This is a genomic window from Marinobacterium sp. xm-a-152 (assembly GCF_013282965.1).
In the GTDB taxonomy this organism is placed as follows: Bacteria; Pseudomonadota; Gammaproteobacteria; order Pseudomonadales; family Balneatricaceae; genus Marinobacterium_E.
The window spans coordinates 115343-228999 of record NZ_WBYI01000006.1 but is presented as its reverse complement, the minus strand read 5'-3'; the positions used below and the strand labels follow the sequence as shown (position 1 = coordinate 228999).

At 48.5% G+C, this 113657-nt stretch carries 122 protein-coding genes (2 of these 122 running past the window's edge); 80 read left to right on the top strand and 42 right to left on the bottom strand.

The genetic code is table 11. From position 1 onward, the window contains the following. On the top strand, positions 1–604 hold the end of the coding sequence (parC, locus tag XMA152_RS07885; protein ID WP_371731451.1) for a DNA topoisomerase IV subunit A. 1637 nt of this gene lie to the left of the window's left edge; only the last 604 of its 2241 coding nucleotides appear in the window; its start codon lies beyond the left edge, outside the window; the stop codon is at positions 602–604. A gap of 73 nt (positions 605–677) precedes the next feature. Here the strand turns inward: parC and XMA152_RS07880 are convergent, their stop codons facing one another. Continuing rightward, entirely contained in the window at positions 678–2498 is a 1821-nt protein-coding gene (locus XMA152_RS07880; RefSeq protein WP_173482035.1) for a hypothetical protein, read from the bottom strand. Positions 2499–2699: 201 nt separating this feature from the next. Here XMA152_RS07880 and XMA152_RS07875 point away from each other — a divergent pair, with 201 nt between their 5' ends. From XMA152_RS07875 to lipA, 12 genes are read left to right on the top strand one after another with little or no spacing between them, the layout of a single operon-like run. Next, positions 2700–3953 carry a glutamate-5-semialdehyde dehydrogenase gene (locus XMA152_RS07875; protein WP_173483269.1) on the top strand — a complete coding sequence of 418 codons (1254 nt, stop codon included), beginning with the start codon at positions 2700–2702 and terminating at the stop codon, positions 3951–3953. Further along, complete coding sequence (gene nadD, locus XMA152_RS07870) at positions 3953–4606, top strand: nicotinate-nucleotide adenylyltransferase (RefSeq protein ID WP_173483268.1); 654 nt, start codon at positions 3953–3955, stop codon at positions 4604–4606. Before XMA152_RS07875 ends, nadD begins: the two co-directional genes overlap by 1 nt. Positions 4607–4616: 10 nt before the next feature. After that, positions 4617–4946 (top strand): ribosome silencing factor, encoded by a 330-nt coding sequence (gene rsfS / locus XMA152_RS07865; RefSeq protein WP_173482044.1) that lies wholly within the window; start codon positions 4617–4619, stop codon positions 4944–4946. A 5-nt stretch (positions 4947–4951) separates the two neighbouring features. After that, positions 4952–5419 carry a 23S rRNA (pseudouridine(1915)-N(3))-methyltransferase RlmH gene (rlmH, locus tag XMA152_RS07860; RefSeq protein ID WP_173483267.1) on the top strand — a complete coding sequence of 156 codons (468 nt, stop codon included), beginning with the start codon at positions 4952–4954 and terminating at the stop codon, positions 5417–5419. Between the two features lie 5 nt (positions 5420–5424). Beyond that, the gene (mrdA, locus tag XMA152_RS07855) at positions 5425–7314 is read left to right on the top strand and encodes a penicillin-binding protein 2 (RefSeq protein ID WP_173482031.1); all 1890 of its coding nucleotides are present in this window, start codon (positions 5425–5427) and stop codon (positions 7312–7314) included. Further along, positions 7314–8453 (top strand): rod shape-determining protein RodA, encoded by a 1140-nt coding sequence (gene rodA / locus XMA152_RS07850; protein ID WP_173483266.1) that lies wholly within the window; start codon positions 7314–7316, stop codon positions 8451–8453. The genes mrdA and rodA overlap by 1 nt, the downstream gene beginning before the upstream one ends. A gap of 29 nt (positions 8454–8482) precedes the next feature. Beyond that, on the top strand, positions 8483–9466 hold the full coding sequence (gene mltB / locus XMA152_RS07845; RefSeq protein ID WP_173483265.1) for a lytic murein transglycosylase B: 984 nt from the start codon (positions 8483–8485) through the stop codon (positions 9464–9466). 3 nt (positions 9467–9469) lie between these two features. Further along, positions 9470–10336 carry a septal ring lytic transglycosylase RlpA family protein gene (locus tag XMA152_RS07840; RefSeq protein ID WP_371813299.1) on the top strand — a complete coding sequence of 289 codons (867 nt, stop codon included), beginning with the start codon at positions 9470–9472 and terminating at the stop codon, positions 10334–10336. A gap of 30 nt (positions 10337–10366) precedes the next feature. Next, positions 10367–11515 carry a D-alanyl-D-alanine carboxypeptidase family protein gene (locus tag XMA152_RS07835; protein WP_173483264.1) on the top strand — a complete coding sequence of 383 codons (1149 nt, stop codon included), beginning with the start codon at positions 10367–10369 and terminating at the stop codon, positions 11513–11515. A gap of 40 nt (positions 11516–11555) precedes the next feature. Further along, positions 11556–11828, top strand: coding sequence for a YbeD family protein (locus tag XMA152_RS07830; RefSeq protein ID WP_173483263.1), 273 nt, complete (start codon positions 11556–11558; stop codon positions 11826–11828). After that, a complete protein-coding gene (gene lipB, locus XMA152_RS07825; protein WP_173483262.1) occupies positions 11828–12487 on the top strand; it encodes a lipoyl(octanoyl) transferase LipB in 660 nt (219 codons plus the stop codon). The genes XMA152_RS07830 and lipB overlap by 1 nt, the downstream gene beginning before the upstream one ends. Beyond that, positions 12484–13461: a lipoyl synthase gene (gene lipA / locus XMA152_RS07820; RefSeq protein ID WP_173483261.1), complete on the top strand. Its 978-nt coding sequence runs from the start codon at positions 12484–12486 to the stop codon at positions 13459–13461. Before lipB ends, lipA begins: the two co-directional genes overlap by 4 nt. 6 nt (positions 13462–13467) lie before the next feature. On the opposite strand, the gene XMA152_RS07815 is transcribed toward lipA, so the two are convergent. Continuing rightward, complete coding sequence (locus XMA152_RS07815) at positions 13468–14388, bottom strand: LysR family transcriptional regulator (protein WP_173483260.1); 921 nt, start codon at positions 14386–14388, stop codon at positions 13468–13470. A 103-nt stretch (positions 14389–14491) separates the two neighbouring features. Here XMA152_RS07815 and XMA152_RS07810 point away from each other — a divergent pair, with 103 nt between their 5' ends. The 6 genes from XMA152_RS07810 to XMA152_RS07790 all read left to right on the top strand — a co-directional run bounded on the left by XMA152_RS07810 (position 14492) and on the right by XMA152_RS07790 (position 20023). Then, the gene (locus XMA152_RS07810; protein ID WP_173483259.1) at positions 14492–15334 is read left to right on the top strand and encodes a TAXI family TRAP transporter solute-binding subunit; all 843 of its coding nucleotides are present in this window, start codon (positions 14492–14494) and stop codon (positions 15332–15334) included. Further along, complete coding sequence (locus XMA152_RS12735; protein WP_256368521.1) at positions 15335–15469, top strand: hypothetical protein; 135 nt, start codon at positions 15335–15337, stop codon at positions 15467–15469. 64 nt (positions 15470–15533) lie between these two features. Next, positions 15534–17471, top strand: a complete 1938-nt coding sequence (locus XMA152_RS07805) for a TRAP transporter fused permease subunit (RefSeq protein ID WP_173483258.1) — start codon at positions 15534–15536, stop codon at positions 17469–17471. After that, positions 17468–18784 (top strand): sulfatase, encoded by a 1317-nt coding sequence (locus XMA152_RS07800; protein WP_173483257.1) that lies wholly within the window; start codon positions 17468–17470, stop codon positions 18782–18784. Before XMA152_RS07805 ends, XMA152_RS07800 begins: the two co-directional genes overlap by 4 nt. 28 nt (positions 18785–18812) lie before the next feature. Beyond that, positions 18813–19601, top strand: coding sequence for a sulfite exporter TauE/SafE family protein (locus tag XMA152_RS07795; RefSeq protein WP_173483256.1), 789 nt, complete (start codon positions 18813–18815; stop codon positions 19599–19601). An 83-nt stretch (positions 19602–19684) separates the two neighbouring features. Further along, on the top strand, positions 19685–20023 hold the full coding sequence (locus XMA152_RS07790; protein ID WP_173483255.1) for a carboxymuconolactone decarboxylase family protein: 339 nt from the start codon (positions 19685–19687) through the stop codon (positions 20021–20023). Between the two features lie 62 nt (positions 20024–20085). Here the strand turns inward: XMA152_RS07790 and XMA152_RS07785 are convergent, their stop codons facing one another. The 3 genes from XMA152_RS07785 to XMA152_RS07775 form a co-directional block, all read right to left on the bottom strand. Further along, a complete protein-coding gene (locus XMA152_RS07785) occupies positions 20086–20931 on the bottom strand; it encodes a universal stress protein (RefSeq protein WP_173483254.1) in 846 nt (281 codons plus the stop codon). 9 nt (positions 20932–20940) lie between these two features. Next, positions 20941–22419, bottom strand: coding sequence for a SulP family inorganic anion transporter (locus tag XMA152_RS07780; RefSeq protein WP_173483253.1), 1479 nt, complete (start codon positions 22417–22419; stop codon positions 20941–20943). Between the two features lie 82 nt (positions 22420–22501). After that, positions 22502–22741, bottom strand: coding sequence for a hypothetical protein (locus XMA152_RS07775; protein WP_173482015.1), 240 nt, complete (start codon positions 22739–22741; stop codon positions 22502–22504). Between the two features lie 18 nt (positions 22742–22759). On the opposite strand from XMA152_RS07775, the gene XMA152_RS07770 reads away from it, so the two are divergent. The 4 genes from XMA152_RS07770 to XMA152_RS07755 are packed head-to-tail and all read left to right on the top strand — an operon-like array spanning position 22760 to position 25565. Then, positions 22760–23242, top strand: coding sequence for a DUF2489 domain-containing protein (locus XMA152_RS07770; RefSeq protein ID WP_173483252.1), 483 nt, complete (start codon positions 22760–22762; stop codon positions 23240–23242). Further along, on the top strand, positions 23242–23616 hold the full coding sequence (locus XMA152_RS07765; RefSeq protein ID WP_173482013.1) for a hypothetical protein: 375 nt from the start codon (positions 23242–23244) through the stop codon (positions 23614–23616). The genes XMA152_RS07770 and XMA152_RS07765 overlap by 1 nt, the downstream gene beginning before the upstream one ends. 9 nt (positions 23617–23625) lie before the next feature. Then, positions 23626–24777 carry a methionine aminotransferase gene (locus XMA152_RS07760; protein ID WP_371813298.1) on the top strand — a complete coding sequence of 384 codons (1152 nt, stop codon included), beginning with the start codon at positions 23626–23628 and terminating at the stop codon, positions 24775–24777. Further along, on the top strand, positions 24765–25565 hold the full coding sequence (locus XMA152_RS07755) for an amidohydrolase (RefSeq protein ID WP_173483251.1): 801 nt from the start codon (positions 24765–24767) through the stop codon (positions 25563–25565). Before XMA152_RS07760 ends, XMA152_RS07755 begins: the two co-directional genes overlap by 13 nt. Here the strand turns inward: XMA152_RS07755 and XMA152_RS07750 are convergent. Then, positions 25562–26092: a hypothetical protein gene (locus XMA152_RS07750; protein ID WP_173483250.1), complete on the bottom strand. Its 531-nt coding sequence runs from the start codon at positions 26090–26092 to the stop codon at positions 25562–25564. The genes XMA152_RS07755 and XMA152_RS07750 overlap by 4 nt on opposite strands. A 102-nt stretch (positions 26093–26194) precedes the next feature. Continuing rightward, positions 26195–26770 (bottom strand): rhodanese-like domain-containing protein, encoded by a 576-nt coding sequence (locus tag XMA152_RS07745; protein ID WP_173483249.1) that lies wholly within the window; start codon positions 26768–26770, stop codon positions 26195–26197. 152 nt (positions 26771–26922) lie between these two features. Between XMA152_RS07745 and XMA152_RS07740 the strand changes: the two genes are divergently transcribed. Beyond that, positions 26923–27465, top strand: coding sequence for a hypothetical protein (locus tag XMA152_RS07740; protein ID WP_173483248.1), 543 nt, complete (start codon positions 26923–26925; stop codon positions 27463–27465). A 4-nt stretch (positions 27466–27469) separates the two neighbouring features. Here XMA152_RS07740 and XMA152_RS07735 read toward each other — a convergent pair whose 3' ends face one another. Then, a complete protein-coding gene (locus XMA152_RS07735; RefSeq protein ID WP_173483247.1) occupies positions 27470–27889 on the bottom strand; it encodes a hypothetical protein in 420 nt (139 codons plus the stop codon). Positions 27890–28063: 174 nt separating this feature from the next. Here XMA152_RS07735 and XMA152_RS07730 point away from each other — a divergent pair, with 174 nt between their 5' ends. Further along, entirely contained in the window at positions 28064–28852 is a 789-nt protein-coding gene (locus XMA152_RS07730) for a DUF3530 family protein (protein ID WP_173482007.1), read from the top strand. A 2-nt stretch (positions 28853–28854) separates the two neighbouring features. Here XMA152_RS07730 and ppiC read toward each other — a convergent pair whose 3' ends face one another. The 3 genes from ppiC to XMA152_RS07715 form a co-directional block, all read right to left on the bottom strand. After that, on the bottom strand, positions 28855–29133 hold the full coding sequence (gene ppiC / locus XMA152_RS07725) for a peptidylprolyl isomerase PpiC (protein ID WP_173483246.1): 279 nt from the start codon (positions 29131–29133) through the stop codon (positions 28855–28857). Between the two features lie 40 nt (positions 29134–29173). Next, positions 29174–30325 carry a SulP family inorganic anion transporter gene (locus XMA152_RS07720; RefSeq protein ID WP_173483245.1) on the bottom strand — a complete coding sequence of 384 codons (1152 nt, stop codon included), beginning with the start codon at positions 30323–30325 and terminating at the stop codon, positions 29174–29176. A gap of 73 nt (positions 30326–30398) precedes the next feature. Further along, complete coding sequence (locus XMA152_RS07715; protein ID WP_173483244.1) at positions 30399–31070, bottom strand: DUF4395 family protein; 672 nt, start codon at positions 31068–31070, stop codon at positions 30399–30401. 168 nt (positions 31071–31238) lie between these two features. Here XMA152_RS07715 and XMA152_RS07710 point away from each other — a divergent pair, with 168 nt between their 5' ends. Next, positions 31239–31685 (top strand): flavodoxin domain-containing protein, encoded by a 447-nt coding sequence (locus XMA152_RS07710; protein ID WP_173483243.1) that lies wholly within the window; start codon positions 31239–31241, stop codon positions 31683–31685. Here XMA152_RS07710 and XMA152_RS07705 read toward each other — a convergent pair. The 3 genes from XMA152_RS07705 to XMA152_RS07695 are packed head-to-tail and all read right to left on the bottom strand — an operon-like array spanning position 31653 to position 34634. After that, entirely contained in the window at positions 31653–32228 is a 576-nt protein-coding gene (locus tag XMA152_RS07705; protein WP_173483242.1) for an alpha-ketoglutarate-dependent dioxygenase AlkB, read from the bottom strand. The genes XMA152_RS07710 and XMA152_RS07705 overlap by 33 nt on opposite strands. Continuing rightward, positions 32228–33118 carry a ribose-phosphate diphosphokinase gene (locus XMA152_RS07700; protein ID WP_173483241.1) on the bottom strand — a complete coding sequence of 297 codons (891 nt, stop codon included), beginning with the start codon at positions 33116–33118 and terminating at the stop codon, positions 32228–32230. Before XMA152_RS07700 ends, XMA152_RS07705 begins: the two co-directional genes overlap by 1 nt. Before the next feature lie 7 nt (positions 33119–33125). Continuing rightward, positions 33126–34634: a thymidine phosphorylase family protein gene (locus XMA152_RS07695; protein WP_173483240.1), complete on the bottom strand. Its 1509-nt coding sequence runs from the start codon at positions 34632–34634 to the stop codon at positions 33126–33128. A 141-nt stretch (positions 34635–34775) separates the two neighbouring features. On the opposite strand from XMA152_RS07695, the gene XMA152_RS07690 reads away from it, so the two are divergent. Beyond that, a complete protein-coding gene (locus XMA152_RS07690) occupies positions 34776–35570 on the top strand; it encodes a DnaT-like ssDNA-binding domain-containing protein (RefSeq protein WP_173483239.1) in 795 nt (264 codons plus the stop codon). Then, positions 35488–36294 carry a replication protein P gene (locus XMA152_RS07685; protein ID WP_173483238.1) on the top strand — a complete coding sequence of 269 codons (807 nt, stop codon included), beginning with the start codon at positions 35488–35490 and terminating at the stop codon, positions 36292–36294. The genes XMA152_RS07690 and XMA152_RS07685 overlap by 83 nt, the downstream gene beginning before the upstream one ends. Positions 36295–36309: 15 nt before the next feature. On the opposite strand, the gene XMA152_RS07680 is transcribed toward XMA152_RS07685, so the two are convergent. The 8 genes from XMA152_RS07680 to XMA152_RS07645 form a co-directional block, all read right to left on the bottom strand. Next, positions 36310–36576 (bottom strand): hypothetical protein, encoded by a 267-nt coding sequence (locus XMA152_RS07680; RefSeq protein WP_173481997.1) that lies wholly within the window; start codon positions 36574–36576, stop codon positions 36310–36312. Positions 36577–36579: 3 nt separating this feature from the next. Then, complete coding sequence (locus XMA152_RS07675) at positions 36580–37581, bottom strand: nucleoid-associated protein (protein ID WP_173483237.1); 1002 nt, start codon at positions 37579–37581, stop codon at positions 36580–36582. A 9-nt stretch (positions 37582–37590) separates the two neighbouring features. Next, positions 37591–38643: a DUF3549 family protein gene (locus XMA152_RS07670; RefSeq protein ID WP_173483236.1), complete on the bottom strand. Its 1053-nt coding sequence runs from the start codon at positions 38641–38643 to the stop codon at positions 37591–37593. Between the two features lie 49 nt (positions 38644–38692). Beyond that, the gene (locus XMA152_RS07665) at positions 38693–40675 is read right to left on the bottom strand and encodes a monovalent cation:proton antiporter family protein (protein ID WP_173483235.1); all 1983 of its coding nucleotides are present in this window, start codon (positions 40673–40675) and stop codon (positions 38693–38695) included. Further along, entirely contained in the window at positions 40668–40997 is a 330-nt protein-coding gene (locus XMA152_RS07660; protein WP_173483234.1) for a YqcC family protein, read from the bottom strand. The genes XMA152_RS07665 and XMA152_RS07660 overlap by 8 nt, the downstream gene beginning before the upstream one ends. Then, complete coding sequence (locus XMA152_RS07655) at positions 40990–41931, bottom strand: LysR family transcriptional regulator (protein WP_173483233.1); 942 nt, start codon at positions 41929–41931, stop codon at positions 40990–40992. Before XMA152_RS07655 ends, XMA152_RS07660 begins: the two co-directional genes overlap by 8 nt. A gap of 78 nt (positions 41932–42009) precedes the next feature. After that, positions 42010–42918 (bottom strand): ornithine carbamoyltransferase, encoded by a 909-nt coding sequence (gene argF / locus XMA152_RS07650; protein ID WP_173483232.1) that lies wholly within the window; start codon positions 42916–42918, stop codon positions 42010–42012. Between the two features lie 60 nt (positions 42919–42978). Next, positions 42979–44160: an aspartate aminotransferase family protein gene (locus XMA152_RS07645; protein ID WP_217363899.1), complete on the bottom strand. Its 1182-nt coding sequence runs from the start codon at positions 44158–44160 to the stop codon at positions 42979–42981. A 169-nt stretch (positions 44161–44329) separates the two neighbouring features. Between XMA152_RS07645 and grxD the strand changes: the two genes are divergently transcribed. Further along, positions 44330–44671, top strand: a complete 342-nt coding sequence (grxD, locus tag XMA152_RS07640) for a Grx4 family monothiol glutaredoxin (protein WP_173483231.1) — start codon at positions 44330–44332, stop codon at positions 44669–44671. Between the two features lie 16 nt (positions 44672–44687). Here the strand turns inward: grxD and rnt are convergent, their stop codons facing one another. Further along, entirely contained in the window at positions 44688–45323 is a 636-nt protein-coding gene (gene rnt / locus XMA152_RS07635) for a ribonuclease T (protein ID WP_173483279.1), read from the bottom strand. 231 nt (positions 45324–45554) lie between these two features. On the opposite strand from rnt, the gene XMA152_RS07630 reads away from it, so the two are divergent. From XMA152_RS07630 to XMA152_RS07590, 9 genes are all read left to right on the top strand, one after another. Next, a complete protein-coding gene (locus XMA152_RS07630; RefSeq protein WP_173483230.1) occupies positions 45555–46775 on the top strand; it encodes an argininosuccinate synthase in 1221 nt (406 codons plus the stop codon). 203 nt (positions 46776–46978) lie between these two features. Further along, the gene (locus XMA152_RS07625; protein WP_173483229.1) at positions 46979–48019 is read left to right on the top strand and encodes a hydroxymethylglutaryl-CoA reductase; all 1041 of its coding nucleotides are present in this window, start codon (positions 46979–46981) and stop codon (positions 48017–48019) included. Then, the gene (gene fni / locus XMA152_RS07620; RefSeq protein ID WP_173483228.1) at positions 48016–49041 is read left to right on the top strand and encodes a type 2 isopentenyl-diphosphate Delta-isomerase; all 1026 of its coding nucleotides are present in this window, start codon (positions 48016–48018) and stop codon (positions 49039–49041) included. Before XMA152_RS07625 ends, fni begins: the two co-directional genes overlap by 4 nt. 15 nt (positions 49042–49056) lie before the next feature. Then, entirely contained in the window at positions 49057–50223 is a 1167-nt protein-coding gene (locus tag XMA152_RS07615) for a hydroxymethylglutaryl-CoA synthase (RefSeq protein ID WP_173483227.1), read from the top strand. 2 nt (positions 50224–50225) lie between these two features. Then, positions 50226–51233 carry a mevalonate kinase gene (locus XMA152_RS07610; protein WP_173483226.1) on the top strand — a complete coding sequence of 336 codons (1008 nt, stop codon included), beginning with the start codon at positions 50226–50228 and terminating at the stop codon, positions 51231–51233. After that, on the top strand, positions 51230–52153 hold the full coding sequence (gene mvk, locus XMA152_RS07605; protein WP_173483225.1) for a mevalonate kinase: 924 nt from the start codon (positions 51230–51232) through the stop codon (positions 52151–52153). The genes XMA152_RS07610 and mvk overlap by 4 nt, the downstream gene beginning before the upstream one ends. After that, on the top strand, positions 52150–53145 hold the full coding sequence (gene mvaD, locus XMA152_RS07600; RefSeq protein ID WP_371731727.1) for a diphosphomevalonate decarboxylase: 996 nt from the start codon (positions 52150–52152) through the stop codon (positions 53143–53145). The genes mvk and mvaD overlap by 4 nt, the downstream gene beginning before the upstream one ends. Then, a complete protein-coding gene (locus XMA152_RS07595; protein ID WP_371813297.1) occupies positions 53138–55474 on the top strand; it encodes a DNA polymerase II in 2337 nt (778 codons plus the stop codon). Before mvaD ends, XMA152_RS07595 begins: the two co-directional genes overlap by 8 nt. An 11-nt stretch (positions 55475–55485) precedes the next feature. After that, positions 55486–55998 (top strand): retropepsin-like aspartic protease, encoded by a 513-nt coding sequence (locus XMA152_RS07590; protein WP_173483224.1) that lies wholly within the window; start codon positions 55486–55488, stop codon positions 55996–55998. 168 nt (positions 55999–56166) lie between these two features. Here the strand turns inward: XMA152_RS07590 and XMA152_RS07585 are convergent, their stop codons facing one another. Together XMA152_RS07585 and XMA152_RS07580 are read right to left on the bottom strand one after the other, a co-directional pair. Next, positions 56167–56499, bottom strand: a complete 333-nt coding sequence (locus tag XMA152_RS07585) for a Qac family quaternary ammonium compound efflux SMR transporter (RefSeq protein ID WP_173483223.1) — start codon at positions 56497–56499, stop codon at positions 56167–56169. A gap of 410 nt (positions 56500–56909) precedes the next feature. Continuing rightward, a complete protein-coding gene (locus tag XMA152_RS07580) occupies positions 56910–57245 on the bottom strand; it encodes a hypothetical protein (protein ID WP_173483130.1) in 336 nt (111 codons plus the stop codon). Positions 57246–57352: 107 nt separating this feature from the next. Between XMA152_RS07580 and XMA152_RS07575 the strand changes: the two genes are divergently transcribed. Beyond that, positions 57353–58600 (top strand): lipoprotein-releasing ABC transporter permease subunit, encoded by a 1248-nt coding sequence (locus XMA152_RS07575; protein WP_173483222.1) that lies wholly within the window; start codon positions 57353–57355, stop codon positions 58598–58600. After that, positions 58593–59273, top strand: a complete 681-nt coding sequence (locus XMA152_RS07570; RefSeq protein WP_173483221.1) for an ABC transporter ATP-binding protein — start codon at positions 58593–58595, stop codon at positions 59271–59273. The genes XMA152_RS07575 and XMA152_RS07570 overlap by 8 nt, the downstream gene beginning before the upstream one ends. Here the strand turns inward: XMA152_RS07570 and XMA152_RS07565 are convergent. Next, complete coding sequence (locus XMA152_RS07565) at positions 59270–59791, bottom strand: DUF2062 domain-containing protein (protein WP_173483220.1); 522 nt, start codon at positions 59789–59791, stop codon at positions 59270–59272. The two genes, XMA152_RS07570 and XMA152_RS07565, sit on opposite strands and share 4 nt — an antisense overlap. A 119-nt stretch (positions 59792–59910) precedes the next feature. Here XMA152_RS07565 and XMA152_RS07560 point away from each other — a divergent pair, with 119 nt between their 5' ends. The 8 genes from XMA152_RS07560 (at position 59911) to murB (ending at position 66697) form a co-directional block, all read left to right on the top strand. Then, complete coding sequence (locus tag XMA152_RS07560; protein WP_173483219.1) at positions 59911–62115, top strand: DNA internalization-related competence protein ComEC/Rec2; 2205 nt, start codon at positions 59911–59913, stop codon at positions 62113–62115. 67 nt (positions 62116–62182) lie between these two features. Continuing rightward, entirely contained in the window at positions 62183–62803 is a 621-nt protein-coding gene (locus XMA152_RS07555; RefSeq protein ID WP_173483218.1) for a MotA/TolQ/ExbB proton channel family protein, read from the top strand. Between the two features lie 8 nt (positions 62804–62811). After that, complete coding sequence (locus tag XMA152_RS07550) at positions 62812–63222, top strand: biopolymer transporter ExbD (protein ID WP_173483217.1); 411 nt, start codon at positions 62812–62814, stop codon at positions 63220–63222. Position 63223: 1 nt separating this feature from the next. Further along, positions 63224–64213, top strand: coding sequence for a tetraacyldisaccharide 4'-kinase (lpxK, locus tag XMA152_RS07545; RefSeq protein ID WP_173483216.1), 990 nt, complete (start codon positions 63224–63226; stop codon positions 64211–64213). A gap of 1 nt (position 64214) precedes the next feature. Beyond that, positions 64215–64400 (top strand): Trm112 family protein, encoded by a 186-nt coding sequence (locus tag XMA152_RS07540; RefSeq protein WP_173483215.1) that lies wholly within the window; start codon positions 64215–64217, stop codon positions 64398–64400. Between the two features lie 5 nt (positions 64401–64405). Beyond that, entirely contained in the window at positions 64406–65173 is a 768-nt protein-coding gene (gene kdsB, locus XMA152_RS07535; RefSeq protein WP_173483214.1) for a 3-deoxy-manno-octulosonate cytidylyltransferase, read from the top strand. Positions 65174–65204: 31 nt separating this feature from the next. Further along, the gene (locus tag XMA152_RS07530; RefSeq protein WP_173483213.1) at positions 65205–65681 is read left to right on the top strand and encodes a low molecular weight protein-tyrosine-phosphatase; all 477 of its coding nucleotides are present in this window, start codon (positions 65205–65207) and stop codon (positions 65679–65681) included. After that, on the top strand, positions 65681–66697 hold the full coding sequence (gene murB / locus XMA152_RS07525; RefSeq protein ID WP_173483212.1) for a UDP-N-acetylmuramate dehydrogenase: 1017 nt from the start codon (positions 65681–65683) through the stop codon (positions 66695–66697). The genes XMA152_RS07530 and murB overlap by 1 nt, the downstream gene beginning before the upstream one ends. Before the next feature lie 65 nt (positions 66698–66762). On the opposite strand, the gene rne is transcribed toward murB, so the two are convergent. Further along, a complete protein-coding gene (gene rne / locus XMA152_RS07520; RefSeq protein WP_173483211.1) occupies positions 66763–69552 on the bottom strand; it encodes a ribonuclease E in 2790 nt (929 codons plus the stop codon). Positions 69553–70039: 487 nt separating this feature from the next. On the opposite strand from rne, the gene rluC reads away from it, so the two are divergent. The 5 genes from rluC (at position 70040) to XMA152_RS07495 (ending at position 74851) form a co-directional block, all read left to right on the top strand. Further along, on the top strand, positions 70040–70966 hold the full coding sequence (rluC, locus tag XMA152_RS07515; protein WP_254443911.1) for a 23S rRNA pseudouridine(955/2504/2580) synthase RluC: 927 nt from the start codon (positions 70040–70042) through the stop codon (positions 70964–70966). Positions 70967–70994: 28 nt separating this feature from the next. Further along, positions 70995–72095, top strand: a complete 1101-nt coding sequence (locus tag XMA152_RS07510; protein WP_173483209.1) for a DNA-binding protein — start codon at positions 70995–70997, stop codon at positions 72093–72095. Positions 72096–72229: 134 nt separating this feature from the next. Further along, a complete protein-coding gene (cysB, locus tag XMA152_RS07505; protein WP_173481628.1) occupies positions 72230–73204 on the top strand; it encodes an HTH-type transcriptional regulator CysB in 975 nt (324 codons plus the stop codon). 100 nt (positions 73205–73304) lie between these two features. Further along, entirely contained in the window at positions 73305–73922 is a 618-nt protein-coding gene (gene thrH, locus XMA152_RS07500) for a bifunctional phosphoserine phosphatase/homoserine phosphotransferase ThrH (RefSeq protein ID WP_173481627.1), read from the top strand. Positions 73923–73978: 56 nt separating this feature from the next. Then, a complete protein-coding gene (locus tag XMA152_RS07495; protein ID WP_173483208.1) occupies positions 73979–74851 on the top strand; it encodes an alpha/beta fold hydrolase in 873 nt (290 codons plus the stop codon). Here XMA152_RS07495 and XMA152_RS07490 read toward each other — a convergent pair. Beyond that, positions 74845–75429, bottom strand: a complete 585-nt coding sequence (locus XMA152_RS07490; protein WP_173483207.1) for a MarC family protein — start codon at positions 75427–75429, stop codon at positions 74845–74847. The genes XMA152_RS07495 and XMA152_RS07490 overlap by 7 nt on opposite strands. A gap of 133 nt (positions 75430–75562) precedes the next feature. Between XMA152_RS07490 and XMA152_RS07485 the strand changes: the two genes are divergently transcribed. The 6 genes from XMA152_RS07485 (at position 75563) to XMA152_RS07460 (ending at position 83925) form a co-directional block, all read left to right on the top strand. Next, the gene (locus XMA152_RS07485) at positions 75563–76249 is read left to right on the top strand and encodes a GntR family transcriptional regulator (protein ID WP_173481624.1); all 687 of its coding nucleotides are present in this window, start codon (positions 75563–75565) and stop codon (positions 76247–76249) included. A gap of 12 nt (positions 76250–76261) precedes the next feature. Further along, the gene (gene prpB, locus XMA152_RS07480) at positions 76262–77155 is read left to right on the top strand and encodes a methylisocitrate lyase (RefSeq protein ID WP_173481623.1); all 894 of its coding nucleotides are present in this window, start codon (positions 76262–76264) and stop codon (positions 77153–77155) included. A 62-nt stretch (positions 77156–77217) separates the two neighbouring features. Further along, entirely contained in the window at positions 77218–78348 is a 1131-nt protein-coding gene (gene prpC / locus XMA152_RS07475; RefSeq protein ID WP_173481622.1) for a 2-methylcitrate synthase, read from the top strand. A 22-nt stretch (positions 78349–78370) separates the two neighbouring features. Then, positions 78371–80980 (top strand): Fe/S-dependent 2-methylisocitrate dehydratase AcnD, encoded by a 2610-nt coding sequence (gene acnD / locus XMA152_RS07470; RefSeq protein WP_173483276.1) that lies wholly within the window; start codon positions 78371–78373, stop codon positions 80978–80980. A gap of 63 nt (positions 80981–81043) precedes the next feature. Next, positions 81044–82222, top strand: a complete 1179-nt coding sequence (prpF, locus tag XMA152_RS07465) for a 2-methylaconitate cis-trans isomerase PrpF (RefSeq protein WP_173481621.1) — start codon at positions 81044–81046, stop codon at positions 82220–82222. 233 nt (positions 82223–82455) lie between these two features. After that, positions 82456–83925 (top strand): NAD-dependent succinate-semialdehyde dehydrogenase, encoded by a 1470-nt coding sequence (locus XMA152_RS07460; RefSeq protein WP_173481620.1) that lies wholly within the window; start codon positions 82456–82458, stop codon positions 83923–83925. 41 nt (positions 83926–83966) lie between these two features. Here the strand turns inward: XMA152_RS07460 and XMA152_RS07455 are convergent, their stop codons facing one another. From XMA152_RS07455 to XMA152_RS07445, 3 genes are read right to left on the bottom strand one after another with little or no spacing between them, the layout of a single operon-like run. Further along, positions 83967–84755: a class II aldolase/adducin family protein gene (locus XMA152_RS07455; protein WP_173483206.1), complete on the bottom strand. Its 789-nt coding sequence runs from the start codon at positions 84753–84755 to the stop codon at positions 83967–83969. Positions 84756–84770: 15 nt separating this feature from the next. Beyond that, positions 84771–85256, bottom strand: a complete 486-nt coding sequence (locus XMA152_RS07450; protein WP_173481618.1) for a MarR family winged helix-turn-helix transcriptional regulator — start codon at positions 85254–85256, stop codon at positions 84771–84773. Further along, the gene (locus XMA152_RS07445; protein ID WP_173481617.1) at positions 85256–86197 is read right to left on the bottom strand and encodes a TauD/TfdA family dioxygenase; all 942 of its coding nucleotides are present in this window, start codon (positions 86195–86197) and stop codon (positions 85256–85258) included. Before XMA152_RS07445 ends, XMA152_RS07450 begins: the two co-directional genes overlap by 1 nt. Before the next feature lie 194 nt (positions 86198–86391). On the opposite strand from XMA152_RS07445, the gene dld reads away from it, so the two are divergent. Beyond that, positions 86392–88113, top strand: a complete 1722-nt coding sequence (dld, locus tag XMA152_RS07440) for a D-lactate dehydrogenase (protein WP_173483205.1) — start codon at positions 86392–86394, stop codon at positions 88111–88113. 59 nt (positions 88114–88172) lie between these two features. Here the strand turns inward: dld and XMA152_RS07435 are convergent, their stop codons facing one another. After that, positions 88173–89240, bottom strand: coding sequence for a 3-deoxy-7-phosphoheptulonate synthase (locus XMA152_RS07435; RefSeq protein ID WP_173483204.1), 1068 nt, complete (start codon positions 89238–89240; stop codon positions 88173–88175). 186 nt (positions 89241–89426) lie between these two features. Between XMA152_RS07435 and dsbD the strand changes: the two genes are divergently transcribed. Continuing rightward, the gene (gene dsbD, locus XMA152_RS07430) at positions 89427–91229 is read left to right on the top strand and encodes a protein-disulfide reductase DsbD (protein ID WP_371813296.1); all 1803 of its coding nucleotides are present in this window, start codon (positions 89427–89429) and stop codon (positions 91227–91229) included. A 52-nt stretch (positions 91230–91281) separates the two neighbouring features. After that, on the top strand, positions 91282–91608 hold the full coding sequence (locus tag XMA152_RS07425; RefSeq protein WP_173481614.1) for a hypothetical protein: 327 nt from the start codon (positions 91282–91284) through the stop codon (positions 91606–91608). A 58-nt stretch (positions 91609–91666) separates the two neighbouring features. On the opposite strand, the gene XMA152_RS07420 is transcribed toward XMA152_RS07425, so the two are convergent. The 3 genes from XMA152_RS07420 to XMA152_RS07410 are packed head-to-tail and all read right to left on the bottom strand — an operon-like array spanning position 91667 to position 93594. Continuing rightward, positions 91667–92218, bottom strand: coding sequence for a hydrolase (locus tag XMA152_RS07420; protein WP_173483203.1), 552 nt, complete (start codon positions 92216–92218; stop codon positions 91667–91669). Between the two features lie 5 nt (positions 92219–92223). After that, complete coding sequence (locus XMA152_RS07415) at positions 92224–92766, bottom strand: DUF2889 domain-containing protein (RefSeq protein ID WP_173481612.1); 543 nt, start codon at positions 92764–92766, stop codon at positions 92224–92226. Between the two features lie 9 nt (positions 92767–92775). Continuing rightward, positions 92776–93594: a pyruvate, water dikinase regulatory protein gene (locus tag XMA152_RS07410; RefSeq protein WP_173481611.1), complete on the bottom strand. Its 819-nt coding sequence runs from the start codon at positions 93592–93594 to the stop codon at positions 92776–92778. A gap of 161 nt (positions 93595–93755) precedes the next feature. On the opposite strand from XMA152_RS07410, the gene ppsA reads away from it, so the two are divergent. The 3 genes from ppsA to rraA all read left to right on the top strand — a co-directional run bounded on the left by ppsA (position 93756) and on the right by rraA (position 97561). After that, positions 93756–96125 carry a phosphoenolpyruvate synthase gene (gene ppsA, locus XMA152_RS07405; RefSeq protein WP_173483202.1) on the top strand — a complete coding sequence of 790 codons (2370 nt, stop codon included), beginning with the start codon at positions 93756–93758 and terminating at the stop codon, positions 96123–96125. Positions 96126–96225: 100 nt separating this feature from the next. Continuing rightward, the gene (locus XMA152_RS12835) at positions 96226–97056 is read left to right on the top strand and encodes a S1-like domain-containing RNA-binding protein (RefSeq protein ID WP_173481610.1); all 831 of its coding nucleotides are present in this window, start codon (positions 96226–96228) and stop codon (positions 97054–97056) included. Between the two features lie 19 nt (positions 97057–97075). Continuing rightward, complete coding sequence (rraA, locus tag XMA152_RS07395) at positions 97076–97561, top strand: ribonuclease E activity regulator RraA (protein WP_173481609.1); 486 nt, start codon at positions 97076–97078, stop codon at positions 97559–97561. 314 nt (positions 97562–97875) lie between these two features. Here rraA and XMA152_RS07390 read toward each other — a convergent pair whose 3' ends face one another. Next, complete coding sequence (locus XMA152_RS07390) at positions 97876–98502, bottom strand: lytic transglycosylase domain-containing protein (RefSeq protein ID WP_173483201.1); 627 nt, start codon at positions 98500–98502, stop codon at positions 97876–97878. Between the two features lie 23 nt (positions 98503–98525). Between XMA152_RS07390 and XMA152_RS07385 the strand changes: the two genes are divergently transcribed. Next, positions 98526–99173 (top strand): HAD-IA family hydrolase, encoded by a 648-nt coding sequence (locus XMA152_RS07385; protein WP_173481607.1) that lies wholly within the window; start codon positions 98526–98528, stop codon positions 99171–99173. Between the two features lies 1 nt (position 99174). Next, complete coding sequence (locus XMA152_RS07380; RefSeq protein WP_173483200.1) at positions 99175–100230, top strand: S49 family peptidase; 1056 nt, start codon at positions 99175–99177, stop codon at positions 100228–100230. A 14-nt stretch (positions 100231–100244) separates the two neighbouring features. On the opposite strand, the gene XMA152_RS07375 is transcribed toward XMA152_RS07380, so the two are convergent. Then, on the bottom strand, positions 100245–100841 hold the full coding sequence (locus XMA152_RS07375; protein ID WP_173481605.1) for a nucleoside triphosphate pyrophosphatase: 597 nt from the start codon (positions 100839–100841) through the stop codon (positions 100245–100247). A 130-nt stretch (positions 100842–100971) separates the two neighbouring features. On the opposite strand from XMA152_RS07375, the gene XMA152_RS07370 reads away from it, so the two are divergent. The 12 genes from XMA152_RS07370 to XMA152_RS07315 all read left to right on the top strand — a co-directional run bounded on the left by XMA152_RS07370 (position 100972) and on the right by XMA152_RS07315 (position 110096). Then, a complete protein-coding gene (locus tag XMA152_RS07370; protein ID WP_173481604.1) occupies positions 100972–101478 on the top strand; it encodes a YceD family protein in 507 nt (168 codons plus the stop codon). A gap of 32 nt (positions 101479–101510) precedes the next feature. Then, positions 101511–101690 (top strand): 50S ribosomal protein L32, encoded by a 180-nt coding sequence (gene rpmF, locus XMA152_RS07365; protein ID WP_173481603.1) that lies wholly within the window; start codon positions 101511–101513, stop codon positions 101688–101690. Positions 101691–101699: 9 nt separating this feature from the next. After that, positions 101700–102713, top strand: a complete 1014-nt coding sequence (gene plsX / locus XMA152_RS07360; RefSeq protein ID WP_173483199.1) for a phosphate acyltransferase PlsX — start codon at positions 101700–101702, stop codon at positions 102711–102713. Positions 102714–102796: 83 nt separating this feature from the next. Continuing rightward, positions 102797–103738, top strand: coding sequence for an ACP S-malonyltransferase (fabD, locus tag XMA152_RS07355; RefSeq protein ID WP_173483198.1), 942 nt, complete (start codon positions 102797–102799; stop codon positions 103736–103738). 10 nt (positions 103739–103748) lie between these two features. Then, entirely contained in the window at positions 103749–104492 is a 744-nt protein-coding gene (gene fabG, locus XMA152_RS07350; protein ID WP_173481600.1) for a 3-oxoacyl-ACP reductase FabG, read from the top strand. 175 nt (positions 104493–104667) lie between these two features. Then, complete coding sequence (gene acpP / locus XMA152_RS07345; RefSeq protein WP_173481599.1) at positions 104668–104901, top strand: acyl carrier protein; 234 nt, start codon at positions 104668–104670, stop codon at positions 104899–104901. A gap of 82 nt (positions 104902–104983) precedes the next feature. After that, complete coding sequence (gene fabF / locus XMA152_RS07340) at positions 104984–106222, top strand: beta-ketoacyl-ACP synthase II (RefSeq protein ID WP_173481598.1); 1239 nt, start codon at positions 104984–104986, stop codon at positions 106220–106222. Between the two features lie 67 nt (positions 106223–106289). After that, positions 106290–107327 (top strand): endolytic transglycosylase MltG, encoded by a 1038-nt coding sequence (gene mltG / locus XMA152_RS07335; RefSeq protein ID WP_173481597.1) that lies wholly within the window; start codon positions 106290–106292, stop codon positions 107325–107327. Then, the gene (gene tmk, locus XMA152_RS07330; protein ID WP_173483197.1) at positions 107327–107953 is read left to right on the top strand and encodes a dTMP kinase; all 627 of its coding nucleotides are present in this window, start codon (positions 107327–107329) and stop codon (positions 107951–107953) included. Before mltG ends, tmk begins: the two co-directional genes overlap by 1 nt. Continuing rightward, positions 107950–108936 (top strand): DNA polymerase III subunit delta', encoded by a 987-nt coding sequence (locus XMA152_RS07325; protein ID WP_173483196.1) that lies wholly within the window; start codon positions 107950–107952, stop codon positions 108934–108936. Before tmk ends, XMA152_RS07325 begins: the two co-directional genes overlap by 4 nt. After that, positions 108936–109289 (top strand): PilZ domain-containing protein, encoded by a 354-nt coding sequence (locus XMA152_RS07320; RefSeq protein WP_173481594.1) that lies wholly within the window; start codon positions 108936–108938, stop codon positions 109287–109289. Before XMA152_RS07325 ends, XMA152_RS07320 begins: the two co-directional genes overlap by 1 nt. Before the next feature lie 27 nt (positions 109290–109316). Then, positions 109317–110096 (top strand): TatD family hydrolase, encoded by a 780-nt coding sequence (locus XMA152_RS07315; protein WP_173483195.1) that lies wholly within the window; start codon positions 109317–109319, stop codon positions 110094–110096. A gap of 5 nt (positions 110097–110101) precedes the next feature. On the opposite strand, the gene XMA152_RS07310 is transcribed toward XMA152_RS07315, so the two are convergent. The 5 genes from XMA152_RS07310 to XMA152_RS07290 all read right to left on the bottom strand — a co-directional run bounded on the left by XMA152_RS07310 (position 110102) and on the right by XMA152_RS07290 (position 112606). Continuing rightward, on the bottom strand, positions 110102–110443 hold the full coding sequence (locus XMA152_RS07310) for a TusE/DsrC/DsvC family sulfur relay protein (protein WP_173481592.1): 342 nt from the start codon (positions 110441–110443) through the stop codon (positions 110102–110104). Beyond that, positions 110443–110748: a sulfurtransferase complex subunit TusB gene (gene tusB / locus XMA152_RS07305; RefSeq protein WP_173481591.1), complete on the bottom strand. Its 306-nt coding sequence runs from the start codon at positions 110746–110748 to the stop codon at positions 110443–110445. The genes XMA152_RS07310 and tusB overlap by 1 nt, the downstream gene beginning before the upstream one ends. Next, a complete protein-coding gene (tusC, locus tag XMA152_RS07300; RefSeq protein WP_173481590.1) occupies positions 110741–111097 on the bottom strand; it encodes a sulfurtransferase complex subunit TusC in 357 nt (118 codons plus the stop codon). The genes tusB and tusC overlap by 8 nt, the downstream gene beginning before the upstream one ends. Further along, entirely contained in the window at positions 111094–111492 is a 399-nt protein-coding gene (gene tusD / locus XMA152_RS07295) for a sulfurtransferase complex subunit TusD (protein WP_173481589.1), read from the bottom strand. The genes tusC and tusD overlap by 4 nt, the downstream gene beginning before the upstream one ends. A gap of 433 nt (positions 111493–111925) precedes the next feature. Beyond that, positions 111926–112606, bottom strand: coding sequence for a Bax inhibitor-1/YccA family protein (locus XMA152_RS07290; RefSeq protein ID WP_173481588.1), 681 nt, complete (start codon positions 112604–112606; stop codon positions 111926–111928). A gap of 240 nt (positions 112607–112846) precedes the next feature. On the opposite strand from XMA152_RS07290, the gene XMA152_RS07285 reads away from it, so the two are divergent. Beyond that, positions 112847–113657, top strand: the 5' portion of a protein-coding gene (locus XMA152_RS07285) for an insulinase family protein (RefSeq protein ID WP_371813295.1). Its footprint extends 2096 nt past the window's final position; only the first 811 of its 2907 coding nucleotides appear in the window; it begins with the start codon at positions 112847–112849; its stop codon lies off the right edge, out of view.

Sequence of the window (113657 nt, the reverse complement as noted above, 5' to 3'; positions counted from 1 at the left end):
GACGATCCTGCTAGACAGTATGGGGCGCAGTTATACATTAGAGACTCATAACCTGCCTTCAGCTCGGGGGCAAGGCGAGCCTGTTACCGGTAGCATTAGTCTGCAAAAGGGTGCTTCGATAGAGGCACTAACCGCGGGTAAAGAGAGTGATAAGGTTCTTCTCTCTTCAGATGCTGGTTATGGCTTTGTCACGTCGATAGGTGATATGACCAGTAAGACGAAAAACGGTAAAGCGGTACTGACGCTACCCAAAGGGGCCAATATCGTAGCGCCTGCTTCCATTTCTGATAGCGAAAATGGTTTGATCGCTGCCGTAACTTCTGAAGGGCGTCTACTGGTGTTCCCAGTCTCTGAGCTGCCTGTATTGGGACGAGGTAAAGGTAATAAGATCATTAACATCCCGTCGGCAAGGGCTCAAGCTCGTGAAGAGTTGATGGTTGCTGTGGCTGTTCTTAATGAAGATCAGGAACTTCTGGTTCATGCGGGTAAGCAGTACCTTAAAATGACCAAAGCCGATCTAGAACACTACCGTGGAGAGCGCGGTCGTCGAGGCAATAAACTGCCAAGGGGCTATCAGCGAGTGAGCCATCTATCGGTAGAGTAATGACTACCTAAATATCTAAAGGGAGCCGCTGGCTCCCTTTTTTGTTGAATCAATAATGTGCGGTTTATGCAGATTACTGTGCGGCCTGCTGTGCCAGTTTTGCCAGAAGATAACGCCCCTGTTTTTCTAACAGATCTTGATAGCTTTTACTCAACGATAGGATCAGCACCTTGTCCTCATCTTCGCGTTTGATCTCAGCGGTTGATAGAACACCGCTTTTTAGATCGGGTGCCTCTGAGAGTGCTGTATGGCTAATCAATCGATCTGTTTTGGTTGAGCGAGTTAAGAAGCGGGCTTCGTCGGCCATTCTATCCTGACGACCCTGTTGACCTCTTACAATTGCGGTGTGGACGTTCAGTATCGGCTCCTGCTGATCTGAACGACTTCTATTGTACGAACGGGCAAGTTGGGCAAATAGCATGGCTGCACAAGCCGCATTAACGCCATGCTCGTCATCCTCGCTGGCATTATCAAACTGAATCAGTATGTCTTCGCCAAGTGCGGAGACCTCGCCTTCGTAAATATTGGCAACGGAGTTCGCCAGTGTTCGGTAAGTGCGTTTGATCTGTAACTGCTCTTCATTGGAGATCAGCGCCGAGTGGGGGCTGGTAAAGTCGATCAGGACAACGTAGGCCGCTTCACTGGCTGGTGTTAACAGATCAAGCTCCTGTTCAATGGTGTATAGATCGAGCTGTTCTTCATTGATGATAGGCAGTTTGCGCGCCAGTTTCTTCACGGGCTCTTGGCGCTCTGGCGTTGTATCAAACATCAACGTTTCAAAGCTGGGCTCTTCACGCTCTTGTTCGGGCTCTTTTGATAGAGGCTTGAAGGGCGGTACGCTCGGTTCGCGTCTCTCTGGTTTTAGAAGTTCAACCAGATCGATCTCATCCTTATCGGTCTCATCTATCTGCATTTTGACGATAGGGGGTTCAATGTTGGTAGGTTCATTGGTCTCTACCATTGTCTCATTTTCGCTAGGTTCCCAAGGCGGAATGTCTGCCTCATCAGTGTTTGGCTCGTGAACTTCTTCAAAGTTAGGTTCGCTAGGCTCATCTGAAGTGCTGTTTTCAACAATCGGGTCATCGTACGCGGATCCGAAATTGCCTATGTCATCGTAATCTACTTCAGTGTCCACTTCAGTCTCAATAGTCGATTCAATCTCTTTCTCCGCCTCGGATCCAAGGTGGTTATCTAGGGAGTTGATCTCAGTGTCTTGTTCTTGATCGTCTAGCTCTGGTTCTTGTTCGATTAGCGCTTCTGCCTCTACATCGTCTTCATAAACTTCTTCATCGCTGTCGTCGATTGTTTCCTGAGCTTCCGTTGAGTCTGTGATTTGATCGTCAAAATGTTGCTCAATTTGTTCAATATAAGCCACTTCCTCTTCAAGAAGTTTGCTCTGCCGGCGATAGATAAACAGTGATAACAGAAAAGCGATAATAGCGCCGCTGCTGATCAGTCCCGTCTGGTAATTGAGTTGTTGCTGAACGGGAGTCGGGTCGATCCACACTTCTAATTGAGCAATGGCTTCGTTATTAGGTGCGATGGATTTTGCTGTGTGGACACCCTCTTGCTTGCCAGCTGCAGCTAGTCTCATGGTCTGGCTATCGGTGATTTGAATGCCTGCTACGAAAGGGTCGTCTGCAATCTGATTGGTGACAAAGTTAAGGCTGACCAAATCTTTAGAGAGAATTAGAGGCGCAACCAGCATGGAGGCGCTGTTACTCCAAATTTTGGCCTGTTTTAGTGCTTCGTTTTCTGCGGCATTTTTGGCCAACAGATAGGAGCCAACCAAGGTCGAAGAGAAGAGCAAAACCAGAGCGATGGCTGCAGCAAAGGCTGGGCGCTGGTACCAACGTAGGTAACCTTTGTATTGTTCGCCGTCTTGTTCAAGCATGCCTTTGTTTCCAGTACACAAAATAAGAGTTTCATAATACCAGTCTGTCTTCGACCGATCGACCAGTTGGTTCCTAAAATTTGTAACTATTTCATAGGCATTAAAAGCGATTTTTGCTGGTGTAATTTCTTGTTATTGGTGGGTTCTTGATCGCTGTCACGCTATACTAGACTTCTCAATAAATTGATCGGTAAAGACCTGATGAATGTAGCGGATTACATGCAGACGCTTGGTGCGAATGCGCGCGAAGCTTCACGTGTCGTAGCACGTGCTAATACAGAACAGAAAAACAGTGCATTGCTTGCAATGGCTGAACTTATTGATGCCGATCGTGATGCGATCACTCAAGCTAACCAGAAAGACCTTGAGGCTGGAAAGGCTCGTGGGCTTGATGATGCGATGCTGGATCGTCTAGCGCTAACTCCAGAGCGTATCGATGGCATGATCGAGGGTCTTCGTCAGGTTGCCGCTCTACCAGACCCTGTCGGTGATGTATCCGACATGCGTTTTCTGCCATCCGGAATTCAGCTAGGTAAGATGCGTGTTCCTCTAGGCGTAATAGGCATCATCTATGAGTCACGCCCGAATGTCACAATGGAAGCCGCCAGTCTCTGTCTAAAGTCGGGTAACGCTACGATTCTTCGCGGTGGTTCTGAGGCAATTCACTCTATTCAGGCGATTGCTAAATCGATTATGGCGGGCCTAAAACAGGCTGGTTTGCCTGAAACGGCTGTCCAGGTGGTGGAAACCACCGATCGTGAAGCCGTTGGTCAGTTGATTACTATGCCAGAGTTTGTGGATGTTATCGTGCCTCGTGGGGGTAAGGGGTTGATCGAGCGTATCTCGAACGATGCGCGCGTGCCTGTTATTAAACACCTCGACGGTATTTGTCATGTCTATATTGATGCAGAGGCTGACCTAGCTAAGGCTATCAATATTGCCATCAATGCCAAGACTCATCGCTACGGTACTTGTAACACCATGGAGACACTGCTGGTGCATGAATCGGTTGCTGATGAGGTTCTTAAAGAGCTAGCTGAGGCCTACGCTGAGGCGGGTGTAGAACTTCGTGGATGTGACAAGACATGTGCCATTATTCAAGCCAATGCAGCGACTGAAGAGGATTGGGCGACTGAGTACTTGGCGCCGATACTTTCAATCAAAATTGTTGAGGGTATAGATCGTGCAATTGAGCACATCAATCACTACGGCTCTCACCATACCGACGCGATCATTACTGAAAACTACACGCTGTCGCGTCAATTTTTGCGTGAGGTCGACTCCAGCTCTGTCATGATCAACGCCTCTACTCGATTTGCCGATGGCTTTGAATACGGCCTAGGTGCTGAAATCGGTATATCTACGGATAAGATTCACGCTCGTGGGCCGGTCGGTCTAGAGGGGCTGACGTCTCAGAAATACATTGTTTACGGAGAAGGGCAGGTTCGTAAGTAATGCAGAAACCTCCTCTGGTTCTTTTTGGTGGTACCTTTGATCCTATTCACTATGGACATCTCAGAACTGCGCTAGAACTTCAGGAGGTGCTCAACGTGCCTCACATTAATCTGGTCCCAACCGGTGAGCCAGTCCATAAAGCATCAACCGGCGGCTCTGCCGTGCAGCGGTTTGAGATGGTTCGGCTAGCGGTAGAATCGGAGCCTGCACTGGTTGCTGATGATTGTGAATTGATCAGTGATGAGCCTTGCTACACCATCAACACGTTGATGAAAAAACGTGCCGAAGTGGGTGAGGATTTGCCCATAATAATGGTGATGGGGATGGACTCTCTGCTGGGCATTAAGAGTTGGTCCCATTGGCAGCAGTTAACGGATTTCGGTCACTTGTTGATCGTTGCTCGACCCGGTTATGAACCTGAGTTTGATTCAGAGCTTCAGTGCTTTATTGATCAGCATAGGGTTGAGGATTTAGAAGCGTTAAGCCTTCGTCCTTCAGGTCATTTGGCGATGCATCAGTTGACTCCGATGAATGTCTCTGCGACTCAGGTTAGAAAGATTATTAAGCGGGGCTCAAACCCCAGATTTTTAATTCCAGACAGCGTTTGGAATTTTATTAGAAATGAGCGTCTCTATGACGCCAATGAAAGGTAATTTAATTTACATGCAAGATGATCAATTGATCGCCCTAGTGCAAGATGCGCTTGAGGGAATGAAAGCAAAAGATATCAACCTAATCGATGTTCGTGGCCGCTCTACCGTCACTGACTACATGATGGTTGCAAGTGGTACATCTAAGCGTCAAGTAGCAGCCGCTGCTCAAGAGGTGATCGACAAGGTGAAAGAGCAGGGTCTTTTGCCTATGGGTATTGAAGGTCAAACGGTTGGTGACTGGGTATTGGTCGATCTTGGTAGCATCATTGTGCACGTGATGATGCCAGATGCTCGTGATTTCTATGACATTGAACGCCTCTGGTCAGTAGGCGACGCCTAAGCCTTATGCGCATACGATTGCTTGCAGTCGGCACTAAGATGCCAAAATGGGTCACGGACGGCTACCAAGAGTACTGCAAGCGTCTTCCCTCTGATTCTCAGCTAGAACTGGTTGAATTACAGCCTGGCCATCGTGGCAAAGGGGCTGATATCCAACGGGCTATGCGCTCTGAAGGTGACGCCATGTTGGCGGCCATCCCAAAAGGGGATCGAGTGATCGCTCTCTGTGTTGATGGCAAGAACTGGTCGACAGAAAAGCTTGCAGAACAGGCTGAAAACTGGCGGATGGAAGGAAATAATATAACGCTTTTGGTGGGTGGTCCCGATGGTCTTGATCCAAGATGCATCGCCGCTGCCGATCAAAAGTGGTCGCTATCAGCGCTGACTTTACCGCACCCGCTGGTTCGCATTATTCTTGCTGAGCAGATATATCGAGCTTGGACCTTACTTCAAGGTCATCCCTACCATAAGTGAGTTAGATGGATCAGAGACGATTTAACGACTACCAGAAAGAGAATCGGTTCTTTGTTAACCGAGCAGTCGTCGCGTTTCTTTTCGTTTTAGTGCTGATGGCCATTCTGGTCAGTCGAATCTACTTCTTGCAGGTCGTTGAGCACGATCGATTCTCTCTGTTATCAGAAAATAATCGCATTAAACTTCAGCCAGTCGCCCCCAGACGAGGTCTTATCTACGATCGTAATGGCGAACTGTTGGCAGAAAACCGCCCTAGCTTCAGTTTGACGCTCCTTAAAGAGGAGGTCGATGATGTGGATTCGCTATTAGAGGATGTCGCCTCTCTAGTAGAGCTCTCTGCGGCAGAGGTAGAAGGCTTTAAAAAGCGCCTTAAGCACCGTCGTCGTCCACACTCCACCGTTCCTCTCAAATCTCGCTTAACCGAAGAGGAGATCGCTAAGCTCTCAGTGAACTTCTATCGTCTACCGGGGCTACAGATTGAAGCTGATCTTGTTCGTTACTATCCTCACCCTGATTCACTGGTGCATGCCATTGGTTATGTTGGGCGTGTTAATGAGCGTGAACTCAAAACCTTAGACCCTAATAACTATGCTGCAACACACTATATTGGCAAACTTGGGGTTGAGAAATATTACGAGCCGCTACTGCATGGACAGGTCGGTTTGCAGCGTGTTGAAACCAATGTGCGCGGCCGAGTCATGCGTGTTTTGGAGCAAGAGGACCCAACCCCAGGTTTGGATATCCAGTTAAGTCTCGATTTAAAGCTGCAGCAGTTTACAGCGAAACTGTTGGAGGGTAAGCGAGCTGCGGTTGTAGCGATTGAACCCCAAACCGGTGAAATCTTGTCATTGGTGAGCAACCCCTCTTACGACCCCAATGAGTTTGTAACGGGTATTTCATTCGATAACTACAATGCGCTTCGCGATGATAAAGATCAGCCCCTTTACAATCGCGCCATCCGTGGAGCCTACCCACCGGGATCAACGCTAAAGCCCTTCACAGCGCTTGCCTCAGTTGATTCTAAATCGGTACCGATTGATCACAAAGTTTGGGATCCAGGTTTCTATCAACTCTCTGAAAATGGTCGGAAATGGCGAGATTGGAAGAAATCTGGTCACGGTCGAGTCGATCTGAATCACGCATTGGCTGAGTCTTGTGATGTCTGGTTTTATGATACGGCTTCTAAAACATCGATTGATGTTTACAGTGACTATTTAGGGCGTTTCGGTTTTGGACAGGTCACCAGTCTGGATCTGCCTGAAGCGGGCCGAGCTATTCTCCCATCCAATGAGTGGAAGAAGCGTCGCGAGAAACAGCCTTGGTACCCCGGTGATTCACTCAATCTAAGTATTGGGCAGGGTTATATGATAGCTACGCCACTGCAGCTCGCGACCGCCACTGCAGTGTTAGCCAATCGAGGTAAGTGGGTGCGTCCACAGATGATCAAGAGCTTCATCGCTGAAAATGAGCTAACGGCGGAACAGACAGAGATTATCCAACAGCTACAACAGAAGCCGACACTACCCGATGTTGAACTCAATCACCCCGAGTACTTTGAAAAGGTAATTGAGGGTATGGTGAATGTGGTGAATGCTCCCTACGGTACGGCTCGAAAAGCCGGTGCGGGAGCGCCTTATACCATGGCAGGAAAAACAGGTACGGCCCAAGTGGTCGGCATTGCTCAAGATGCTGAATATGACTCAGAGGCTCTGCTAGAACGTCAGCGAGACCACGCACTCTTTGTTGCCTTTGCACCGGCTGATGATCCTAAAATTGCAGTGGCGGTAGTCGTCGAGAACGGCGAGGGTGGTTCTAGAGCTGCAGCACCGGTCGCGCGTGAAGTGATTGATGCTTGGTTACTGGGCGATTACACCAGTGAGTTGGGAGATGATTAATGTCTAAAGATTTCCACCGCTCCGTCTCGCCAGATCAGTCAGGACTTCGCAAGCAGCGCTCCTTGTGGAATTACACTCACCTAGATTTACCCTTGCTTTTACTATTGCTAGCGCTCTGTGTAGCAGGGCTGGTCATTCTTTACAGTGCATCAGGGCAAGACTGGGCCTATGTTGAGCGTCAGGCCATCCGCATGGCTGCAGGATTTGCCGCGTTGATTTTTCTCGCGCAAGTCCCCCCTAGGGTGATCATGAGGGTAGGGCCCTGGCTCTACCTGCTTGGTGTGGCCTTGTTGGTTGGCGTTATCTTGTTTGGGGTTGGTGCTAAAGGTGCTCAGCGATGGTTGGCGCTGCCCGGTTTTCGTTTTCAGCCATCAGAGTTAATGAAACTGGTTCTACCTATTGTGGTGGCGGGTTACATCGCTCGATACACACTGCCGCCCAACTTTAAAGCGATCATAGTGAGTTTGATCTTAATTGCGATCCCATTTGCACTGATTATGAAGCAACCAGATCTTGGTACCTCGTTGCTGATTGGCGCCTCAGGTGTATTTATTTTGCTATTTTCGGGAATCTACTGGCGCTGGATCTTTCTGAGTGCTGGGGTTGTAGCGGCTTCACTGCCTGGGCTCTGGATGATCATGAAGGATTATCAGAAACAGAGGGTGCTGACCTTTTTAGATCCAGAGAGCGATCCTCTTGGCTCGGGCTGGAACATCATACAGTCGAAAACGGCGATCGGTTCGGGCGGCCTCTCTGGCAAAGGTTTCTTGAGTGGTACCCAGTCTCAACTGGACTTTCTTCCTGAATCTCATACAGACTTTATTATTGCAGTGATCGGCGAAGAGCTGGGAATGAAAGGGGTGTTAGTGCTACTCGCTCTATACCTTTTAATTGTAGGTCGTGGCTTAATGATCGCTGTTAAGGCACCTGACAGTTTTTCCCGTATGCTAGCAGCTAGTATCACGCTGACCTTCTTTGTCTATGTCTTTGTGAACATCGGCATGGTCAGTGGGATTCTGCCGGTTGTAGGGGTCCCTCTGCCAATGGTGAGCTATGGTGGTACCTCTATCGTGACGTTGATGATAGGTTTCGGAATTCTGATGTCGATTCATACCCATAAATCGATGTTGCGACGCTAGAATAATAAGATGACTGCTTGGAGATAAGCATGCTTAAACATTTTAAAACGATGGTGTTAGCGGGTTGTTTAGCGGTATCAACAGCCTCTTTTGCTGGTTATGAGGCCCATCCACGAGCTCAGATATTGATTGATGACCTGAAGGCTGATGGTTTCGAAGAGAGTTACATTCGTGATGTGTTAGGTCGAGCAAAGTATCAGCAGAGCATTATTGATGCGATCAGCCGTCCAGCAGAGCGTCGCCTAAATTGGGGTGAGTACCGAGCGATTTTTATTGAGCAGCGTCGCATCAAACAAGCCATTCAGTTCTGGAAAGAGCACAAAGAGACGCTGTTGAAAGCTGAAGAAGTTTATGGCGTACCACCTGAAATAGTTTTAGCGATCATGGGTGTGGAGACACGCTTTGGGCGTATCACTGGTAATTATCGAGTTTTGGATGCGCTGTCGACCTTGGGTTTTGACTACCCTAAACGTGCCGACTTCTTCCTAGGGCAGTTAGGTGACTACTTTCGCCTAGCGCGCCAAGAGGGGGTTGAGCCCGGTGTTTTGAAAGGCTCTTACGCTGGCGCCATGGGCTATGGTCAATTTATCCCTTCAAGCTTCTTAGCTTATGCCGTGGATTTTGACGGCGATCAACAGCGCGATATTTGGGGCAACCCCGTTGATGCTATTGGCAGTGTGGCGAACTACTTTGCTCGTCATGGCTGGCGTGCGGGTGAGCCAATTATCAGTGACGTCCTTTTGAACGGCAGTGTTGATTCAGAGTGGTTTAACAAGGGCCTTAAACCAGAGCTTACACTGGGTGAGTGGCGTCAACGTGGAGTGATTGCCAAGGGTGAAGTTGCAGACGATCAACTTGCAACACTGATGCGTATGAGCAGCGATCAAGGTGATCAATACCTTCTCGGACTGCATAACTTCTACGTCATCACTCGCTATAATCACAGTCGTCTCTATGCCAATGCGGTTCGTGAACTGAGCGAAGCCATACGTCTTGAGATCTACAAGGGTTAACTGGTGACAAGGTTCACGCTGAAAGCAATCGTAGCTCTATTCGCCCTGGCTCTGGTCGGTTGTAGTTCCACGCCTACCTACGATCGTGAAACGGCAGGCGGGCGATATAAAGTTCGCAAAGATTTTGCCCCTGATAATCCACCGGATGTATCCAATGTGGCCGATGCTGTTCCTGTCGACATACCCTACAGTCGTGGGGGCAATCGTTCGACCTACGAGGTCTGGGGTAAAAGCTATAATGTGCTCCCTTCGCACATTGGTTACAGAGCTGAGGGTATCGCCTCTTGGTACGGCCTGAAGTTTCATGGTCACAAAACCTCTAACGGTGAGATCTACGACATCTACAAGATGTCTGCAGCACACAAGAGCCTGCCCATTCCCAGCTTCGCAAAAGTGACTAATCTGGATAACGGTAAGTCGGTTGTTGTGCGCGTTAACGATCGCGGTCCCTTTCATGAAAATCGTTTGATCGATCTAAGTTACTCAGCTGCGGCGCGTTTGGAAATTTTGAAGCAGGGTACCGGTCGAGTTAGGGTCGAGGCCATTGATGCTCGTAATCTTGCTGATGCCACTGAAACAGTAGAGAAAGCGTCTCAACCTGTTGCGTCTCATCAACAGCCAAAACCTGACGAGACCGGTGCGTTCCTTCAAGTAGGGTCCTTTGGAAAAGAGAGCTCGGCACTATCGGTTCAGCGTCGACTCTCAGCGATGGATGGCGTCCAAGCCGTTATTAAGAGAGTTCGCCAGGGTGATGCAGAGTTTCATCGTGTGCTCGTTGGACCGCTGACTGACACACTGTCAATTGACTCAATGGTGCAAAGTTTGGAGTCGATGGGCTATTCATCGCCATTGCTGATAAAATCACCCTAAATTGTTTTAACCTATTTAAAAGTTGTAAAGATGCTCTCAAAGATTCGTTCCCTAGTTCTACTGTTTGTCGCGGTTGCGACGGTTCAAATTCAGGCAGCCGTTCTGCCTCCACCACCCCAATTAGCGGCAACAGCTTATGTCTTAATGGATGCCTCGACGGGTGACATCATTGCTGAGTCAGGTGCAGATGGTCAGTTTGCACCAGCTAGTTTGACTAAAATGATGACCAGCTACATTGTTGAGCACGAAGTGTCTGAGGGTAACATCAGCTTTAACGACCTAGTTCCAATTAGTGTCAAAGCTTGGAAAACGGAAGGGTCACGGATGTTTGTTCGTGAAGGGACTCAAGTTCGTTTAGAGGATCTGCTTCGTGGAGTCATCATCCAGTCAGGGAATGATGCGTCGGTTGCTTTAGCTGAGTATGTGGCCGGGAGTGAAGAGGCCTTTGCTGATTTGATGAATCAGCATGCTGAGCGTTTGGGGCTAACCAATACCCACTTTAAAAATGCGACCGGTTTGCCTGCTGAAGGTCACTACTCTTCACCACGTGATCTGGCGTTGATTGGCCGTGCGTTGATTCAGGATTTCCCTGAACAGTACGCCATCTACAAAGAGAAATACTTTACCTACAACGATATCAAACAGCCTAACCGTAACCGTCTGTTGTGGCGTGATCCAACAGTCGATGGCATCAAGACGGGTCATACTGAAGAGGCGGGTTACTGTTTAGTGTCCTCTGCTGTGCGCGATGATATGCGTCTGATCTCTGTTGTTCTAGGAACGACGTCTGATCAAGCTCGTGCCCAAGAGAGTCAAAAGCTGTTGGCTTACGGTTTTCGTTTCTTCAGAAATTACCCTCTCTACAAAGCGGGTCAAGAGCTGAATAAGCCAAAAGTCTGGAAGGGTGTGACTGATTCAGTTTCTCTCGGCTTGGGTGGTGATCTGTCGTTAACTATTCCTCGCGGCAGTGAGAATCAGTTAGCCGCGACCTTAGACCTTCCAGAGGTTATTGAAGCACCTTTGGCAGCGGGTGAAGTGGTAGGTCATCTTTTAGTCACACTAGAGGGTGAAGAGGTTGCTCGTGAGCCTTTGCTTGCGCTTCAGTCGGTTGAAGAGGCTGGTTTCTTGAAAGCGATCTGGCACAGCATTGTTCTATTTTTCCAAGGGTTGTTCGGTTAGTCACTGATTGAGCCACCTTTCGTTCACTTTAGAGGTACCTATGAGCGAACCTACACCTCCTAAAATTGAGTTTCCTTGTCCTGACTACAAAATCATGGTGGTCGGTGACAGTGCACCGGACTATAGAGAATTCGTGGTTAATACCATGAAACTTTACGACCCGGATTTGGATGAGTCTAAAGTTGAGATCAATGCCAGTAGTAAAGGACGTTTTACGTCTGTTCGTGTATTGATCAATGCAACCAGTGAAGAGCAGTTGGCGCAGATTCATACCGATCTGAAGGCGTCTGGTCGCGTCAAAATGGTGCTTTAGTGGTATCTGATCTACCTCTTATCGTTCGCTATTTAGGGCGTCAGCCCTATCAAGAAGCCTTTGATAGGATGCAGGCTTTCACTAATGAGCGTACCGCAGAAACTGCGGATGAGCTCTGGGTGTTAGAGCATGAGCCTGTTTTTACCCAGGGGCAGGCAGGTAAAGCGGAGCATTTGTTGGGCACTGGTGATATTCCAGTCGTCCAAGTCGATCGAGGTGGTCAGGTTACCTACCATGGGCCGGGTCAGCTGGTGATCTATCTACTGCTTGATTTAAAACGTAATAAGTTGGGTGTTAGAGACCTGGTCACACTGATGGAGGATTCGGTTATCTCCCTATTGGCTGACTATCGAGTCACAGCCGCCGCGAAACCAGATGCGCCGGGTGTCTATGTCGATGGAGACAAGATCTGTTCACTGGGGCTGCGCGTACGCAAGAGTCGTAGCTTTCACGGTTTAGCGCTCAATATCGATATGGATCTTGAGCCTTTCTTACGAATTAATCCCTGTGGCTATGCAGGGCTTCAGATGACACAGTTGTCAAAGTTTGACCCTTCTGCGACTAAAGTAGAAAAGGTTGGGGCTGAACTAGTACAATATTTGGCAAACGCAATTGGCTACACAGAGTGGCACACTATTCATGGATGGGATAGCGAATGAGTGAAGAGACAATCAAACCTAAGGGTGTAGCGGAGCAGGGAGTTAAGCTGCGTGGCGCTGAAAAGTTAGCACGTATTCCGGTTAAGGTAATACCGACTGAAAAAGAGGATATGCCACGTAAGCCTGATTGGCTTCGTGTCCGCATGGGCTCTAATGCAGAAGTAAAGCGCATCAAAGATACCCTGCGTAAGCATAAACTTGCTTCGGTCTGCGAAGAGGCGAGCTGCCCCAACCTAGGTGAGTGTTTTACTCATGGTACAGCGACCTTCATGATCATGGGCGATATCTGTACTCGCCGTTGTCCATTCTGTGACGTAGCACATGGCCGTCCTAATGCCTTATCGCCAGACGAGCCTATTGAGTTAGCCACAGCGATTGCGGATATGCGTCTTCGTTACGTGGTCATTACCTCCGTAGACCGAGACGATCTCCGTGACGGCGGCGCACAGCACTTTGCTGACTGTATTCGTGAAACTCGTGAACGTCTGCCCTCTATTCAAATTGAGACCCTGGTGCCTGACTTCCGTGGCCGCATGGATATCGCATTGGAGATCTTGAAAGATACCCCACCTGATGTCTTTAACCACAACCTAGAAACAGTGCCTCGTCTCTACAAACAGGTTCGTCCAGGGGCTGATTATGCTTGGTCATTGGAGCTTCTAAAACGCTATAAAGCACTGCGTCCAGAAGTGCGTACTAAATCAGGTTTGATGGTCGGTGTCGGTGAGACAAACGAAGAGATTGTTGAGGTGATGAAGGATCTTCGTGCACATGACGTCAACATGATTACGATTGGGCAGTACCTACAGCCAAGCCGTGATCACTTACCGGTTGATCGATTTGTCACACCTGATGAGTTTGCAGAGTTTGAGGCGTTGGCAAAAGAGATGGGCTTTAGTCATGTTGCCAGTGGACCATTGGTCCGCTCGTCTTACCATGCTGACCTACAAGCCAAAGGTGAAAAGGTAGGCTAAGTAACGCTACTGAGTGCTGGCGATGAGTGTCTTAGCTTGTGCCAGCATTACCGATTTAATGTCTTTGTAAATCGGTGTCTCTAACATCTCATCACGTGCCCAGAGGTAAATGTTTCTGGGCTGTGACAACTCTCTATTCAACTCAATTCTTTTAAACTCTTTTGTCTGGTAAAAAACTTGCATAGGAATATTGGGCAAAACAGCAAGATGTTTTCCTTTGCGAAGCGTTTCCAGTAAAAGGTAGCCTTCATTTCGAAAGACGATCTGGGTGCGTATTTTTGAGATACCCGACTCATTTAAAAGCTCCATAACCTCTCTCTCAAAAGGCGAACCGTGACCAAGGCTTAACCAGTTAGCCGTCGCTAAATCTTCAATATTGATATCGGTTTTATTGGCTAATGGGTGATCATGACTGCAGTAGATGGCTATCTCATCATTAAAAAGCAGCTCTCTATTGCATCCAGGTATCAGCTTGTCGGTTGCTGATGGAGCGATCGCGATATCTAGTTGGTTATCAATTAAGTGGTCGATAACTGCGGTGGGTCGTGACACTTCGATGGTGAGCGACGCCTTTGGGTGTAACTCAAGAAGAGAGTGCATTGCATCGGGCATAATGGTAGCCGACAACAGTGGACCAATGCCGATTCGGATCTCTTTGTCCAAACCAATTCTGTAGCGCGATGCATGAAAACGCGCCGCCTCCATACTTCGGTTGATCGTTCGACCCTCACGAGCCAAAGCGATTCCAACGGGAGTTCCTTTAACGCCGTAACGACTTCGACTAAATAGCTGCGTACCAGCCTGCATCTCCAGTGTCGCCATGGTGCGTGTCAGGGTTGGCTGAGTAAGCGCTAAGTGTTTAGCAGCTTCCGTCAAAGAGCCCTTTTCAAGGACCACTGATAGATAATAGAGGTGTTTTGGATCCATACGTTTTTTTTAATTTGGCATATTTAAAAATGCATTTTACACATTTGTTGGCAATCTACTAGACTGGCTAAGTTCTAAAAATAATAACCTTTGGAGTTAAAAAATGTTCAAGAACGCATTTCGTAAAACAGTTTTAGCGACCACACTAGGTTTAGCTGCAGTAACTGCACAGGCGGCTGATATCAGTATGGAAGCTGCAGGCTCTCAATCAGTTGTTGGTCTAATGCCTCAAACCATGGCTTCTTTCCTATCTAAAGAAGATGTTAATGTTCAGTTAGCACTAGGTCAGACTCTGACTAAATCTCTTCTTAAAGTTGCTTCTGATAAGTTGGATTCTGCGGTAATCCCGCCTTTGGCGTTTAACGCTCTCAAAGCGGGTAAGGGGCCTTACGCTAAAATGGGCGCTGAAAAGGGTGCTGAATTGGCAAGCTCAGTTCGTGCGCTTTATGGTTTCCCTGGAAGTACGTTCCACGCCATCACTTGGGCTGATCAAGGCATCAACGAGTGGAAAGATGCAGCTGGCAAACGTGTCTACATTGGTCCACCAGCGGGTGCAGCCAACCGTCAGATCATTTCAATGGCAGCAGCCGGTGGTCTAGAAGCCGATCAGTATGAGGGTGTTAAAGCACCATGGAATGCGTCTGTTCAGGCTTTCCAGGTCGGTCAGTTCGATGTTGCCGTGCTATCAATGCCTGTAGGTTCTCAGGTGCTTGCCGAGATGAGTTTGAAGCGCCCAGTTCGCATTCTAAGCCTTCCAGAAGGTACTGAGCCAAATGCCGCTTTAGGTATGGAGTCTTCCATCATCCCTGCTGGTACCTACCCACAACAAGCCAATGAGAAAGACTCGACTGGTTTTCTAACACTAATGTTCATGGGTGTTAATGAGTCTATGTCTGATGATTTGGCTTACACAATGACTAAAGTTTACATGGAGTCACGTGAGTAGATGGGTAAAGACAACGCTATGCTTAATCACCTTACTAAGTACAGCCCATTTACGGGTGTAGCTGCACCACTTCACCCAGGTGCTATTAAGTACTTTGAAGAGCAGGGCATCGAAATTCCTGCAAACCTTAAGTAACGATTCAGTTACTCGCTACCTATAAAGCGGGGCAGCTTTGCCCCGCTTGTTTAGAGTCTTAATTATGAATACTTCTCTCGCAGCTACTGTGCAAAAGTCGATCGCTTTTGTTTTGGGTATTGTGGTGGCCTTCTACGGCCTTGCAAATATCCTTCCTGCTATCGGTGACTTCCGTTTAGGGCCTTTCCCTATGCACTGGTTCAGACCTACCTTCTTCGCACTTTGTGTAGCGATGGTGTTGGTAGATCTGGCCGATTCCAGTAAGAAAACGCCATGGTGGGTGCTTCTAATAGGATTGGCAGCCACTGCCGGCCTCTTCTGGGGTAGCTTCGAGTTCTATTTCGTCGCGCGTGATATCGATGATGCGATGTTCCTATTTGGCTCATACGAGATGTGGGTCGCAGTTTGCTCGGCTGCAGGTGCTCTATTTTTCTGTTGGCGTATTTGGGGCATTCCGGTTGCAATCCTTGGGGTGATCGGAATTGCGTATATGTGGACAGGGCACCTTTGGCCGGGGCCTTTACGAACTGTTAATAGCGGTATCGAAGAGATGTTGGCGCAGAACCTGCTCTTCTCGCTTGATACAGGCATTATGGGAAGTACCTTCTCAATCGTTATTACAACAGTATTCCCATTCATCATTCTAGGTGCCGTTTTAGAGGGCGTTGGTGCCGGTGAGTCGATGATTCGCATCGCATTCTACTGGATGCGTCGCACCGCAGGTGGTCCTGCCTATGCAGCGGTCATGTCATCAGGCCTGTTCGGTACCGTGTCAGGCAGTGCCGTAGCTAACGTTGTTGGTACCGGTGTGGTGACCATCCCAATGATCATGCGTCGAGGCTTCACGAAAAGCTTTGCTGGCGCTGTAGAGGCGTCGGCTTCTTCTGGCGGTCAGATTATGCCACCTATCATGGGTGCCGCTGCCCTGGTCATGGCGGACTTTGCAGGTGTTGGCTATCTGACAGTTATTATTGCTGTATTAGTGCCTGCTGTAGCGTACTACGTCAGTGTCTGCACGATGATCTACTTCGAGACTAAGCGTTTGGGGATTCAACCGAACGAAGAGGATATCGCTAAAACGCCTGTTCCAGAGAAGCAAGACTACCTGAATCTTTTGATGATTTTTGGTCCACTTTTAATCATTGTGGTTCTGCTGATAAGGGGGATGTCTCCATCGGGTGCTTCGATTACGGCTTTGGCAATTCTGTTCCCACTCAGTTTTATTAACCCGGCAATACGTAAGCAGCCAGCACGTTTAATTAAATGTCTATCAGATGGTGGTTCTACTTTCGCAGGCCTTTTGATGGCGATTGCGGCAGTCTCAATTGTTATCTCTGCGCTATCCGCAACAGGGGTGCCGGTTAAATTTGGTGTGCTTTTGAATTCGGTAGTGACTGATTCGTTAATGATCTCGTTGTTAGTTGCAGCTGTAGGGTGTGTCATCTTGGGTATGGGTATGCCAACGCTACCCGCTTATGTAACGGTAGCAACGATCGCGATTCCAGCGATGCAGATGCTCGGTTTGGACACGCTAACGGCTCACATGTTTGTGTTCATGATCGCGGTTGGTTCAGCCATTACACCGCCGGTAGCTATTGCAGCTTATGCTGCGGCAACGATTTCGGGAGGTGGTCCGATTAAAACATCCGTTGATGCCTCTCGAATCGGTATCATGATCTTTTTGATACCTTTCATGTTTGCTTACAACCCAATGATGTTGAGTGTCGATCAGGAGAACATTCAGTTCGCTTGGCTGCCTTGGGCGTGGTTGATGTTGAAACTGATTGTCAGCATTCCGGTTCTTTCAAGTGCACTGATCGGTTTTGATAAATCAAAACTGAATATTTTCGAAATTGCACTGCGCATCAGCTGTGTCGTGTTGATGTTTGTTCCTGACGGTTACTGGGATCTAGTCGGTCTTGGTGGGGCAGTTCTTATCCTGCTTGCTCACCGTTGTATTCTTGGATTTAACAGCCTTATTAAGGAAGGTGGGGCACTATGACCAATATTATTTACATTGTTGCTGATGATCTGGGTTATGCAGATCTAGGCTGTTACGGTGGTCGTGAAGCACAGTTTGGCATGATCTCTCCAAACATCGATCGCTTGGCAGAAGAGGGTATGATCTTTACCGATGGTTACGCTAACTCACCTGTCTGTTCACCCACACGATTTGCCTTAATGACCATGGCCTACCAATACCGCTTGCGCGGTGCATTGGAAGAGCCAATCAACAGTCGATCAAAGGGTGACCCCCGTCTAGGCTTACCACCAGAAATCCCAACCTTGCCTTCACAGCTAAAAAAGGCGGGTTACAACACAGGTCTAATCGGCAAGTGGCACCTTGGCTACCCACCTCATTTCAGTCCACTCAAATCGGGCTATGATGAGTTCTATGGCATTATGGCGGGTGGTGTGGATTACTTTAGCCATGTCAGTGGTAAGGGTGACCATGATCTCTACATTGATGAAGAGGAGCACCACGAGCCGGGTTATTTGACTGATCTATTGTCAGAGCGTGCGGTTCAGTTTGTAAACCGTAAAGCAGATGATGCGAAAAACGGCAAACCCTTTTTCCTAAGTCTTCACTACACGGCGCCACACTGGCCTTGGGAAACCCGTGACGACGAAGAGGTCTCTAAAAACATCACCAACCTGTTCCATCTTGATGGCGGTAACATTCATACTTATCAGCGTATGATTCACCACATGGATGAGGGGATCGGAAACATCATGGCTGCGCTTGAAGAGCAGGGCCTAACAGAGGATACCTTGATCGTCTTTACCAGCGACAATGGCGGTGAACGTTTCTCAGATAACTGGCCTCTGGTCGGCGGTAAAATGGACCTAACAGAGGGTGGTATTCGTGTCCCTTGGGTGGTTCGTTGGCCTAAGGGCATTAAGCCTGGCCAGAAAACGACTCAGCACTGTATGACAATGGATTGGTCATACACTCTGATGAAGATTGGTGGTGGCGAAGCGGATCCAAGCTACGCAACGGATGGGGTAGATTTGACACCTGTTCTGACGGGTCAAGTTGAGAGCTTTGAACGTCCTCTCTTCTGGCGTATGAATCACCGTGATCAGCGTGCCTACCGTATGGGCGATTGGAAATACCTGAAAGTTGATGAGCATGAGTATCTATTCAATGTCGTCAACGATGCACGTGAACGTGCGAACCAAGCTAAGAACTATCCAGATAAACTGGCTGAGATGCGTCAAGTTTGGTTGGATTGGAATAATACCATTCCAAGCATCCCAGACGATGCTACTGTTAGTTTAGGTTATGGTCGAGCAGACATGCCGCAGCGATAAGCTGCGGTTTTTAATTTAGGACAATGTGATGGAACTCACTCTACTCAGTAGCCTGGATCCTTATGCGATTTTGGCAGGATTCTTCTTCTCGATGCTGATCTTTTTATCGGGCGTTGGGGCTGGAGTGTTGGTGGTTCCCTCCCTGATTGTTCTGTTTAATCTGGAGCCAACATTGGCGGTTGCCAGTAGCTCATTCTTTGCCTTTTTAGCGAAGGTGCTGATGACGGTCGGTCATGCGAAGCAGGGTGGGGTTAACTGGACAGTTGGTCGAAAGTTTCTCTACCTATGCTTGCCGGTCACCATCCTCAGTGCCTTGAGCCTAACGCTCGTCTCGGATCCAGAGATGCGAGTGACAGTGGATCGTGTACTCATGTTACTCGTTCTTCTTGCTGGTCTGCTCTCTCTCGCTTCTATGTTTACTAAACGGATAAAAGAGGTTTTAAGCCGACTCAGTCTCTCTTGGCTCAGTGGTATCACTGGCTTTTTGATGGGTCTTACGGGTGTGGGTGGCGGAGTCTTGGTTGTCCCAGCACTCTCTTCATCTGGCGGGCTCTCTGTGAAGTCTGCCGTAGCGACGTCGATTCCTGTTGGACTGATTCTATCACTGGCAGTCTCAATCACCTTTGGTAGTCGCGGTGTTATGGATTATGCACTGGTGGCCTCTCTAATGGTCGGCTGTGTGGTCTCTTTGCCGTTGGCGTCTAAGCTCTTTTCACGCTTCAGTGAAGAGTCGATTAAACGGATAACGGGACTCTTCATTGGAGTGGCCCTGATCGGTTTAGTTGAAGCCCTATTAGAATCTATGCAATTAATTTAGAGAATTCTAATTTAACTGACCTATCTCAATACCTTTCCTACCCATTTCTCTATTCTGCTTCTAACTTAATTTAGGAGCAGGCTATGAGTCATAACTACCCAGAATATCGCGATCACCTTAATGAATTTGCCGCTAAGCTGCCGACTGGTGCGCGCAAAGGCTTTGCTGCGTTGCATCAAGGCACCATGAAAGAGGGGGTGTTGGATGTTAAAACGAAAGAGCTTATTGCACTGGGCATTGCGATAGCGACCCGTTGTGATGGCTGTATCGCCTACCATATGAATGCCGCGACTAACGCCGGTGTTACTCGAGAAGAGCTTGACGATATGATTGGCGTTGCTATGTTGATGGGCGGTGGACCTTCAATGGTCTATGGTGCACAAGCAATCGAGGCGTTCGAGCAGTATCAAGCTCAAAAGTAATTATGTACATTGCCTAAGAGGGTTTTAAACCTCCTAGGCAATGCAATCAAAAACAGAAAAGACTAACGTAACAGAAGGACGGGCGTCGGTGTTCGTCTTAGAAGTGAAGTAGTGGTACTGCCAACCAGCATCTGGCGGATACGCGAGTGTCCGTAAGCGCCCATTACCAGCAGTTCTGAACCTGTCTTAGACTCATGCTCCAGAATAACCTCTTCTGCTTCACCTGCCGCTAATGTGGCATTCACATTAAAGCCAGCCTCCACTAGGACCTTTTCAGCGATCTCTAACTCCTGTTTAAAGTCGAATGTCGCTGGCCCTACCATTAATAGCTCACATTCTGCCCCTTTTAACAGTGGGCTTTTGGCAACCATATCCAGAGCTTTACGAGCGGTTTTGCTGCCATCGTAAGCGATCATAAAACGCTTGGGTTCAACCAGTGCTGTATCTGTAATCAGAATAGGACGATGCAGTGCACGAATGATCGGTTCGATATGAACCCCCATAGCATCCCCATGCGCGCCTTTGCCTAACACGAGCAGACGAGTATCTGACTGCTCCTCTTCAAGGGTCTGCTGCAGATCGCCATGACGTTGTGAGGTTGAGGGTAAGAAAGCACGATCTTGGTTGGCTCTCTCTAGAGCGGCATTCAACATGACACGACCCTGTTCACGGGCAATGCGTCCACGCTGCTCATCAAGAGAGGCGAGCTCTTCTAGAAGAGACTCACGGGCACCCAGTCCAATGGTGCCACTTAGTGGACTCTTATCTTCCGTTGGGAATTCACGTTTATCAAGAACGTGCAGAAGTTTAAGAGGTGCTTGAAGGACTCGGCTCGCCCAAGCGGCCGTGTCACACACGGCTTCTGAGCGTTCACCGATGCCATCAATACAGGCTACAACTTGAGTCATAAATACTCCCTAGTGTCCCATCAGCTCATCGATCTGATCAGGTTTGTCGTGTACGGCGAATTTATCCACGATGGTCGCACTCGCCTCGTTCAAACCAACGGTGTCAACCGCAATCCCTTCACGACGGAATTTAAGAATCACCTTATCCAGTGCGCCGACGGCAGTTAAATCCCAGAAGTGTGCGCGTGATAGATCTATGGTGACACGATCCGTGTCCTCTTTGAAATCAAACGCATCGATGAACTTATCACTAGAACTGAAGAATACCTGGCCGACAACACGATAAACACGATGGTTTTCGCCTTCGCCATCCTCTTTGCCAATGTAGAGGAATTGACCAATTTTGTTGGCAAAGAATAGTGCGGCTAACAGCACACCGGCGAAGACGCCAAAGGCCAGGTTGTGAGTCGCCACAACGACAGCGACCGTCGTCAACATGACGATATTGGTCGACATTGGGTGTTTGCGTAGGTTAAAGATCGACTCCCAAGAGAAGGTACCAATCGAGACCATAATCATCACGGCCACCAGTGCTGCCATCGGAATCTGCGAGACCCACTCATCTAGGAAAACAACGAGTATTAGCAGAACAACACCTGCGATCAGTGTTGATAGGCGTGTTCGACCACCTGATTTCACGTTGATCACTGATTGGCCGATCATGGCACAGCCTGCCATGCCACCAAACAGGCCTGCACCGATGTTGGCAAGGCCTTGGCCTTTACACTCACGGTTTTTATCGCTTGAAGTATCAGTAAGATCATCAACGATAGTGGCGGTCATAAGAGACTCCAGAAGGCCTACGACTGCAAGAGGCAGTGAGTAGGGGAGGATGATCCACAGTGTTTCTAGTGTCAGAGGAACATCTGGCCATAGGAAAATTGGGAGTGTGTCAGGCAGTTCACCCATATCGCCTACCGTGCGAATATCCAGTCCAAGTGCCATTGAAACTGCGGTTAAAACAAGGATACAGACCAGAGGTGATGGGATTTTAGTGGTTAGGTAGGGGAAGGTGTAGATAATCACTAAGCCTGCTGCTGTCATGGCATAGACGTGCCAAGTAACATCAATCAGCTCAGGTAACTGCGCCATAAAGATCAAGATCGCTAGAGCGTTTACAAACCCAGTCACTACCGAGCGGGATACAAAACGCATCAACGAGCCTAAGCGAAGATAACCGGCACCAATCTGTATAACACCTGTTAATAGGGTTGCTGCCAGAAGGTATTCAAGGCCGTGCTCTTTCACCAAGGTGACCATCAGTAGGGCCATGGCACCCGTCGCGGCCGAGATCATGCCAGGGCGTCCACCGGCAAACGCGGTGATGACAGCGATACAGAAAGAGGCGTATAGGCCGACTTTAGGGTCAACGCCTGCGATGATCGAGAAGGCGATCGCTTCTGGAATCAAAGCCAAAGCAACAACCAAACCAGAGAGGATGTCGCCACGTACGTTAGAGAACCAGTTGTAGTGTAGTGATGGGCTCATTGGGACCTTCAGGGTATTAAACACGAAAGTCCGCAATTTTATCAGCTTTCAAGCCGTTTGTCGGTGGTCGGCCGGTTTTGAGTTATTGATCGGATTTGCTAGGGATGTAGTTTTGAAAAAAACTGATGTGAGTATTAAAACCACGAGATAGAGCGAGTGCTCTTTTGTGGTTCATTGGCAGCTCACCGGCTAGAATAGCGCTAAATTCTTTCGTATCAAGACCGCATAACTCAGCAGCTTGCTCTGCAGTCATCCCGGTTGGTTTTAAGTAGAGCTCCTCAATAAGAGTTCCTAGCTGTGCGTTTGAATCGAGAATTAACATGGTAATGGATTTGTGAATATGAACGAGAGTCTAGTATACACCCTGATCTTAATTGGTGTGATAGCCATTGCACTGCTGGCCTGGTTTATTACCAAACAGTTGCGTGAACAGCGTGAGATAACGCGTCAGTTAGCCGAGCAAGAGGAGAAATTGGCGGTAGAGGCAGCAGCCAATCGACGTTACCTAACAGAGAGCATTCGTATCATCTCTAACGCCATACTGCACGATGACAAGATCACTTTGACGGAGGGGTGCATGCGTCTAAAAGTGATGATTGATAATTACGACGCATCGCTGCATCAAGACCCTGACTACCAAGTGATTGAAGAGGTCTATGGTAAAACTTCCCATATTCCTATCCTTCAAGATTGGAAAGCCTTGGATAAACAGTCACAGCGAAAATTTCAGATGGAGATGCTGAAAGTAGAGGCTGAATGCCAAGAGAGAATCCACGCCGCGGCTCAACGTCTGATTGATCATGAGATGCATAGGGTTCACTGATGTCCATACTGCCAGTATTTATCTTTACTCTGCTGGCAACTCTACTGTTGGTCGCGGCACTGACCTTTGGCAGAACACCCAGTTATCGCCCAACAAGAGGATCGGTGATCAATCTACTTGAGCGTGTGCTCTCTGGGGAAGCCAAAGTGACCGAGTGGGATCTCTTTCTAGGCTTGCCAATACAGTCAGACCCACTACTGGAAGAGGCTAGGATTGATTGCCTCAGGATACATGAAGGACTTGATGGCGAGCAAAAAGCGAGTGAAGGTCTCGCCAACTATCTATATGATCGAAAAGGTCGAGAGCGCATTGCAGAGGTTCTCGAACGGTTAAAAAAAGCGATAAAAAAAGAGCCCACAATACGAGAGTTTTAGGAGCCAAGCGTGCTGAACTACCCCAAAACTAAACTGCCTTCAGTCGGTGAAACCATCTTCACAACAATGTCTGCATTAGCGGCTGAAAAACAGGCAATCAACCTGTCACAGGGCTTTCCAGATTACCTAGGCCCACAGAAGTTACTAGACGGTGTTGGTCGTGCGATTACCTCAGGCAACAATCAATATGCCCCTTTGGCCGGTGTTCCCAAACTGTTGGAACAGATTAAGCTCAAAGTGAAAAACTATTATGGTCGTGATTTGGATGTGGCCAATGAAGTGACTGTAACACCAGGTGCAACAGAGGCGATCTATTCAGCGATTACCTCTGTGATTCAGCCCGGTGACGAGGTGATCGTCTTTGATCCCGCCTATGATAGCTATCAGCCTGCCATTGAGATTAATGGTGGAGTGCCCGTTCATATTAAGTTGCTACCGCCCAATTTTTCGGTGCAGTGGGATGAGGTAAGAGCAGCCATCACCTCTAAAACCCGTATGATCATCATTAACTCGCCGCATAATCCGACGGGATCTATTTGGCAGCGATCCGATTTAGATGCGCTGGCTGATATTGTCAGAGGCACCGACATATTGATCATCAGTGATGAGGTCTACGAGCACCTGGTCTATGACGGACAGGTGCATCAAAGTGTGAACACACATCCAGAGTTGATTGAGCGTTCGTTCATTGTCTCCTCGTTCGGCAAAACCTATCACGTCACAGGCTGGCGCACTGGGTATTGTGTTGCACCTGCGCCATTAACCAAAGAGCTGCGCAAGGTTCACCAGTACGTCACATTCACCAGCCACACCCCGATTCAACATGCGATAGCGGACTTTATGGTTGAGGAGCCAGACTATCCACGAACACTGCCGGATTTCTTTACGCAAAAACGCGATCGATTGGCTAAGGGGCTGCAAAACAGCCGTTTTAAGCTGCTCAACTCGGGTGGTACCTATTTTCAGTTGGTTGATTACACTGAGATCAGCGATGAGCCTGATGATCAATTCGTACTGCGTTTGATTGATGAGGTGGGTGTCGCAGCGATTCCTCTTTCGCCGTTCTACTCAAACGGTGAGCAGACAGGTTGTATTCGTCTCTGCTTCGCCAAAGCGGATGAAACCCTTGATAAAGCGATTGAACGCCTATGTCGAATTTAACGCTGAGCTATTTTCAGATCGATCTTGCTTGGGAGGACTCTCAGGCCAACCGTAAGGCTATCGAAGAGCAGGTATTAGCTTTAGATAGCTGCGATATTGTCGTTATGCCTGAGATGTTTTTGACAGGTTTTACCATGTCACCTGAAACCTGTGCAGAACCCATTGATGGCAAGAACTTACAATGGTTGATTGAACTCGCGTCTCAAAGCGGAAAAGCTCTGGCAGGCAGTCTCTCTGTTTCTGTTGCAGGGGAGTATCGAAATCGCTTCCTCTTTATCACCCCTGAGGGGCGTGTCGCTAAATACGACAAACGCCATCTGTTCACTATGGGTGATGAGCCAAATCACTACACGGCCGGTGAAGAGCGCGTCATTATTCACTACAAAGGGTGGCGAATTATGCCGCTGGTCTGTTATGACCTTCGTTTCCCTGTATGGTCAAGAAATTGTGATGAGTATGATCTGCTTCTCTATGTGGCTAACTGGCCGGCTGCTAGAAGAGTCGCGTGGCGCTCTCTGCTTCAGGCGCGAGCCGTGGAAAATCTGGCCTATGTTGTTGGTGTCAATCGAGTCGGTACGGACGGAAATGGACTGGAGTATTCTGGCGACAGCCTGGTGATCTCTTTTGATGGGGAGTTGTTAAAAGAGAGTGAACCGTTTCAAGCAACGATCGAATCTGTTTCGCTGAATAAAGACGATCTTATGGAGTATCGATCTCGCTTCCCGGCGGCCGCCGATCGTGATGCGTTCACCTTGAGCGGTGTTAAGCGCAGAATCGTTGAACTTTAACGAAGTTTAAGCGGGCGCATGCAACGATACTCAGGTAACCCCTCTTTGGTGGGTACAATCGCACTGAGGCGAAGTGCGCTTTCAAGATGACCCGCTAACTCCTTAGGTAGTGGCTCTTCAAATGGGTCAAATGTCTGAAAGTAATCGATTAAAGGATTTCTAAAGAAATAGAGTGCGGATTCAGCGGTAATTTTGTCGCACAGTGCTTTTGCTTTTCGCGTACTTCGGGAATCATCAAACGCACCCTTAAGGCGTGTCTCAACGATTAAAATAATATCGGTTTCAGGAGAAGATGAGAGGTAGGCGCGCATGCCAATCTGCTCGTCTCGGGTATTAAGAAGATCTGCAATATTCGGGATTAACTGCTTATCTAGATCAAGGTTGAGTCTGTAAAAGCCCATATCAATCAGTGTGACCGGTCTCTCTGCAAGTTGGTAGAAGGCTCTAGCAGAATCATCGGCTTTGAGAGCGCCGCTGGCCAATAACACGGCTGAGATAATAAGGGCTTTTAGAGAGTAGTTTTTCAATTCATGTTCCTGATCAAAATTTAGCCTATTTTATTCATTGAACAGGAATAAAAAAAGAGGCCCTAAGGCCTCTTTAGAATATTTATCAGCTCACTCTGTCGATTAGAGTTCACCCTCAACCGTTGTAAGTCCATGAATGGTCCAATCTTGGTAGCCACCACGGTAGTAGTAGATCAGTTCTGCTGGGTAGCCTTCACGGATCATGGCACGAATGCCGCTTGGGCTTTGTGGACAGGTGCTTGAGTTACAGAAAGCGTAGATCTTAGTTGTAACGTCTGCACAGCTCCAACCCTCACCCTCTTTCTCACAACCGAATTGATCCATGTTCATGGCAACTTCAGTGTATGGAATGTTGATAGATCCAGGGATGGTACCTAGTTGAAGAACGTGATCTTTCATTCGCATATCAACGATCATGTTGTTCTCTTTACCAATCGCTTCGATTACATCGATCTCACCAACTGGCGTGACACCTTCTGCTGGAACCATAGGTTGTAGGTAACCCTTAATCAACGCAGGTGGAGTTTTAACTCGAGTGATCTCCATTGGACCGTCTTCAAGTTCAACGGTATACGCGTTCATTTTGTCCCATAGCTGGATGTTTTCGTCGCTGGCGATTGCAGTGAATGTGGTACCCGCAAATACTGCAGCGGTAGCGATGCTTAAAAGCTTTTTCATGATCTTTCCTCAGTGTTAATAGCGACTCTTACTTTTTATAACCATAAACAAGAGTCTTATTACCATTATCCTCTTCTGCTTTGGAAAAGTCTTATTAATTTTTAACCTCTGCTATTATTCTTTGATCGAATAATTACTTCGTAGGTCCTGGCATGAAAAAACTGACTCCACTCTCATTAGCCCTGTTTTTGATGACGGCTTCTAGTCACTCAATGGCAGAGATGTCCGTTGATCACAGCAAAATGACTCAACATGATCACGAGATGATGATGAAGCATCTCGGCATATCTGAAGAGGAGGCTAAACCTGTCGTCAATGACCAGAGAGAACTCGTATTGTTTCCTGAAGCTGAATACCATCTCACTTTGCAGAACATGCGAGACCACCTGAGGGGGGTAAACCTAGCCCTAATGAATGTGGCCTCTGGAGACTATGTTAAGGCTGCAGAAGCGATTGAGCAGCACCTTGGTTTTGGCAACAGTCACGGCGCCAATGGTCTGCATTCGGCTCGAGAGTACATGCCTCCTGGAATGCAGATGTTGGGTCACGGGATGCACACAAAAGCGAACGCGTTAGCGACGACGCTCAGGGATTCGGAGATTACTGAAGATAGTCAGGAGATTTTTCTGAAAATGGCCGATCTTACGTCGCAGTGTGTATCCTGCCACGATGCGTATCGATTGGGCACAGAGTAGAAACTTAGTTCGCGGCGTTTGAGCTAACAGGTGATAGCACACCACCCACATCAACCGCGCCTAATGCGACGTTTACCATGGCGTTAGTACCAACATCGGCAAGTATCTGCTCTTCATTGAGTGGATTCTTGCCGCAACTCTCCAACATGTTGGATGCATTTTTGCGATCGACATAGTCCAAGGCTGCGTTGGCACCGATGATGATGGGTGCCAATCCAACGGTCGCTACCGTCAAAATAGGCGTTGCAATGTTACGTCCCCATTTTAACTTCTCATGCTCAGTGACCGTTGACATGGATGATTCACATTGGGCAGTGACTACATCGCCATTGATACGTAGCTTATGAGCCGTGTCGTAACTCACGCTAGAGCATCCACTTACCAGCAGTGTTGAGCAGATTAAAGAGGTTGCGATGATTCTCATTGGACTTTGCTTTTGTACCATTAATGAACATTGTGACACTTATCTATATAGAGACAGGTTTTCCTGAAAAGTTCCCTAAGTTATTAATTTATTTTAAAAGTGACTCAATATTTACACCTTTTCGTATTCTGCTTTAATACAGTTAACCTGTCTGATTCATCTTAGGAGTTTGTCATGCGCCTATCTACCTTCCCGTTAGCATTTACACTGTGGGTATCGATGCTTGCCACTGTCGCTCATGCTCAACGAGTCCCTGATCTTGAACGTGAACAACGGATGGTGGATGAAATAGTTGATGTCATCTTTGATGGCGACCCTATAGAACTCAGTGACGGTGATCGGGAGTTTCTAGCGATCTTTATGGAGGCCGACGAGCCAAAAGGGACAGTGATCATCGCTCATGGACGTGGTTATCACGCCGACTGGGAGAGCGTTGTAAACCCTTTGCGAGTGGGTTTGGTTGAAGCGGGTTGGAATACCCTCAGCATTCAACTTCCGGTTTTGGAAAAGAGCGCTAAGTATTTTGACTACGTCGATATCTTTGATGAAGCTGCCCCACGTTTCCAGGCTGCGACTGAGTTTGCTAAGGAGCAGGGTGGTCAAGTTGTTTTGCTCGCTCACAGTTGTGGTTCACACATGGCGCAGCGTTGGATTAAGAATCAACCTGAAGCGAGCTTAGCCTCATTTGATGCCTATGTCGGAATCGGGATGGGAGCCACCGATTACAAACAACCGATGGTAGAACCTTTTCAGCTCGATAAAATGCCAATGCCAGTCTTAGACCTTTATGGCAGTGAAGATTTCCCGGCTGTTATCAGAAAAGCGCCAGAGCGTCTGGCTATGCTGGAAAAAGCAGGTAATCCAAAGTCGGCACAGCTGGTTGTTGAAGGGGCAGAGCACTACTTCAAAACACATAAATCTGAGTTGGTCGACACTGTTTCTGGTTGGTTAGATAGGCTTTGACCTTAGTTACGGTAAAGGGTCTTAATTAGATGGTAGCCAAAACGGGTTTTGATAGGGCCGTGTACCTTTAAGATCGGGCGCTTAAAGACCACATCATCGAAGGCTTTGACCATATCGCCACGATGAAACTCACCGAGGCTACCGCCTCTCTTGCCTGATGGGCAGATAGAGTGTTTTTTAGCGAGCTGATCGAACTTCTTACCCTTTTTAAGCTCAGCTAATATCGCCAAAGCTTCCTCTTTGGTCTTTACCAAAATGTGTACTGCAGATGCGGTGGCCATAGTCTCTCTCGAAATAGTTATGCTGTGAATTCTATCAGATCTACTCTAGCGCTTCTGCTAAGGTGGCGGTAAAACTTAACTGGTTCGGTAGAGGTGTCAGGTCAGATCGAGAGACAGTTTTTAACGGTTGAAACTGCAGATCTGCCAAAACGATTTCACAGCCATCCTGAATTCGACGTTCAATGAAACGTTCAAGTGCCGACAGCCCGCCGGCATCCAGTATCGATACACCATCTAGGTATAAGATGATTTTTTGTTTTCCTTGGCTTAGGTGCTCCAGTTGGTCAAAAACTCGATCAGCGGCAGCAAAGAACAGTGGTCCGTTGATTTTGAAGACGGCGGTTCTTTCAGAGAGCGGCCTAGGGACATGTTTACGCACGCCACTGATATCTTTTACTTGGGTCACCTGTGCTATGTCTCGCATGAAGAGCAGTGCCGCTAGCACGACGCCCACGCAAATGGCGATCACCATGTCAAAGATGACGGTCAGCGAGAAGCAGCTAGTCTCTATCTCGTTAAAGCCCCAGAGAAAAGCCGCTAGGGTTCCGACAATGGCTGCTGGAAGATAGGTTGGGATGGGCGTTTTAAATTTTGGCCAAATGATCAATGAGGCCAGTGTCACCACCCCGACAACGAGCTCCCCGGTGTGAATGGCAGGAAGATGGTCAAACAGGGTGACAAGCTTGGCAAAGAAGAATTCAGGCATTTCAGCTATATGAAGGCCTAGGAAATCATTGAGTTGCAATACTGCGATAACGACGGCAATGCCACTGGTGAAGCCGAGAGTCACCGGTTCGGGTATATACTCAATCAACCGACCTAACCTCGCGAAAGCGAGCGTGAGCATGATCAAACCGGCCAGAAGCGTAGCTAGCAGAAGTCCATTCAAGCCGTAACTTTGAGCAACTGGATAGAGTATGACTACGAATGCAGCCGTTGGGCCTGAAACGCTGTATCTAGAACCACCGGTTAAAGGGATCAATATACCGGCAATGATCGCTGTATAGAGACCGTACTGCGGAGGTACTCCGCTGGCAATGGCGAGTGCCATAGAGAGCGGAATTGCGATGATACCGACGGTTAATCCGGCGAGTAGGTCTTTAATGAAATGATCAAAACGGTACCCCTCTTTAAAGACTTCACGCAGAGCAGTGAAAGGGAGTACTGAATTAAAACGTGATCGATGTGGCATGTCAGTGAGGACCGTATAGATCGTATGAGATCCTCACAATTTATAGGGTTTTAAGTGAGCTAGCTATCGTCTTTTAGTCGTTGCTGCTGTCAACACAGGTGTCACAGTGCTCTTTGAAGATACCGACTTTTACCAGCACCGAGTGGAACCAACAGCCTGCACACCAACCTGCAGCGGCTTCTAGCCACATGAAGGTTAGACAGAGAGGAATGGTCACTAGCGGGGTCCAACGAGGCATCCAGTTTTGTGTGGTTGTCAGCAGTTCACTTCCTGTGAGGCTGTTTACAAATTCGGCAACCGGTACCGGGTTGAAGAACAGCAGGCAGGCAGCAACCAGTGCGGTACCAATCTTCCAAGCAAACTTCTTAGGCTGGTATGGGCGGTAGACCGGCTTGTGGTGACGGTTCATAGCACCGGCAATCCAGAACAGGGGACAGAGCCAGGCGGTGCGTTTGCTTTGACTTAGCACCATCTCCCAAAGGACATAGAGTAATAGGTAAGTTTGTGGGGTCCAGTCGTAGACCTGTCGTACGACTTCGGCGGAGTAGATGATCTGCCCAGCCATGTTGGTCTCCCAAGTATCCTCGAGTGTGCTGGGGTCAACGATGAATGCTGAACCATTGATCGTGTTGTAGAAGATAACAAGAATGGAAACCGGAACTAGGAATAGAAAAGCGGCACGTGTTCTAACAACATTGTCGTTGACCATGTCGTAACTCATTGGGTGAAACAGTGGGTTTCTCATCAGTGATCCTCTATTGTTTTTATATTAACTGTTCCTAATAATAGGCTAGGTATAAGCGTTAATAATAGATGCTGCTTAGGTTAAGTTTTTCTTAACTGGTTTGGTTATAGATCCCTTGGTTATTTATTAACTTTGCTAATATATGCGGCTCTCTAACAGGGTTATTGGATGTCTAAGTTTCAAATCATCGTCGGTACCGTTTATGGTTCAACTATTGAATTGGCTGATGAGTGTCAGGACTTTCTGACCGCTCAGGGACATCAGTGTGAATGGCTAGATACACCCGAGCTCTCTGATCTTGATCCATCAGCTTACCTGCTGATTATGACGGCATCGACGGGCATGGGAGACATCCCAGATGGTTTGATGCCGCTCTACTGTGATCTATTAGATGAAGAGCCGGATTTAACCCATCAGCTCTTTGCATTGGTAGGGTTAGGGGATTCAAGTTATGACTATTTCAATGGGGCGGCCAAACGACTCTTTGAAGTGTTTACGAATCTTAAAGCTCAGCCGTCGGTTGAGCCGCTCTATGTTGATGCCAATGAAGATCCTGAACCGGCAGAACCAGTTATGCGCTGGTTAGCGAGTTGGGTCGATCAGTCGGAAGGTTAGATTGATTCTCGGTTGTTTAACGCGAAGACGTTTTGGCACTGAGTGCTCCCAATACTCTTGAACTCCAGCGTTCATAATTAGCAGAGAGCCGTGGCTGAGTTCAAAGTCGATGGTCTCTTTTCTACTCTTTAGATCTCTAAATCGAAAGGTGCGAGAGCTCCCTAGTGACAGTGACGCGATGACAGGCTGTTCGCCCAGTTCTGGCTCGTTATCACTGTGCCACCCCATACTGTCATGCCCATCTCGATAGAGGTTACAAAGAACGGCATTAAATGTGTGGTTGGCCGTTGACTCGATTTTGTCTTTAATGGATTCGAGAATGTTCGGAAAGCCGCTACCCTCCATCGTCAGATTAGAATAGCGATAACCAACACCTTTTGATGCTACAAAGCACTGCAGTCTTGGAATAGGGTGGCTTTTTCCATAAAGGGTAATACTCTCTTGGCGCCACTCTAAGGTGTTTGTGAGCTCCATGAGCAACTCATCTGCTTCAGTCGAACTGAGAAAACCTTCGATCAGCTCAGCGTTCAAACGACTACTCATTACAGTTGTTTAAGATATCTTAGCAGTTGATCGGCTATGACCGGTGTCAGATCTAAGGAATTTGTCTCATGGACGATGCTGTTGCAGCTGTGAATTTCGGCAATACCTTTCAATAGTGCATATGCATCTTTAGCGAAAATACCGTGTACCCCAAGGATTAAAGGTTTACCCATCTCCGCTGACTCCAGGTGTTCAATGGTCGCTAGCATGGTTCTTCCGCTGGAGATGATGTCATCGACTAATACAGGACGATAGCCCCTGTACTGGGCCAGTTCAGGCTCTGTCACAGAGACATCGTAATCACCTGATCGCTCTTTCAACAGGATCTGATAGGGGCGATTAGATGCGTTGGCGATGGCAGCTACCCACTGCTCACTCTCTTCATCAGGGCCGATTAACAATAAGTTATCGGTTTGAGTTTTTAAGAACTCGGTAATCACCGTTTGCGCCGTGCAGACCATTCCGTTGAGTGTATAAACCGCATCCAGTGTTGGATAGCGATGTAGGTGTGGATCGACCGTTATCAGTGCATCAAAGGCGAGGGATAGGTGCTTAGCAAAGTGTCTAGAGGTGATCGATTCGCCCGTATGAAAACGTTTGTCTTGGCGCATATACGGAAGATAGGGTGTGATCAGACAGATATTGCTAGCGCCTAGCTCGCGCGCATTTTCTGCAAAACTGAGTAGTGGAAACAGTTTCTCATTGGGTTGGTATAGGTCGCAGAAAATAACCACGTTGGATTGTGCTACGTCGGTATCAACCCTGAGAAACGTCTCCCCATCAGGGAAGTGACGGATTTCAAATTGACCCAAGGGTAGACCGGTGGTTTCAGCGAGTTTTTCCGGAATAGGGTGGCTTGGAGATAGATTAAATAGAATGGAGTTTTTCATAAGTCACCTATTCACCAAAGGTTAAAATTTGTAGATGTGATTGCAGGTAATCAACTGCGTAGTTGAGCTCGCCAATGTGCTCAGCATGAATCGTTAGCATGGGTTGTCCACGTTTAATCAGATCGCCTACTTTAACGTGTAGATCAACCCCCGCCGCCGCATCAGCTGGCGCACCGGCCAACTTGGCGACTTTGGCTAGGATACGATTATCAACAGTGGCGAGAGTGCCATCCTTCTCCGCTAACATTTCGTAACGATAGTGGGCTATAGGTGGCTCTTTAAAAGCGCCTTGCGCCTGACAGATGGCAACAAATTTCTCCCAAGCTTTCCCCGTTGTAACCAACTCTCTGGCGAGCTTTTCACCTTCGCCAGGTGATACTTTACCGCTTAAATCGAGCATTGCACCGGCAAGGTAGACCGCGCGATTTAGCAGATCCTGAGGTGCTTGCTCATCACATTTTAAAACTCGGACAATATCTCGCGCTTCAAGAGCGGGTCCAATTCCTTCACCGACCGGTTGAGTCCCGTCTGTCTTAACAATGGCTAAGGTGACACCTAAGTTATCAGCCACTCGTTTAAAACTGTTTGCTAGCTTATCGGCGGCTTCATCATCTCTAACTTTAGCGGTTGGCCCTACTGGAATGTCGATCAAAACGTGGGTCGCGCCTGCGGCTACTTTTTTTGATAAAACAGAGGCGATCAGCTGTCCTTCACTGTCGATATCGAGTGCGCGTTCTACTTGAATGAGTAGATCGTCAGCAGGGCTCAGCCTCACGGACCCTCCCCAGGCTAAACAACCTCCTTCCGAGTGAACGACCTCTCGCATCTGATCTAAGGTGAGACTGACATCTGTGAGCGTCTCCATGGTGTCAGCGGTACCGGCCGGCGAGGTGATTGCTCGTGAAGAGGTTTTGGGAATGGTTAAGCCTGCAGCCGTTAATATGGAGACCACAATGGGCGTGGTGCGGTTGCCGGGTAGGCCACCTACACAGTGTTTGTCTAGGACCTGATCCAGCCCCCAATCAATAGTGCTTCCAGCATTGATCATTGCGCGCGTGAGAGAGGTGATCTCTTCATCATCTAACTTGTCGTCACCACAGGCGGTAATAAAGGCGGCTAAGTAAACATCAGCGTAACGTTCATCAACGATGTCATTAATAATTTCGCTAAACTGCTCTTCATTTAATTTATGGCCATAGACCTTTGATCGCACATGCGACAGCGAATGAACAGGCCTTGGGTGAGACAGCCATATGGACTCATGTCCTATCAGTTTAAGTTTCTCCCAAGCCGATTCAGAGAGTCCGATCTCCCCCTCGTCAATTAGGTCTCCCGTCACGATATTCAACGTGGCGATCATGTGATTCTGTTCTGTCGAGACGAGGACGCGCGTTAGGCTGTTAAACCCTTCCGATTTGCAGACAGAACTGTCTGAACGAAGGTAGATGTTGGGTTCGTGGTGTGTATCAATCCCTAAACGGCGTGCCCTTAAGGGATTCATTTTCTCTGGAAACATAGGTCACTCTTATACTAAGACTAAATTCAGTCTACTTAAAAACGGGATACTTTCCACAAGAGTTCAAACAGTAATGAGGTTTCTACTGTTATGGATCAATCGGCGCTGTTAAAATAATTGATCAACTTTGAGAGTGTATTGATGAACGATCTACCCGAACAGCCTCTATCTGTCTCCCCATCCCTAGCATCCAAGTATGGTGTGGATGGTGCGCTGCTGTTGGGTCTGATTGAACAGTACCGCCTTATTGTCAAAGCAGATGAGTTAACTCTCTCATTGTCTGCGTTGCAGGAGCGCTGCCCCTTCTGGAGTGAGGCACAGTTGCTTGAGCATCTTTACACGCTGGCATCTGAATCCCTGTTTGGTCTGCAAGTATCTGATGATCAACTGCTGATTAGTTTTGAAAAGGGAGCTTCTCAATCCGTAGCAACGCCTGCGACAAAACAAGCGCCTGCAGCCATCCAGGCGACAGCTGCTCGACCTCAAACTCATCGTTTGCCAAACTCTAGACGGAACGTGCCGCCCAGTTTTGGTGGTGGCTGGCGTCGATCAACCAATGAGTTGGACGAAATTTTCGAAGCGGCTGAACAAAAACGCAAACTTCAAATTCGTATGGATGTCTCTTGGAGGCCTGATGAGAGTTTCTATCAGTTGCTTCAGCAGCATGGTATTGAAGCTCGATTTGCGGAATCGCATCTTGATGAATTTACACTCTACTATCTGGATAAACTTGATCACCAGAGCGTTTGGAACCAGAAATTCTTAGCCTGGGTAAAACGTGCCGTTCGTGATCAAGAGAGCCGTTCGGCTAAAGCTGAACGTTTTAACGAATCTTCACAAGCCGGTGGGCAGCATGAAAAAAGTCGACGAGATACTCGGGAAAACCGAAAACGGGTTACCGCAGCCGTCATGGACCTCAAAAACCTCGACTGGTAATCGCTCACTCAGTACGCCGGAACATGAGGCGCCGCAACGCGAGCTGATCAGCCAAGAGACCAAAGCGATGGTCAACATGGTGTTTGCTCGTTTCATGGCGATCTATGGCCATAAATTCAAAAGTGCTTTTGAAACCGAGCAGGAGATTATGATTGCCAAACGTGAGTGGGCAATGAGCATCTCTGGCTATGGTGAAAATGAACTGGTAGCGGCTATTAATCGTTGTAAAGAGACCTTAGCTTGGATGCCATCCATCTCAGAGTTCCTCAACATACTAAAAGAGGTTGGAGCAGACTTTGGTCTTCCTAGCAGTTATGAAGCTTACCAAGAGGCTTGTCGATACGCGGGCGATCATCATCACGATTGGTCTCACCCTGCTGTCTATGAGGCGGCCAAGCAGACCGGTTGGTATGAGATTCGAGGGGAGGCGGAAGCCAATATCTACCCACGTTTTCGATACTACTACGATATGATTTCAAAGCGGGTGCGTGCTGGTGAGACGATTGATCAACCAGTGCCTGTTGCGATTGAAGCCAAAAGCGAAGTGACGCATGCAACCACCATGCTCGAGTTTGCTAAAACCCATCAGATCGATGAGGCTGAAGCCTGCAAATTGCTCTATTACTTGACCTTGCCTGAGGGCTCTAATGTCCGTTCGCGACAGTACCAGCAGAGTTTAGCAACGGCTCAAGATCGTGGTTGGACGCTGCCGACTACTCAATAGTCAGATTCAAGAGAACTATTTTCTTCCAAGAAAGCGTTTAAGGTGCTTCGACATTTTCGAGGCATTTTGATCGCTGATCAGTTGGTCAAACAGTTTACTCCACCCCAGAATCGATACTGAAAAGAGAAAGCCCAATTTCACATCATCAAACACAATCGCGACCAGCGTCATGGTGATCATTGTGGCAATGACCGAAACGATAAATACTTCTAATTGGCGTGGTCTAAAAAACTTCCAATAGATGAAGAAAGCGACCCCCGCGATGATGATGAAAAAGTGCATCGGTTACTCCTTAGTCTCTGGCTCGAGTTGCTCTTTGAGCTGCTTGATCAGGTTCGCAGGTAGATCCTTTACTGTCAAAGTTTCACTGTTTGGATCGAAAGAGATCGATTTCCCGAGGGATTCGTTGCTGAAGCTGATCGATACCTCACGCGTTCTGCCGGTGTAGCGAACGTATTTTTTCAGACTGGCGCGATCGGGAATGAACTGCTCTTTAAGTTCTGGGGCTTCAGAGGCGATGTATTGATCAAACCCAACCTCTTGGTCACTTTCAACAGAGGCAGTTAGGTCACGATAACTTACGGACTCACCCGCTTTGGATTGTTCTATACAGAACTCGGCGACCTCTTTCTGATAACGTTTACCAGACTCTTCCGGCATATTGGCACTGTAGTCACGAACCACCTCCATGAAGCGTTCTGTGTCAGCTTGAGTATCTACAGTATCGAAGAAGCCAATAAACTCAGCCAAAGCTCGAGTGGCGGAGCGGTCACCAAAACCGAAGCCTAAGGTTAGGTAGCGACTGGCACTAGGGTCAAACAGGCGCTTTAGATCGATGCAGCAACAGAGCCCCATTTTTGAAAACTCAAGCTGTTCTGATTCAATCAGCTCATTGCTCTCATCAAAACACCATCCGTCGGACTGTTTTAATTGAGCTATCCAGAGCTCGTGCAGGTCGGTCTCATCTTGCTCGATGAACGCCCAGTAACCATCCGTCTCTAAATCCTCACTCTCAAACATCACGGCTAACAGCTCGACGACTTTAGAGGTGAATTGAGTCAGGTCCAGGCCCTTCTCTTGCCAGTTCAGCAGTAGACCTTTGAAGCTCGTTGCTTCATCCGTAAAACGGCCATATCGCTTAGTGGCCCTGCGTGTGAATACTTGATCGATTTCGTTCAGCAGTTTTCGGGCATTAAGTTCTGACGCAATAGGTTGCTCTTTCAGGTGAAAGGACTGATCACCAGTCTGACGAGTTAATCGGTGAGCGATAGCGCGAACACTGTTCATTACAAGAGCCTATTGTGGTTGGCGAAAGTGTGGGCCGAACATTTGATCGGTTGCCTGTTTCAGTGCATCGGACACCGAGGATGAGCGAAGCGCTTGAACCATCAATACTCGATGCACCGGCAGGTACATCAAGTCTGCTAGGATACGACTGAAGGCGTTCTGCCCAGCATCACACTGGGCTAGTGCCTCTAAAAATAGAGTTAAAAGTGTTGGCTCGAGCAGCGCGTTTTCACAACGGGTTGCGATCGCAGCAAGCAGTTCTGCACTCTGTGCCGCGCTGCTATTGAGAACAGCTTCAATCGCCTGATGCGTATGGCTTTCTGTTTTAGCACTGGAGAGCGCACGGATAAGAAGCGAGATGAGCACAGGGTCTCTGTTTTCGCTTAATGCCTCTGTTAGCTGCTGCAACAGCTTTTCGGATAGGTCGCTGCAAGGCTTTGCGTGTTCAAGCAACCCAAGAACCTGAGCGTGTAAACCTTCTGGAAGCTGATTCAGTACGTTCACCAAAGTGGCTTCGTTACCTGACTGTTCAAGTCTTACAACAAAATCAGCCAAGCCCTGAAGTGACAAGTTCTCCCAGCCTGTATCAAGGTTGGGCTGGCTGATAAATTGCTGCACAGGCTCATAATAGGCCGATGCTGCTTGGTGGTTATCCAGAGCCGCTTTGGCATGAAACAGTGCCATCTTTTCATCGCTTGGTTTAAACGCGAAAGGATTCTCTTTGAGGCTGTCTTCTGTTGGAACACCGTCGATACTGGATTGAACGTTTTGCAGGAGGCGATTGACGATATCATCACGCACAGCGCTGAGCAGAAACCCTTGCTCATCGAGCGGTAACTTTAAAAACCAGACAGCATTCTCATCAGCAGACTTAGGATTCCAAAGTAGTAGAGCGATCCAAGCGTGCTGCAGATAGGGAGTAGGGTAAGGGGTGGCTTGAGTCTCGATGCGTTCAAACTCGTCAGCACTGAATGCCCTGATACGACGGCCGAGATCGTAGATACGCATCGCGGTTCCGGCCTGTTTGAATAGTGCGGTTAAAGTTACCTGTTGATCGCTCATCGCTGACTCCATTTTCTAAGCGCGCGATTTTACCATGTCGGCGAGCGAATCACAGGTTGCCGAGCAGAATCCTCTCTTCTGCCTGTTCAATTTCACGAGGAGAACCGTTCAGAATCAAGGTGTCGCCTTCATTAAGCAGCAGAGTACCCGATGGGTTGTCGATCTCCTCACCTTGTTGAATCAGTGAGCTGATCTCTAACTCTAGGTCGAGGGCGTCTAAAGTTTTGCCACAAGCATAGGCGTTTTCAGAGAGAGTAACCGCGTGCTTTTGAATAACTCGGCTAGGGTCTAGATCGGCTTTGAGGGATTGTCCGCCGTGCACGAAACCATGCAATATCCGATAACGTTGTGATCTTACGGTACGGATGCGTTCTTTGATGATATCGGCGGGAACATCCAGCAGTGTGAGGACGTGAGAGACCAACATTAGGCTGCCCTCTAGGGCCTCAGGTACCACTTCTGCTGCTCCGTATATCTGAAACTGCTCTAAGTGATAATCATCCTGAGTTCTAACGAGTACTGGGATATCACCGAATTCGCGCTTGATCTGTTTTAACGTCTCAAGGCTCGACTTGGGGTTAGGCAGCGTCAGAATAATCAGACGAGCATTCGCAGCTCCCAAGCCTCGCATAATGTCGACACGTTTGGCATCGCCGTAATAGGCAGGCTCACCGGCTGAAGAGGCCTCTTTAATACGAACCGGATCTGGATCGATGGCTACGTATTGAATCCCCATCTGCTTCAGAAAACGAGCCACAATCTGTCCAACACGACCGTAGCCACAAATGATGACATGGTCGGAGAGTTCATGATGTTGGCTGGCGGCATTGGCATGCTGGTGCTCTGGTACAGACTCAGTGCTGTTTGCGGTTGGGAAAAAACGCTCTGCAATCCAATCGGCTTTATCTAATAGGCTAGGTGTAATGACCATCGAAATGATAATGGTGGAGACAAGGACCGCGTTTAGGTCACTGTCGATCACATGGTAGGTCAGAGCAACCGCGAGTAGGGCAAAGCCAAATTCACCACCTTGAGCTAGACTGATGCCTGCTTTCAGGGAGGTGTTGGCGTTATTACCGAAGAGCCGACCTAGCAGCAAAATGACGAGGGTTTTCGCCGTGACCAACATCAGAGTCGTTAAAATAACCCAGTGGATATTTTCAACGAGCGCCGATAGATCAAGCTGCATACCCACAGTGACGAAGAAGAGGCCTAGCAGCACATCTCTAAATGGGCGTATGTCATTCTCAAGTTGATGCTTAAAGTGACTCTCGCCCAACATCATGCCCGCTAAGAAGCCACCCAGTGCCATAGATAGACCGGCTGCGTGAGTAATCCAAGCCGCCGTCATAGCGGTGACCAATGCAACCAGGACAAATAGCTCGTCGGAGCGTTCACGGGCGATCTCATTAAACAGCGCGGGAAGAATTTTGTGCCCAAGAATGAGAAGCAGTAGAAGTAACCCGGCGCCTTGCAGTAGTGGCCAGATGATTGATTCGCTGCTTTCAGCGGTGCTGGTTCCAAGCGCAGGGACTAAGATCAGAAAAACGACCGCGGCAATATCTTGAAATAGCAGAATCCCAAAGGATAGTTGCCCATGTGGTTGGCCTAGCTGCTGGAGTCGAATGAGCTCCTTAGTCACGATGGCCGTTGATGATAAAGCTAATGCACCGGCTAGAACGATGGAGGGTGCCAACTCCATTCCCATTAGTAGCGATAAGCCGATGAAAATAGCGGAGGTAGTAATGACTTGGGCTGAACCTAAGCCAAGAACGGTTTTGCGCATGGCAATCATTTTTGGCAATGAGAACTCAAGACCCAGCATGAACAGAAGGAATACAACGCCAAGCTCCGAAAGCAGCGCCATCTGATCGGGGTGTGCAACTTGAAGCGCAAACGGGCCAATCAGGGCGCCCATAGCTAGGTAGGCCAAAATGGCTGGCAGTTTTAAACGTCTGAACAGGGTGGTGGCAATAACGGCACCAATGAAAATAAGCAGTATCTGTTCAAATAGACCGTAGCTTTCAGCCATTAGTATCCCCGCTGAGTGCACTATCGAGTTGTTGAATCTGAGCGATTAATTGGGTGTTCTCTGTACGACTCTTCAATGCCTCTTCGGCATAGGGGTGGATGTCACTAGAGTCAGGCAGAGGAATATTAGTTTTTAAAAGGGCTTCCAGCCTAGGTATCAAAATCCACTGCAACCACTGAGTAAACTCAAGCGTGTCGATGCAAAAAGGTTGCTGGCTGTTTAACGCTTCCTCTGAGGGTGGCGATGCTTCCCACAGAGATAAACGCTCCATCTCATCTCTGATCGCTGCGATCGATAGTGTAACGGCTTGAGCTTTACTCATCGTTGGTTTCGAACTTGGTGATAGCGGCTTTAATACCGTTGAGTCGTTTAAAGCTGATCTCTTGCGCGGTGCTTAGGAAGTCCAGCATGAAGTCTGACTCTTTCTGCTCTTCGCGGATAGCCGCATAGAGTGTGCACCACAAACCCTCTTCACCCAAGGACTTGGCATCGATGAACTGCTTTTCAAGATACTCGTGCAGTGCCCAATTTGGCAGCGCAGCCACGCCTCGACCACTAGCAACCAGCTGCACCATCATAACAGTTAACTCCGCCGTGCGAATTTCTTGAGGTTCGATACCTGCTGGGTCTAAAAATCGTGTGAACAGATCCAAACGGTTTTGATCGACGGGGTAGGTGATCAGGGTCTCTTCCGATAGATCCGACGGCTCAATCTGCTTTTTAGCGTTGAGTCGGTGTTGGCGACTAAGGGCGAGCATCGATTCGTAACTGAACAGTGGAACGTAGTGAATGCCGTTTCTTGGCTCTGGATCCGATGTGATAACAAGATCGATATCACCACGAGCCAGTGCAGGCAGTGGCTGGAATGTAAAGCCGGTTGAAAGATCCATCTCAACTTCAGGCCAATTCTTGCGGAATGAGTCGATGGTTGGCATGAGCCAATCAAAACAGCTATGACACTCGATACAGATATTCAAACGACCAACTTCACCACCCGCTAAGCGAGCAATATCACGCTCGGCTGTTCGGATCATCGGTAGAATATCATCCGCCAACGATAGTATGCGTTGACCAGCAGAGGTAAAACTAATCGGTTTGGTTTTGCGGATGAACAGCGAGCAGTTTAGGCGCTCTTCGAGATCTTTGATTTGGTGTGAAAGGGCCGATTGGGTTAAGTGAACCCGCTCTGCAGCTTCGACAAGGCTACCGGCATCTCTTAATGCCACAAGAGTTTTAAGATGTCGAAGATCGATCATGGCTGACTCCGGCTAATTGCATTGAGGCCAGTATAGACCATAACAAGTAAGCAGCCCATGGACTGCTTACTCAAAGGGTTAAATGCCTACTAGAAGGAACTCCAGAAGTGCTTTTTGGGCGTGTAGGCGGTTTTCAGCTTCTTGGAACGCAACGCAACGCGGGTCGTCCATCATTTCGTCGCTGACCTCTTCACCGCGGTGAGCCGGCAGGCAGTGCATGAATAGAGCATCCGGTTTAGCGAGATCCATCAATGCTGTATTGACTTGGAATCCATCAAAACGCTTCAGACGAAGAGCCTCTTCCTCCTCCTGTCCCATTGATGCCCAAACATCGGTTACAACCAGGTCGCTATCTTTAACGGCTTCTTTAGGATCATGAGTAATTGTTACACGACCAGGGTTTGCGGCAAGCAGCTCTGCATCTGGCTCAAAACCTTTAGGACAAGCGACGTTTAAATGGAAATCAAACTGGCGAGCCGCATTGATGTAGCTACTGCACATGTTATTGCCATCACCAACCCATGCCACGGTCTTACCTTTAATAGAGCCTCGGATCTCTTGATAGGTTTGCATGTCGGCAAGTAGCTGACAGGGGTGGAACTCATCGGTCAGCGCGTTGATGACCGGCACCTTGGAGTTGGCTGCAAAGGTTTCAACTAATTCGTGGCTGAAGGTGCGAATCATCACTACGTCAACCATGCTAGAGATGACTCGAGCGCTGTCTTCAATCGGTTCACCGCGTCCTAGCTGGGTGTCGCGAGGGGATAGGAACATCGCATGACCACCAAACTGTGCCATGCCTGCTTCGAAGGAGACACGTGTTCGTGTAGACGACTTTTCAAAGATCATCGCCATTACGCGATTCTTGAGTGGCTCGTAGATCTCTCCCGCATTGCGCATGCGTTTGAGTTCAATCGCACGATTGATCAGTTTGTTAAGCTCTTCAGGTGTTAGGTCTAGAAGAGTTAGAAAGTGTCTTGTTCCCATAAAAATTAAAACGTCAGCCACATACATGACTGACGATATCCTAAATAAAGTTAGTTTTGATTACTTTGCAAGTAGCTGATGAACTAGCTCAGATACAGTCTCTATCAGTTGCTCTGCTTCAGACTCAGAGATGATTAGAGGTGGTAGCAATCGAATAACCTTACCTCCTCCATTCACATTGAGCAATAGCTGATTGTCAGAGGCAAGTTTAGCTAAGCCAGCAATGTCAGTATTAAACTGACAACCGATCATCAACCCTTTGCCTCGTACCTCAACAAATTCCTCAAGGTCGGCAAAGCGAGAGGCCAAGCCATCACGAATCTGCTGGCCACGAGCCATCGCATTGGCCATCAGCTCTTCATTTTGGATGGTGTTGTAAACGGCAAGCGCCGCCGCACATACCAATGGATTACCACCGTAGGTTGAGCCGTGGTTACCAGGACCGAATACATGGTTGCCATGTTTTGCAACCAAGCAGGCACCAATAGGAACCCCGTTGCCTAGACCTTTTGCAGTGGTCAATACGTCAGGCTGTACACCTTCATGTTGGAAGGCAAAGTATTTGCCAGTACGTCCATTACCTGTTTGGACCTCATCAAGCATGAGCAGCCACTCATTCTCATCACAAATCTCACGCAGTGCTTTTAGGTAGCCGTCGGTAGGGACGTGTACGCCACCTTCACCCTGAACAGGCTCTACAAGAATCGCCACAATGCTGCGGTTGTTTGATGCGACCTTCTTAATCGCTTCAACATCATCGTATGGCACGCGCACGAAGCCACTCAGAAGCGGTTCAAACCCCGCTTGTATGGCACGATTTCCCGTGGCTGACAGCGTTGCCATGGTGCGGCCATGAAAACTCTGTTCCATCACAATGATAGACGGATTAGTGATGCCGCGATCGTTACCGTATTTACGAGCAATCTTGATTGCCGCCTCATTCGATTCCGCACCGGAGTTACAGAAGTAGACCGCTTCCATATTGGTCTCTTTACACAACTTTTCACCCAGCTGCTGTTGCAGAGAGATCTCGTACAGGTTGGAGGTGTGAATCAGTTTAGCGGCTTGTTCGCTGAGTGCTTGAGTAACGGCAGGGTGAGCGTGACCAAGACCGGTAACTGCGATGCCAGAGAGTGCATCCAGATAGCGTCGCCCTTCAGTGTCGTACAACCAAACGCCTTCACCGTGGGTGAAAGCAACAGGTAACCGAGCGTAGGTGGGCATTACAGGGGTCATGGTCATTGAAAGTGTTCTCCATAAAACGCAAAAAGACAGCCGTGGCTGTCGCTGGAGACTAATATTATTTTGTGCTTACAAAATAAGCAATCTTAGAGTGGTTATAACCGAGTTTTTTACTCAGATTTACTGTATAGTGCGCCCATTCGTTCAATGAGATTTAAGAGGTGAGTTAATGAGCACTTTAGAGACAATTAAAGAACAGATCGAAAGCAATGCCATTCTTCTTTACATGAAAGGCACACCTCGCTTTCCTCAGTGTGGTTTTTCATCACGTGCATCTGAAGCGTTGATGTCGTGTAACGAACGTTTTGCTTTCGTAAACATCCTTGAGAACCCTGACATTCGTGCAGAACTACCAAAGTACGCTAACTGGCCGACCTTCCCTCAGTTGTGGGTTAATGGTGAGCTAGTCGGCGGGTGTGACATTATCTGTGATATGGCAGCGAGCGGTGAACTACAGACATTGGTCTCTGAAGCGGCTAAATCTGAAGAGGGTGACAACGCTGAGGGTTAATCCCCGCTGACGCTTGTTAGTCCAGCTCGCTCTCTTCTCTGAGGGCGAGCATCATGTCCCATCCCCCCATCTCTTTCCACTGATTGACAATCATGCAAAATAGCTCGGCCGTTTTCTCTGTGTCGTAGAGAGCGGAGTGCGCCTGTTTGTTGTCGAAGCTAATTCCGGCGAGATCGCACGCCTTAGCGAGGACCGTATGGCCATACGCTAGACCCGCCAGTGTGGCGGTATCAAAAGTGGAGAATGGGTGGAATGGATTGCGCTTGATGTCACAACGATCAGCTGCATTGCATACAAAGCTATGATCAAAGTGGGCGTTATGTCCAACCAAAATGGCTCGTTTGCAGTCATGCGCTTTAACCGCTTTGCGGATAGGCTTGAAGATCTTCTCCATCGCCATGAGTTCTGGCTCGGCCTCACGATCCGGCGACCAAGGGTCGATGCCGGTGAAATCCAACGCCGATTGTTCTAGGTTTGCCCCTTCGAAAGGCTCTACGTGCGCCTCAATTGACTGATCTACGATCAGGTAGCCCTCTTCATCCATGGTCAGAGTGACCGCTGCAATCTCTAAGAGAGCATCGGTTTGAGCATTGAATCCAGCCGTTTCGACATCAACAACAACGGGAAGATAACCACGGAAACGGTCTGCCATTGGGTGACGCTGTTTCGAATTTGGCACAGTAGATCCTTACTCTTCGATGGGGTTTTATGGAGTTTAACAAATCCAAAGGATAAGGGCAGAGTTAAAACTCAGATCTACTGATATTTATTTAAATGTTCGCTATAATTTCCCCCCATAAATTTTAGCGCTGTCTGATTCATGAGTTCAGTGCGCCGTATTAACCTCTACCCAGATCGGGTGAGCATGGAGTTGGAGTCGTCAATGTCCGACATTAAAAAAGTCGTTTTAGCTTATTCTGGTGGTTTGGATACCTCTGTAATCGTTCGTTGGTTACAAGATGAGTACAATGCCGAAGTTGTAACCTTTACTGCTGACATCGGTCAGGGTGAAGAGGTTGAGCCAGCGCGAGCTAAAGCTGAAGCCTTGGGCGTCAAGGAGATCTACATCGAAGATCTTCGTGAAGAGTTTGTTCGTGACTACGTATTCCCAATGTTCCGTGCGAACACTATTTACGAAGGTGAATACCTACTGGGTACTTCAATCGCTCGTCCACTCATCGCTAAGCGTCTGGTTGAGATCGCTAACGAGACTGGTGCTGATGCGATTTCACACGGTGCGACCGGTAAAGGTAACGATCAGGTACGTTTCGAATTGGGTGCCTACGCACTGAAACCGGGCGTGCACGTCATTGCACCTTGGCGTGAGTGGGATCTTAACTCGCGTGAGAAGTTGATGGCTTACTGTGAAACTCACAACATCCCAGTCGATTTCTCTAACAAAAAGAAAAAATCACCTTACTCTATGGATGCGAACCTGCTTCACATCTCATACGAAGGCGGCATTCTTGAAGATCCTTGGGCAGAAGCTGAAGCCGATATGTGGCGTTGGTCTGTCTCTCCAGAGGAGGCTCCAGATCAGCCAACTTACCTTGAATTGACCTACCGTCAGGGTGACATCGTTGCGATCAACGGTGAAGAGATGTCTCCAGCTACCGTATTGACTTACCTTAACAAGGTGGGTGGTGAAAACGGTATCGGTCGTCTTGATATCGTAGAGAACCGTTTCGTAGGTATGAAGTCACGTGGCTGTTACGAAACACCGGGTGGAACCATCATGCTGCCTGCACACCGTGCGATTGAATCGATTACTCTAGATCGTGAAACGGCTCACCTAAAAGATGAGTTGATGCCACGTTACGCTAAAGTCATCTACAACGGCTTCTGGTGGTCAGAAGAGCGTAAGATGCTTCAAACGATGATCGACGAGAGTCAGAAGTACGTGAACGGTGAAGTTCGTGTGAAGCTGTACAAAGGTAACGTGACGGTTGTTGGTCGTCGCTCTGAAGAGAGTCTGTTCGACGAGAGCATTGCAACCTTTGAAGATGACGCAGGCTCTTACGATCAGAAAGACGCAGCTGGCTTCATTAAGTTGAATGCACTTCGTATGCGTATCGCTGCTAGCAAAGGTCGTAAGTTCGACTAATCGTCAACTAGTCTAGTTTGCTAAATCGAAGCCCGAATCATCGTTAAGATGACTCGGGTTTTTTGTTTTTTCAGTGATCTCAGTTGCTCTGTTATGAGTTCAATCAATTGCATCAGGTAGATGTGATCGATAAAATTGCTCTTAGTTAGTTTTTGAACCTAAAGGGTTGTTGCTACAACCCTTTTTTATTGGATTTTCAGCGGATGAAAACACACAAAATTCTTCAAGCTCCGATCCCAATGCGCTGGGTCGGTCCGATGAAACTGTCAGGTCATCTGATTGAAGAGAAGTTGAGTGTTCCTCTAGCCACTTACGAAACCCCTCTGTGGCCTTCCGTTGGTCGTGGTGCACGCATCTCTACTCTCTGTGAAGAGGGGATTAAAGTCAGTGTGATTGATGAGCGTATGACCCGCTCGATTTTGCTTGAAGCGGAAGATGCCTATGCAGCGCACCAAGCGATCCAGTCTCTAAAAGCTCGAATGGATGACCTCAATGAGGTAGTGGCAAAATCGAGTCGTTTCGCCAAGTTAATTGATCTGAATTCTCAGGTGGTTGGTAACCTTATCTACCTACGCCTAGAGTTTACGACGGGCGATGCTTCTGGTCACAATATGGTGACCAATGCTGCTGATCATCTGATCCCTTGGATTTTGACAGAGTATCCACACCTTCAGTACAGCTCTATATCCGGTAACTATTGCTCCGATAAAAAGGCGACCGCCGTTAATGGCATTCTTGGTCGTGGTAAGTATGTGGTTTGTGAAATCCTGATTCCACGGGATATCGTTGAGCGCCGCCTTCACTCTACGCCAGAGAAAATTGTTGATCTGAACATCAAGAAAAACCTGATCGGAACAATGATTGCCGGCGGTTTACGCAGTGCTAATGCGCACTACGCTAATATGCTGCTCGCCTTTTACTTGGCGACAGGTCAGGATGCGGCCAACATCATTGAGGGATCACAAGGTGTGGTTCACGCTGAGGTTCGCAACGGCGATTTATACTTCAGCTGTACGCTACCCAACCTAATCGTCGGCAGTGTCGGTAACGGCAAAGGGATCGACTTTGTAGAAGAGAACCTAGAACGCCTTGGCTGTCGAGATGATCGTGAGCCGGGTGCTAATGCACGTCGATTGGCGGCTATCTGTGGTGCTACGGTTCTGTGTGGTGAGCTGTCGCTGATTGCTGCGCAGACTAACCCAGGTGAGCTGATGCAGTCGCACCTGCAAATGGAACGCAAATGAGTCAGCTGACCAACGATCGAAAAATTGAGCACATCAATGCGATTCTGCAGGATGCAGAGACCGATCGTGATGCGCGCTACTTCGATCGTATCAAGTTAACGCACAGGGCGTTGCCAGAGCTCGATTTCGAAAAGATCGATCCGTCCATTGAATTGTTGGGTAAATCGCTAAGCTTCCCGATGCTTATTTCATCGATGACGGGTGGTGATCATGAGTTGATCCGAACCATTAACCGTAATCTTGCAGAAGCAGCCGAGCGTTGTGGTGTGGCGATGGCGGTGGGTTCGCAGCGAGTGATGTTCAGTGATGAGTCGGCTAAGAGTAGTTTTGATCTTCGATCGGTTGCTCCCAATGCGTTATTGATTGGCAATGTTGGTGCTGTGCAGCTCAACTATGGTTTTTCACTGGAGCAGTGTCAGGCTGCGGTTGACCTGCTTAAGGCTGATGCTCTCTACCTTCACTTGAACCCTTTGCAGGAGGCTATTCAGCCAGAGGGTGATCGTAATTTCGCGAATCTGACGGATCAGATCCAACAGGTTGTCGAGGGTTTGTCCGTTCCAGTCTGGTTGAAAGAGGTGGGTTCTGGCCTGTCGGCCGCCGATGTGGAGCTTGGTTACCGAGCAGGTGTTCGCTATTTCGATGTGGCAGGCAGTGGTGGAACCTCTTGGAGTCGAATCGAACATCATCGTCGTGATCAGGATGATCTTGGGCTGTTATTTCAAGATTGGGGATTACCAACTCCAGTGGCGTTAGATCAATGTCAGCCTTGGCAGGATAAGAGTACGTTGATTGCCAGTGGTGGTCTACGCAATGGGATTGATCTAGCTAAGTCTGTTATACTCGGCGCCTCGCTGGGGGGATTTGCAGCGCCTCTACTGCAACCGGCAATGCAATCCGCTGAAGCGGTTGTCGACGTAATTGAACGTATCAAACGTGAATATGTAACGGCACTGTTTCTTTTAGGTGTGCCCAGTACGACAGCGCTTAAGGGTCAGCGAGCGCTTATCATCGAACAGTTTTAAGGATTTGATCAAAGTATGTCCGTAGGTATCGACGAAATCAGCTTTTATACATCGAGCTACTACCTCGATTTGCGCACGCTGGCTGAACGTCAAGGCACTGATCCTAACAAGTATTACGATGGTATTGGTCAAGAGAAGATGGCGATGGCGGCGCATGATGAGGATATCGTCACGCTTGCTGCGAACGCTGCACTTCCCATTGTTGAGCGCATTGGAACCGATGCTATCTCAACGATTCTGTTTGCGACTGAAACCGGTATTGATCAATCCAAAGCGGCGGGAGTCTATGTACATCGTCTGTTGGGATTGAACAGTCGTTGCCGCGTCGTTGAGCTCAAACACGCTTGTTACAGTGCAACAGCGGCCGTTCAAATGGCCTGTGCACTGGTTGCTCGTAACCCAAGTAAACAGGTGCTTGTGATCGCCTCCGATGTGGCCCGTTACGATCTGGACTCTCCAGGTGAAGCCACCCAGGGTTGTGGTGCGGTTGCAATGCTGATTAAAGCAAATCCAAGAGTTCTAGAGATTGAACCAGAATCGGGTACTCATACTGAAGATGTGATGGATTTTTGGCGTCCCAACTACCGAACAACGGCGCTGGTTGATGGCAAATACTCGACCAAAATTTACCTAACATCGTTAAAACGTAGCTGGGAAAACTTCTGTGAAGAGAGTTCAGTTCGCTACGGTGATATCGACTATTTCTGTTACCACCTGCCGTTCGGCAAGATGGCACAGAAAGCTCACTCACAGTTAGCTCGTGTCAATAAGACGGGTCAAACTCCGGAAGAGCTTGCTGCTCAGATTGAACCAACACTCATCTACAACCGTTTGATCGGTAACTGTTACACAGCGTCAATGTATATTGGGCTCTGCTCCCTTCTTGAGCAACTCAACGAAGATTTAACCGATAAACGCATCGGGCTGTTCAGTTATGGATCGGGTTCAGTCAGTGAGTTCTTTACCGCTAAGGTGGTGTCTGGCTACCAATCGGCGTTGAATACAGGCCGCCACGCTGAACTGTTAAAGGATCGGACTGAGTTGAGCTACGAAGAGTATCTCACCCTTTACCGTTACCCAGATCCACGTGATGGTGGGCAACATGTGATTGAGCCCGATACACAGGGTCGCTTCCGTTTGGCGGCGATTAGCGATCACAAACGTGAGTACGTAGAACGCTAGTCATGTCGGTTGCGAGTGCTCCCGGAAAGATCATTTTAAGTGGTGAGCACTCTGTTGTGTACGGTGCCCCAGCTCTCGCATTCTCGGTAAAACAGCGTTTAACCGTTAACTTCACTCCCGATCTACTGCCGCGTCTTAGCTGGTTTGCTCCAGACAGAGCACATGAGATGGCGCTGGAGAAGTTGTCCACTCTTCGTCACAAATTGGACGCAGCGTTTGATGGCTACCTTCGAGGTGAGCGCTCCATCAGCGAGATCTTCTCTCGACCGGCAGAGTTGATTTTCTACACCGTTGATGTGGCTCGCATACTAGGTAACCTTGAACGCATTCCACGCGGCAAATTTGATATTCAATCGGATATTCCTGTTGGTGCGGGCATGGGCTCATCTGCCGCTCTGCTTGCGGCGCTTTTGAAACTCTTCTCCAAACACGAAGATTTGCCAACCTTGATTGAGCAAGTGCGACACTGTGAACGGTTACAACACGGTCGTGGCAGTTTGATTGATGCGGCTACAGTTACTATGGGTGGTTTGGTCAAAGTCGAGCAAGATCAAGCGAGTCGATTAGGGGAATTACCGGAAATATTTAATCAGGATTGGTATTGGATATTCACTGGAACTCCCGCTACAAGTACCGGTGTCTGTGTCGAGCGTGTCCGCGCCCAGTTTGAGCAGTCGGATATATGGAGCGAGTTTGCTGCGGTGACGAACCGCATCGAAACGGCTCAAACCGATCTCGATCAGCTCTTCTCTGCGATTCAAGATAACCACCGCCTATTAAACCGTATCGGGGTGGTGCCCGCCCGAGTCACCGCATTGATTGAGCAGATCGAGAGGTTAGGCGGTGCGGCTAAAATCGCAGGTGCTGGTGCGGTGTCGGGTGATACCGGTGGGCTTGTGCTGGCGTATCTGCCCAATCAAACACCGGATGCTTTGAAGTTACCGGCTTTGATGCGCTGGGGGCGAGTTGAGTCGGATGGTTTGGGTGTCACTCTCGGAGACGATGTATGATCTGTTATTCGGCACCCGGTAACCTGATGTTAATGGGCGAGCATGCCATCTTGCATGGCCAACCTGCTATTGCACTGGCCGTTGGTAACAGGCTGTCTGTCTCTTTGATCCCGCGAGTGGATGAGGTCGTCACTATCGAGTCGGAACTGGGTCGTTATCAGAGCGCTTTGAGTGAGTTAACAGACGATTCAACGTTTAGCTTTATGGTCGCTGCAATTCAGCTGTGTCAGTCGAAGTTAAAACAGGGGTTTGATTTAAAAGTCTCCAGCCAGTTTTCTGACCAAGTTGGTTTGGGTTCATCTGCCGCAGTCACGGCTTCAACCCTTGCTTGTCTGTTAAACTTCTGTGGTGAGCCGGTTACCAATGATCAGGTATTCAAGCTGGCTCTAGAGGCTGTTCACAGGGTTCAATCTGGTCGTGGTTCCGGCACTGATTTGGCCGCTTCAATATGGGGTGGTTTGATCGCCTATGAAATGAACGGTGCCAAGGTTCGTCCACTGAAAGGCACTCCTGACATTGATCTCTTTTATGTCGGTTACAAGATGAAAACGCCTGATGTGATTGCCTTGGTTAATCAGCGAGCTGAGGCCGATCCCGCTATATACGCCTCGATCTATCAATTGATGGGGCAGGTGACTCGCGCAGCAGAAGAGGCGATAGAGTCACAAGAGTGGATCCGAGTAGGGCAATTGATGGATCAATACTCAGGCCTAATGGATGCGCTAGGCGTGTGTGATGCTAATTTGGCAGACCTGCAATTTAGAATGCGTCAGCAGTCTGGTGTTCTGGGTGCTAAGATTTCAGGGTCTGGTTTGGGTGACTCTGTTATCTCGTTAGGTTTGACCAATCCTTCAGAGATCCCTTATCAACATCTGCCCGTCTCGATACACAGTGAAGGTCTGAAACAGGAGTCAATGTGATTACTAAGCAAGAAGTGCTGACTAAAGTGCTACCCGAGTTGGGGGCTGTTTCTGCATCATCGGAACACTTTGCTCCGAGTAACATCGCTCTGTGTAAGTACTGGGGCAAGCGTGATGCTGAGCTTAATTTGCCGATCAACCCATCCCTCTCTGTCTCATTGAATGATTTGGGTTCTAGAACTCGAGTGACGCCAATTGATCAGCCGATTGATGAGGTTTGGTTAAACGGCCAACAGATGCACCAGGATTCACAGTTTGCAGGTCGCGTTAGTCAGTTCATCGATCTCTTTCGTGGTAGCAAGTCCCTTGCTTTCAGAGTGGAGACTCGAAATAACATTCCTACTGCAGCAGGTCTTGCTTCCTCAGCCTCCGGCTTTGCTGCACTGACGTTGGCGCTGAACGATGCACTATCACTGCAGCTTTCCAATGAAGCGCTATCAATGATTGCTCGTATGGGAAGTGGCAGTGCCTGTCGATCCATCTTTAATGGATTTGTAGAGTGGCATATGGGGCATCGCGAAGATGGTTTGGACAGTCATGCTCATCCAATTGATGCGACCTGGGATGATCTTCGAATCGGTCTGGTCAAAGTGGATATCGGCGAGAAGTCCGTTGATAGCCGATCTGGGATGCAGCGCACCAAAGAGACCTCTCACCTTTATAACAGTTGGCCTGCACAAGCGAATGCCGATCTGTCGAAACTGCATCAGGCGATCTCAGATAAGGACTTTACCCTGTTGGGTTCTACTGCGGAGCATAACGCCATGTCGATGCATGCCACCTTTGCTTCGAGCTGGCCTCCGCTAGTCTATTGGCAGCCAGAGTCGTTAGAGGCGATGCACAAGGTATGGCACCTTCGTGAGCAGGGGTTGGAGGTCTATTTCACCATGGATGCAGGCCCTAACTTGAAGCTTCTTTTCCAGAAAGAGTCTTTAACTGACCTATTGACTCACTTCCCTGAACTGGAGGTAGTCACCCCTTTCGGTGTCTAGCGCGGTTATGCCAACCACTGGCTTCCCTCTCACCCGAACCCAGCGCGATGGCCCGCAGGGCATTGAATACACCTTCTGGTTGACTGGGGTGGAGGGTGCTCATGCGGTTACTGTCTCGAATGCAGAGGCGGTCTGTTTTGTGTTTGCCACTGATCAAGCTGCTATTGAGTCCTGTCTGAAAGATATATCGGGTTGGACGCTGCGTCATTTAGAACTGAAATCCCTCTCCTTAAAACCTGTCATGGGTCTCTACTGCCAAAGCCTAAAAGTTTACTGGGAAGTGTTAAAGCGACTCGAGGCGGTGCAGATTGCTCTCATGGAAGAGGATATCAGGCCGGTTGATCGCTATTTGATGGAACGGTTTATTCGCACCGGGGCTGTTCAGGTAGAAAGTGTTAAAGGGCTAGAGTTGCGCCCCTGTGACTTTACACCTGATTTAAAGCTTCTCTCATTAGATATTGAAACAACGTTAAATGCTAATCAGTTGCTCTCGATTGGCTTGCAGCAGGGCGATCAGAGTCTCGTGCTGTTTAATGGTGAGGCGCCCGATCTGACCTGGTGTGAAGGCTGCTTGGATGAGCGAGCTCTGCTTCAGCGTTTTGTCGAGATAGTGGCAGAGTGGGATCCTGATTTGATCGTCGGCTGGAATTTGATTGGCTTTGATTTGCGCGTGCTCGCTCGGCGAGCTAAGGCCAATCGTGTAGGGCTCAAGCTTGGACGCGATAGCAGTGAAATGCAGGTCGATGTTGGTCAAAATGGTCGTTGGTTCAGTCGTATTGCTGGTCGTGTTGCCATCGACGGCATTGAGACTTTAAAAGGGGCCACCTGGCAATTTGATAGTTTCAGCCTGGAGAGTGTCGCTCAGTCACTCTTGGGGCGTGGTAAAGCGATTGATAACCCCTATGATCGTGGCGAGAAGATTCAGCAGCTCTTTAGAGAGGATAAACAAGCATTAGCAACCTATAACATTGAAGATTGTCGATTGGTGTTAGAGATCTTCAAAAAAGCTGAGTTGCTTGAGTATTTGATCGAACGCACTCGTCTTACAGGTTTGGCCTTGGACAAAGTGGGTGGTTCCCAAGCGGCATTCGATAATCTCTATCTGCCTAAGCTGCATCGCGCAGGCTATGTTGCACCTCCTTATGCCTCTGGTCGCAGTGACCTCTCTGTGCCTGGTGGGTTTGTCATGGAGTCTAAACCCGGTCTCTATCGTGATGTGTTAGTGTTCGATTTTAAGAGCCTCTATCCCAGTATCATTCGTACCTTCTCAGTGGACCCTTTAGCACTCGCTCTGGCGGGTGAGGCCTCAGAGGCGTCATTAGTACCGGGCTTTTTTGGTGCGCAGTTCAATTCTGATGTGGCGATTCTTCCCGCGATCATCAAAGAGCTTTGGTTAGCCCGAGATCGAGCTAAGGCGCAAGGTAACTCTGCGTTGTCACAAGCGATCAAAATACAGATGAATGCCTGCTACGGGGTATTAGGGTCCAATGTGTGTCGCTTCTATGATCAGAACCTATCGGGAGCAATTACATTGAGGGGCCATGAGCTCCTGCAAAAAACCGCACAATGGTTTGAATCTGAACAGGGTCATCAGGTGATTTATGGTGATACCGATTCAGTCTTTGTCTGGTTGGGCGATGATTGCCAACAGAGTGATATGGCGCAGTACGGTGCTGAATTGGCAGATCAAGCCAACCAATGGTTACGAGATCACCTTAAACAGCAATACGGTGTAGAGAGTGCACTTGAACTGCAATACGAGAGTCATTTCAAACGCTTTTTGATGCCAACCATGCGTCACTCTGAAAAGGGCACTAAGAAGCGCTATGCGGGTCTAAAGAGATCGGGTAGTGAAGATCAATTGGTCTTTAAAGGGTTGGAGACGGTTCGGTCAGATTGGACACCCTTGGCGAAAAGGTTCCAGACAGAGTTGTTGTCCAGAATATTCAATGACGAGTCTTGGCGCGATCTAGTCGTTGAGACCACTGAGCAACTGCTCAGCGGTAACTCGGATCATCTATTGACCTATCGTCGACGACTAAGACGACCTCTGGATGCCTATCAGGCCAGTAATCCACCGCATGTGAAAGCGGCTAAAAAAATGCAATCATACCTAGAGAAGCAGGGGTTAAACCTGCGTCTAGGGCGAGGCGACCCTATCGAGTACGTCATGACGATTAACGGTCCAGAACCGGTCATCTGTCGTAGTTCAATCATTGATTATCAACACTATGTCTCTAAACAGTTAGAGCCGGTCGCTGACACAGTATTACCCTTTCTTGGTGTCAGCTTTAATGATCTGATAGATAAACAGAGAGCGCTTTTCTAGAGAGGTTTTGTGTGAATAAGGTTCCGAGTACACAGCGAAAAATGGCCCGTTTTTCTGCGCATATGACCTGGATTCTTATTCTGGTGATGCTTACCTATGGCTTTAACGCCTATCTTGAACAGCGCGACAATCCCAATTCACAACTATCTTTGGCGAACGGCACCGATCAGGTTCGCCTTATTGCCGATCAAAAAGGGCAGTATCGAGCACCAGGTACCATCAATGGTTACCCCGTCTCTTTTGTGGTTGATACCGGTGCGACCTATGTGTCACTTTCTGATGCCCTGGCCAATGAGCTCTCGTTACCCCGTCAGGGCAAAAGCTTTGCGATAACCGCTAATGGACGAGTACCCGTTGATTTAACTCAGTTAGAGGAGGTTAGCTTAGGGGGGCTCTCCATGGGTAACGTACCTGCAATGATTGTGCCTGAGCTAGATAGTCAGATTGTTCTGTTAGGGATGAGTTTTCTAAAACACCTAGACCTTGTTCAAAGCGACGGAAAGCTGGAGCTTCGTGTTCCGTAAGTGGTAATGCTTTTTTGGCTGGTTTCGGTTCATGTCTGACGTCGGCTCACGACCCATAGCGGACATTAACGCCTTGCTAGGTGGCCTGACCCAAAGTAGCTATAACTGCCCCTCTTAGCCAGATATAGCTGACGCAGTACACTTGAGTAACTTGTTAGATGCACTGGATTAATGTGCGCTAGTTTTTGAAAGCAAGTTGAGAACAACAACGCCACTAACGATTAACCCCATCCCAACATATCCCCAAAGGTCAATTTTTTGACCGTGCATAAACCATGCGACTAGAGTAACTAAAACTATGCCAAGCCCTGACCAAATTGCATATGCAATACCAACAGGGATTGATTTCAGAGTAAGTGAAAGTAAATAGAAAGCTGCGCTATAACCAATAATAACAAGCATAGATGGGGCGATTTTAGTAAAACCTTCACTCGACTTCAGACTAGATGTTGCAATTACTTCACAAATAATAGCAGCGGATAAAAACAACCAGTTTTTCAAGGTTTGCTCCAATGTATATATATTGCGATAGAGTAAACTAACCCTTTAATAATGTGCACTCTTGTTCTTTTGGAGAGACTGTGAGCACATGGACATCTAACATTTCAATTCTAAGACGGTTTGATTTGCCGTTTACTATATACCTATAAAGCATATGATTATTTATGTCCTCTTTTGACACCTAGCAGACTAAGCAAATGGATGAACAGTCCGAGGATAATATCCCGCCTTGAGCGTCTGACAGGTGGAATATTTATAGGTTTTGGCTTGAAGCGAGCCCTTTCGAGGGATTAGCAGAGACGGCAGCTTTGTGCCGATTTCAGCCGCTCATTTAATGAGAAAATTTACTACAGAGTCAGTGTTTAAGCCTACCAAGGAGAGTATAGCGAGAAGCTAATTCGCTTGGTTAATTACTTCTGTTTGGTTTCTGAGTCATTCTGATAGTAGCTATCTTCATAGTACCTCCCCTTGATGGCTAGTACCTTCTCTAACCAACGGTTGTAGTGTTTCCATATGAAGAAGCCAGGTGTCATCACTACCATAATTGCGACCATTAAACCTGCGCCTTTGTGAGACTCTGGGAACTGTTCCGTAATCAGGCTGAATAATGAGAGTCGCTCTGCAACTAGATACCAGCAGCCCAAGCCAATCAAGCCAACGGCTATTCCAATGTGGTGAAGTTTTTTATTGTCGAGCATGTTTTTCAGAACCCCAAAGATACGCTGTGCTGAGAATAGAGGTTTCATCGGCGATTTTAAATGTTAATCGCGAAATACTCCCTGAATTAGGTTCACTCAAGCGGTCAGAATTGTTAACTTATGCTTCAATTCATTATCTAGGAAATCGCCAGTCGATGTTCAATCCCTTTTCTCTTTTTGTTGGCTGGCGCTACACCCGAGCAAACCGCTCAAATCACTTCATATCCTTTATCAGTTTGGTTTCAACGCTCGGACTGATGCTCGGTGTGGCTGCATTGATTCTAGTGCTGAGTGTCATGAACGGTTTTGACCGTGAATTGAAAGAGCGGATACTTGGTATGGTTCCACAGGCTACCATCAATGGATACAACGCTCCGTTAGATAATTGGCAACCACTACGTGAAACGCTTCTGACTGCGCCTGACGTCGAAGGGGTGGCACCCTTTGTTCAGGCTCAAGGGATGCTGACCGCTTCCGGTCGTGTTCAGCCTGTATTGGTATCAGGTATTGATCCAAAGCTGGAAGAGAGTGTTTCGATAGCCGCCGGTCAGATGACCTTAGGTGATCTAAACTCCCTGCATGCAGGAGAGTATCAGATTGTCTTAGGTGAGCTTCTGGCTAAGTTTTTGGGCGTATCGATGGGGGATAAGGTCAACCTGGTGTTGCCTGAAGCGTCCGTGAGTGTGGCCGGTGTGATTCCCCGCCTAAAGCGTTTTACTGTGTCCGGTATTTTCTCAGTCGGTGCTGAGTTGGATGCCAATTTAGCCTATGTTCATCTACAGGATGCAGCCCGTTTGAAACGAATTAAGGGTGACGCCGTTGAAGGGCTTAGGATTAAATTCAATGACCTGTTCAGTGCGCCTACTCGAGTCTATGAACTGGCTAGAGAGTTGAATCATCCTGTCTACACCTCTGACTGGACTCGAACCCATGGCAATCTATTTCAAGCAATTCAGTTAGAGAAACGAATGATCGGACTGCTGCTGTTCCTGATCGTCTTTGTTGCCGGTTTTAACATTGTCTCGACGCTGGTGATGGTGGTTACCGATAAGCGCTCCGACATCGCAATATTGCGTACTCTAGGCGCGAAGCCAGGGATGATATTGAGGATCTTTATGATTCAAGGTTCCCTTATAGGATTACTAGGGACTCTGCTGGGGGCTATTTTAGGCATTACGTTAGCGCTGACGGTCTCTGATCTGGTGGCTTGGATAGAGTCGCTGTTAGGCATTCAATTCCTCTCTTCGGAGGTCTACTTCATCAGCTATCTACCCTCTGAACTTCAATTAGGGGATGTGTCGCTGGTGATTGGCGTGACTCTCACGATGAGCTTCCTAGCTACGCTCTATCCTGCTTGGCGAGCGGCTAAGGTCGAACCTGCGGAGGCGCTTCGTTATGAGTAATGTCTTGGTTGCAAACCAACTATGCCGCTCTTTTGATGAAGCTGAGCGTCAGTTGATCATCATTAATGATCTGAATCTATCTGTGGCTGCCGGAGAGCGTGTGGCCATCATCGGCTCCTCAGGTAGTGGTAAGAGTACGCTACTCAACCTATTGGCAGGGCTGGATACACCTACCGCTGGTGAGGTGGTTATCGCAGGTGAATCGATCAGTCTGCTTTCCGAGAATCGCCGCGCTGAACTGCGGAACTCGCAACTCGGTTTTGTGTTTCAGTTTCACCACCTGCTGCCTGAGTTCTCTGCGTTAGAGAATATCGCCATACCTCAACTCCTGGGCGGTGCGTCTGTTGACGCCGCTCAGCAGCGTGCTGCTTATCTTCTTGATCAGGTAGGTCTCTCATCACGTGCACAACATAAACCCGCTAAGTTGAGTGGGGGAGAGCGTCAACGTGTTGCGATTGCCCGTGCTCTGGCAAACACGCCCGCCTGTGTTTTGATGGATGAACCGACCGGTAATCTTGATCCTCATACCGCCGAAGATGTTGAGCAGTATCTACTGAAACTCAATCAGGAGCAGGGCGTGGCACAGATTGTCGTCACTCATGATCATGCGTTGGCAAAACGGATGGATCGTGTTCTTGAGTTGAAAGAGGGGCGTTTAGTTGAGGTGAACTAGTCTTTGCTAGCACGAGCCTTTAGTAAACGTTTCTGCCAACGGCGTCGCACTTGCCAAACCCACAAGCGGTTGATGGCTAGATAACTGATCCCAGAAAATAGCACTCCACAGATAAGAGAGCCCGTCAGTAGGGGCCACCAGATCGTTGCCAGCTCTGAATGGATGGTGTGTAACTCCCAGCTGATTTTGACCGGCGGCGTTCCTAAAATCCACGCCCCAATTTTATAGGTCGTATAAAAAATAGGTGGCATGGTGATAGGGTTGGTTAACCAAACTAGCCCGATCGAAATGGGTAGGTTTGAGCCAATCCAGAGTGCCAAAAAAGCGGCCACAAGCATCTGACCAGGAATGGGAAGAAAAGCGCAGAAAATACCCACTAAGAAGGCTTTAGCGGCGGACTTTCGAGTCAAATGGAATAGGTCTGGGTTGTGCAGATGTTCACCAAGCCATTTAAGATGCTTATGACTTTTTAAAGCATCCTGTTTCGGCATGTAACGCTTTAAAAGCTTACGTGGCATCCCTGAAAGACCTATCAAATTATTTGGAAGTCAGATTATGCCCTTCGATTATTAATAAACCAACCTGCTATTACTGAAACTTCTGCTAGATTGAATAAATAATTTGGCTTGGATCAAGGATGATCAGTTTTCTTTTAGCAGTGCTTGGGCACGCCTACCTCCCATCTGTCAGTTGGGGATCCTATTTTCTTATTATCTTAACCCTAGGAACGCTTGGCCTTTGGTGGAGCTCTCCTACACTTAGATCTCATCTGCTGTTTGCTCTATTCGGTTTTATGGTGGCCCAGTGGCACGCAGTTGATGGGCTCTCTAAAACCTTACCAATAAGCGTTGTGCCAGATGAGTTTGAGATTGAAGGACAGGTCATCAACTTGCAGCCTCAGGCTCCTGAGGGCTTTCAATCACTGATGTTGGATATAGAGAGTGCGCCTGTTCAGTTGATGGGAATCGAGCGTGTGCGACTGGGGCTATACGACTCTGAGGTGAGAATAGCGGCTGGCGATCGCATTAAAGTGCTGGCCAAGGTGGGTCCACTGAATGCCTACCAAAACGAGTTTAGTCCGGATCGACGCAGAAAAGAGTTTGCGCAGGGGATTGGTGGGTCAGGGTATGTCAAACAGCTGATAAAACATGAGCAGCACAGTTCCATTCGGCAACGGGTACATGATTGGCTGAATCATAATATGAGCCAGTCGGCATCCGCTCTGATGTCCGCCCTTGTTTTGGGTTACAGGGGGGATCTAGATGACAGTCAGTGGGAGCTTCTTAGGGTCAGTGGAACCGTCCATTTAGCGGTTGTTAGCGGATTACATCTAGGGGTGATGTGTCTAGCCGGCCTTCTATTGGGTAGGTTGGTTGTGGTGTCGATCCAGTACCTGGGTGTTAGGCCTACCTCGATAATACAAACCCTCCCTGTTTTATGTGCGATCAGTTTAGCCTCTTTTTATCTCTGGTTCGGAGGCTTTGGTGTGCCGCTTCAGAGAGCTTGGATCATGGCGATCTGCTTGTTGCTACCACAGTTGTTCGCACGGCGAATAGACCCCATGAAACGGCTTAAAATCGCACTCTTTTTGGTTCTGGTTTATGAGCCTCTATCGATTTTAGAGATCGGCTTTTGGCTTTCGTTCAGTCTGGTAGGGTTGTTGATTCAGTTCTCCAATTGGCGCAATGGCTACTCAAGGCTGATAAAGATCTTCGCAGTACAGCTCTTTTTAACCCTCTCAATGTTGCCTATATTACTTTTTGGATTAGGGCAGTTTAATTTAGGCGGTGCACTGTCCAACCTTTGGGCGATCCCCTATGTCTCACTCTTTGTTGCGCTGTTACCCCTAACGCTAGCACTGGTTGGAGTCTTTGAGCCGATCTTAGCGTTCTATGAAATTTGGGCTTCAGGTTTTTGGCATGGGCTCTCTTTTCATTCATTGGTCGGTTTGCATGCTAAGTGGCAAACCCCCGCGGTGTTTGGGCTTTTTGTGGGCTTGGTCGCTCTGGTGTTGCTGTTTCTACCTGGACGCCTCAAAGTGATGAGTCTACTGCTTCTAATGCCATTGCTCATACCCAAACAGAATCGGCCCGATGCGAGTGAGTATGTCGTTCGTCTTCTGGATGTGGGACAGGGCCTATCAATCTTGATTGAGACCCGAGAGGGAGTGACGGTCTATGATTTAGCGGCTAAAAGTCGAAGTGGTTGGGTCGCAGCCCAAGCCACGCTGTTTCCAACTCTCAGAGCACTGGGCTATAGAGAGTTAGACCTGATTGTTAGTCATTCAGACGTTGACCACAGTGGAGGCTTAGAGAGAACCTTGGAGCAGTTTTCAGTACCACGATTCTATTCAGGCCAGCCCTCTTTAACGGGAGGCGCTGCCTGTGCATCACAAAACTGGAAAAAGGGGGAAGTTCGTTTTCAGCTCTATTCCCTTCAGAACCAGCAATCCGATAATGATCAAAGTTGTGTTCTGCACATCGAAAATGGTCGTTGCTCAATATTGATTGCAGGAGATATGTCCAGCCGTGCAGAAATCGAGTTGCTCAATCAGCAGCGATTAGCCCCCGTGACTTGGTTGGTCTTATCCCACCACGGTAGCCATAGCTCCTCCTCAGGTGTCTGGTTGGATCAACTTTTGCCGGAGGCTGCGATCGCATCGAGAGGCAAGCACAATCGTTTTGGGCATCCTAATGAATCTGTAAAACAGCGTTTGGCCGATCGAGGTATCACCCTTTTGGATACAGCGGAGCAGGGTGAAATAGTATTAACAGCGACCCAAGATCAGTGTCTAAGTGACTCTTTTGCAAACTTATATCCACGTTATTGGCGAACTCATTAATGCTGCGATACTATGGGTTTTTTATAGGCCGTCTAGGCTAGTCAATCTGTCTTTTTGAGGTTTTTCGTTGTTAGAGTTAATTTCCGCTGGTGGTTGGTTGATGCTACCGATTTTAGCCTGTTCAATTCTTGCACTTGCTATCACGGTTGAGCGTTTGATGGCCTTAAGGGCTGATAGGATTTTACCACCGGGTCTGCTAGCCGATGTCTGGGGGCTCTATAAAGGTGGGCAGCTGACTAATGATCGTCTCAAAGAGATCAGAGAGGCGAGTGCATTAGGGTCACTGATTGTTGCCGGATTGAGTAACGCAGGCTCAGGTCGCGATGTGATGAAAGAGTCCATTACCGATGCCGCCAGTGACGCCATTCATCAGATGGAGAGATTTTTAAACGCTCTGGGCACTGTCGCAGTCATTACCCCTCTGTTGGGTCTGTTAGGGACTGTGATCGGCATGATTAAAGTCTTCTCCCAGATCATGATTTCCGGCACGGGTAACGCTAACCTTTTGGCCGGAGGTATCTCCGAAGCCCTGATCACAACAGCAGCCGGTTTGACAGTTGCCATCCCTGCGTTGGTAGCGCACCGCTTCTTGCAACGTCGTGTATCGACGCTGGTGTTGGCAATGGAGCAGGAGTCGGTCAAGTTGGTCGATATTATCCATGGTGATCGCAAAGTGGATCTTAAATAGGGCGCTCTGTGAATTTTCCAAGACCTCAATCGGAAGAGATATCCATCAACCTAACCCCGTTGATTGATGTTGTCTTCCTGCTGCTGATCTTTTTTATGGTGTCGACCACCTTTACTAAAGAGACCCAGCTTAAAGTGGACCTCCCTCAAGCAACGACAGACCAGGTGGCTCAAGTCGATATGCTTGAAATTATTATCAAGGCTGATGGTAGCTTCGCAATCAACGATAAAGCATTGGTCAATGCGCAGCCTAAAACTCTTAGGGCGGCACTGCTAAAAGAGAGTAGTGGTGATCTTACAACCCCTCTAAAGATTTCCGCCGATGCTTCGACTCCTCACCAAGCGGTCATTACCGCCATGGATGTAGCAGCAAACTTAGGTTTTTCTCAATTGAGTCTTACGACCAGAGAGATCGATTAAATTGATTGAGAAAGCTTGGTATCAGAAAGCAGGCTGGCTAGTTCTTCTGCGTCCCTTATCACTGCTCTATCGTTTCATCTCTAAACGCCGCCGTGTTCGTCTGACCGAGCAGGCGGTCACAATGGATGTGCCGGTTGTCGTGGTCGGTAATATCAGTGTCGGTGGTACCGGTAAAACACCTCTCTTAATCTATTTGGTAACCCTAGCAAAATCCTTGGGGTTCAACCCCGGTGTGGTCAGTCGTGGATACGGTGGTCAGGCAACAAGTTATCCTATGCACGTTTCTAATCAGACCTCGCCAGAGTTGGTGGGGGATGAGCCGCAGATGATCTTCGAGAAGACAGGCGTGCCTGTCGTCGTTGATCCGAATCGAGTCTCTGCATGCCAGCATCTAATTGACCAACACCCGGTCGATATCATCTTCAGTGATGATGGTCTGCAGCATTATCAAATGGGGCGTCAGTTCGAAATTGCGGTGATCGACTCTGTGCGAGGGTTAGGTAACCAACAGTTGATGCCGGAAGGGCCTTTAAGAGAAGAGCTGTCGCGCTTAGATGAAGTTGATCTGGTTGTGTTGAATGGTGAGGGCTCCTATAGCTATCCAGGTGCGCTTACCTATCGTCTACGTCCTACTGCGTTTAGACATCTAGCATCGGGTGAACAAAAAGCGCTTCAGATTGATGAGCTAGGTAGCAAAACAGTCTATGCATTGGCCGGTATCGGTAACCCTTCACGGTTTTTTGATACCCTAATGGGGCTGGGCTTAGAGCTTAAAACCATCCCTTTAAGAGATCACGCACCGATTACTAAAGAGCTGCTCGATCAATACCGCTCATTGCCATTGGTGATGACCGATAAAGATGCAGTAAAATGTCACTCTATCGCCCCAGATAATTGTTGGGCGCTTTCAGTAGAGGCAGAATTTGCACCCAAAGAGGCGGAGAATTTGGCCCAATTACTGAAACGTGTTGTTAACCCTAACGGAGAATAAAATGGATCCTAAACTACTCGATATCCTTGTTTGCCCTGTCAGCAAAGCCCCATTGGAGTGGGATAAGGAGAGTAATGAGTTAGTCTGTCGCACCAGTGGTTTAGCCTATCCTATCCGTGATGGTATTCCTGTGATGCTTGAGAGCGAAGCTCGCACTTTAACCAGTGAAGAGCGCCTTCCGGAGTAAGCTTGATGAGTTTCACTGTTGTTATTCCGGCGCGCTATGCATCTACCCGTTTCCCAGGTAAACCTTTGGTTGAGCTGGCCGGTAAAACGATGGTGCAACACGTCTATGAACGGTCACTAGAGAGTGGTGCTAGTCGTGTCATTGTCGCAACCGATGACCCAAGAATTGAGGCGGTAGCCAAAGGTTTTGGTGCAGAGGTCTGTATGACCTCTGCGGATCATCCTTCTGGCACTGATAGACTCCAAGAGGTCGTTAATAAGATTGGTTTGGCGGATCATGAAATTGTCGTCAATGTTCAGGGTGATGAGCCTCTAATTCCAGCAAAGCTGATCGATCAAGTCGCCGATAACCTTGCGGCACATCAAGATGCAGGCATCTCAACATTAGCAGAGCCTATCGAGACGAAAACCGATCTTTTGAATCCAAATGTGGTCAAGGTGGTGACGGACATTCGCGGCATGGCGCTCTATTTTTCGCGAGCTCCGATCGCTTGGCCGCGAGATATGATGACCAATGATGAGCTGCCTGAGACTCTGCCTTCTCTATTTGCTTGGCGCCGTCATATTGGTATCTACGCCTACCGTGTAGGCTTTCTTAATGCTTATGTTCAATGGTCACCTGCACCTATTGAAAAGACTGAATCCCTTGAACAGCTGCGAGCTCTATTTAATGGTGTTTCGATTCATGTAGCCAATGCCGTCGAGGCTCCTCCAGCCGGCGTTGATACCCCTGAAGACCTTGAAAGGCTTAAACGGATAATGGAAGGCCAGTAGGTCGGTTGCAGTAATAAGAGTGTCGTGTGCAATGATAAGAGTGTTGTTTGTCTGTTTAGGTAATATCTGCCGCTCCCCATCAGCCGATGCTATTTTTCGAAAAAAATTGGATGATCACCCTTGGTTAGCCAATCGAGTTGAAGTCGATTCAGCGGGAACCGCAGCATGGCATGTGGGTAACCCGCCAGATCCTCGCTCGGTCAGAGTGGGGGCTGAGCGTGGATACGATCTAACGCCTTTGCGTGCACGACAAGCGACACCTGCTGACTTTGAACGCTTTGACTATATCCTTGCAATGGATGAGGCCAATCTGGATAACTTGCAGGCCATTGCGCCGAATCATTACTCTGGTCACCAGAGCCTGTTTCTCGATTTTTCAGGGAAGAGCGGGGCAGAAGTACCAGATCCCTATTATGGTGAGGGTGACTCAGGTTTTCATGAGGTGGTTGATCTGATTGAAGCGGCATCCGATGGCTTAATCAAGCAGTTAGAGGTGAGACTCGCCTAATGCTCACCATACACTCGTGGCATGATTTAACGGCGTTCAACACTTTGGCGATGCCGGCTAAAGCTCAATTTTTTGCTGAGTTATCTGACTTAAATGACCTTCCTGAACTGCTCGATTTTATTGCTAAGCAGGATCTTCCTTCTCTTTGGATAGGCGGTGGCAGTAACCTGGTGTTGGCAGATGAAGTGCCAGGTTGCGTAGTTCATATTGCAACGAAAGGCATTGAGATCCAATCAGACTCAGAAGAGTCGGTTTTGATTAAAGTGGCTGCAGGAGAGAGCTGGCACGGCCTAGTGACTCACTGTATTGAAAATGGCTGGTATGGTTTAGAGAATCTCGCACTGATACCAGGTTCGGTTGGTGCATCACCTGTACAAAATATCGGAGCCTATGGTGTTGAAGTAGCGGATCTGATCGATCAGGTAGAGGTGTTTGATACGCTATCCAACACCTTTGACGTCATGCAGAAAGCGGATTGTCAGTTCGCCTACCGTGACTCGCTGTTCAAGCGAAACCCTGGCCGTTTCATTATCACTTCAGTGCGATTCAATCTCTCAAAACAATTTGAAGCTAAATGTTCCTATGCGGCACTTCAGGGTTGGTTAGATGCCCAAGGGATTAAAGAGCTGAGCGCTCAAGCGATTTTTGACGCAGTGGTCGCTGTGCGCCAATCTAAACTGCCGAATCCTGAAGTGCTCCCTAATGCGGGTAGTTTCTTTAAGAATCCTGTTGTCTCAAACGACTGCTTTGAGGGTTTACGGCAAATCTATCCAGAGATTCCCAACTACCCAGATGCTTCTGGAGTAAAGCTTGCTGCGGGTTGGTTAATCGATCAGTGCGGTTGGAAAGGTCTCTATCGTGAACGAGTGGGTGTTCATAAAGATCAGGCACTCGTGATCGTGAATCATGCGGGTGGGTCGCGTCAGGATATTGATGAGCTAGCCGATGATATTAAACAGAGCGTGTTTAATCGGTTCTCGGTTCGCCTAGAGCAAGAGCCGATCGCCTATCCCTAGCCTGAGCAGAAATTAAAACCAAAAAAAAGCAGCCCATTGGCTGCTTTTCTATTGGAAGTGCGCTGTTATTCAGCCGCTTCTGCTTGACGACGCTTCAATCGAGGATCGTTTGCAGCGCGACGGCGGCGACGAGGTTTTGCTTCCTCTTCGCTCGCTTCTGCTTCAGCAGGTGCTTCTTCAACAGTCTCTTCAGTAGCAGTAGGTTCTTCAGTTGCTTCTGCTGCAGGCTCTTCATTGGCTGAAGGCTCTTCATCAGCTGAAGGCTCTTCATCAGCTGAAGGTTCTTCATCAGCTGAAGGTTCTTCATTCGCTGAAGGCTCTTCATTCGCTGAGGGCTCTACAGCAGGAGTCAGATCCAACTCAACCTGTGTCTCAGTGACTGTTTCAGCCGTAGCTTCAACTTCAGTTACTGTGTTTTCAGTTGACTCTTCTACAACGACTTCCGGCTCTTGTTCAACAACCGGTGTATTTTCTGCAGACTCTTCAGCAGTAGCTTCGGTAGTCACTTCAGTAGCTTGGCTCTCTGTTTCAGTAGCCGCGGCTTGCTCTGCTGTTGCTTCTGACACTTCGTTAGCTGCTGGCGCTTCAGTAGTGGTCGCTGTTTCAGATGCTTTTGGAGCTTCAGTTGAGGTTTCCGCAGCAACTTCGTCTGATACGGCTTCTAGCGGTGCATTGAGCAACTCCTCTGGGATAGGGTTGCTGCGTTCAGCACTTCGCTCTTCATTGGCGCGACGACGACGGCCACGGTTTTTACTGCGTGGTGGCAGTTCCGTTTCGCTGTTGTTGCTAGAGTTTATCTCTTCATTGCCGTTTTCAGAGCGACGATCACGACCACCACGACGGCGACGACGTGAACGGCCGGAACGCTGCTCGTCATTCGATGAGTTCTTATCGTTATCACCGATGGTCGGCAGGTTGTTCTCAGCCTCTACAGTAATGACTTCGTCCGCATCACGACGCTCACGACGGTCGTTACGGCGATTGTTGCCACGGCGACGATCGTTACGGTTGTTGTTGCGACGACGGTTGTTGCGGTTGCCATCGCGGTCAGAACCTTTCTTGTCATCACGACGAGTGCTCTTTTTATCGTCCTCTTTGGTAGAATCGGATAGACCAAATAGACCTTTAATCGCTGCAATAATACGCTCGACCAATGACTTGTTAGCGGCAGGCTTGCGGTTAGTCTGCTGACGTTTCTGTTGGCGAGCTGGCTCCGCTTTTGCTTCAGGGCTTTCGCTCTTAGGTGCTGGTGGCGCAGATGAGTTAAGAACACCCTGCACAGCCGCTTGCTCACGCGGAACTACCGGAAGTGGTTTGTCGGTAGGATCTTCGACTGGCTGTTCTGGTTGCAGCGTGTAGCTCGCATCATTCACCGTAGTGATGGTGTGATCATCGCGCAAACGAACTACTTCGTAGTGCGGCGTTTCCATATTTGGATTAGGGACCACAACGATACGAACGTTTTGACGCAACTCAACAGCGTGCACTTGATGACGCTTCTCGTTAAGTAGGAAGGTCGCTACGCTGACTGGCAGAATCGCGCGAATTTGAGAGGTGCGATCTTTAGACGCCTCCTCTTCAAGAATACGCAGAATAGAGAGTGCCAGTGATTCAATATCACGGATGTAGCCTTGGCCATTACAGCGAGGGCAGACATGACCACGACTCTCTGCCAACGATGGACGCAGACGTTGACGTGACATCTCTAGAAGACCAAAGCGCGAGATGCGACCCATCTGAACGCGTGCGCGGTCAAGCTTGAGTGCATCGTTAAGGCGTTTTTCAACTTCGCGCTGGTGTTTGATTGGCGTCATATCGATGAAGTCGATAACCACCAGACCACCCATGTCGCGAAGGCGAAGCTGGCGAGCAATCTCATCAGCCGCTTCAAGGTTGGTGTTCAGAGCGGTCTCTTCAATATCGCCGCCCTTAGTTGCGCGAGCGGAGTTGATATCGATTGAAACTAGAGCTTCTGTTGGGTCGATAACAATCGAACCGCCAGAAGGGAGTTTTACTTCACGTTCAAATGCTGATTCGATCTGTGTCTCGATCTGGAAGCGGTTGAACAGTGGTACAGACTCTTTGTAAAGCTTGATACGGTTTTCGTAAGTTGGCATTACCTGACGAACGAAAAGCTGAGCTTGTTCAAATACTTTCGGCTCGTCGATTAGCACTTCACCGATGTCATCGCGTAGATAGTCGCGAATAGCACGAATAACGACGTTGCTCTCTTGGTAGATAAGGAATGGAGCAGGGCGATCATCAACTTCAGTAATCGCAGTCCAAACCGTTGCTAGGTAGTTAAGATCCCACTGCAGCTCTTCAGTCGAACGGCCAATACCGGCGGTACGAACGATGACGCCCATGCCTTTAGGAATGTCCAAGCCGTTCATGGCCGCTTTCAGTTCAGAGCGCTCATCACCTTCGATGCGGCGCGAAATACCACCTGCACGAGGGTTGTTAGGCATTAGAACCATGTAACGACCGGCAAGGCTGATAAAGGTTGTCAGAGCGGCGCCTTTATTGCCACGCTCCTCTTTATCGACCTGAACGATGACTTCGGTACCCTCTTTTACAAGATCTTTGATGCTTGGACGCTGGCCGCGTTCAGGCGATGAGACAAAGTACTCTTTAGCGATCTCTTTTAGGGGTAGGAAACCGTGACGTTCGGCACCGTAATCGACAAATGCAGCTTCAAGGCTGGCTTCTACACGGCTGATACGGCCTTTGTAGATGTTTGCCTTCTTCTGCACGCGGGAGTTGGATTCAATATCCAAATCGAACATGCGCTGTCCATCGACAAGCGCAACACGCAACTCTTCTTGTTGAGTCGCGTTGATTAACATGCGTTTCATTTTGACGTTCTCTTAACGCAACGCATCTTTGACGGGCAACAAACCTGTGTCCTGGCTTTATCGAAGCAATAACTAATCTCCAGTACGCTCTGCACCGGATAATTAGGGTCTCTTCAGCGATGAAGGAAACATCAACCAATATCGTTATCGATTCTAGCTGTGGCTGCTGCTCTGCCCAATTTACTCAACGTGGAGTGGGAGGCTGCAGGTTCCTGGTTGATGTGCGTCTCCATCCTTCAGCCGAGGGCTGTTATTCAGCACTCGTGAAAAATACGTCGCTATTTATAAATTTCTTCAGCCATTACATGGCTATTCAAGCTGGGTAACTACCGCCAAATTGTGAGTGAATCACTGTTCGCTCTAGTGGGGTGTAAATAAAAATGAAGCCTTCTTCATCCAGCAGCGGTAGAATATAGCAACTTACTGGTTTTTCAGCAATTTATTTTACCCACACATAATGCCTTCAAATCCCCCTAAGTCCGGCTCTTTGAATAAAGTTCAGTTTGTTGATATCGATGCCGATCAAGCGGGTCAGCGTATCGATAATTTCTTGCGGACCTTTCTTAAAGGGGCGCCAAAAACGCTGATCTACAGGCTGTTGCGCAAGGGTGAGATTCGAGTTAACAAAAAACGCACTAAACCTGACTATAAGCTTCAAGCGATGGATCAAATACGCATCGCACCGATTCGCCTGCCCGAAAAAGGGGAGAGTGCCCCTGTCAGTGATCAGTTGCTCGAATTGCTAGAGCGTTCAGTGGTCTATGAGACTGACTCACTGCTGATCATCAATAAACCCTCGGGTATAGCGGTGCATGGTGGTAGCGGCGTCTCATTAGGGCTGATTGAGGCGGTTAGAAAATTGCGCCCAGATGCGCGTTTTTTAGAGCTGATTCACCGAATCGATCGTGACACCTCAGGTTGCATCATGATTGCTAAAAAACGCTCGATGTTACGTTACATGCACGATGCGTTTAGGGAGCGTCGAGTGCATAAGATCTATCAGGCACTGGTTGTTGGTCGTTGGGATGCTAAGCACAAACAGATCAATGCACCTCTGCTGCGAGATGAGCACCGATCAGGTGAACGAACCGTCCGCGTCTCCCCTGAGGGCAAACCGTCGGTTACTAACTTTTCAGTGCTGCGTCGATTTGGTGATCTTGCCACCCTAGTGGAAGCTCGGCCTAAAACGGGTCGCACTCACCAGATTAGAGTGCACACCCAATATACGGGTCATCCGATTGTGGGTGATGTTAAGTACACTTCGGATGAGAACAACGCTGAATTTAAAAAGCTGGGTTTTAAACGATTGATGCTTCATGCAGCCGGCCTCAGGTTCATCCTGCCTGATGGCGAAGAGCTAGAAGTGCGTGCTCCGTTAGATGATAGTTTGTTAAGATTGATGGACAATTTGTAGTTCGTTGCAGTGGAACGAAAAGGTAAAGATGAGCGAGTTAGATCTTAAAGTAGTTGAGTTAGCAGAAGAGCTGTTGGCCGAAGGCCAATTGCCGACTGAGGTTGTGATCTCTGAACGACTGGGTCTCTCTAGAGATGAAGCCAGTGCGGCATTAAGTCAGTGGGCGCAGAGTTTGATTTATGCCCGACTGCCTGAGGTGCATGCCAGTGCAAAGTTACATAACTCTGTGCCCGAGTCACTGAGTAAAGGCATTGAACAGATCTGGGATCTTGCGTTGCAAGAGGCGATGGCCGAGCTGCGAGTTGAGTTGCAGAGTGAACGAGCGGGTGATGAAGAGGATCGCAAGGCGACTCGCGACATGGTTCGTGACGCGGAAGCACTCTATCGTGACTTGGAAGTGAAATACCGCGCGCAAACTCAGCAGATGGATAAGAGTGAGCAGGCTCTTCGAGCGATTGAAGCTGAAATGGGCGTGCTTAAAGCCAACATTGCCAGTGAGATCAATCAACGTAAAAAGGCTGAACAGGTTCGTACTAACCTAGAGACCGAATTGAACCAGCTTCGTAAGATGCACGAAGATGCCAAGAAAACCTTTGATGCACGTATCAAAGCGGAGCAGCAGCAGGCATTGGAGAACGTTACCCGTGCTGAGGTTGAAGCTCGTCACTATCGTAATGCGCTTGAAAAGCTTCGTGATGAGGGCACTCGAACAGAGTCAGAGCTGACGCGTTCAGTTCATGAAAACCAGGCTCAGATAGCGAAGAAAGATGCACGTCTTGAGATGCAAGAGAAGACCATCAGCGATCTGGAGCGTGATCTGAACGAACTAAAAGAGAACATGACATCGGCCAGTCGTGATATCTCGAATATCAACTCTAAGCTGCTGCGTGAAACTAACGCCAACCGTCGTTTGGAAGCTCAGATTAAAGAGCGCGATGATCAGGTTCGTGTACTGAATCAGAAGTTGACGGTCGCAGCAACGGAAGCTGCAAAGCGCGAAAGCGTGCTTCGTCAGCAGCTCAAAGAGAAAGATGAATCGCTGACGCGCGCTACCGCTCGAGTGAACTCACTGGAGAAGCGTATTACTCAGCAGGAAGATCAGATTCGCCGACTCAATGCTCGCCTTTAGTCGTGTATAAGGATATAGCCTTTTGCTTTAGCTTATTCTCTAGTGTTATATTTGGCTTATTAATAGATATCAACGCCGACTAAGGGCGATTGGCTAATAATTGGCTAATAATTGGCTATAAATTGGAGCAATAGATGAAACTTCAGCAGCTGCGTTACATTTGGGAAGTCTCTAAACACGACCTCAATGTCTCTGCTACGGCACAAAGCCTATACACATCGCAACCAGGTATCTCTAAGCAGATCCGTCTACTAGAAGATGAACTGGGTGTTGAAGTGTTCGCTCGTAGTGGTAAGCACCTGACGCGCGTTACACCTGCTGGTAAAGCTATTCTTGAGATCTCAGGAGAGATTCTCCAGAAAGTGGACTCTATTCGCCAGATTGCTCAAGAGTTCAGCGATGAGCGTAAAGGCAGCCTATCGGTAGCCACCACTCACACACAGGCACGTTACGCTCTGCCTCCTGTGATTAATGAATTCATCAAAATGTATCCTGAAGTTGCGCTTCATATGCACCAGGGTACACCTACTCAAATTTCTGAGATGGCCGCCGATGGTACTGTCGATTTCGCGATTGCGACGGAAGCGATGGGCAGCTACTCAGATCTAATTATGATGCCTTGCTACAGCTGGAACCGTTCAGTGGTCGTACCTAAAGATCACCCGCTTGCGCAAGGTGGCGAGTTAACTCTAGAGAAGTTAGCTTCTTATCCAATTGTTACCTATACCTTTGGTTTTACCGGTCGTGGCAAGTTGGATGAAGCGTTTAAAGAGCAAGGTCTCGATCCTAAAGTGGTCTTCACTGCGGTGGATTCGGACGTTATCAAAACCTACGTTCGCCTAGGGTTGGGTGTAGGTATCATTGCCAGCATGGCGGTCGATCAGCAGCTAGATCAGGATCTGGTAGCGATCGATGCATCTCATCTGTTTGAGCCCTCTATCACTCGAATCGGTTTCCGTCGTGGCACCTTCCTTCGCGGTTACATGTTCGACTTCATTCAGAAGTTTGCTCCACACATTACTCACGACGTTCTTGAAAAAGTTCAAGCCTGTAGCGGTCGTGCTGAAGTGGATGAGCTGTTCCAGGATATACAGATCCCTTCGATGTAAGGCCATAGGTCTAATGAACCTCTAATATTGTCGTCTTTCGTTTGAAAGGCGGCGACTAAATCGCTAGAGTAGCCTCTCAATTTTTAAAGGAGAGCCTAGCGTGGAACTAGCATGTCTTGATCTTGAAGGGGTCCTAATCCCTGAAATCTGGATCGCATTTGCCGAAGAGACTGGTATCGAGGAGTTAAAAGCAACGACTCGTGATATCCCTGATTACGATGTGTTGATGAAGCAGCGCCTTCGTATTCTTGATGAGCACGGTCTAACCCTTCCTCAGATCCAAGAGACCATTGCTAAGCTGAGCCCACTTCCAGGCGCTAAAGAGTTCACCGATTGGTTGCGTGAGCGTTTCCAGCTGGTGATTCTTTCCGATACCTTCTATGAGTTTGCAGCACCGTTGATGGCTCAATTGGGTTACCCAACGCTGCTTTGTCACCGACTTGAGACAGACGAAAACGGTCGTATAACTGACTACACGCTTCGTCAGCGCGACCCTAAGCGTCAATCAGTGCGTGCTTTCCAGCTGCTTAATTACCGTGTTATCGCTGCAGGCGACTCTTACAACGACACGACTATGTTGGCTCAAGCTGAGCAGGGCATTCTTTTCCATGCTCCGCAGAACGTCATTGAAGAGTTCCCACAATTCCCAGCGGTACACACCTACGAAGATCTTAAGAAAGAGTTTCTAGCGGCAAGTAACCGCAATCTCTCCCTTTAAACCTGCCTATTGGGGGTAGCATTAGCTGCCCCTACTTATCCCGAGTAGTGCTTACCATGAGTCGACTATCAGATAGTCACTGTCATTCAGACACTCTAGCCCATGCAGGTTATCAGCACGCTTATCGCATTTATCGTCACCCAGAATCTGAAGGTGGTCGCCGACTGCTGTTAATCCACGGCGCTGGTGTGGCGGGTCGATATACTTGGGAAGCGATGCAGCACTTTCTTGAAGGCTGGGGTGAAATCCTTGTACCTGATTTACGAGGGGCAGGTGAGACCGTCAGTGATGATGGAGTAGAGCACCCCTTCAGTGTCAATGACCTGGTGTCGGATATGACCCACCTAGTGGATCATTTAGGCTGGCATGAGTTCGATCTAGCGGGCTATTCTCTTGGGGGCTTGGTGTCACTGTTGTTAAAACAGAACCTCAGAGATCGGGTGCGCAAACAGTTCCTGCTTGAGAGTGCGCTGCTCGATCGTCATGATTGGCAAGAGACCGTCTCCATTCGTCAATCCTTCTCTGCCGCGGCTAAAAGCCTACGCAATACAGAGGGTGATGAAGGGATTCGAACCTTTCTTGATACCATTTCGCCCAATCGTAAGGTGAGTGAAGCGGTTGAAAAAATGACTTTGCAGCGTTTGGGCGAGCGTCGACTGGGTTTTGCTAACTCTCTAGACGCCGTTACCAATGCGGCCCTGTTCATCGATCGAGAGAGACTGCTAGCGGCTCAAGGGGATGTCAGCAGTTTTATAGGTGGATTGAGTGTCGAGCCGATGCATCAACTGCATCAGCACCTGTCAGACAGTATGCGTAATTGGCACTACCATTTTGTGGCAGGGACAGATCACTCCCTACCTTATCAAAAGCCTCGTCAGATCGCCCGTATCATGAATGATGAGTTAAAGCGCTATTTAAAAGGCTACTGAATTGCTAAAAATCCATTGATTAGCATCTGAACAGCGATCGAGATCAATATCATACCCATCAGACGTTCTATCGCTTTCAAGCCACGTTTGCCGAGTATTCTATAGAGTGATTGTCCTGCGATTAAAATAATAGCGGTCGCCACCCAGCTGATCAGAAGGGCGATTAACCAGTCTATACTGCGACTCGGTTCGCTCTCTGCCAGCAGAACCAGAGTGGCCAGTATTGAAGGGCCTGCGATCATTGGCGTAGCCAAGGGGACCACTAGCGGTTCGCTATCATCCTCATCATCGCCCATAACGCCACCACGGGATGGGAAGATCATTCGGATTGCAATAATCAGTAGTACTAAACCGCCAGAGATAGAGACCGCCTCTTTAGAGAGCGATAACAGTTTTAACAGTGCCGAGCCGCTGTATAAGAAGATCAGCATTAGGATTAAGGCGATCACTAACTCCCTGAGTAGTACCTTGATACGTCTGGCGGGGTCGACCTTTTTAAGAATGGATAACACCACAGGGATATTGCCCAACGGATCCATGATTAAGAAGAGCATCAATGCTGCAGCGTAGGTATCCATATTTCACTCCTGCTTATATCCGACTGATCAGTCGAGATAACAAAATTGTCGACAATGTTAGCCTTTTGGTTGATTGTCAGCCTATATAAAGCGGGTTATTCTACATTGCACAATCAGATTGTCGACAATATTTATGACCATTGAACCGCTTTACGCTTCAGAATCACAACAGAGTAGCACGCTTGCAGACCGAGTGTGTCATGAAATTATTACTGCGATTGTGAAGGGTGAAATTCCAGCGGGCGCTAAAATTTCTGAACCAGAACTGGCTAAAACCTACGGTATTTCGCGAGGCCCACTTCGTGAAGCGATACGTCGTTTAGAGGGGCTGCGTCTGGTTGAGCGAAAGCCTCATATTGGCGCGCGTGTTGTTCAGTTAAGTGTCAAAGAGCTGTTGGAAATCTATCGCGTTCGTGAAGCGCTAGAGGGTATGGCGTGCCGTTTAGCCGCGACCGTTATGCCGCAAGAGGAGATCAACCAGCTTCGTGCTCTGCTAGATCAGCATCAGTCAGGTATCGAAGAGCAAGAGGGACAGGCCTACTTTCAGAAAGAGGGCGATCTCGATTTTCACTACCGAATTGTGATGGCGTCTGGTAACTCAAAACTTCAAGAGTTATTAGCGGCCGATCTATACCACTTGGTGCGAATGTATCGTTTCCAATTCAGTCTTTCCAGTTCTCGTCCCACCATGGCTTTACGTGAGCACCATCAAATATTGGATGCCATTGAAGCGCGTGATGAAGAGCTGGCCGAACTTTTAATGCGTCGTCACATCAGTGCATCAAGACGCAATATCGAATCTAAATTAAATCAACCCTAAGGAGAGATAGAGATGACTCAGTCGATGTCCCCAGGCGCTAAGTTCCGTAAGGCACTAGCCGATAACAAGCCACTTCAAGTTGTGGGTACTTTCAACGCATACAACGCAATGATGGCAACACGTGTTGGTCACCAAGCGATCTATCTCTCTGGTGGTGGTATTGCAAACGCCTCTTACGGCCTACCTGATCTAGGTATGACCTCATTGAACGATGTGATGGAAGATGTACGTCGTGTAACAGCAGCCTGTGATACGCCTCTGATGGTTGATATCGATACAGGTTGGGGTGGTGCATTCAACATCGCACGTACGGTTAAAGAGATGATTCGTGGTGGCGCAGCGGCGTGTCACCTTGAAGACCAGGTTGCTCAGAAGCGTTGTGGTCACCGTCCAAACAAAGAGATCGTCTCTCTAGAAGAGATGGTTGATCGTGTTAAAGCGGCCGTTGATGCTAAAACAGACGATGACTTCTTTATCATTGCCCGTACCGATGCATTCCAGATGGAAGGTCTTAACGCAGCCGTTGAACGTGCACAAGCCTGTTTAGAAGCGGGTGCTGACGGTATCTTCGCTGAAGCGGTTCATACGCTTGAAGACTATAAAGCCTTCTCTCAGGGTATTAACGGTGGACACCTACTTGCGAACATCACTGAATTTGGTGCGACACCTCTATTCAATAAAGAGGAGTTGGCAGAGAACGGTTGTACGATGGTTCTTTACCCACTGTCTGGTTTCCGTGCAGCAAACAAAGCCTCTTTGAACGTTTACGAAGCGCTACTGCGTGATGGCGATCAGAAAGCCGTTGTGGATACGATGCAGACTCGCATGGATCTTTACGATTTCTTGAACTACCACGACTTTGAACAGAAGCTAGATGCTCTGTTCCAAGAAGGTAAAAACAAGTAACTAATCCCTAACTCTCGGATCTGTTGTTCTGTCGCAGGTCCATGTCATTCAAGGAGAAAGAGATGGCTGAAGCAAAAAAATTAAGTGGTGCAGGTCTGCGTGGTCAATCTGCGGGTGAAACGGCACTCTGTACGGTTGGTAAATCGGGCGCTGGTCTTACTTACCGCGGCTACGATATTAAAGAGTTGGCTGACAATGCGCAGTTTGAGGAGGTTGCCTACCTTCTTCTATACGGCAAACTGCCTAACCAAGCGGAACTGGATGCTTATAAAGCACGTCTGAAAGGCATGCGCGCACTTCCAGCAGCGCTTAAAACGGTTCTAGAGAACATCCCTAAAAATGCTCATCCAATGGATGTGATGCGTACCGGTGTCTCTATGTTGGGTAACCTTGAGACAGAGATGGACTTTAGCGAACAGCACGATCACATCGATCGCATGCTGGCGGTATTCCCTGGCATCATCAACTACTGGTACAACTTTGCTCACAAAGGCATCCGAGTTGAGACAGAGACAGACGCAGACTCTATTGCAGAGCAGTTCCTATGGACGCTTCACAATAAAAAACCAGAGCCGCTGCACGTCGATGTTATGCACGCCTCTTTGATCCTTTACGCAGAGCATGAGTTCAATGCCTCAACCTTTACGGCTCGTGTCTGTGCGTCAACGCTGTCTGACATTCACAGCTGTGTGACCGGTGCCATCGGTTCACTGCGTGGTCCTTTGCATGGCGGCGCTAACGAAGCGGCGATGGCGATGATCGAAAACTGGAAATCTGCTGACGAAGCAGAGGAAGCGATCATGGGTATGTTGGCTCGTAAAGATAAGATCATGGGCTTTGGTCACGCGATCTACCGCGAGTCAGATCCACGTAACGCGATCATCAAAGAGTGGTCTGAAAAACTCTCTAAACAGGTAGGTGATACGCACCTTTACGCTGTTTCTGAGCGTGTTGAAGCGGTCATGTGGCGTGAGAAGAAACTCTTCTGTAACGCGGACTTCTTCCACGCATCGGCTTACCACTTCATGGGTATCCCTACTGAACTGTTCACGCCGATCTTTGTCTGTTCGCGCGTAGCGGGTTGGACTGCTCACGTCATCGAACAGCGTGCAAACAACCGTATTATCCGTCCTTCTGCAGACTACACTGGCCCTGAGTCGGCTGAGTGGGTTGCGATTGAAGACCGTGCCTAATTAAGAGTAGGAACTTGAAATGATGAATACTCAATACCGTAAATCTTTAACTGGCACGACGCTCGACTACTTCGATACTCGTGCAGCGGTTGAAGCAATTGAAGCTGGCGCTTATGCGAAGCTTCCCTACACATCGCGTGTATTGGCAGAACAGTTGGTTCGCCGTTGTGAGCCGGACGCTCTAACTGATTCGCTAAAACAGCTAATCGAGCGTAAGCGTGACCTCGATTTCCCTTGGTACCCAGCGCGTGTTGTCTGTCATGACATTCTTGGTCAAACAGCACTGGTTGACCTAGCAGGTCTGCGTGATGCGATTGCGGATCAGGGTGGTGACCCATCTAAGGTTAACCCTGTCGTGCCAACTCAGCTGATTGTTGACCACTCGTTGGCAGTAGAGGCACCAGGCTTTGATCCAGAAGCGTTCGATAAGAACCGTGCGATTGAAGATCGTCGTAACGAAGACCGTTTCCACTTTATCGACTGGACCAAGACTGCGTTTGAAAACGTTGATGTAATTCCAGCCGGTAACGGCATCATGCACCAGATCAACCTTGAGAAGATGTCTCCGGTTATTCAGGCGCGTGATGGGGTTGCCTACCCTGATACCTGTGTCGGTACTGACTCGCACACGCCTCACGTTGATGCACTGGGTGTTATCGCGATCGGTGTCGGTGGTCTTGAAGCTGAAACTGTTATGCTGGGTCACCCATCAATGATGCGTCTTCCAGACATCGTGGGTGTGAAGCTAACGGGTAAACGTAATCCAGGAATCACTGCGACTGATATCGTATTGGCTCTGACTGAGTTCCTACGTCAGGAGCGTGTCGTTGGTGCATACCTTGAGTTCTTCGGCGAAGGCGCTGATTCACTATCGATTGGTGACCGTGCGACTATCTCGAACATGACTCCAGAGTTTGGTGCAACGGCTGCGATGTTCTACATCGATGGCCAGACGATCGACTACCTAAAACTGACGGGTCGTGAACCAGAGCAGGTTGCACTGGTTGAGCAGTACGCTAAAGAGACTGGCCTATGGGCGACCGATCTTGTTACGGCTGAATACGAGCGAGTTCTTGAGTTTGATCTATCGACTGTTGTGCGCAATATGGCTGGTCCATCAAACCCACACCGTCGTCTACCAACCTCAGATCTAACTGATCGTGGTATTGCAGACGAAGCGAAATTGGCTGTTGCGAAAGCGGAAGAGGCTGATGGCCTGCTACCAGATGGCGCAGTGATCATCGCAGCGATCACTTCATGTACCAATACATCAAACCCCCGCAACGTTGTTGCTGCAGGTCTTGTTGCTAAACGTGCTAACGAGCTTGGCCTTGTGCGCAAGCCTTGGGTTAAATCGTCATTTGCTCCAGGTTCAAAAGTTGCAAAACTTTACCTAGAAGAGGCGGGTCTTCTTCCAGAACTTGAGAAGATGGGCTTCGGTATCGTGGCATACGCTTGTACAACCTGTAACGGTATGTCGGGTGCGCTTGATCCTGTGATTCAGCAAGAGATTATTGATCGTGACCTCTACGCGACAGCTGTACTATCGGGTAACCGTAACTTCGACGGCCGTATCCACCCATACGCTAAGCAGGCATTCCTAGCATCACCACCACTTGTCGTTGCTTACGCGATTGCCGGTACGATGCGTTTTGATATCGAAAACGATGTATTGGGTACGGATACCAACGGTAACCCAGTAACGCTTAAAGATATCTGGCCATCAGATGAAGAGATCGATGCGATTGTCGCTAAGGCCGTTAAGCCAGAGCAGTTCCAGCAGATCTACATCCCTATGTTTGACCTAGGTGAAGCTGAGAAAGCGCCAAGCCCACTTTACGACTGGCGTGAAATGTCGACCTACATTCGTCGCCCTCCATACTGGGAAGGTGCGTTGGCAGGTGAGCGTACGCTAAAAGGTATGCTTCCATTGGCAGTGTTAGGTGACAACATCACAACTGACCACCTATCGCCATCGAATGCGATTCTTGCGTCGTCTGCAGCGGGTGAATACCTTGCTAAGATGGGTCTTCCAGAAGAGGACTTCAACTCATACGCAACTCACCGTGGTGACCACCTAACAGCACAGCGCGCAACCTTCGCTAACCCGAAACTGTTGAATGAGATGTGTCGTGATGAGAACGGCGAGATCATTCAGGGTTCTCTAGCTCGTCTAGAACCTCAGGGTGAACAGATGCGCATGTGGGAAGTGATTGAGACTTACATGGAGCGCAAGCAGAACCTAATCATCGTTGCTGGCGCTGACTACGGTCAGGGCTCATCACGTGACTGGGCGGCTAAAGGTGTTCGCCTAGCGGGTGTTGAAGCGATCGTTGCTGAAGGTTTCGAGCGTATTCACCGTACTAACCTAGTCGGTATGGGCGTACTACCTCTTCAATTCAAAGAGGGCGAAACACGTCATACTTACGGTATTGATGGTACTGAGTCGTACGATGTGGAAGGTGAGATCGCGCCACGTGCAGATCTAACGCTGATCATCAATCGTCGTAACGGTGAACAGGTTCGCGTACCAGTGACCTGTCGTCTTGATACGGCTGCAGAAGTTCGTGTCTATAAAGCTGGTGGTGTGTTGCAACGCTTTGCTCAAGATTTTCTTGAGGGCAATGCATAAGCAATTGGCTAACTACAAGGGGTCGCATCGCGGCCCTTTTTTAAATTAAGGGAGATGTTTGAAATGGCATTTGTTCCTCAAATTCAGGTTCGCGCTACCTACATGCGTGGCGGTACATCTAAGGGTGTTTTCTTCAATCTGAAGGATTTACCAGATGCGTGTCAGGTTCCAGGTGAAGCGCGCGATAAGTTGTTAATGCGTGTCATTGGTAGCCCAGATCCATACGGTGCTCAAATTGATGGTATGGGTGGTGCGACTTCATCGACATCGAAGACGGTTATCGTCTCAAAAAGCACCATGCCAGATCATGATGTTGACTACCTTTTTGGTCAGGTCGCGATCGATCGTCCATTTATGGATTGGTCAGGTAACTGCGGTAACCTATCGGCGGCTATTGGCCCTTTTGCTATTCATGAAGGGCTAATCGACCCAGCTAAGATTCCTGAAAACGGCATCTGCGAAGTCAAAATTTGGCAGGCCAACATCAAGAAGACCATCATCGGTAAAGTCCAGATCACTAATGGTCAGGTACAAGAGACAGGTGACTTCGAGCTTGATGGTGTCACTTTCCCCGCAGCTGAGATTGAAGTGTCGTTCATGGATCCAGCCGATGGCGAAGGTTCTATGTTCCCAACAGGTAATCTTGTCGATGATCTTGAAGTTCCTGGTGTGGGTACTTTTAAAGCGACAATGATCAACTCAGGTATCCCAACCATCTTCCTCAATGCAGAAGAGATTGGTTACCAAGGTACTGAGCTTCGTGAAGCGATCAATAATGATCCTGAAGCGCTAGCGCGTTTTGAAACCATGCGTGCCCACGGTGCGCTAAAGATGGGTCTAATCACGGATCTTAAAGAGGCTGAGACGCGTCAACATACCCCTAAAATTGCTTTTGTCTCACCACCAAAGAACTACACAGCGTCTAGTGGTAAAGAGATCACAACGGATGATGTAGATGTTCTAGTTCGTGCACTGTCTATGGGTAAACTTCATCACGCGATGATGGGTACAGCGGCAGTTGCTATCGCAACGGCAGCAGCAGTACCGGGTACGCTGGTTAACCTCGCTGCCGGTGGCGGAGAGCGCGATGCCGTTCGCTTTGGTCACCCATCGGGTACCTTGCGTGTCGGTGCAAAAGCGGAAGAGGTGAATGGTGAGTGGACTGCTAAAGCCGCCATCATGAGCCGAAGTGCGCGTCTTCTAATGACGGGTTCTGTGCATGTTCCAGGGGATACCTTTTAGTCTCTGGAAAATGCTGAAAGTGCCGATGTCAGGCTGAAGGCCTGGCACGGTAACTGCGTAGTGGGTTAGTACCCAGGTGACAGGCCTTCAGCCTGTCATCCGCCCTTTCTTCATTCACCACTAAACAAGTGAATTTCACTCCGCAAAACAGCATATAATTGATCCTTTCCATCGGGTTAACGTATTGTTTATATTGAATAACGTTTATAACCAGACCACAGGATCTTTTGATCATGCCACTTCAACTTAGCGACACCTCTCTTCTTATCTCTAAAGCGTTTATTAATGGTCAGTGGGTAGACTCACATTCCGGCGAAACATTCGCCGTGACCAATCCAGCTACTGGAGAGTTACTTGCTGAAGTTCCCGATATGGATGAGGTCGATACTCAACGAGCTATCGACGCGGCCGATGCTGCTTGGGCCGATTGGAAAGCCGTTCCGTGCAAACAGAAAGCTAATCTTATCCGTCGTTGGTTTGATTTGGTCATGGAGAATCAGGAAGATCTAGCGCGTTTGATGACAGCAGAACAGGGTAAGCCTCTTGCAGAAGCGCGTGGTGAGGTCGCTTACGGCGCGAGTTACATCGAGTGGTTCGCTGAAGAGGCCAAGCGTGTTTATGGTGATACCATTCCTGCAGCTACGGGTGATAAGCGTTTAGTTGTTATCAAGCAGCCAGTCGGCGTAGTGGGTGCAATCACTCCTTGGAACTTCCCGAATGCCATGATTGCGCGCAAGATTGCACCAGCGCTAGCAGCGGGATGTCCAGTGGTTGCTAAACCGGCAGAAGATACACCGCTTTCATCTCTCGCACTGGCAGAACTTGCAGCACGAGCAGGTATCCCTACGGGTCTTATCAACATTGTGACAAGCTCGAGAGCTAAAGCGGCTGCCGTAGGCAGTGCGCTTACGAGTTCAGATAAAGTTCGTAAAATTTCCTTCACTGGTTCGACGCAGGTCGGCAAGATTCTAATGAAACAAGCCGCCGACAGCGTCAAAAAAGTCAGTATGGAGCTGGGAGGAAATGCCCCCTTCGTCGTTTTTGATGATGCTGATTTGGATGCGGCTATCGAAGGTGTGATTGCATCTAAGTATCGAAACACTGGCCAAACCTGTGTCTGCGCCAACCGTATTATTGTCCAAAGCGGTATCTATGAGTCATTCCTTCAAAAGCTCGCTGAGCGTGTTTCAGCCTTTAAAGTGGGTAACGGTCTTGAAGTGGACGACGCTGTTCAAGGTCCTCTGATCAACCAAGCTGCGGTCGACAAGGTTGAACGACACATCAAAGACGCGGTAGAGAAGGGGGCTCGGATTGTATTAGGTGGAAAGCCCCATGCACTGGGTGGCACCTTCTTTGAGCCGACCATACTGGCTGACATCACAACCGATATGTGTGTGACTTACGAAGAGACCTTTGGTCCTGTGGCACCTATCTACAAGTTTGAAACAGAAGAGGAGGCCATCGCACTGGCAAATGACACAGAATTCGGCTTGGCAGCCTATTTCTACAGTCGCGATATTGGCCGTGTCTGGCGTGTTGCTGAAGCACTGGATGTTGGGATTGTGGGCATCAATGAAGGGATTATCTCTTCAGAAATGGCACCCTTTGGTGGGGTTAAACAGAGTGGCCAAGGTCGAGAAGGGTCTAAGTACGGTCTGGATGACTACCTAGAGATTAAATACCTCTGTATGGGTGGCATATAATTATGCCCACTAAAAGCCCTCTTGTCAGAGGGCTTTTTCTTTTACAGTTTCCAGCTAGGATCTTTTTGATCGATCAAACGGATCAACGCCGGCCACTCAGGGTGTCTAACTTTTGCATTGGCTTGAGCTTCGCCGCCTTCGAACTGATGACGAGTTTTTCGAATGATCTCTTCATCAATTGGGTTCAGGTTGCCTGCTGCCATAGCAGCCAATTGCACCTCTGCATTTCTAATGAAAGCAAAGTGTCTTACAAAGGCCCAGGTACAAGTTGGGCCTGCTGTGAGAAGACCGTGGTTCTTGAGAACAAGCGTGTGGTTGGTTTCACCCATTGCCGCCGCTAGTCGCGGCCCCTCAGAGCCATCCAGAACGATCCCTTCAAAGTCATGATAGCCAGTGCGTTCGAAGAACTGACAACCCTCTTGCGTAACAGGAATTAATGGTGAATCCAGCGCGCACAGTGACTGCGAAACTGGCTCGTGTGTATGTAATATACAGTGCAGATCAGGGCGGGCTTTATGAATCGTTGAGTGAATGGTGTAGCCTGCTTTGTTGACGTTCCACTCACTTTCAGAAAGGGCGTTACCATCAATATCGATCTTAATCAGGTCTGATGCGCGCATTTCATCATAACGAACCCCGAACGGGTTGATTAAAAACTCATCAGTTCCAGGAATACGCAGGCTGATATGGTTGTAGACAATGAATGTCCAGCCAAAGTGATCAACCATTCTGTAGGTCGCTGCGAGTTGAAGGCGGGCTTGCCATTCAGTGTCACTCATTCCTTCAGGTGCATCGGGTAGATCTACCTGAAATCTTGGATCGTTACTCATGTTCTGTCCTTTTATTTATTCGGTGTCGAGCGTTTCAATATTTTTAATCAATTTGTGAAGGGTCCCAACAAATTGAACTAATTCACTCTCATCAATCTCTTTTACGACTCTCTCATGACGATCAAGCACCACGTCCAAGAAGCGTTGATGTAGTGCCCAACCCTTTTCACTAAGTGACCAGCGTTTTTGCTTGCCTTTGGGTGTGGCTGTTTCACCAATGAGCAGATTTTGTGAGTCCAGTTTAGCCATGGCTCGACTGGCCGCTGCCTTATCTATGCTGATCAGGGAGCAGACTTCAGCTGCCTTTTGGTTTGGCTGATAAGCCAGAGATGCGAGAACCCGCATCTCAACTGAGCCCAAACCAAATTGCGATAGGTACTGGCTTGATGAGTAGCTTGTCAGCCTATTGGCGATCACAGAGATAAGGTGTTGAAGGTATCGATCATAGTCGAGAACTTCATGCCCCTCTCTGTGTCGAATAATGTCCAATTTATCTGACATTAACTTTCAAACGCAGCCTGAGGTTTTTCGCCCATGACTGTTGTGCGATGCAGTTCACGACGGAACCCATCGTAATCATTAAACGCGCGGTGAAGACAGATGCGGTTGTCCCAAATGGCGACAGTATCCTCTTCCCAGCGTAAACGACAACAGAAGAACTCTTGCGTTGCGTGCTCGTGTAGGAATTTAAGCAGAGGTTCTGACTCGCGGCGCTCCATTCCCTCGATATTGACTGAGTAGACACCATCAACATAGAGTGACACTTGACCAGATTCTGGATGCTTGCGAACCATCGGATGGAAGTTTCCGCGCATCATCGCGTCGATATCAATTTCTAACTCGATATCGGTCATTGAAGTCATATTCTTTGTCTGTTCAACCACTTTTTTCATCGAGCCTATAACGCGGTCAGCAGCCATATGAACCTTTAATGGCGCTAGCATCTTTTTCATGCCGGCAGACAGGCTCTCATACGCCATCACTGAGTTGTACCAGATGGTGTCACCGCCATAGGGTGGAATTTCGATGCCGTGAAGTACGCTGATTGATGGTGGTCTCTCTAGAAAGGCTGAATCGGTATGGTGACCACCGCCAAAGATGATTTTAGATTTGGTATCAGCCTCTTTGATAACAGGTTGTACATCTGGGAAGCCAGGAAGACCTGTGGTGTAAGCATCGGTACCTAACTCGCCAAAGCGCTTTGTAAACTCCAACTGATCAGCAGGGGAGAGATTCTGCTTACGCAAGAAGATCATCTTGTGGTGCCAAAGCGCCTCTTTAAGCTCCTCAAAGGCTTCGTCATCAAGATCTTTTAATTGAACATCCAGTACCTCGGCGCCCATCGATGAAGCCAGGGGTAGTGTTTTGATCTGTTTACCTTGATATGGGTGGTTTTTGTAGGGCTGATCGTCATGAATTAGATCGGTATCCATTGAACTCATTGCTTCTCTCCGATGGTGTTATTTATTGTGAAATGAACAATAGATCCAAAAAGTTGATATGTCAACTTTTTGGTTTTTACAGAATGAGGGCAGATAAAAGTGATCTCTTTTTTTGTGCATTGCGAAAGCTAAATTTAATTCCCCGCAGGATCCGCTATAATCCGCATCTGATTTCAAGATAGAGGCTTTGAATAATGTCGACTCAGGCACTTATTTCGCAGTTACAAACCATTGTTGGTAAGAAATACGCATTAACCGAATCTGATCGTGTGGCGCCTTACGCTACCGGTTTTCGTCTGGGTGGTGGTAGTGCATTAGCAGTCGTTCGTCCTGGAACCTTGGTTGAGGTTTGGCACTGCCTGCAAGCCTGTGTCAAAGCGGATGTGATTGTCATCATGCAGGCTGCTAATACCGGTTTGACCGGTGGCTCTACCCCTAATGGTGACGATTACGATCGTCCTATCGTGATTATCAGCACCATGCGCATCGACTCTATTCATTTGATCGATCAAGGTAAGCAGATTGTGGGCCTTGCGGGTTCTACGCTCTTTGGTCTGGAAGATCGCCTGCGTCCATACGGTCGTGAGCCTCACTCTGTCATCGGTTCCTCATGTATTGGCGCGTCTATTGTCGGTGGTATCTGTAACAACTCTGGCGGTGCGTTAGTTCAGCGTGGTCCTGCTTACACAGAGATGTCTATCTTTGCTCAGATCAATGCCGACGGTGAGTTGGAGTTGGTGAACAATCTTGGTATCAACTTGGGTGATACACCTGAGGAGATGCTCGAAAATCTTCAGTACGAGCGCTATCGCGCTGATGATGTACAGTACCCAGATCTGCTGGGTTCCGATAACGAGTACAACGATCGTATTCGTGATATTGATGCTGAGACACCCTCTCGCTACAACAATGATGGTCGTCGTCTGCACGAAGCGTCTGGTTGTGCCGGTAAATTGGCTGTCTTTGCCGTGCGTATGGATACCTTCGAGATTCCAAAGAAACAGCAGGTGTTCTACGTTGGCACAAATGACCCTGCGGTTATGGAACAGATGCGTCGCGATATCTTGTCGACCTTTAAGAACCTGCCTATCGCCGGTGAGTACATTCACCGTACCTGTTATGACGTCTCTAAGAAGTACGGTAAAGATTCGTTCATCGTGATCGACAAACTCGGTGCTTCCTACATGCCTAAGATGTTCGCGATTAAACGCACCGTTGATCGTTGGACCAATAAGCTAGGCTTTTTACCGAAAAACTTCTCGGACAAGATGCTGCAGTGGATGAGCTATCTATGGCCAAATCATCTGCCGGCTAGCATGGAAGAGTATCGTGATCGCTTTGAACACCACTGGATTCTTGAAACAGGGAATGAGTGTGTCGATGAGATGCGCGCTTACCTTAATGAGTTCTTTAAAACGAACGAAGGTGAGTATTTCGAGTGTACCGAGCGCGAAGCAGAGCAGGCGATTCTGCACCGTTTTGTCGCGGGTGGTGCGATTGGACGTAACAAGATCATGGAAGGCGACAAGCTAGGTGCGGTTATGACCATCGATGTGGCCTTCCCGCGTAATGAGCGCGACTGGTTTGAAACGCTGCCACAAGAGCTGGCGGATCAAATTGCCGTTAAGGTCTACTATGGTCACTTCTTCTGCCACGTTATGCACCAGAACTACATCATGAAGCCCGGTGTTGATGCCAAAGCGGTTAAGAACCAGATTTTGGATACCTTTGATGCGCGTGGTGCTGAATACCCAGCGGAACATAACGTTGGTCATGAATACGCTGCGAAAGAGACTCTGAAAGAGTTCTACCGAAGCCTCGACCCAACCAATGGATTCAACGCAGGTATTGGTCAAACCAGTAAGTTGAAGTATTGGGGTGAGTCATCCTGTGGTTGTGGCAGCGATCATCACTGATCCGCTGAAATGAGAAAGGGAAGCCTAATAGCTTCCCTTTTTTTGTATCCGATCGATGCTTATCGAGTTTTTAGAATTTCAGCGAGCTGATCATTCATCTCAATCAGTGAGCTTTCGGTCGTCTCCCAGTTGATACAGGCATCCGTCACCGAGACACCGTATTTCAATTCACTGAGATCTGAAGGGATCGACTGGTTGCCCTCATTAATGTGCGACTCGATCATTAGACCGATGATCGAGCGGTTACCCTGAACAATCTGATGCATTGCATCCTTAGCCACTAGCGGCTGGCGGTTGTGATCTTTGTTTGAGTTAGCGTGGCTACAGTCGATCATAATGTTCTGTGGCAGCTTCGCTTTCTCTAACGCTTGTTCTGTTAGATTGACGCTGACGGTGTCGTAGTTGGCACGTCCCGCACCACCACGAAGTACGACATGACTGTATTGGTTACCACGAGTGCGGACAATGGATACCTGACCTTCTGAGTTGATCCCCAAGAAACTGTGAGGGTGGCTGACCGATTGCATCGCATTAATAGCAACATCTAAGCTTCCGTCAGTTCCGTTTTTAAAGCCAACGGCACCAGATAGGCCTGAGGACATTTCACGGTGGGTTTGCGATTCAGTGGTACGCGCGCCAATGGCTGACCAAGTAATAAGGTCCTGCATGTACTGTGGTGAGATTGGATCCAATGCTTCAGTCGCCAGAGGAAGGCCCATCTCAGCTAGATCAAGCAGTAACTTACGACCAATGCGAAGACCCTCTTCAATCTCAAAGCTGTCGTTCATATGAGGGTCGTTGATCAACCCTTTCCAACCGACGGTGGTACGTGGTTTTTCAAAGTAGACTCGCATCACCAGGTAGAGTGAATCTTTCACCTGCTCTTGCAGCTTCAATAGGCGACGACCATATTCGATCGCAGCTTCTGGATCATGAATTGAGCAGGGGCCTACCACGATGAACAGGCGTTTATCTTCGCGCTTAAGAATCTGTTTGATGGTGTTGCGGCCGGCCATCACGCTCGCGGCAGCTTTATCAGATAGAGGTAACTCTTTTTTAAGCTGGTTGGGCGTGACTAGTGGGTCATTTGATTCGACGTTTAAATCGTCAATACGAGTATCGGTCATGGGTTAAATCCGAATAATCCTTTGAAAGAAGAGCTTTTGTAACACAGTCAATGGTCAGGTTTAAGGGCTCTGTCAGTATAAAATACGAATTTTAGTGATCTATGACCGACAAAACGGAATAATAGCTCTAACTGTGTAATTTAAATCTTCGTTATTGCGATAGATTAGTTTTAATGCGAGGACTTTGTGCGTTCTATCAAATTCACACTCAGCCTGTTAATGGCGTTCATATTGTCACTGTCAGGCGCTAATGCGTCTCTGTTTGGTGGTAACAGTGATGAGCCGTTAGAGGTTGAACAGGCGTTTAAATTCAGTGCTCAGCAGCTAGATGCTAATCGCTTTCTATTGGTATGGGATATTGAACCTCGTTACTACCTCTACCAAGATCGAATCGAACTAACCCTTCCAGAAGGGGTTAGCCAAGTTAGCCGAACGGATTCAGCGACTGATACTAAAGAGGATCCTGTCTTTGGTGTTGTAGAGGTGTTTCATGATCGCGCTGAGGTGACCGTTGAGCTGGCGCGTCAAACCACTGCAGCGGCTGACGGTCAATTTGATGTCAGCTACCAAGGTTGCTGGGAAGGGGGGATCTGTTATCCACCGGTGACCGGTGTGGTTGCCTATACTGGTCTAGCGGAGGCTTCACAGGCTGCAAAAACAGCTTCAGCTGACGCAACTACGACAGAGATTGTCAGTGAGCAGGATCAGTTCTTACAAACCCTATCAGGTAGCTCCTCTTGGACTTTGATTGGCGTCTTCTTTTTAGCGGGTTTGGCTCTGTCGTTGACGCCCTGTGTATTTCCGATGATTCCCATTCTGTCGGGCATTATTGCCGGTCATGGTCACAACACTAATGCTAAGCATGGATTAGCCCTGTCGATCATCTATGTGCTGGCTATGGCGGTGACCTACACAATCGCTGGGGTGCTGGCAGGACTGTTTGGAGCGAATCTGCAAGCGGCACTTCAGGCTCCTGCCGTAATTGCCCTCTTCAGTCTTCTGTTTGTGCTGTTAGCAGGCTCTATGTTTGGCTTTTACGAGCTGCAGATGCCGTCCTCTGTTCAAACCTGGTTGAGTCGCAATTCTGATAAACAGAAAGGTGGCAGTTATGTTGGTGTGGCTGTTATGGGCTTCCTCTCTGCACTGATTGTGGGTCCCTGTATGGCTGCTCCGTTGGCGGGCGCTTTGATCTATATTGGTCAAACGGGTGATCCAGTTATTGGCGGGTTAGCACTATTCTCACTGTCGATTGGTATGGGTATTCCTCTGATATTGATCGGCACCTCTGCAGCCAAGTACATGCCACGTGCGGGTCTTTGGATGGAGAGTGTCAAAGCCGGTTTTGGTGTCGTTCTTCTTTTGATGGCGGTTTGGATGTTAGATCGCATCGTGCCGGTTGAGGTGACGATGGGATTGGTCGCGCTGATCCTAATCATCACCTCTGTCTTTATGGGTGTCTTTGAAAGTCACGCCTCGGAAGTTCATGGTGTTAAGAAGATCGCCAAAGGGGTAGGGGTTATCCTGCTCGTTTACGGTGCCTCTTTAACCCTAGGGCTTCTGTCCGGTGGTAAGAGTTTGATCTACCCATTGAAAGGCCTCGTATCGACAAGTGAAGCCACGACTGCAGCGAAGATTGAGTTTGTAACCGTGACCAATCCAACCGATTTAGACGCTCAATTGAGCCTGGCTAAATCGAGAAGACAGGCTGTTTTACTGGATTACTACGCGGATTGGTGTGTCTCCTGTAAGGAGCTCGATTACGTCACTTTCGCTGACTCAGCCGTTCAGAACAGGATGGCGCAAATGTTGCTGGTAAAAGTAGATGTGACGGCTAATGATGAAGCGTCGAAGCAGCTTACAAAGCGCTATGAAGTACTTGGTCCGCCAACGCTTATCTTTTATGATGGACTTGGTCAGTATCGAAAAGAGTTAACTCTGGTGGGTGTACCCTCGCCAGAACAGTTTTTACAAATGAGCAATCAACTTTAAGCAATAACTGAGCTTAGGCAAGACAATTGTCCTGCTCTTTGGAGTGATGAAAATGAAAAAAAGTACTCTGTTTGCAGCCCTTCTGTTGACCCCTGTCGTAGCACTTGCTGCCGACGCGGATAACGGCAAGGAGCTTTATGATGAAACCTATTTTGAGCGAGAGATTAACGGCGAAATGCGTGATGATGTGACCTGCGCAACCTGTCACGAACCTGCCTTTTACACTCGTTCAGACCGTATGGCTTCCAGCTATAAAAATCTTGAACAGGCCTGGGTTCAGGGCTGTAACGACAAGATGAATGTCGGCTGGTTCCCGGAAGAGGTTGCCGATGTTACGGCTTACCTCAACAAGACCTACTACAAGTTCCCACAAGAGTAGTCATTAATTTTAGTTGCTAAAGAGCCAGCAAATAGCTGGCTCTTCTGTTTCTAGCTATCTATCGAATGAACTCTCTACTGATCTCTTTAAACTTAGGATGATCGGCACGCTTTAACCACTCAAACATCACCATCTCTTTTGAAACCAGGGTCACTTGGTTTTGTTGAATTCGCTTAAGAGCCAGCACTTTATCCTCGGCCTTTCGTGAACTGACAGCGTCTTCGACCACAAAAACCTGAAATCCCATTTCACTAAGTTCTAAGACTGTTTGAAGAACACAGACATGTGTCTCCATGCCTGCAATGATGATCTGTTTGCGCTCCCACTGATTCAACGCGGTTTTTATCTGTGGTTCACTTACGCATGAAAAGCTCTGTTTTTCGAACCGCTCAGCCTTACCTTCAAGAAGCGATAGTAGCGACTCTTCAGTGGCTCCAAGACCTTGTGGATACTGTTCAGAGTAGGCGATGGGTATCTCAAGAAGTTGCGCCACCTCAACCAGTGCGACGGTATTAGCGAGGGTCTGTTCTGGTGATTGCACAGCCGGTAGCAACCTCCCCTGAACATCAATTACGAATAGCGTGCAGTTATCTCTGTCGATCAGTGCCATACTGGTTAACCTTTATAGAGTTCGGGCCAATATTGTTCGACGACAGGCGAGTCTTCAGCGTAGGTGTGGCAGCTGTTGAGTTGCGCGGAAACCGGTGATTCAGCCGTGCTTTTTGCTAATCGATGGCGCTCTTGAAAGGTGACTTGTATGGCCGTTGTCGCTACTGGACCTAATAGCTCAACCAGGTGTGTACAGCCTTGAATGCCGCCAAACAGATCTCTCACCTTTTTGGTAAAGCCGGGTCTAATCGACTCTCCCTCTAACTGTTTATATACCGGTGCGATACCTGGACACATTGTGTAGGGGGTGGCATCCATCGTGGTTTCAACGGCGTGTATGTTCAGATCAAGATCAACAGTCAGGCGGATCGCCATATCGTGCAGTGGGTCGCCCGCTTTTAAGATAAATTCACTTAATGGCATCTCATCAGCTTTGGTATCGACGAGATGGCCTTCAATATCCCAAAGCCCATCTTCACGCTGATAGCCAGTGCAGGTGACCTGTCGTGTATGGCGATGCGTCCTCGCAGCCGGTGTGGGTAGTGGCATGATAGGCTCCTAAACAATGCGTCGATTGAGATTAGCATCGGCCATGATGCGTGTACTGATCTCTTCAATCGAGAAGTTGGTGGTATTGATCGATTGCATATTGTTCTGGCGGAAATAGCGCTCAGCCGTGCGAGTCTCAAGATCGCATTGGTCGAGTGACGAGTATCGGCTGTTTGGGCGTCTCTCATTACGAATCGCGGCAAGCTGGAACGGATCGATGGTCAATCCATACAGCTTTTCACGGTGCTGCTTAAGAATATCGGGTAGATCTTCACCGCCCATATCCTCTTCGGTCAGTGGGTAGTTGGCGGCGCGAATACCGTACTGCAGTGCCATGTAGAGGCAGGTGGGTGTTTTACCGCAACGGGAGACACCTACTAGGATAATGTCAGCCTCTTTGTACTGCTGAGTTCTGGCGCCGTCATCGTTATCCAACGCAAAGTTAACCGAATCGATACGGGCCTTGTAGCGATCAATTTGGTTAATCGCGTGTGATTTACCAACCGTGTAGGTCGATGCGGTATCGAGCTCGGATTCAAGCGGTTTTAAAAAGGTCGAGAAGATGTCGATGTTGTAGGACTCAGCATCAGCGATCATTGCGCGGTACTCTGCATTAACAAAGGTATCGAACACAATTGGACGATGTCCGTCTTGTTTGCCTGTTTCGTTAATACGTTGAATAACGGCTTCGACCTTTTCGGGTGTATCGATGTAGGGAAGGGTGATCTCTTCAAACTCTACCGACTCAAATTGGCTAAGCAGACTGTTACCAAGAACTTCAGCTGTGATGCCGGTTCCGTCCGATATAAAGAAAGCGGTGCGCTTCATTTTGGATACTCAATTCGACTAAATTCAATGCCCTATACTAGAGTTTTTGTAGCGAAATTACATTTTTAAAAGGGGGTTTTATTTCTCTTTTCTTCCTCTAGTATGGCGCGTATTGGGTAGTAAATACTCAGTTTAACGACCAAAGTTTAGGAGATAGTGCTTTGACAGAATACGTGATTCGTCTTGATCAGGCGCGCATGACCGATGTGGAAAAAGTAGGTGGTAAGAATGCCTCTCTTGGTGAAATGATCAGTCAATTGAGTGAAGCCGGTGTGCGTGTACCGGGTGGCTTTGCCACGACTGCCGAAGCGTATCGAGAGTTCCTAGCCTATGGTGGTTTGGCGGATCGTATTAATGCACGTCTTGATGAGCTGGATGCAGATGATACGCGTGCATTGGCGGAAACTGGCGGTCAGATTCGTCAGTGGATTATGGATGCGGATTTTCAACCTGAATTGGATGCTGCGATCGAAACAGCTTACGCAGAGATGTTGGATGGCCAAGCTGAGATCAGTGTCGCAGTGCGCTCATCGGCGACTGCAGAAGATTTGCCAGATGCCTCTTTTGCTGGCCAGCAAGAGACCTTCCTAAATATTAAAGGCCTAGATAATGTTAAACACGCGATCAAAGAGGTGTTTGCTTCCCTATATAACGATCGCGCCATCTCTTACCGAGTTCATAAAGGATTTACTCACGCTGAAGTAGCGCTATCTGCGGGTATTCAACGCATGGTTCGCAGTGAGACCGGCGCATCGGGCGTTCTCTTCTCATTGGACACAGAATCAGGTTTCCAGCACGTTGTCTTCATCACCGCCGCGTACGGTTTGGGCGAAACCGTTGTTCAGGGCTCAGTTAACCCTGATGAGTTCTACGTCTACAAACCCACTCTAAAGCAGAACGCTCCTGCGATTCTTCGTCGTACCATGGGCTCTAAAGCGATCAAGATGATCTACACGGATGAGCACAGTGCGGGTAAGGCGGTAGAGACGGTCGATGTCTCTTATGCGGATCGCAACCGTTTCTGTGTGACGGATGAAGAGGTAGAAGAGTTGGCGCGCATTGCCGTCATCATTGAGAACCACTACGGCCGTCCAATGGATGTCGAGTGGGCTCGTGATGGGGATGATGGTCAGCTTTACATCGTTCAGGCTCGTCCAGAAACGGTTCGCAGTCAGACACAAAAAACCGTGATCGAACGCTACCTGATGAAAGAGAAGGGTCAGGTCCTCGTTGAAGGTCGTTCGATTGGTCACCGAATTGGCGCCGGTGTTGTTCGTCTTGTTAAGTCACTTGATGAGATGCACACCGTTCAGGATGGTGATGTGTTGGTAACGGATATGACCGACCCAGATTGGGAGCCGGTTATGAAACGTGCATCAGCGATCGTAACGAACCGTGGTGGTCGTACCTGTCACGCGGCGATCATTGCACGTGAGTTAGGTATTCCTGCTATCGTGGGCTGTGGTGATGCAACCTCTGCACTGACTGACGGCCAAGAGGTGACTGTTAGCTGTGCAGAAGGTGATACAGGCTACGTCTACGCGGGTTGTCTAGACTTTGAACACACTACAAACAATGTTGAACAGATGCCATCGCTGCCGTTCGACATTATGATGAACGTGGGTAACCCAGACCGTGCCTTTGACTTCCAATCACTGCCGAATGCTGGTGTTGGTCTGGCGCGTTTAGAGTTCATTATCAACCGAATGATTGGTGTTCACCCGAAAGCGTTGATTAATCTAGAGGAGCAACCACGTGATGTGCGTCAGGTTATTGAACGCCGCATCGCAGGTTACAAATCGCCTGTTGATTTCTACGTTGATAAATTGACTGAGGGTATCTCAACGCTTGCGGCCGCTTTCTACCCTAAGAAAGTGATCGTTCGTATGTCGGACTTCAAATCTAATGAGTACGGTCACCTGATCGGTGGTCAATCGTTCGAACCGCATGAAGAGAACCCAATGCTAGGTTTCCGTGGTGCTGCTCGCTACATCTCTGAAGACTTCCGTGACTGTTTTGAGCTGGAGTGTCGTGCATTGAAACGTGTCCGTGATGAGATGCGTCTAACCAATGTTGAGATCATGGTGCCGTTCGTACGCACACCAGGCGAGGCAAAACAGGTCGTAGATCTGTTGGCGGAGAATGGGCTTCAGCGCGGACAGAACGGTCTTAAGTTGATCATGATGTGTGAAATCCCATCCAACGCACTACTCGCTGACCAGTTCCTTGAGTACTTTGACGGCTTCTCAATTGGTTCGAACGACCTGACTCAGCTGACACTCGGCTTGCACCGTGATTCGGGCCTTATTGCGCATCTGTTCGATGAGCGAAACGAAGCGGTTAAGCGTCTTCTTGAGATGGCGATTACCGCCTGTAAGGCGCAGGGTAAATATGTGGGTATCTGTGGACAAGAACCTTCGGACCACCCTGATCTTGCCCGTTGGTTGATGCAGCAGGGTATCGACAGTGTGTCACTCAACCCTGATTCAGTCATGGATACCTGGTTCTACTTGGCGAATGACAAAGCCTAAAAGAGGCTAAATCCTTAAAAACGGTCAGGATTCACTCCCTGGCCGTTTTTCGTTCTGGCCTAACCGGTTATCATAGGGTTTTTAATATTGGGAGAGAGGCGTGTTTGAACTCGGTAAGCGCAATCAATTAACGGTGTTGCGAGAGAGTCCATACGGTGTCTATTTAGAGACAGGTGATGGTGGCGGCATACTGCTCCCTCGAAGTGAAGTGCCTGAAGGTACTAAGCCTGGCGATAAGCTGCGTGTGTTTGTCTACCTTGACTCCCAAGATCAAGAGATCGCGACCTTGGCGCATCCCAAAGCGGAAGTGGGTCAATTCGCTCGACTGCGTGTTAAAGAGACCACGCCGATAGGTGCTTTCCTGGATTGGGGACTATCTAAAGATCTGCTGCTGCCTTTCTCAGAGCAGCAGCGTGATGTGACGGAAGGTCTGTGGGTGAATGTCTTCATCTACATTGATAACTCGAACCGTATCGCGGCCTCAATGAAAACGGATCGTTATCTTGAGTCCAACCCAACCGACCTAAACAAAGAGATGCTGGTTGAAATGCTGCCCTGGCGTATGACTGACTTAGGCATGCTCTGCATCATCAATGATCGCTATGAAGGCCTTATCCATCGTCAAGACCTCACTCAGCATTTGAAATTGGGTCAGCGTCTGACGGGCTATGTTAAGCAGGTTCGTGAGGATGGACAGATTGACCTTATGCTGACGCCACCTGGTTATAAACGAGTCGGGTCTGTTGCCGATAAGCTGTTGGCTGAGTTGGAGGCGAACAGCGGCTTCTGTCCACTGGGTGATAAGAGTCCGCCTGAAGCGATTAATGCCCGTTTTGGTTGCAGTAAAAAAGCCTACAAAATGGCGATTGGTCAGCTGTTGAAAGAGGGCAAGATCCAAATTGAAGCGGATGGCCTTCGTCTAAAATCTTAAAATCTATCAGGAGAAATCGATGGAAGATCTACTACCCGAACTGTGCGATCGCTATGAAGATGATGTGCGCATTCTTGAACCGATGTTTGGTAACTTTGGCGGTCGTGAACGCTTTAGCGGAAAGATCGTGACGATCAAAGCGTTTGAAGATAACTCCTTGGTTCGTGAACAAGTTGCGCTACCTGGTGAAGGTCGAGTGCTGGTAGTTGATAGCGGTGGCTCTATGCGTCGCGCGATGTTGGGTGACATGCTGGCTGAGAAAGCAGTCAAGAATGGCTGGTCGGGTATTGTTATCTACGGCTGTATCCGTGACGTGAATGCCATTGGTGATCTTGACCTAGGTGTTCAAGCGTTGGGCTGCCACCCGTTGAAGACCGAGAAAAAAGGGGCGGGGGAATTAAATGTCACGCTTCGTTTTGGCGGTGTTGATTTCATTCCGGGTGAATATCTCTACGCTGATAACAACGGTCTGCTGGTTAGCGAAAAAGAGTTAACGATTGATTGAAAATTGACCAGCATAGGTCTATTATCCACAGCCCGTTCTTAGTTGAGCGGCTGTAATTTTTTCTATTTTATAAGTTGTTGTTTTTAAACAGATTTAAAATTTTTTCAAAAAAAGTTACAGATTCACGGAACTAAAAGACTTCACAGAGGGTCTACTGTTCTACAAGCAGGGCATTTTTTAAGCCCTATTTGGTAAATCACCAGCTTGAAAGCCTCTAAATGAGCAGTTATTACTGCTGACCGCAGCCTGGAACTCCCCCTTTATCCGGCCTGCGGTTTTTTATTGCCTAAATTTTAGCTAAGCCTAAATGCTTTCTAGAGTGCTTTGTCGTAGCGTGCTTTAAGAATCATTACACGTTCGATGTAGCGCTCTGTCTCGGGATAGGGTGGTATGCCTTGGTAACGTTTTACAGCCGTTGGCCCTGCGTTGTAGGCTGCTAGGGCCAATTTTGTGTCACCAAACTGCTCTAGCTGCTCTTTTAGGTATTGGCTCCCGGCAAAGATGTTCGCGCTAGGATCCTGTCGGTTCTCGACACCTAGGGAGAGTGCTGTCTTTTTCATTAGCTGCATCAAACCCATTGCCCCTTGTGAAGAGAGCGCGTTGCTTTTGAATGCCGACTCCGCATGAATCACGGCGCGAATAAGAGATTCGTCAACCTTGACTTGGTTGGCGGCGATTTGTGTAATGCTGCGAAAGTCTCGAGTGTTTAGAGGCACAGTGTGCCAATCGATTGATGGGTTTGACCGGCAGGCATAACAGTCAAATTTGAGTATTTCATAATGAGTGGTCTGTTTAGGGCGTCGATCGCTGAACGAGAGCACGCCTGACTCGTTGCGAAATTTATAGATGGTCTGCGAACTCTCACTTTTCGCAGAGGTGCTGTAGACTGAGCTGACTATCAGCAGTGTCGACAGCAGTGTTAGACGCTTGTTTAAATACATAATGCTCAAACTTTGAGGTTTACGTGAAGTATAGGCTACTTATTTTCGATTGGGATGGAACTTTAATCGATTCTCAAGCGCGTATCGTATCCAGTTTTCAGGGCGCTACGCGTGAGCTAGGTCTAAGAATCCCCAGTGATGAGTCAGTGCGAGATATTATTGGCCTTGGCTTGCCAGAGGCTATTCTTAAAGTCATGCCTGAATGTGATGCCGCAACGCGAGAGCTCATTCGGCAGGGTTACAGTAAACACTATCTAGAGGTTGATCAGACACCCACGGCGCTATTTGACGGTGCATTTGATGGACTGGGGCTACTCAAACAGCATGGCTATCGACTCTCGGTCGCGACTGGAAAAAGCCGCCGTGGTTTGGATCGCGTCCTGTCTGATACAGAGTTGGCGGGCCATTTTGAACTGACCAAGTGTGCTGATGAGACGGCATCCAAGCCAGATCCTTTGATGCTGCATGAGATCCTAGAAGAGACAGGTTTGGATGCTAGCGAAGTCCTTATGATTGGTGACACCAGTTATGATTTGGAGATGGCGCGCAGTGCGGGTATTGATCGAGTGGCTATGAGCTATGGGGTGCATGAGGTGGATGATCTGCATGCCTTTGAACCGTTGCAGGTGTTTGATCATTTTAATGAGTTAGTGGATTGGTTAAGGAGTTAATGTGGAACACAATCCTTGGGGTGAAAAGCCTAGTGATTCAAAAGAGAGTATTGAGCAGGCTAGTGGAACGGTTGTGCAAACTAATGAGAAGAGTGATCAGCCTGCTGTAGACAGTACCGATTCAAAAAGCTGGCGCTTGCTTGAAAAGCTGGTTGATAACGTCAACCGTGAGCAGCGCCGATCTCGCCGTTGGGGCATCTTCTTCAAGTCTCTGACCTTTATCTATCTGTTTGGTATCGCAGGCTTTTTTCTGTGGAGTGAGAAGTTCGCCTCCATTGAGGAGATCTCTAAGCCACATGTGGCAGTGGTTCAAGTGCGTGGCGTTATTTCAGACAGCAGCGAAGCCAGTGCTGATCTGTTGATCACCTCTCTGCGCGATGCGTTTGAGGCATCTGACAGTCTCGGTGTTATTGTGCGTATTAACAGCCCGGGTGGTAGTCCTGTTCAAGCCGGTTACGTCTATGATGAGATTGTTCGACTCCGTGCACTCTATCCTGATAAGGCGGTGATGGCCGTTATTACCGATATTGGCGCCAGTGGCGGTTATTACCTAGCCAGTGCCGCGGACGCTATCTATGCGGATAAAGCCAGCCTGGTAGGTTCAATTGGGGTCATTTCAAGTGGATTTGGTTTTGTCGATTTGATGGAGAAGCTAGGGGTTGAACGCCGTGCTCTTACCGCAGGCGACAGCAAAGCACTGCTAGACCCTTTCCAGCCGCTCTCGGATCAACAGAAGCGCTTTTGGCAATCTGTGTTGGATACTACTCACCAACAGTTTATTGACGCTGTGAAGCAGGGTAGGGGTGATCGTCTTGCTGATAACCCTGAGCTGTTCTCTGGACTAATCTGGACAGGTGAACAGGCCGTTGAATTGGGTTTGGTTGATGGGTTAGGCAGTGCTAGCTCTGTTGCTCGCGAACAGTTTAATACCGATCATCTAATTGATTACAGCTACCGTCCAAACGCGGTTGAACGCTTGGCAGAGCGTCTAGGTGTTGGGGTGGCCAGTCAGGTTATGAACACTCTCGGTATAACGAGCTCTATCCAGTTCAAATAGATCGCTAATAGCGTCTATTTTAGAAGCGGGTTGATGCCCGCTTCTAGTAATAGATGGTTTAACCCAATCAGTGGCAGGCCAATTAGAGTATTAGGGTCTCTGCTCTCAATCGACTCAAACAGTGTGATACCTAACCCCTCGCATTTAAAACTGCCTGCGCAGTCCAGCGGTTGCTCGCGATCAATGTAAGCTGTGATCTCTGCGTCTGACAGTTCTCTAAAGGTCACGACAACCTCTTCTAGATACTCTCTAGTCTCCTCAGTTTGGCTGTTGAAAAGCGCCAAAGAGGTTAGAAAGCTGACACGCCGACCGCTGCACAAAGAGAGCTGGGTAATCGCTCTCTCTTTGGTTAAAGGTTTGCCAAGAATCAGCTGGTCAAGCGTAGCCAGTTGATCAGACCCTATAATCCAGTGTGCAGGGAACTCTTTAGCTAACGCCTTGGCTTTCAGTTGGGCTAAACGAGCCGCACAAGCCTCTGGAGACTCACCGGCTATTGGCGTCTCATCGATGTCGGGAGAGGCGTGTTCAAACTCATTTAAAATGCGAGACAGTAGTTCGCGGCGATATTTTGAGCTTGAGGCTAAAACGATCGGTAATTGGTGGCTTTTCATCGATATTCCGCTGCGATTTTGTGCAGATTGGGCTTTTGTTAGCTAAAGAGGCTCTAACCTAACAAATATCCTCAATTAATGGCATATATTCCTTTACAGTTGGGCTTCAGATCCCTAGAATTGCGCGCTTATGTCGAACGGCCCTCTTCCGAAAAAAGTCGACCCTCGGAAACTTGCCGAGCGGGAAGCAGTTTTAACAGGCACTATTGCACTGCAATCTATGCCTCAGCTCTGCTCCTTGCTGGTCAGTCCCTGTGGTGATGTCAATGTAGAACTGGCTTTTGCCCTTGATGAGCAGAAGCTAAGAACTGTGACCGGACAAGCGAACGTTGAAGTTCAGCAACAGTGTCAACGTTGCTTGGAGCCAGTGACATTGCAATTGGAAGCAGAGTTCAGTTTAGCCGTTGTGTTAAACGAAGAGCAGGCCAAGAATTTGCCCCGTTACTATGATCCTCTACTGTTAGAGGATGATGTAAATCTTGCAGATTTGGTCGGAGAAGAGTTGATACTGAGTTTACCAGCCGTCTGTTATCATGATGACTGTTCAGTAAAAATGTCCTTCGGCGAAGATGAGATACCTGCGGAGCAGATTGAAAAACCGAATCCATTTAGTGTGCTAGCGAGCCTTAAGAAGTAGCGCTAGTAAAGTAAGATCCAGGAGTAAAAACCATGGCAGTACAGCAGAACAAAAAGTCTCGTTCACGTCGCGATATGCGCCGTTCACACGATGCACTTAGCAACCCAACTCTTTCAGTTGAACAGACTACTGGTGAGACTCACCGTCGTCACCACATGACAGCTGACGGTTTCTACCGCGGTCGTCAGGTTGTTGCAAAAGGCGACGAGTAAGTCTTAGCCGTGCAACACAGTTATTGCATCGCTGTTGATGCAATGGGCGGGGACTTCGGTCCCCGTATTACTGTTGAGGCCTCCCTCGCAGTTCTTAAAGATCACCCTGATCTATCGATTACCCTTGTGGGTGATCAAGAGCAGATCGCTCCCTATCTTCCTAAAGACGCTAATTCACAGTTAAGCCTTGTGCATGCTTCATCGGTTATTACGGCCGATATGAGGGTAATTTCCGCTCTGCGTGAAGGCTCGGACAGCTCAATGCAGTTAGCTCTGGATCAGCTCGCATCAGGTTCGGCCTGTGCCGTTGTGAGTGCTGGCAATACGGGGGCTTTGATGGCCCTTGCGAGACGCACCTTGGGAATGATTCAGGGGATCGATCGTCCCGCTATCTCTGCAGCTATGCCGACCTTGAAAGGCGAGTGTCAGGTCGTCGATTTGGGCGCTAACTTAGACTCATCCCCAGAGATGCTAAAGCAGTTTGCTGTGTTGGGGCGCGCTTTGGTGCGGGTTACAACAGGTAGAGATCCAAAAATTGGTCTGCTTAACGTAGGCTCTGAAGAGACCAAGGGCAACGAGACGCTTCGTGAAGCGAGTGCTCAGATAGCGGAACTTCCAGAGGTGAACTACATCGGCTTTGTTGAAGGCGCTGATCTGTTTGTTGGTGAAGCGGATTTGATCGTCTGTGATGGTCTGGTCGGTAACGTGGCCCTAAAGAGTAGCGAAGGGGTCGCTAAGCTGCTAGCTCATCGACTGCGCCAGGTGTTTGCAGGTTCACTCTACAGTAAAGTCATCGCATGGCTGGCTAGCCCAATGCTGACAGCCCTGACTAAATCGCTCGATTCAGGTCAAAGAAATGGTGCACTGTTTTTAGGTTTGAATGGTCTGGTCGTTAAAAGTCATGGTGCTGCGAACGCTAATGACTTTAAGGCGGCTTTAGAAAACACTCTGAATATGCTTAAAGCCGATCTGCCTAACCAGTTGGCGGATCAGGTTGCTCAGGATCTAAACAGTTCCCCTTAAGGGTTCAGATATTCCTCATATGATGTAAACTCCGCATTAGGAATTTTTATGGAGTTAATCTCCGACAGTTAATCGAGGACAACATGTCTCAATCACTTGCATTGGTCTTCCCAGGCCAAGGTTCACAATCACTCGGTATGTTGAGTGATCTAGCTGCACAGCACTCTATTATCACGGATACGTTTAAAGAGGCTTCTGAAGCCTTAGGTCAGGATCTTTGGGCTATTGCTCAAGAGGGGCCTGAAGCGGTTCTTAATAGCACTGAGAATACACAACCCGTTCTGCTGACTTCGAGTGTCGCTCTGTGGCGTTTATGGCAACAGCAGGGTGGTGAAGCACCCTCGGTTGTCGCAGGTCACTCACTGGGTGAATACTCCGCGCTAGTTTGTGCTGGTGCTATCTCCTTGGCTGACGGTGTGCGTCTGGTTCGCCTTCGTGGCGAGTTGATGCAGGCTGCGGTTCCTGCTGGTACTGGGGCGATGGCGGCAATTCTTGGTCTTGATGACGCGGCTGTTGTGGCTGCTTGTGAGCAAGCCGCTCAAGGTGCAGTGGTCTCTGCTGTTAACTTTAACTGCCCAGGTCAGGTCGTAATTGCCGGTGAGAAAGCAGCGGTTGAGCGTGGTGTGGAAGCTTGTAAAGAGGCGGGTGCTAAACGTGCAGTAGAGCTACCTGTATCGGTGCCTTCTCACTGTGCTTTGATGCAGCCAGCAGCTGAGAAGTTGGCTGAAGCATTGGCAAAGATTGAGATTACACTGCCAGCGATTAAACTCATTCACAACGTCAATGCATCGACCTGTGAAGATGTTGCTGAATTGCGTGATCTGTTGGTGCAGCAGCTGTACAGTCCAGTGCGTTGGACTGAGAGCGTACAAGCAATGTTAGCACTGGGTGTTGATCGCACCGTTGAGTGTGGTCCAGGTAAAGTTCTGTCGGGTCTGAATAAGAAAGTCGATCGCGCATTAACCGTTTTGAATATTGGTGATTCTGCGGGTCTAGAAAAAGCCCTAGAAGCACAAAATAGCTAAGGATTAAAAGATGAGTTTAGAAAATAAAGTTGCGCTAGTAACAGGTGCTACCCGCGGTATCGGTAAAGCGATCGCAGAGAACCTCGCTGCACAGGGCGCTACCGTTCTAGGAACTGCGACCAGTGAAGGTGGTGCTAGTGCAATCACTGAATACTTAGCTGCAGCCGGTAATGCGGGTAAAGGTTATGTACTAAACGTCTCTGATAAAGAGTCGGTTGATGCGGTACTGGCACAGATCCAAGAGGAGTTCGGTGCGGTTACCATTCTGGTCAACAATGCTGGTATTACTAAAGACAACCTGATGATGCGTATGAAGGATGATGAGTGGGATTCTGTGCTGAATACCAATCTTTCGTCAGTCTACCGCATGGTTAAAGGTGTTCTACGCGGCATGACAAAAGCGCGCTGGGGTCGTGTGGTCAGCGTCAGCTCTGTTGTGGCCTCTATGGGTAACGCGGGTCAAGCAAACTACGCAGCAGCTAAAGCAGGTATGGAAGGTTTTTCACGTGCATTGGCTCGTGAATTAGGTAGTCGTAACGTGACGGTCAACTGTGTTGCGCCTGGTTTCATCGATACCGATATGACGGCTGATCTACCTGAAGCACATAAAGAGATGCTGCAGTCTCAGATATCACTGTCACGTCTAGGTAAGCCTGAAGAGATCGCAGCAGTCGTTGGTTTCTTATGCAGCGAATCTGGCGGTTATGTGACCGGTGAAACGATCCAGGTCAACGGTGGTATGTACATGGGTTAAAACCCCCGTTTAGGTGTGGTTTTTTACCGTATAAAAGGTTGTAATTTCCATCAGATAGCGGATAATTGCACCCAGTTAACAATTGTTGCTTATCTTTTATGTAAGCAGCGGTTTTCTAAAATTCCCAAAGTGTCAGTATAGATACAGTGGGCGTTGAAACATTATAGGAATCGATATGAGCAATATTGAAGATCGCGTTAAGAAAATTATCGCCGAGCAACTTGGTGTTAAAGAAGAAGAAGTGACTAACGAAGCTTCTTTCGTAGAAGACCTCGGTGCTGATTCACTTGACACTGTTGAACTAGTAATGGCTCTTGAAGAGGAATTCGAAACTGAAATTCCTGATGAAGAAGCTGAGAAAATCACTACAGTTCAGCTAGCAATCGACTACGTTAACGCTAACCAGTAATCGGTTCTACGTACGTTCGAAAAGCCGCACCTGCCTAGAGTAGTTGCGGCTTTTCTTTTATTAGCCCATCGGAGAGTTTTAGATGTCGCGCAATCGAGTTGTAGTCACAGGTCTTGGTCTATTAACACCTGTTGGTCAAACGGTCGATGACACTTGGTCAAATATTCTTGCGGGAAAGAGTGGTGCAGGCCCAATTGAGCATTTTGATGCTTCGGCTTTCAGCACACGTTTCTCATCATCTGTTAAAGATTTTCAACTAGAGCCTTACCTCAACCCTAAAGAGGCTCGTAAGATGGATCTGTTCATTCAATACGGCATGGTGGCTGCTATTCAAGCAGTTGAAGATTCCGGTATTGAAGTCTCAGAAGAGAATGCACCACGCATTGGTTGTGCCATTGGCTCCGGCATCGGTGGTCTACCAATGATTGAAAACACACACGACATACTGAATAAATCAGGCCCTCGTCGAGTCTCTCCATTTTTCGTTCCTGGCAGTATCATCAATATGATCGCCGGTAACCTAGCCATTAAATATGGCTTCCGTGGACCGAATATTGCGATCACAACCGCCTGTACAACCGGTACCCACAACATTGGTCATGCGATGCGCATGATTCAATACGGTGATGCTGATGTGATGATCGCAGGTGGCTCTGAGATGGCGACAACGCCACTTGGTTTGGGTGGTTTTGCCGCTGCGCGTGCCTTGTCGAGTCGTAACGACGATCCACAAGCAGCAAGTCGTCCATGGGATCGTGATCGTGATGGGTTTGTGCTGGGTGATGGTGCCGGAATGTTGGTACTTGAGTCCTATGAGCATGCTAAAGCGCGTGGTGCGAAGATCTACTGTGAGTTGAGTGGCTTTGGTATGAGTGATGACGCCTACCACATGACTTCACCACCAGAGGATGGTGCCGGTGCTGCTCTGTCGATGACTAATGCGATTAAAGATTCCGGTCTGAACGTCGATCAAATCAACTACATCAATGCACACGGCACATCGACTCCGGCGGGTGATATTGCGGAATCCAATGCGGCTAAAGCGGTGTTGGGAAGCGCTGCTTCAGATGTCCGTATGAGCTCGACTAAATCTATGATAGGTCACCTATTAGGGGCTGCAGGTGCTGTCGAAGCAGCCTTCTGTGTGCTGGCTCTTCGTGATCAAGTAGCGCCGCCTACGATCAACTTGGATAACCCAAGTGAAGGCTGTGACCTTAACTATGTGGCTCACACGGCCCAAGAGGCGAAGCTATTTGCCGCTATGTCCAACTCATTTGGCTTTGGTGGTACCAACGGTACACTCGTCTTTAACAAGATCTAGCGACCGTTGAGTCGGGTGCCTATCGGCCCCGACTCATACTGATTGCTAATACTCATTGGGTTTAGGTTTGTTAAAACGAACAGTCATAGTATTTGTTGCTTTTTTTATGGTGCTTGCCTCTGTTGGGTGGAGCCAATATCAGTCCGTTCTTGATCTTCCTAAACAGCGTCTAGCGCTCCAGCAACCAACCACCTTGACGGTTCCTACTGGCTATACGGCCTCACGCTTGGTTCAAGAGCTATCCGATCGTCACTGGTTGGATGAGCCGTTCAAACTTAAGTTACTGTTTAAGCTTCAGCCAGAACTCACCAAGTTGCGCAGCGGCGAGTATGAGGTAAGGGTGGGTGATACCCTAGAGACCCTGCTTGATCGTCTCATATCGGGTCGATCTGTGCAGTATCGAGTGACCCTTATTGAGGGGGCAACCGTTAAAGAGATGCTGGCCTCTCTTGCAGACAATGAACTGCTTGAGAAAACATTGAGTGCTACGGATGCCGCCAGTTTGTCGACTGAACTGGGCCTCAATGTCGATTCATCTGAAGGCCTATTTTTAGCCGAGACCTACTATTTTGAGCGGGGTACAACGGACAAAGAACTGCTGCTTCGTGCACACAGAATGCTTAATGATGTGTTAGATAAGCATTGGCAGAGTCGTGATATAACATTGCCGCTTGAGAGTTCCTACGAAGCCCTTATTCTGGCATCTATCATCGAGAAAGAGACGGGTTTGAGTAGTGAGCGGGGGCAGATCTCGGGTGTCTTCATTCGTCGTCTCAATCGGGGGATGCGACTGCAGACCGATCCAACCGTGATCTATGGCTTAGGTGAGCGTTATCAGGGCAATCTGACACGTAAGCATTTAAAAGAGTCGACACCCTATAACACTTATAGAATTCCAGCGCTCCCTCCTACGCCAATTGCATTGGTAGGGGAGGATGCGATTGTCGCAGCGCTTAATCCTGAGCCTGGTAAGGCGCTCTATTTTGTCGCCAAAGGTGACGGTTCGCACCAGTTTTCAGATACACTAGAGCAACACAATCGCGCCGTAAGAGAGTATCAATTGAAACGTCGCAAAGATTATCGTTCTACACCAGAGGCCAACTAATGCAAGGCAAGTTCATTACACTCGAAGGTGGTGAAGGGGTCGGTAAAACGACCAACTTAGACTACATTCAAGACTGTCTCGAATCGTCGGGTATCGATCTGGTCGTGACACGTGAACCGGGTGGAACTGAATTGGCTGAACAGGTTCGTGAGCTGCTTTTGACCCCGCGATCTGAATCGATGTCCGAGATGACAGAACTCCTTCTTGTCTTTGCTGCTCGAGCACAGCATGTTGAGACCCTCATTAAACCCGCTTTGGCTGAAGGTAAATGGGTGCTTTGTGATCGTTTTATCGATGCGACTCATGCTTATCAGGGTGGTGGCCGAGCGATGAATCAAACGACTATTGATCAGCTAGAGTCGTTGGTGTTGTCCGATCTTCAACCCGACTTAACCCTACTGCTAGACCTACCGGTTGAGGTAGGTATGAGCCGTGCGCGTGCACGAGCTGCGCTCGATCGCTTCGAACAAGAGGAGATGAGCTTCTTTGGTCGGGTACGCGATCGTTACCTAGAGCGTGCAGCGGCTTCAAACGGACGCATTCGAATTATTGATGCAGAGCCTTCCATTCCTCAGGTTCAAGCCCAAATTGCGGCGGTGCTGCGTGAGTTTGGAGTTGCCTTGTGAGCATTCTTCCTTGGCAGGCAGAGTATTGGCAGCGTATTGATCAGTTGATCGCTGATAATAAATTACCTCATGCGCTGCTATTGGCTGGGCATAAAGGGGTGGGTAAACGTGCGTTTGCTGAGCACCTCGCTAAACGCTTGCTCTGTAATAACCCTAGGGGTTCAGAACCCTGTGGTCAGTGTAAAACCTGTGAGCTGATTCAGCACGAAACGCATCCGGATCTGCTTCACCTTTCACCTGAAGAGGCCGGCAAGGTGATCAAAGTTGATCAGGTGCGCGAAACCATTGATCGCTTGCACGGCACTGCGCAGCAGGGTGGTTATCGCGTCTTGATCATCGATCCTGCAGAAGAGATGAATATCTCTGCGGCCAATGCTCTGTTGAAAACCCTCGAAGAACCTGGCAATAACACACTCATTCTGTTGATTGTTCACCAGTTAGGTCAAGTGATGCCGACCATTCGTAGTCGTTGTCAAAGAGTTGAATTTAGCCTGCCTGAAGCCGGTTTGGCGACCGATTGGTTGGCCGAAAAGCTTCAGCTACCACCGGAAAAAGCCAAAGGTTACTTGGGGTTAGCGCAAGGAGCTCCATTAACAGCTTACGAATGGAAGTCCGGCGGTGCGATTGATCTTCGTGCCAATTTTCTGGGTGGCTTGGCCGATCTGTTGCGTGCACGAGTCAGCCCAGTCGCCTTGGCAGAGAAATACCAAAAAGAGGATCTGCGTCTGCCTCTAATTTGGTGGCAATCTCTGTTGGGTGATATTGTTAGAATTCAGATGGCGCAGGATGAACAGCCTCGTATCAACTTGGATATGCGTAAGATGGTGGATTCAGTTGCAAAACAGGCGAATGCAAGCCGTGTACTGAAACTCTATGAGTCAGTTCAAGTTGAATTAAACGCGATCCAACGCCACCTAAACCCCAATAAGCAGCTACTATTAGAGAAACTGTTTTTTGATTGGAAAGAGTTGAGTGTTAAGTAATGGTTGAGACAGTTAAATCAGAAAATCACGGCATCCTCGGTCTCGTTATACATACGAAAGAGGATCTCTATCGTGCTTACATGCCGTTTTTAGAGCGTGGTGGTCTGTTTATACCAACCAAAGATCAGTACGAGCTAGGCGAAGAGATCTTCCTGCTGCTATCGCTAATGGGCGAGCCTGATAAGATCCCTGTCACCGGCAAAGTGGTTTGGCAAACACCCAAGAATGCGCAGGGCGGTAAAGTGCCGGGGATTGGCATTCAACTCTCATCTGACGAGACTGAGCTGCTTAAGAAGATTGATACCTACCTTGCGGGTGCACACGAATCGGGCCGTCAAACCCTTACCATTTAATTTTCATCGTTTTCAAAGTTTACAATCATGTTCATCGATTCTCATTGTCACTTAGACCGTTTAGATCTCTCCAAACATAACGATTCACTGACTGAGCTGCTTAATGATGCGCGTCAACGCGGTGTATCTAAAATGCTCTGTGTCGGTATCGATATGAATCTCTACCCTGCGATGTTGGAGGCGATAGAGGGACAGTCTGATGTCTACGCTTCGGTTGGCATTCACCCATGCCACGTCGAAGAGAGTCCTTGGGATGAAGCTCAGATTCGCCAAGCGGTTGCGGCTAATCAGCGTGTCGTTGCCTTAGGTGAGACTGGACTCGATTTCTTCTATAAGACGGATACCAAAGAGCAGCAGGTAGAGAGTTTTGCTAACCACTTAAAGCTGGGAAGTGAGTTGGATCTCCCCGTCATCATTCACACACGTGAAGCGAGAGAAGAGACGCTTGAGGTGATGCAGGAGCATGCGGATCCAAAGACTGCTGGGGTGATGCACTGTTTTACAGAGACGATGGAGATGGCGATGCGCTCAATTGAGCTCGGCTTTATGATCTCTTTCTCAGGCATTATCACCTTTAAGAACGCCGCAGATCTTCGCGAGGTCGTTAAAGCGGTTCCATTGGATAAGTTCCTCATTGAGACCGATTCACCCTATCTAGCGCCTGTACCTTATCGCGGTAAACCGAACCAACCAGGTTACGTCGCAGAAGTCGCACAGTGCGTTGCTGATCTTAAAGGGCTACGAGTAGAAGAGGTGGCTGAACGTTCAGCGGCTAACTTCCACCGCCTGTTCAAAAAAGCGGTTTAGATAACCTACAGACAGTTGTCCGGTTTAGGCAGTCCTGCAATCAGGGCAATACGTTTAACCGGGCTACCCTCGCCAGGAAAGAGCTGCATTAGGTAGATACTTTTCCCTTTATCAGCCCCCAGATGCAGTGTGGTGTATTTGATGAACGGACGCATCGCAGGGGATAGTTCAAACTCTTGATAGAACTGACGCATCAGGTCAATCAATTCCCAGTGAGCTTCTGTAAGCTCTAGATCAATGCTCTCTGCAAAGGACTCAGCCAGCTCAACATTCCACTGAGTTAAATTTTCTAGGTACCCTTCGGCATCCAATGGGTAGCTAACACCGTTAACCAGCAGATCACTCATTAGAACCAACTCACAGAGCGCGGATACTGAATCGTCAGATCGACAAACCCACCATCGCTACAGGTCGGTAATGAACTAAGGACCCCACGAGCCTGGCAATCGCACTCTAAAACCGTCGCGGGGCAGGGGAGTTCTTGTAATGAACGGCTTAAGCCTTCAGAAGCCCAGTAGACGCCATTTTCGATAAGAAGTAGATGATCATCAGCCTGCAGTAGCTCAAGGCATGCCTGAAGCTTGTTGGGGCTGTTAGGCGGTGTATTGACGATGTAGAGAGTGCCTCTGATCTTGTCGTTGGAGCTAGACATGGAAAATATGATCCTGTTGGCGAATGAGTAGTGCGATCTCAGAACGACTCAACGCTTTTGCCGGCAGAGCAAGCTTGTCTTGAGTAATGCCTCGCTCCTCTAAAGAGTCAGCACAATAGAAGAGATCCTCTACATCGTAGAGCGGAAGCGCCTGCTGCATGGCGGAAAGGTTTTTCTGCTCTATCACTGCTGGGTTTTGATCCGGTAGCAGTTGGAACACGCCATCACCCTGAAACAGAAGAGAGACCTTCTGATCAAACAGAGCGGCAGCCAAAGCAAGGTCAGTTGCCTCTCGGGCTTGAGCGCTTCCATAAGGTGCTGAAGAGGTGATCACAAGAAACTGTTTCATGAACCAGCCCCAAAGGTAACGACACGGTCAGATTCCACCGCACTGGCGACTAGCTGCCCCAGACCCGATAGATCATAGCCGTCCGCTAAATTGTCACCCGTCTTGCTGTAGCGGCTACTCTCCGCTGAGTTAATAACCCCACGCCGTACCGCCGCCGCAATGCAGACAACAGCATCCAGTGAGTGTTGAGTAACAAACTGCTGCCACTGCTCAGGCAGGTTTAACTCATCTTGCGGAGCAACACTGTGACTGGTCGCATTGTGAACCCCAGCACCATAAAAAAATAGGCGCTCAATGCTATGACCCGCCTTCAAAAGCGTACGAGCAAAGCGCAAAGCGGTATGGCTGCTCTGATGATCGATCGGCGCGGATTGAATGATGAGGGTGTATTTCATGGTGAGAATTCTAACAACTTATTTTTGATAGGCACATCTTTGTGGGTGTTTTGTTATTGAAGATCAAAAGCGAATACCCAGCCTAAAGGCTGGCCATTGGCACTCTCGATCGGACGTGGACGACTGGCATGAAGTTCGAATCTGGCAATGTTGGAGCGGTCTTGAAAAGGCCGCGATGTGTATTAACGTGAATTTAGCTAACGGCACCAGTGACTGGCTTTAGCCTGTCATCTGCTATATCGGTGTTTTCCAGATTGGTAATAAAGCCTACCTGCGGTTGACAGGCTGAAGGCCAGTTAAGTCCAGGGATGGTCTATATGCAGTCATTGCAGGAGCAAATTACTGCCACCGAAAAGATCGCCACCTCTTCGATATGCCTCCAACAAAAAATCCCCGCTATTGCGGGGATTTTTAAAGAAACTCAAACAACAAATTAGTCGTCGTTAAACGCACCCACTAGGCTCAGTAGGTGAACAAACAAGTTGTAGACGTTTAGGTAGAGACCCACCGTCGCCATGATGTAGTTAGTGTAGGTACCGTTGATGATGTTGCTTGTATCGTACAGAAGGAAACCTGCCATTAGGAATACAACCGCGGCAGAGAAAGCAAGCTGCATGCCTGATACATCCACACCGAACAGAGGCAGGATGAACATCGCAAGCATTGCTACGATCAGTACGATAGAGCCCGCAGCCAGGAATCCACCCATGAAGCTAAAATCACGGCGGCTAGACATGACGTAGCCCGTTAGACCGAAGAAGGTTACAGCAGTCATACCCAGAGCCGTCGCTACAATTTGACCGCCATTCGGTAGTGCTAGGTAGGAGTTAAGGATTGGTCCTAGACCAAAACCCATTAAACCTGTGAAAAGGAAGGTCAATGGAAGTGCAGCGGCTGTATTCTGCTTCTTGTTGATGACAAAAAGCATAATGAAGCTGACGATGATGCTTCCTAGGTAGACGATAAACGGTGGGTTGATCGCCATAGAGATAACGGCAGTGACGGTACTGAATACCATGGTCATCGCAAGCAGCATGTATGTGTTGCGAATCATTTTATTGGTATCGCGTACGGCACCCTGTGCTTGTGTGTTGATACTGTCGTAAGTGGCCATAATGTCCTCTTCTCGTTGCTGGTTTGGTTCGGTTTATTACAACCTGAACGCTTTAGTTTTATAGCTCTTTATAATGTTGAGCATTTTACTCAAGATTTCAAGTTTTTAGTTATGATTTTTAACCTTAACCCCCAGTAAATATGGGGCTTTTAAGTAATATCGATTGGTTCGAAGTGGATGCTTAAATGATTCAATGCCGGTACAATTCTGCAATAAATTTTTATTAAAGGGTTGTTGGGTTTGGCACAAGCACACGAGAGTTTTCAATTTATCCGTTCAGAAATGATCAACTCGCTCGGAATCGAAATGAGCGAGTATGAGCACAAGGCGACAGGGGCTAAGCACTTCCACCTTGCAACTGATTATGATGAAAACGTCTTCTTAGTGGCCTTCAGAACCATGCCTGAAGATTCAACCGGGGTGGCTCATATCCTCGAACATACAGCGCTTTGTGGTAGTGAGCGTTTTCCTGTTCGTGATCCCTTCTTCATGATGACTCGCCGTTCACTGAATACCTTCATGAACGCGTTTACCAGCAGCGATTGGACTGCGTACCCCTTTGCCAGCCAGAACCGTAAAGACTTTTTCAATCTCTTGGATGTCTATCTTGATGCTGCATTTTTCCCGCGTCTCGACCCATTAGATTTTGCGCAAGAGGGACACCGTGTAGAGCTAGCGGAAGCGGGTAATCCAGAGTCGGACCTGCTCTTTAAAGGAGTCGTATTCAACGAGATGAAGGGGGCCATGAGCTCAACCACATCGGTGCTGTGGCAAACCGTCTCTAAATACCTTTTCCCAACGACGACCTACCACTACAACTCGGGCGGAGAACCTGCGGATATTCCAGATCTGACATACGATCAGTTAAAAGCCTTTCATGAGACCCACTATCACCCAAGTAATGCCATTGTCATGACCTTTGGTGATATTCCCGTTGACGAATTACAGCGTCGCTTTGAAGAGCAGGCGTTTAATCGTTTTGAACGACTCGATTCTGAATTAAGTGTGCCTGATGAGAAGCGTTACTTTGCCCCGATCAAGGTAGAAGAGG

Bases quoted from the DNA above. Each gene is read 5' to 3' on its own strand.
- XMA152_RS07495 (WP_173483208.1), top strand. From the start codon at position 73,979: ATGAGTCGACTATCAGATAGTCACTGTCATTCAGACACTCTAGCCCAT.
- tmk (WP_173483197.1), top strand. From the start codon at position 107,327: ATGCAAGGCAAGTTCATTACACTCGAAGGTGGTGAAGGGGTCGGTAAA.
- acpP (WP_173481599.1), top strand. From the start codon at position 104,668: ATGAGCAATATTGAAGATCGCGTTAAGAAAATTATCGCCGAGCAACTT.
- XMA152_RS07695 (WP_173483240.1), bottom strand. From the start codon at position 34,634: ATGTTTCCAGAGAAAATGAATCCCTTAAGGGCACGCCGTTTAGGGATT.
- XMA152_RS07455 (WP_173483206.1), bottom strand. From the start codon at position 84,755: ATGAGTAACGATCCAAGATTTCAGGTAGATCTACCCGATGCACCTGAA.
- XMA152_RS07630 (WP_173483230.1), top strand. From the start codon at position 45,555: ATGTCCGACATTAAAAAAGTCGTTTTAGCTTATTCTGGTGGTTTGGAT.
- prpF (WP_173481621.1), top strand. From the start codon at position 81,044: ATGGCATTTGTTCCTCAAATTCAGGTTCGCGCTACCTACATGCGTGGC.
- nadD (WP_173483268.1), top strand. From the start codon at position 3,953: ATGCAGAAACCTCCTCTGGTTCTTTTTGGTGGTACCTTTGATCCTATT.
- XMA152_RS07410 (WP_173481611.1), bottom strand. From the start codon at position 93,594: ATGAAGCGCACCGCTTTCTTTATATCGGACGGAACCGGCATCACAGCT.
- XMA152_RS07765 (WP_173482013.1), top strand. From the start codon at position 23,242: ATGTCCATACTGCCAGTATTTATCTTTACTCTGCTGGCAACTCTACTG.
- XMA152_RS07420 (WP_173483203.1), bottom strand. From the start codon at position 92,218: ATGGCACTGATCGACAGAGATAACTGCACGCTATTCGTAATTGATGTT.
- XMA152_RS07435 (WP_173483204.1), bottom strand. From the start codon at position 89,240: ATGACCGATACTCGTATTGACGATTTAAACGTCGAATCAAATGACCCA.
- XMA152_RS07370 (WP_173481604.1), top strand. From the start codon at position 100,972: ATGTCGAACGGCCCTCTTCCGAAAAAAGTCGACCCTCGGAAACTTGCC.
- XMA152_RS12735 (WP_256368521.1), top strand. From the start codon at position 15,335: ATGGGTAAAGACAACGCTATGCTTAATCACCTTACTAAGTACAGCCCA.
- XMA152_RS07795 (WP_173483256.1), top strand. From the start codon at position 18,813: ATGGAACTCACTCTACTCAGTAGCCTGGATCCTTATGCGATTTTGGCA.
- XMA152_RS07690 (WP_173483239.1), top strand. From the start codon at position 34,776: ATGAACGATCTACCCGAACAGCCTCTATCTGTCTCCCCATCCCTAGCA.
- XMA152_RS07675 (WP_173483237.1), bottom strand. From the start codon at position 37,581: ATGAACAGTGTTCGCGCTATCGCTCACCGATTAACTCGTCAGACTGGT.
- XMA152_RS07320 (WP_173481594.1), top strand. From the start codon at position 108,936: ATGGTTGAGACAGTTAAATCAGAAAATCACGGCATCCTCGGTCTCGTT.
- XMA152_RS07415 (WP_173481612.1), bottom strand. From the start codon at position 92,766: ATGCCACTACCCACACCGGCTGCGAGGACGCATCGCCATACACGACAG.
- mvk (WP_173483225.1), top strand. From the start codon at position 51,230: ATGATCTGTTATTCGGCACCCGGTAACCTGATGTTAATGGGCGAGCAT.
- fabF (WP_173481598.1), top strand. From the start codon at position 104,984: ATGTCGCGCAATCGAGTTGTAGTCACAGGTCTTGGTCTATTAACACCT.
- XMA152_RS07645 (WP_217363899.1), bottom strand. From the start codon at position 44,160: ATGACCATGACCCCTGTAATGCCCACCTACGCTCGGTTACCTGTTGCT.
- lipA (WP_173483261.1), top strand. From the start codon at position 12,484: ATGAGTGAAGAGACAATCAAACCTAAGGGTGTAGCGGAGCAGGGAGTT.
- grxD (WP_173483231.1), top strand. From the start codon at position 44,330: ATGAGCACTTTAGAGACAATTAAAGAACAGATCGAAAGCAATGCCATT.
- XMA152_RS07315 (WP_173483195.1), top strand. From the start codon at position 109,317: ATGTTCATCGATTCTCATTGTCACTTAGACCGTTTAGATCTCTCCAAA.
- rnt (WP_173483279.1), bottom strand. From the start codon at position 45,323: ATGGCAGACCGTTTCCGTGGTTATCTTCCCGTTGTTGTTGATGTCGAA.
- XMA152_RS07575 (WP_173483222.1), top strand. From the start codon at position 57,353: ATGTTCAATCCCTTTTCTCTTTTTGTTGGCTGGCGCTACACCCGAGCA.
- XMA152_RS07810 (WP_173483259.1), top strand. From the start codon at position 14,492: ATGTTCAAGAACGCATTTCGTAAAACAGTTTTAGCGACCACACTAGGT.
- rodA (WP_173483266.1), top strand. From the start codon at position 7,314: ATGTCTAAAGATTTCCACCGCTCCGTCTCGCCAGATCAGTCAGGACTT.
- ppiC (WP_173483246.1), bottom strand. From the start codon at position 29,133: ATGGCCACCGCATCTGCAGTACACATTTTGGTAAAGACCAAAGAGGAA.
- XMA152_RS07800 (WP_173483257.1), top strand. From the start codon at position 17,468: ATGACCAATATTATTTACATTGTTGCTGATGATCTGGGTTATGCAGAT.
- rlmH (WP_173483267.1), top strand. From the start codon at position 4,952: ATGCGCATACGATTGCTTGCAGTCGGCACTAAGATGCCAAAATGGGTC.
- XMA152_RS07445 (WP_173481617.1), bottom strand. From the start codon at position 86,197: ATGAGTTCAATGGATACCGATCTAATTCATGACGATCAGCCCTACAAA.
- XMA152_RS07460 (WP_173481620.1), top strand. From the start codon at position 82,456: ATGCCACTTCAACTTAGCGACACCTCTCTTCTTATCTCTAAAGCGTTT.
- XMA152_RS07425 (WP_173481614.1), top strand. From the start codon at position 91,282: ATGAAAAAAAGTACTCTGTTTGCAGCCCTTCTGTTGACCCCTGTCGTA.
- XMA152_RS07755 (WP_173483251.1), top strand. From the start codon at position 24,765: ATGTCGAATTTAACGCTGAGCTATTTTCAGATCGATCTTGCTTGGGAG.
- XMA152_RS07310 (WP_173481592.1), bottom strand. From the start codon at position 110,443: ATGAGTGATCTGCTGGTTAACGGTGTTAGCTACCCATTGGATGCCGAA.
- XMA152_RS07730 (WP_173482007.1), top strand. From the start codon at position 28,064: ATGCGCCTATCTACCTTCCCGTTAGCATTTACACTGTGGGTATCGATG.
- tusC (WP_173481590.1), bottom strand. From the start codon at position 111,097: ATGAAACAGTTTCTTGTGATCACCTCTTCAGCACCTTATGGAAGCGCT.
- XMA152_RS07390 (WP_173483201.1), bottom strand. From the start codon at position 98,502: ATGTATTTAAACAAGCGTCTAACACTGCTGTCGACACTGCTGATAGTC.
- XMA152_RS07670 (WP_173483236.1), bottom strand. From the start codon at position 38,643: ATGAGCGATCAACAGGTAACTTTAACCGCACTATTCAAACAGGCCGGA.
- XMA152_RS07805 (WP_173483258.1), top strand. From the start codon at position 15,534: ATGAATACTTCTCTCGCAGCTACTGTGCAAAAGTCGATCGCTTTTGTT.
- fabD (WP_173483198.1), top strand. From the start codon at position 102,797: ATGTCTCAATCACTTGCATTGGTCTTCCCAGGCCAAGGTTCACAATCA.
- XMA152_RS07790 (WP_173483255.1), top strand. From the start codon at position 19,685: ATGAGTCATAACTACCCAGAATATCGCGATCACCTTAATGAATTTGCC.
- XMA152_RS07290 (WP_173481588.1), bottom strand. From the start codon at position 112,606: ATGGCCACTTACGACAGTATCAACACACAAGCACAGGGTGCCGTACGC.
- rpmF (WP_173481603.1), top strand. From the start codon at position 101,511: ATGGCAGTACAGCAGAACAAAAAGTCTCGTTCACGTCGCGATATGCGC.
- XMA152_RS07785 (WP_173483254.1), bottom strand. From the start codon at position 20,931: ATGACTCAAGTTGTAGCCTGTATTGATGGCATCGGTGAACGCTCAGAA.
- XMA152_RS07610 (WP_173483226.1), top strand. From the start codon at position 50,226: ATGTCGGTTGCGAGTGCTCCCGGAAAGATCATTTTAAGTGGTGAGCAC.
- XMA152_RS07485 (WP_173481624.1), top strand. From the start codon at position 75,563: ATGACCATTGAACCGCTTTACGCTTCAGAATCACAACAGAGTAGCACG.
- mltB (WP_173483265.1), top strand. From the start codon at position 8,483: ATGCTTAAACATTTTAAAACGATGGTGTTAGCGGGTTGTTTAGCGGTA.
- XMA152_RS07660 (WP_173483234.1), bottom strand. From the start codon at position 40,997: ATGAGTAAAGCTCAAGCCGTTACACTATCGATCGCAGCGATCAGAGAT.
- XMA152_RS07530 (WP_173483213.1), top strand. From the start codon at position 65,205: ATGATAAGAGTGTTGTTTGTCTGTTTAGGTAATATCTGCCGCTCCCCA.
- mrdA (WP_173482031.1), top strand. From the start codon at position 5,425: ATGGATCAGAGACGATTTAACGACTACCAGAAAGAGAATCGGTTCTTT.
- XMA152_RS07570 (WP_173483221.1), top strand. From the start codon at position 58,593: ATGAGTAATGTCTTGGTTGCAAACCAACTATGCCGCTCTTTTGATGAA.
- XMA152_RS07655 (WP_173483233.1), bottom strand. From the start codon at position 41,931: ATGATCGATCTTCGACATCTTAAAACTCTTGTGGCATTAAGAGATGCC.
- XMA152_RS07560 (WP_173483219.1), top strand. From the start codon at position 59,911: ATGATCAGTTTTCTTTTAGCAGTGCTTGGGCACGCCTACCTCCCATCT.
- XMA152_RS07815 (WP_173483260.1), bottom strand. From the start codon at position 14,388: ATGGATCCAAAACACCTCTATTATCTATCAGTGGTCCTTGAAAAGGGC.
- XMA152_RS07680 (WP_173481997.1), bottom strand. From the start codon at position 36,576: ATGCACTTTTTCATCATCATCGCGGGGGTCGCTTTCTTCATCTATTGG.
- rne (WP_173483211.1), bottom strand. From the start codon at position 69,552: ATGAAACGCATGTTAATCAACGCGACTCAACAAGAAGAGTTGCGTGTT.
- XMA152_RS07665 (WP_173483235.1), bottom strand. From the start codon at position 40,675: ATGGCTGAAAGCTACGGTCTATTTGAACAGATACTGCTTATTTTCATT.
- XMA152_RS07715 (WP_173483244.1), bottom strand. From the start codon at position 31,070: ATGAGAAACCCACTGTTTCACCCAATGAGTTACGACATGGTCAACGAC.
- dld (WP_173483205.1), top strand. From the start codon at position 86,392: ATGTCGACTCAGGCACTTATTTCGCAGTTACAAACCATTGTTGGTAAG.
- XMA152_RS07565 (WP_173483220.1), bottom strand. From the start codon at position 59,791: ATGCCACGTAAGCTTTTAAAGCGTTACATGCCGAAACAGGATGCTTTA.
- XMA152_RS07490 (WP_173483207.1), bottom strand. From the start codon at position 75,429: ATGGATACCTACGCTGCAGCATTGATGCTCTTCTTAATCATGGATCCG.
- tusD (WP_173481589.1), bottom strand. From the start codon at position 111,492: ATGAAATACACCCTCATCATTCAATCCGCGCCGATCGATCATCAGAGC.
- XMA152_RS07830 (WP_173483263.1), top strand. From the start codon at position 11,556: ATGAGCGAACCTACACCTCCTAAAATTGAGTTTCCTTGTCCTGACTAC.
- XMA152_RS07835 (WP_173483264.1), top strand. From the start codon at position 10,367: ATGCTCTCAAAGATTCGTTCCCTAGTTCTACTGTTTGTCGCGGTTGCG.
- murB (WP_173483212.1), top strand. From the start codon at position 65,681: ATGCTCACCATACACTCGTGGCATGATTTAACGGCGTTCAACACTTTG.
- prpB (WP_173481623.1), top strand. From the start codon at position 76,262: ATGACTCAGTCGATGTCCCCAGGCGCTAAGTTCCGTAAGGCACTAGCC.
- fabG (WP_173481600.1), top strand. From the start codon at position 103,749: ATGAGTTTAGAAAATAAAGTTGCGCTAGTAACAGGTGCTACCCGCGGT.
- cysB (WP_173481628.1), top strand. From the start codon at position 72,230: ATGAAACTTCAGCAGCTGCGTTACATTTGGGAAGTCTCTAAACACGAC.
- XMA152_RS07735 (WP_173483247.1), bottom strand. From the start codon at position 27,889: ATGAGAATCATCGCAACCTCTTTAATCTGCTCAACACTGCTGGTAAGT.
- rraA (WP_173481609.1), top strand. From the start codon at position 97,076: ATGGAAGATCTACTACCCGAACTGTGCGATCGCTATGAAGATGATGTG.
- rsfS (WP_173482044.1), top strand. From the start codon at position 4,617: ATGCAAGATGATCAATTGATCGCCCTAGTGCAAGATGCGCTTGAGGGA.
- XMA152_RS07450 (WP_173481618.1), bottom strand. From the start codon at position 85,256: ATGTCAGATAAATTGGACATTATTCGACACAGAGAGGGGCATGAAGTT.
- XMA152_RS07770 (WP_173483252.1), top strand. From the start codon at position 22,760: ATGAACGAGAGTCTAGTATACACCCTGATCTTAATTGGTGTGATAGCC.
- XMA152_RS07685 (WP_173483238.1), top strand. From the start codon at position 35,488: ATGAAAAAAGTCGACGAGATACTCGGGAAAACCGAAAACGGGTTACCG.
- XMA152_RS07540 (WP_173483215.1), top strand. From the start codon at position 64,215: ATGGATCCTAAACTACTCGATATCCTTGTTTGCCCTGTCAGCAAAGCC.
- prpC (WP_173481622.1), top strand. From the start codon at position 77,218: ATGGCTGAAGCAAAAAAATTAAGTGGTGCAGGTCTGCGTGGTCAATCT.
- XMA152_RS07740 (WP_173483248.1), top strand. From the start codon at position 26,923: ATGAAAAAACTGACTCCACTCTCATTAGCCCTGTTTTTGATGACGGCT.
- XMA152_RS07880 (WP_173482035.1), bottom strand. From the start codon at position 2,498: ATGCTTGAACAAGACGGCGAACAATACAAAGGTTACCTACGTTGGTAC.
- XMA152_RS07720 (WP_173483245.1), bottom strand. From the start codon at position 30,325: ATGCCACATCGATCACGTTTTAATTCAGTACTCCCTTTCACTGCTCTG.
- argF (WP_173483232.1), bottom strand. From the start codon at position 42,918: ATGGGAACAAGACACTTTCTAACTCTTCTAGACCTAACACCTGAAGAG.
- fni (WP_173483228.1), top strand. From the start codon at position 48,016: ATGAGTCAGCTGACCAACGATCGAAAAATTGAGCACATCAATGCGATT.
- XMA152_RS07375 (WP_173481605.1), bottom strand. From the start codon at position 100,841: ATGAAAAGCCACCAATTACCGATCGTTTTAGCCTCAAGCTCAAAATAT.
- XMA152_RS07710 (WP_173483243.1), top strand. From the start codon at position 31,239: ATGTCTAAGTTTCAAATCATCGTCGGTACCGTTTATGGTTCAACTATT.
- XMA152_RS07580 (WP_173483130.1), bottom strand. From the start codon at position 57,245: ATGAAACCTCTATTCTCAGCACAGCGTATCTTTGGGGTTCTGAAAAAC.
- XMA152_RS07875 (WP_173483269.1), top strand. From the start codon at position 2,700: ATGAATGTAGCGGATTACATGCAGACGCTTGGTGCGAATGCGCGCGAA.
- tusB (WP_173481591.1), bottom strand. From the start codon at position 110,748: ATGTCTAGCTCCAACGACAAGATCAGAGGCACTCTCTACATCGTCAAT.
- XMA152_RS07705 (WP_173483242.1), bottom strand. From the start codon at position 32,228: ATGAGTAGTCGTTTGAACGCTGAGCTGATCGAAGGTTTTCTCAGTTCG.
- XMA152_RS07510 (WP_173483209.1), top strand. From the start codon at position 70,995: ATGAGCGAGTTAGATCTTAAAGTAGTTGAGTTAGCAGAAGAGCTGTTG.
- XMA152_RS07625 (WP_173483229.1), top strand. From the start codon at position 46,979: ATGAAAACACACAAAATTCTTCAAGCTCCGATCCCAATGCGCTGGGTC.
- XMA152_RS07780 (WP_173483253.1), bottom strand. From the start codon at position 22,419: ATGAGCCCATCACTACACTACAACTGGTTCTCTAACGTACGTGGCGAC.
- acnD (WP_173483276.1), top strand. From the start codon at position 78,371: ATGAATACTCAATACCGTAAATCTTTAACTGGCACGACGCTCGACTAC.
- XMA152_RS07700 (WP_173483241.1), bottom strand. From the start codon at position 33,118: ATGAAAAACTCCATTCTATTTAATCTATCTCCAAGCCACCCTATTCCG.
- XMA152_RS07615 (WP_173483227.1), top strand. From the start codon at position 49,057: ATGTCCGTAGGTATCGACGAAATCAGCTTTTATACATCGAGCTACTAC.
- XMA152_RS07775 (WP_173482015.1), bottom strand. From the start codon at position 22,741: ATGTTAATTCTCGATTCAAACGCACAGCTAGGAACTCTTATTGAGGAG.
- XMA152_RS07745 (WP_173483249.1), bottom strand. From the start codon at position 26,770: ATGAAAAAGCTTTTAAGCATCGCTACCGCTGCAGTATTTGCGGGTACC.
- kdsB (WP_173483214.1), top strand. From the start codon at position 64,406: ATGAGTTTCACTGTTGTTATTCCGGCGCGCTATGCATCTACCCGTTTC.